Here is a 92,120-nt window from a genome sequence, read left to right as displayed (position 1 = left end):
TAGTTCAGTTGGTTAGAATACCTGCCTGTCACGCAGGGGGTCGCGGGTTCGAGCCCCGTCCGTTCCGCCACTTATTAAAAATTATGCCTGCTAATTTTAGCAGGCATAATGTTAAGCGTAATTTAGGGGCGTAGCTCAGTTGGTAGAGCACCGGTCTCCAAAACCGGGTGTCGCGAGTTCGAGTCTCTCCGCCCCTGCCAAATAAGACCCTTCACGTAATCGTGAAGGGTTTTTTTTGATCTGTACTTTATGCTCGATCCTGTCTCGTCTCCCTCTTTCCAATTTCTCCGTTATTTCTCCCCTCTGGATATCTAATTAATCTAACGTGTTGTTATTTAATAGATAAAATTCGCTGATGTACTGTTGATAGATCGTGCTGATTTAGCTGTAAATATGCACAAAATCACCGTAATACCAGGTTGTGAACTTGCTCATTCATCTTGTTCGATATTTGAACTAAAACTATCTACAGCCTGAGTGGAGGGAAATTATTTTTCAGAACGATCCTTCAGGTTGCATTCACTTGTTAGTGATACCTGCCAACATCACATCGGTAGCGCTACAGCAGAAATTCTTAGCGCTATGCTGTACCTGAAATCTGACTAAGTAGCTGTAAGACTACACAGAAGGAGTTTAAGTATGTACAGACGTTTACTGGTAGCTGTTGCTGTAAGCACTGCGTTATGTGGTGCCGTACAGGCAAAACCCTTAACGGTTGGGTTTTCCCAGATTGGTTCAGAATCAGGATGGCGCTCTGCGGAAACTAAAGTGTCAAAGCAGGAAGCCGAGAAGCGTGGGATAACGTTAAAAATAGCTGATGCTCAGCAGAAGCAGGAGAATCAGATTAAGGCTGTGCGGTCATTCATCGCTCAGGGCGTAGATGCCATATTTATTGCGCCAGTTGTCGCGACAGGTTGGGCGCCAGTCTTACAGGAAGCTAAAGAAGCAAAAATCCCAGTGTTCCTGCTTGATAGAACGATTGAGGTTAGCGATCCATCGTTGTACACCGCTGCTATCGCCTCTGATAGCGTCTATGAAGGAAAAGTGGCAGGGGAGTGGCTTGTGAAAGAAGCCGCTGGCAAACCTTGTAATGTTGTTGAGTTGCAGGGAACGGTTGGGGCTAGCGTTGCGATAAACCGTAAGAAAGGATTTGCTGACGGTATAGCTTCAGATCCACAGATAAAAATTATTCGTTCACAGTCGGGAGACTTTACTCGCAGTAAGGGTAAAGAAGTCATGGAAAGCTTTATTAAAGCTGAGCAGAACGGAAAAAATATCTGTGCGGTTTATGCACATAATGATGACATGGCAATAGGTGCTATTCAGGCAATTAAAGAAGCAGGTCTGAAACCTGGTTCACAAATAAAGGTTGTCTCCATTGATGGTGTCCCTGATATTTTCAAAGCTATGATGAATGGCGAAGCTAATGCCACCGTTGAATTAACACCCAATATGGCTGGGCCTGCTTTTGATGCTTTATTAGCGATGAAGAAGGATGGGAAACAGCCTGAAAAATTCATTCAAACCGAATCTCGTTTATTACTACCTGACACGGCAAAACAGGAATATGAAACCAAGAAAGACCTTGGTTATTGATATTTATATTGTGGATTTATTATTGACATAAATTTTGCTAAATACCTGGCAGAAATATGAATATGGGAAAGTGGGCTTGCGATGTTTTCTGCACCGTTTAATTACGGGACAGTGAATATTGTCAGCCTACTTACCATAATATTGCTCAGGTGTGATGTAGCCTTGTTAAGTTGTCGCATAGGTGATGCTGATGGAAACGACACGGTTGTTAGATATTCGGGGCATGAGCGTTGAGTTTCCGGGGGTAAAAGCATTAGATCAAGTGGACTTCACGCTTAATCGCGGCGAAATAGTGGCGCTATTAGGAGAGAATGGTGCAGGGAAGTCAACGTTAATTAAGGCGTTGACTGGCGTTTACCATCGCTCAACGGGTGAAATTATCCTCGATGGTATAGCGATTAATCCTGTAAATACGGCCCATGCTCAGTCATTGGGTATTGGTACTGTCTATCAGGAAGTTAATCTATTACCGAATCTGTCAGTGGCAGCAAATCTATTTATTGGCCGTGAGCCCACACGTTGGGGCATCGTGGATCAACATAAAATCCTGCGTCAGGCCGAAGCGCTCTTATTGAATTATGGACTGATGATCGATGTTAGCCACCCGCTTGGTAATTACTCCATCGCAGTTCAGCAAATTGTCGCTATCGCCAGAGCTATCGATCTTTCCGCTAAAGTTTTAATTCTTGATGAACCGACCGCAAGCCTTGATGCAAAAGAAGTTGATATGTTACTGGATATATTGCGGAAGTTGCGCGATCGCGGAATCGGTATGATATTTGTGACGCACTTTCTGGATCAGGTTTATCGCATTAGCGACAGAATTACCGTTTTGCGTAATGGAAGATTAGTGGGGACATTGCCTACCGCAGAATTACCACGTATTGAATTAGTCCAAATGATGTTGGGACACAGTTTTGATGAAACGTTATTGAAGCGTGGCGAACATAGTGACGTCTCAGGTGAGCCCATCGTGCAGTTTAAACACTATGGTCGGCGTGGCTCGATTAATGACTTCGAGCTTTCCGTGCGCCCGGGAGAAATTGTTGGCCTCGCTGGTCTACTGGGTTCCGGCCGGACAGAAACCGCGCAGCTGATATTTGGTATTAACGTGCCTGATGCCGGCGAAGCCAGAGTGGATGGCAAACAAGTCAGCATTCGCACGCCGCGTGCAGCAGGAAAGCTCGGCTTTGGCTATTGCCCTGAGGATCGCAAGACTGACGGCATTGTCGGTGCGGCAACAGTACGAGAGAACATCATTCTGGCACTTCAGGCGCAGCGCGGCTGGCTGAAGCCTATTTCCTTACGTGAACAAACCCGTATCGCTGAAAAGTTTATCAGCCTATTAGGGATTCGTACGCCCAGTCCAGAGCAGGAAATTCAGTATCTATCGGGTGGGAATCAGCAAAAAGTCCTGCTATCGCGCTGGCTGGCAACAGAACCACGCTTTTTGATTCTGGATGAGCCAACGCGAGGAATCGATGTCGGTGCGCATGCTGAAATCATTCGCCTGATCGAAAAGCTGTGTGAACAGGGTATGGCGTTACTCGTGATCTCTTCTGAATTGGAAGAACTGACTGGTTATGCGGACCGCATCATTGTGCTGCGTGACAGGCAGCACGTTGCACATCTTGAACATCATGAGATCTCGGTTGCCGCAGTGATGCAGGCAATCGCAGTACAAACGGGAGCGGCTGATGACAGACAATAACGTCAAACCTGCCAAAAAAGTCCGCCTAACGTTCACCAAAGGAGTGCCACAGCTTCTGGCGCTCGTTGCCATCTTACTGATTGATAGCATGGTCGCGCCCAACTTCTTCTCCCTCCATATTCAGGATGGGCGCTTGTTCGGTAGCCTTATCGACATCCTTAACCGCGGCGCGCCCGTTGCGCTGCTGGCATTAGGTATGACGTTAGTGATTGCAACCGGCGGAATCGATTTATCGGTTGGCGCGGTAATGGCGATTGCAGGCGCGACGGCCGCAACGCTGACTGCTGCTGGTCATCCGCTGCCTTCTGTATTGCTGATTGCGCTATTGGTTGGCGCACTGTGTGGGCTATGGAACGGCTTTCTGGTTGCGGTGTTACAGATTCAGCCGATTGTGGCGACGTTGATGCTGATGGTTGCCGGGCGAGGTATTGCTCAGCTGATTACCGAAGGTCAAATTATCACGTTTGATAATGCCGGGTTGGCTAAGCTGGGCAGCGGAACCCTGTTCTATCTCCCCATGCCAGTGATTATTGCCTGCGTGATGTTGTTGGCGCTGTGGTTTTTGACACGTAAAACGGCGCTTGGGCTATTTATCGAATCTGTCGGTATTAATTTGCGATCGGCTCGCAACGCTGGCGTGAGTACGAAGCTGGTGTTGGTCGCAGCTTATGTCATATGCGGCGTGTGTGCGGCCGTAGCGGGCGTTATCGTGACGGCAGATATCCGTGGGGCAGATGCGAACAACGCGGGCCTCTGGCTGGAATTAGACGCGATTTTGGCTGTGGTGATCGGTGGCGGCTCGCTACTTGGGGGCCGTTTTAATTTGCTGCTCTCTGTCGTCGGTGCCTTGATTATTCAGAGTATGAATACTGGCATCCTGCTGTCTGGCTATCGGCCGGAATTCAACCTGGTTCTGAAAGCACTCGTTGTTCTGCTGGTTTTGGTTATGCAATCTCCGCGTATTTCGTTACATCACCTGTTCAGGAGGAAAACATAATGTTGAAACGCCACTTCCCCCTGTTGATGACGATTCTGGTCTTTATTGCTGGCTATTTATTCTGTCTCAGCCAGTTTCCCGGCTTTGCTTCGACGCGAGTGTTCTTTGATTTACTGACGGATAACGCCTTTCTGGGGATCGTGGCAGTGGGGATGACGTTTGTCATCCTGTCTGGTGGGATCGATCTCTCTGTAGGGTCAGTCATTGCATTTACCGGTGTGTTACTGGCCAAATTGATCGGTACGTATGGCATTGATCCTTTCTTTGCGTTCGCAATAGCGCTGGTGATGGGCGCCATGTTTGGTGGGTTGATGGGATGGATTATCGACACGCTCAAATTGCCTGCCTTTATTATCACGCTGGCGGGGATGTTCTTTGTCCGAGGAATGAGCTTTATCGTCTCACAAGAGTCGATTCCAATCGATCATCCGGTCTATAGCCAACTGGCGGGTTTAGCATGGCGCATGCCGGATGGGGGACGGTTTACCTTTCTGGCGCTAGTTATGTTGATTGTGGTGCTGTTGGGGATTGTGATAGCGCATCGTACCCGTTTCGGTAACCGTGTTTATGCGATTGGTGGTAGCAGCTATTCAGCAGAACTGATGGGGGTACCCGTCAGGCGGACGACGATTCATATCTACATGCTTTCCAGTACGTTAGCGGTGTTGTCAGGTATTGTTTTCTCTCTCTACACCTCAGCGGGTTATGCCCTGGCGGCAAGCGGTGTGGAATTGGACGCCATCGCTGCCGTTGTCATCGGCGGCACACTACTGACCGGCGGTGTCGGGACCGTATTGGGCACCCTGTTTGGCGTACTGATTCAAGGGCTGATTCAAACGTATATCACGTTTGATGGCACCTTGAGCTCATGGTGGACAAAAATCGTCATTGGTTTCCTGCTGTTTGCTTTCATTGGGTTACAGAAGGCGTTAAGCACATTCTGGTTGGCCAGACGTGCTTAAGTTGGTTGTGAGCAAAATAGCTCATGGATTAATCACAATAGGTGTTTTCAGCAACTGACGAATCATTGTCTGCTGATCGCTGTTTTGTAACCAAACGGCATAAAACGGGCGCACGACGGGCTGGCTGTCGCCGACTATCCGCAGGTTAGAATAGGTTTGTAACCAATGGCTGGGTAAAAACGCGCAGCCGCCAGTTGTTTCAAGCAGTTGGCGGGTCAACTGGGCCGATGTTGTTGTCAAAACGGGAAGCTGATCGCTGGCTAATAGGCGATGTTCCTGCTGATGAAAGTCTGCGCCCCACTCCAATTTTATATAAGGCAGTTCCTGTCCAGGTGGGTGCGCTTCTGCTGCAAACAGCGAAAGGGAGAAGTTGCCCAGCAGCTGGCTTGCCAATTCTTCCATTTTTGGCTGTTCGGTCGTAATCAACAGATCCAACTGACGCTCATGGAGTTGTTTTACCAGCGAGTGACGTAAGGCAATGCGCGCTTCTAGCTGGAGCAACGGGCGCTGTTGATACAGCGATTGTAGCCAGGGCGTCAGATAGGCCTCCCAGAGTGACGCAGTTGCTCCAACCGAAAGCAGGCTGTGTTGCTGCGAGCGTGCGACCTCCTTTTTAGCAATCTGCCAGGTACCGATAAGGCTTTCCGCATAGGGCAGAAGCCGTTCACCGGCGGGGGTCAGGCGTATGTTGTTACGATGGCGTGTGAACAGGTTGGCACCAAGCTGCGTCTCTAACTGGCGAATCCGAAAACTCACCGCTGACTGTGTGAGATACAGGGATTCTGCGGCACGGCCAAAGTGTCTTGTCCTGCTGACTTCCAGAAAGGTTTTTAGTAATTCGGTATCCACGCCCATCTCCAAAAAAATTTTGTCGTAATGATTTAAATGTTTTGTTTTACACAATGTCAAGCCTATCTAATACTCCGCGCCATAAACAACACGACCATAGAAGAATTAGGAGCGTGTAAGATGGCAGAAAGCTTCTCTACCACTAATCGTTTTTTTGATAACAAGTTCTACCCGCGTGGTTTTTCCCGACATGGCGACTTTACGATTAAAGAAGCACAATTGTTGGAGCGCCACGGTTACGCGTTTAACGAGCTGGATTTGGGTAAACGTGAACCGGTGACTGAGGAAGAGACATCGTTTGTTGCAATGTGCCGCGGCGAACGTAAAGCGGAAACGGAACTGGAAAAAATCTGGTCCAAATATCTGGATCGTATCCGTCGTCCTAAACGCTTCCATACGTTGTCTGGTGGTAAGCCGCAGATGGATGCAGTGGAAGAATACACTGAAAGCGATGATTAATTAAGAATGGGGCTAACGCCCCATTTCCTTTTGTGGCGAACAAATATAACGCTCTCGCTATTCAAGGCTTTTGTGAAGCTGGATGAGCAATCGATCCATACAGCGATAGCTCAGCGCTTCGGCAAGGTGTTTTCTTTCAATATTATCCCGACCGCCGAGGTCAGCGATCGTGCGTGCGACTTTCAATATCCTGTGCCATGCACGTACGGATAAGCCAAGTTTGTTCATCACCTCCTCCAAATAGGTCGCATCAGCCATCTCCAATCCGCAGTGTTTTTCTATTTCACGTGAAGTGAGTAGTGCGTTGATTTTATTTGCCCGCTTCAGCTGTATCTGCCGTGCGATCAGCACGCGCTCGCGAATTGTCGCGCTGCTTTCGCCTTGATAATGTTGCTGAGATAAAACCCCTGGTGGTAGCAAAGGGACTTCGATTGAAAGGTCAAAGCGATCCAAAAAGGGACCGGAAAGTTTGCTGAGATAACGCAGTATTTGTTGTGCTGGCAATCGGTTATGAACGCCCTGATAGTGTCCTGAGGGGCTGGGATTCATTGCGGCGACGAGCTGCACCCGTGCTGGGTAGCACACTTTAGCCCGAGTGCGGGAAATGATAATTTCACCGGACTCCAGAGGCTCTCGTAGTGAGTCCAATACGCGTCGCTCAAACTCCGGTAATTCGTCCAAAAATAGTACACCGTTGTGGGCGAGCGAGATTTCTCCCGGTTTGGGCAGCGACCCTCCGCCCACGAGTGCCGCCATGGAGGAACTATGGTGAGGCGCTCTGAATGGTCTGGCTCGCCAGCGCGTCATGGTGGCATCAATGTTGATTAGGCTGTTGATGGCGGCGCTTTCCAGCGCTTCTTCATCGCTTAATGGTGGCATCAGATTGCCTAATCGACTCGCCAGCATGGTTTTCCCGGTTCCCGGTGGCCCCAGCAAGAGTAGGTTGTGACCGCCTGCCGCCGCGATTTCCAACGCGCGTTTAGCCTGCTCCTGACCAATGATATCCTTCAGATCGAGCATATCTTCCTCGATCGGTGGAACGGGCGTTATGTCAGAGCAACTGAGCAATTCCTCTTCTCCACTGAGAAAAGCACACACGTCCAACAAATGCCCGGCCATCAGTGCTTCACCCTGCGGTATTAGCGTCATCTCCCGTTTATTGTCATCTGGCAGGACAAGCTGACGGCCTGCTTTTATGGCTTCCAATGCGGCGGGAATCGCGCCATTGACGCCACGTAAGGTGCCAGACAGGCCGAGTTCGCCAAGAAACTCGTAGCGGCTTAGCTTTTCACCATCGATTTGTTCTGAGGCCGCCAGAATCGCCAGAGCAATCGGCAGATCGTAGCGTCCTCCTTCTTTTGGCAGGTCTGCGGGGGCGAGGTTGACCGTGATGCGCTTTGCTGGAAACGTAAATCCGCAATTAATGAGTGCGCTGCGCACGCGATCGCGTGCTTCCTTGACGGTGGTTTCTGGTAAACCCACCAGCGTTAGGGCCGGTAGCCCGTTGCTGATGTGAACTTCGATATAAACGTCAGGCGCTTGTACGCCAATCATTGCCCGAGTATAGGTAACTGCCAATGACATGCTATTTCCCCTTTGCTGATAGTTTGCATCATGTCTGGCAAGGGAGAAGAAGTAGAGACCGTCTTTGTCACTCTGCGCGGCGATATCATGAAATAATTCACTGTTTCAGTAATGCGTAAAATTTGTGCGCGATGCGCCGCAATTATCTAAGGTGAACCGATCGCTTAACGCTATCCGCCGATCGACAACGCTCGTTTTCATCCGCCACGTTTCTTGTACAACGCTCATTTTTACGCCAACGGGCGAAAATAATTTGATGCGCTTCTACCTTATGATTACGTTGTATTTTTTCTCGTATCATAGGTAATCCTTACGGGTGGCAATGAAAAAAAATGGTTGTCATGCTATGTCTTACTGTGATAACTCTGTAGGCATTCGTTCGACAGAAGATTAATGAACAACCTATTATGAAAGCCCTATCCCTAGTGATTAGCCTAGTCGTGATTAGCGTGGTGGTGATTATTATCCCACCGTGCGGGGCTGCACTTGGACGAAGAATGGCTTAGAAATCAAGGCCTAATTCAAGAAAACCCCCGCACCGAAAGGTCGGGGGTTTTTTGTTGGGCGTAATCTATAACGGAAAGGAACAGAAAATGAACATCAGCATAAAATTCTGTTATTCCCATAAGATGTCGGGGAAATAACTATGAATGGAGCACAGTGGGTGGTTCAAGCGTTGCGAGCGCAGGGAGTGGAAACCGTTTTTGGTTATCCAGGGGGCGCGATAATGCCAGTCTACGATGCACTTTATGACGGCGGCGTTAAACACCTGCTGTGTCGCCACGAGCAAGGCGCGGTGATGGCGGCGATTGGCTATGCCCGCTCCACGGGTAACGTGGGCGTCTGTATTGCGACGTCCGGTCCGGGGGCAACGAACCTGATCACCGGTTTGGCCGATGCGCTGCTGGATTCTGTGCCTGTGGTCGCGATCACCGGACAGGTTGGATCGGCACTGATTGGTACCGATGCTTTTCAGGAGATCGACGTGCTGGGGCTGTCGCTGGCCTGTACGAAACACAGTTTTCTGGTTGAGTCTCTCGAATCACTGCCGGAAGTGATGGCAGAAGCGTTCGCGATTGCCAACAGCGGCCGCCCAGGTCCTGTTCTGGTCGATATTCCTAAAGATATTCAGCTGGCGGTGGGGGATTTCACTCCGAACTTTGCGCCTGTTGCTAACGATGTTGATTTCCCCGATCAAGATATCGCGCAGGCATATGCCCTGTTGGCGAAAGCGCAAAAACCGGTGCTGTACGTTGGCGGTGGTGTTGGTATGGCGAATGCGGTTCCGGCACTGCGTGAATTCCTGAGCGTAACGGATATCCCGTCCGTTTCGACGCTGAAAGGGCTGGGTGCCGTGGATGCCAATCATCCCTATTACCTCGGTATGATTGGTATGCACGGCACGAAGGCGGCGAACCTGATTGTGCAGGAGTGCGATTTGTTAATCGCGGTCGGGGCGCGTTTTGATGACCGCGTGACGGGTAAACTGAACGCCTTCGCACCTCATGCCAGCGTGATTCACATGGATATCGACCCAGCAGAATTGAGCAAATTGCGTCATGCTAATGTTGCGCTGCAAGGCGATCTGAACGCGATATTACCGGCGCTGCAACAGCCGCTGAATGTCAGTGCGTGGCGCGAGCAGGCGGCCATGATGAAGGCGGAATACCCGTGGCGTTATGATCATCCCGGTCAGGCGATTTACGCGCCTGCGCTGCTGAAAACGATCTCTGAACGAATGGATGCAGACACTGTGGTTACGACCGATGTGGGCCAGCACCAGATGTGGGCTGCACAGCATATGACGTTCAGCCGCCCTGAGAATTTCATCACCTCCAGCGGCCTCGGTACGATGGGCTTCGGCGTACCCGCTGCGGTAGGTGCACAGGTTGCGCGTCCGGATGACATGGTTATCTGCATTTCCGGCGACGGTTCTTTCATGATGAACGTTCAGGAACTGGGCACCATCAAACGAAAACGGCTGCCGTTAAAGATCGTGCTGCTGGATAACCAACGGTTAGGTATGGTGCGTCAGTGGCAGCAGTTATTCTTTGATGAACGCTACAGTGAAACCGATCTCTCCGATAACCCTGATTTCCTGACGCTGGCAAGCGCGTTTGATATCCCCGGCCAGCGCATCACCCGCAAAGATCAAATTGATGTCGCGCTGGATGCCCTGTTTAACAGCGAAGGACCCTATTTATTGCACGTATCGATTGATGAATACGAAAACGTTTGGCCGCTGGTTCCGCCGGGTGCGGGTAACGAAACGATGCTTGATAAAACCAAGTAAGGCTCGATAAAACCAAACAATGGCCGACTTACACAGAATAAGTGCTGGAGACAACAGAATGACACACCATCAACTTTCGATTCAGGCGCGCTTTCGTCCCGAGGTTCTGGAGCGTGTATTGCGTGTTACCCGCCATCGCGGTTTCAAAGTTTGCGCGATGAATATGGTGCAAACCACCAATGCCGATCACATTAATATTGAACTGACCGTTGCCAGCCATCGCTCGGTGGATTTATTGTCAACGCAATTGAGCAAGCTGTTGGATATTGCCTGCGTTGATATTCAACCGATGACGACATCACAGCAGATCAGCGCCTAACGCAAAAGAATAAGGAAAAAAAGAATGACAAAAAAAGCGGATTACATTTGGTTCAATGGCGAGATGGTTCCATGGGCTGAAGCAAAAGTACACGTCATGTCGCATGCCCTGCATTATGGCACCTCCGTCTTTGAAGGCGTTCGTTGCTATAATTCACATAAGGGCCCGGTGGTTTTCCGTCACCGTGAGCACATGCAGCGCCTACGTGATTCGGCAAAAATTTACCGTATGCCCGTCGCACAAAGCGTAGATGAGCTGATGGAAGCCTGTCGTGAAACGCTGCGTAAAAATAACCTGACCAGCGCGTATATTCGTCCACTGGTGTTCATTGGTGATGTGGGTATGGGCGTTAACCCGCCAGATGGTTATCAAACCGACGTCATCATCGCGGCCTTCCCGTGGGGCGCGTATCTGGGTGAAGAGGCGTTGGAAGCCGGTATTGATGCGATGGTGTCGTCCTGGAATCGTGTGGCGGCGAATACCATTCCAACCGCCGCGAAAGCGGGTGGCAACTATCTATCCTCTCTGCTGGTGGGTAGCGAAGCACGTCGCCACGGCTATCAGGAAGGGATCGCGCTGGATGTCCACGGTTATGTTTCCGAAGGTGCGGGCGAAAACCTATTTGAAGTGAAAGACGGTATTATCTTCACGCCGCCGTTTACCTCTTCGGCGCTGCCGGGCATTACACGTGACGCTATCATCAAGCTGGCGAAAGATGCGGGATATGAAGTGCGTGAGCAGGTGCTGTCCCGCGAGTCATTGTATCTGGCCGATGAAGTCTTCATGTCCGGTACTGCGGCAGAGATTACCCCCGTGCGCAGCGTCGACGGCATTCAGGTCGGTGTTGGCAAACGCGGCCCAGTCACCAAAGCCTTACAGCAGGCGTTCTTTGGCCTCTTTACGGGTGAAACCGAAGATAAATGGGGCTGGTTGGATCCGATCAATCAGTAAGCAGTCAAGACAGACAGTCAGGCGGTGATACGTTCCGTCATCGCCAAATTCGTAATTTTTGGAGTAACAGAGCATGCCTAAGTACCGTTCAGCCACAACCACTCACGGCCGTAATATGGCTGGTGCCCGAGCCTTGTGGCGCGCCACCGGGATGACCGACGACGATTTTGGTAAACCGATTATCGCGGTGGTCAACTCCTTCACCCAATTCGTGCCAGGCCATGTGCACTTGCGCGATCTGGGTAAACTGGTTGCCGAGCAGATCGAAGCCTCCGGCGGCGTCGCGAAAGAATTTAACACCATTGCCGTTGATGACGGTATCGCGATGGGACACGGCGGCATGCTCTATTCTCTGCCTTCCCGTGAGCTGATCGCCGACTCCGTGGAATACATGGTCAATGCCCACTGTGCGGATGCCATGGTGTGTATTTCCAACTGCGACAAAATCACTCCGGGGATGTTAATGGCGTCGCTGCGCCTGAATATTCCGGTGATTTTTGTTTCTGGTGGCCCGATGGAAGCAGGGAAAACCAAGCTGTCTAACCAAATTATCAAGCTCGATCTCATCGATGCCATGATTCAGGGGGCAAACCCTAACGTCAGCGATGCCGACAGTGAGCAAATTGAACGTTCTGCCTGCCCGACCTGTGGTTCCTGTTCAGGGATGTTCACGGCGAACTCCATGAACTGCCTGACCGAAGCCTTGGGGCTCTCTCAGCCAGCCAATGGTTCCTTGCTTGCGACACATGCCGATCGTAAGGATCTGTTCCTGAACGCGGGTACGCGCATCGTAGGTCTGGCGAAGCGTTATTACGAGCAGGATGACGCAAGCGTATTGCCGCGCAACATCGCTAACAAAGCCGCGTTTGAAAACGCCATGATTCTGGATATCGCCATGGGCGGTTCCACCAATACCGTATTGCACCTGCTGGCCGCGGCGCAGGAAGGTGAAATTGATTTCACCATGTCAGATATTGACCGCCTTTCACGTAAGGTGCCACACCTGTGTAAAGTCGCGCCTAGTGGTCAGAAATACCATATGGAAGACGTACACCGTGCTGGTGGGGTTATCGGTATTTTGGGCGAGCTGGACAGAGCCGGCCTGCTGAACCGTGAAGTTAGCAACGTGTTGGGTAAAACGCTGCCGGAAACGCTGGAAGCCTACGACGTGATGCTGACGAAAGATGAAAGCGTGAAACGTATGTATTCTGCTGGCCCGGCGGGTATCCGTACGACCAAAGCGTTTTCTCAGGATTGCCGCTGGGATTCACTGGATACCGATCGTCAGGAAGGCTGCATCCGCTCGCGTGAATATGCTTACAGTCAGGATGGCGGATTAGCTGTGCTGTACGGCAACATTGCGTTAGATGGTTGCATCGTGAAAACCGCAGGCGTTGATAAAGATAGCCTGATTTTCCGCGGCCCGGCAAAAGTCTACGAAAGCCAGGATGACGCAGTAGAAGCGATCCTGGGCGGAAAAGTTGTCGCGGGTGATGTGGTCGTTATCCGTTACGAAGGACCGAAAGGTGGGCCGGGCATGCAGGAAATGCTGTATCCGACCACCTACCTGAAATCGATGGGCTTGGGTAAAAGCTGTGCACTGATCACGGATGGCCGTTTCTCTGGTGGTACGTCGGGGCTGTCTATCGGCCACGCGTCTCCTGAAGCCGCAAACGGTGGCACCATTGGTCTGGTGCAGGATGGCGACATGATTGACATTGATATCCCGAACCGCAGCATCGTGCTGGACGTTGCAGATAATGAACTGGCAAGCCGCCGCGAAGCGGAAGAGGCGAGAGGCGAGCAGGCCTGGACGCCACATAATCGTGAACGTCAGGTGTCTTTTGCGCTGCGTGCGTACGCTAGCCTGGCAACCAGCGCAGATAAGGGCGCTGTGCGGGATAAAAGCAAGCTGGGAGGCTAATGCTGATGGCTGTGTCACAACCTCTTCCTGCCGCGCCGGGAGGCGCGGAGTACCTGCGGGCAATCTTGCGCTCGCCAGTGTATGAAGTCACACAGGTCACTCCGCTGGAGAAGATGGAAAAGATCTCTTCGCGGCTGGGTAATGTCATTCTGGTAAAACGTGAAGACAGGCACGCGGTGCACAGCTTCAAGCTGCGTGGCGCGTACGCGATGATGGCTGGTCTGAGCGATGAGCAAAAATCCCACGGTGTGATAACGGCGTCAGCCGGTAACCATGCGCAAGGTGTTGCGCTCTCCTCCACCAAGCTGGGGATTAAATCGCTGATTGTGATGCCAGTGGCGACGGCTGATATCAAGGTGGATGCCGTGCGCGGTTTTGGCGGCGAAGTGCTGCTACACGGTGCCAACTTTGATGAGGCGAAGGCGAAGGCGATTGAGCTATCACAACAGCAACATATGACCTTTCTGCCGCCGTTCGATCACCCTGCGGTGATTGCCGGGCAGGGCACGCTGGCGATGGAATTACTACAGCAGGATGCGCATCTGGATCGCGTGTTTGTGCCAGTCGGCGGTGGTGGTTTGGCGGCGGGGGTTGCCGTACTGATCAAGCAGCTGATGCCGCAGATTCAGGTGATCGGCGTAGAAGCCGAAGATTCCGCCTGTCTGCGTGCGGCGCTGGATGCCGGGCAACCGGTCGATCTGCCGCGTGTCGGGTTGTTTGCCGAAGGCGTGGCGGTGAAGCGCATTGGCGATGAAACGTTCCGCCTGTGCCGGGAATATCTGGATGATGTGATTACCGTCGACAGCGATGCTATCTGTGCGGCTGTGAAAGATCTGTTCGAAGATGTCCGTGCGATTGCTGAACCGTCCGGCGCGCTGGCGTTGGCGGGGATGAAGAAATACATCCAACAGCATCAGATTCAGGGTGAGCGTCTGGCGCATATTCTGTCCGGCGCGAACGTCAACTTCCACGGGTTACGCTACGTTTCCGAACGCTGCGAGCTGGGTGAACAGCGCGAAGCCTTGCTGGCCGTGACGATCCCCGAGAAGCAGGGCAGCTTCCTGAAGTTTTGCCAACTGCTGGGTGGTCGTTCCGTTACCGAGTTCAACTACCGCTATGCGGATGCTAAAGACGCCTGCATTTTTGTCGGCGTGCGTCTGACGCGTGGTTATGCGGAGCGGCAGGAGATTATCGCCGAGCTGTCCGCGGACGGTTATGAAGTGGTGGACTTGTCCGATGATGAAATGGCGAAGCTGCACGTTCGTTATATGGTCGGCGGACGCCCTTCCAAACCGCTGCAGGAACGGCTGTACAGCTTTGAGTTCCCAGAATCACCGGGCGCATTACTGAAATTCCTGCATACGCTGGGGGCGCACTGGAATATTTCTCTGTTCCATTACCGCAGCCACGGCACGGATTTTGGTCGCGTGCTGGCCGCGTTCGAGCTGGAGGCGGGCGATCGGGAATTTGAGCAGCACCTACAGGCGCTGGGCTATGAATGCCATGACGAAACCAATAACCCCGCGTTCCGCTTCTTTTTAGCGGGTTAAGTTAGCGGTTAAATGTTGAGTGTTCCCCTAACGCCGCCGATGGTGTTTCGCCGTCGGCGGCGTTATCTTTATGTCATCTGACAGCAACAGGGATGGCATTTCTTTATGGCAACGCAGTTCACGGGTTTTTCTCAAGCGGGTTTAACGTTTCTTCAGCAGGTGCGTCAGTACAACGATAAAGCGTGGTTTGACGAGCACCGTGCGGTTTACGATGAGCAACTGGTTGCGCCGTTCCGCACGCTGGTGGATGAGCTCAGTCTGACCATGTTGCAGATTGACGACCATTTTGAAACGCGTCCTGCCATCGGCAAAACGCTCTCCCGTATTCACCGCGACACGCGCTTTTCTCACGATAAATCCCGCTATCGCAGTCAAATGTGGCTCACTTTCAAACGTACTCGCAAAGATTGGACGGACGCGCCGGTGTATTTCTTTGAAATCACGCCGGATACCTGGCGTTACGGGCTGGGTTATTACAGCGCGACGCGTAATACGATGGACCTATTCCGTCAGACGCTGCGCGGTAATCCGTCGCAGTTTCTTGAAGTCGCAAGCTGTCTGGGAAAGACCTTCACGCTGGAAGGCGAAAGCTACAAACGCCCGCTGATTAAAGGTCAGGAACCGGAGTTGGCTGATTGGTATAACCGTAAGTCGTTTGCCGCGATAGATACTCGACAGGATATGGACGCGTTGTTTTCCGGCGATCTGGTGACGGTTCTGTCACAAGGTTTTACCCAGCTTGAACCGCTCTATCATTACCTGATGAACGTCGAAACCATGAAGAAAGCCGCGCAGGAAACAGAGTCCGATACGCGGGCCTTTTCGGCGGATAAGTGGTTTGAACGCTAGAGCCAGAGCTAGCCAACACTACGGCGTTTTCTGCGGCTCCAGTGGCGTTTTATCGCGCTCTAACAAATAGTTAAACAGGTAACCTTCTTCCCGATTGCTGCCGAAGGTGGCGATTTGCAGATGATCATCGTCAATGCAGGTGAGCAGTATTTTCACCTGCTGGCCGAAGCTGCTTTCGCCTTTGCCAATCGCCTGGATATCGCTCATCTGACGAGCCGTAAAGGCGGAATCATCCAGCTTGTTTCCGTAGCGGAATGCAATGGATGCGCCGCCTTCAATCTTGCCGCGTTGGTTGGTCATCGTCAGGCTGACGGCATGATAGGGTGCTTTCTGGTCGTACATTTCCCGAAAATATTCCCCCAGATCGCGGTACTCCTCGGCGGAAAGCCCGGACATCACATACTCATAGCTGAATGAGCCGTGGAAACAAGCGGTGCTTTTCACGGGCGTAATCGGCGATGGGAGTGCGTGCTGTGCGATGTCATTCAGATAGCGCAGCCGGTTTAACTGCTGCTGGTAGCGTTGACGTAAACAGTCTTCGTCTTTGCACTGGTCGCGTGTGGTCAGCCAGCTGCGCTGAAACTGGTTGAGCGTTTTTTCCCACGGCGCGCTGTTGTCGTACACCGTCAGGAACGCGCGGGAGGTCTTCCATGCCTGTGCCAGTTCTTCATCGAGCTGCCCGAGCAATGGGCTGGCACAAATCAGCTTTTCCTGAACTGAAGCTGCTTTGTCGCAGGAGAAGCTGGCGGCTTGCGCATTGTGGCTGATGGAAGCAAACGTCACCCCTGCGGCGATGAGGGCAGTGAAGGCTATCTTCATGGGGTGTCCTGTAATATGTCCCAAAAGGCGGCAATCAGCGGTTCGCTAAGCCGTTTTTTCTGTACGCACACGCCGAGTTCAAGCGGCTCCATCACCTGTTCGACAAAGACGGAAACGCGGTTGCGTACCGGTTCCGGGCTGTTCTCCAGTACGACGTTTGGAATCAGCGCAATGCCGCAGCCTAGGGCGACCATCGATACCATCGCTTCATGCCCAGAGATGGTGGCGTAAATTTGCGGGTTGGTGATGTGGTTGCGCCGGAACCACAGATCGATGCGCTTACGCACCGGGCCGTGCTCCGGCAGGATGAACGGAATCTGCGACCAGTCTGGGTCTGCCTGCCGCACCAGCGACTGCACGGGGCAGGGAAGTGCTGGGATAATCAACGCCAGAGGCAGTTTATCGAGCGGCATGAAGTCAACGCTGGCTGGGAGCGCTTCCGGGCGTCCCGCTATCCCCAAATCCCCATCGTTCGACTGAATTTTCTCAACAGCATCGGCGGCATCGCCCGTCGTCAGTTTAATTTCTACCAGCGGGTGCAGCGCCCGAAAGCGATCCAGAATCGGCGGTAGGTGGCTGTAGGCGGCGGTGACGGAACAGAAGATCCGCAGCTCGCCGCTTAATGACGGCCCGTGCTGGTCTATCGTGTGGCGTAGCTGCTGGTATTGCAGCAGCGTTTGCTGGGCGAACTGCTTCAGGTGCTCTCCGGCATCGGTAAGCTGCACGGTACGGTTATCGCGCAGAAACAGCGTCTGTCCTAAATCCTCTTCCAGCCGCTGAATTTGCCGTGACAGCGTGGACGGGCTGATGTGCATCGCCTTGGCGGTACGGCCAAAGTGTCGACTTTCCGCGAGGTGCAGGAATAATTTGAGATCACGTAGATCCATGCGATACAGGCCCCGTTTTTTATCTTGCAGATAGTGCAATGTGACGTTGTTAATATATCAATTTAAGCAACGCAATTCCTGTCATATGATGGGGTCATAGTGAATTCCCATCTGGTGGGAATCCTTTCTCGAATAACAGACAAACAAAACCGTATACGGAGCACGACATGGCTAACTATTTCAACACATTAAACCTGCGTCAGCAGCTGGATCAATTGGGCAAGTGCCGCTTCATGGGGCGTGATGAATTTGCCGATGAGGCGAGCTACCTGAAAGGGAAAAAAGTGGTGATCGTCGGCTGTGGTGCTCAGGGTCTGAACCAGGGTCTGAACATGCGTGATTCCGGTCTGGATATCGCTTACGCCCTGCGTGCTGAAGCGATTGCCGAAAAACGCGCATCATGGCGTAAAGCGACCGAAAACGGCTTCACTGTTGGCACTTACGAAGATCTGATCCCACAGGCTGACCTGGTCGTTAACCTGACGCCGGACAAACAGCACTCCGCAGTAGTTCAGGCGGTACAACCGCTGATGAAACAGGGCGCTGCGCTGGGCTACTCTCACGGTTTCAACATCGTTGAAGTGGGCGAGCAAATCCGTAAAGACATCACCGTTGTGATGGTGGCACCGAAGTGCCCGGGTACGGAAGTTCGTGAAGAATACAAACGTGGTTTCGGCGTACCAACGCTGATCGCGGTTCACCCGGAAAACGATCCGAAAGGCGAAGGCATGGCCATCGCTAAAGCGTGGGCTGCGGCTACCGGTGGTCACCGCGCTGGCGTTCTGCAATCCTCTTTCGTTGCAGAAGTGAAATCTGACCTGATGGGCGAGCAGACCATTCTGTGCGGTATGTTGCAGGCGGGTTCTCTGCTGAGTTTCGACAAACTGGTTGCTGAAGGCACCGATCCAGCTTATGCAGAAAAACTGATTCAGTTCGGCTGGGAAACCATCACCGAAGCGCTGAAGCAGGGCGGGATCACGCTGATGATGGATCGCCTGTCTAACCCGGCGAAACTGCGTGCTTACGCACTGTCTGAGCAGCTGAAAGGCATCATGGCACCGTTGTTCCAGAAACACATGGATGACATCATCTCCGGCGAATTCTCCAGCGGCATGATGGCTGACTGGGCGAACGATGACGTGAAACTGCTGACCTGGCGTGAAGAGACCGGTAAAACGGCATTCGAAAACGCACCACAGTTCGACGGCAAAATCGCTGAGCAGGAATACTTTGATAACGGCGTGCTGATGGTTGCGATGGTGAAAGCGGGCGTTGAGCTGGCGTTTGAAACCATGGTGAGCTCCGGCATCATCGAAGAGTCGGCTTACTACGAATCACTGCATGAGCTGCCGCTGATCGCCAACACCATCGCGCGTAAGCGTCTGTATGAAATGAACGTGGTTATCTCTGATACCGCAGAATACGGTAACTACCTGTTTGCTAACGCTGCCGTGCCATTGCTGAAAGATGCGTTCATGGCATCCCTGCAGCCGGGCGACCTGGGCAAAGCGGTAGCGGGTACCGAAGTGGACAACGCTCAACTGCGTGATGTTAACGAAGCGATCCGTAACCACCCAATCGAAACCGTAGGCCACACGCTGCGCGGTTACATGAAAGACATGAAGCGTATCGCCGTTGCGGGTTAATTTCCGTCGGTGATCGAAATAGAAGAGGGCACAGCATTAGCTGTGCCCTCTTTTTTTATCAACGAATGCTTTTATCGCCGGGCTTTTGTAGCAATAGCAAACGTATGTGTTTTATCAAACGGACTTGTATTCGGCTTCCGCCTGATTGAAGCGGTCAGTAATCGCTTTTGATGGCGCTTTACCCAGCAGACTGACGATGAAAATGGTCAGGCTGTTGAAGATGAAGCCAGGGATGATTTCATACAGACCCAGCCAGGCGTAATGTTCCCAGATCAGCACTGTAGCCGCACCTACGATCATACCGAATAGGGCACCGTTGCGCGTCATGCGCGGCCACAGCAGAGAAATCAAAATCACCGGCCCGAATGCGGCACCGAACCCGGCCCAGGCATAGCTCACCAGACCCAGCACGCGGTTTTCAGGATTAAACGCCAGCGCGATGGAGATGATAGCCACTAACAGCACCATGGCGCGTCCCACCCAGACCAGCTCTTTCTGGCTGGCATTTTTGCGCAGGAAGGGTTTGTATAAATCTTCGGTGATGGCGCTGGAACACACCAGCAACTGGCAGCTTAGCGTACTCATCACGGCGGCCAGAATCGCAGACAGCAGCACCCCGGCAATCCACGGATTGAACAGCAGCATCGACAGCTCGATAAATACGCGTTCGCTGTTTTGCGTCACGTTACCTGCCTGATCTGGGTTGTTGTGGAAGTAAGCAATGCCGAAGAAGCCTACCGTCACGGCACCAGCCAGACAAAGAATCATCCAGGTCATACTGATGCGGCGTGCGCTGTGGATTGTGTGGTGTGAATCGGCGGCCATAAAACGCGCCAGAATGTGCGGCTGACCGAAATAGCCCAGACCCCAGCCCATCAGCGAGAGGATAGCGACAAAATTCAGCCCTCTGAACATATCCAGGTTGGCCGGGTTTTTCGCTTCAATCACCATCAGTGAGCTATCAATTCCTCCAAGAGACAGGATGACGATCACTGGCGTCAGAATCAGGGCGAAAATCATCAGGCTGGCCTGAACGGTGTCTGTCCAGCTCACGGCCAGAAAGCCGCCGATGAAGGTATAGGCAATGGTGGCTGCTGCTCCGGCCCACAACGCGGTGCCGTAACTCATACCGAAGGTACTTTCAAACAGGCGCGCTCCAGCGACCACGCCGGATGCACAATAGATAGTGAAGAAAATCAGGATCACTAACGCGGAAATCACACGCAGTAATTTGCTGTTATCTTCAAAGCGGTGGGTGAAATAGTCAGGAAGGGTGAGCGCGTTGTGGTTTACCTCAGTGTGTACGCGCAGGCGTCCGGCGACCCATTTCCAGTTCAGGTACGCGCCTAGCGTCAGGCCGATCGCGATCCAGCTTTTAGAAATCCCGGCGATGAAAATAGCGCCAGGTAATCCCATGAGCAGCCAGCCGCTCATATCGGAAGCGCCAGCCGACAGTGCGGTGACCACGCTGCCCATTCGACGTCCGCCCAGAATGTAATCGCCAAAGTTGTTGGTAGCGCGGTAGGCAAACAGGCCGATGAGGACCATCCCGAAAATATACAACAGAAACGTCACCAGCATAGGTGTGCTTATTGTCATTCAACTCTCCACATTATTTTTCGTGCCGCTGTCGCGGCGACGCTGTGTTTTATAGTAATCACTCAGGCCGGAACGAGGTCTGACGGTGATGATGGGCTGCAACCGATCCATTTGTTAACAAGGTTGCACAAAGTTGCAACATGGTTGATATTGACGTTATCCCGATGTGCATCTTCTCATTATAGGAGTGGACTCTATGGGCTCTACCACGATGGGTGTGAAACTCGATGAGGAAACGCGCGAACGTATCAAGGCGGCAGCACAGCGTATTGATCGTACACCGCACTGGCTGATCAAACAGGCTATTTTCCATTACCTTGAACGCCTCGAAAGCGGCCTCGACACTCCTGAAACACCGCAATGGGCGAATGTCAGCCACATTGAAGCGGAAGAGATTATGCCGCAATCTCAGGAAGAAGAAACCCACCTACCCTTTCTTGATTTCGCCGAGCACATTCTTCCGCAGTCCGTTATCCGCGCCGCCATCACTTCTGTTTACCGCCGCCCCGAAAGTGAACTAGTGCCTATCTTGCTCGAACAGGCAAGACTTACCGATGAAATGTCGCAGTTAACGCAGAAACTGGCTTATCAGCTGGCAGAGAAATTACGCGGCCAGAAAGCCGGAAGTGGGCGTGCGGGCATTGTGCAAGGGCTGCTACAGGAATTCTCACTTTCTTCTCAGGAAGGGGTGGCGCTGATGTGCTTAGCCGAAGCGCTGCTGCGTATTCCTGATAAATCCACGCGCGATGCGCTGATCCGCGACAAAATCAGTCGGGGAAATTGGCAGGCGCATCTTGGTCACAGTCCGTCACTTTTTGTGAATGCTGCAACCTGGGGGCTGCTGTTTACCGGAAAGCTGGTGGCGACGCACAACGAAGTGAACCTCTCTAATTCGCTGAACCGCATCATCGGGAAAAGCGGTGAGCCGCTTGTCCGCAAAGGGGTCGATATGGCTATGCGGCTGATGGGGGAGCAGTTTGTCACTGGGGAAACCATTGGTGAAGCGCTGGCGAATGCCCGCGAACGGGAGAATAAAGGCTTCCGTTACTCTTATGACATGTTAGGTGAAGCGGCACTGACGGAACACGATGCTGCCGCGTATCTGACGGCCTATCAGCAGGCGATTCATGCTATCGGCAAAGCCTCGAACGGGCGCGGGATTTATGAAGGGCCGGGTATTTCCATCAAGCTGTCGGCGCTGCATCCCCGCTATAGCCGATCGCAGTATGATCGTGTGATGGAGGAACTTTATCCGCGTTTGTTGATGCTGACGCTGCTGGCGCGTCAGTACGATATCGGGATCAATATTGACGCGGAGGAAGCCGATCGATTGGAGATCTCGCTCGATCTGCTGGAAAAACTCTGTATGGAGCCGCAGTTGGCAGGGTGGAATGGTATCGGGTTTGTCATTCAGGCTTATCAGAAACGCTGCCCGTATGTGATTGATGCGTTGATTGAGCTGGCGCAGCGCAGCCGTCGGCGGCTGATGATTCGTCTGGTGAAAGGAGCGTACTGGGACAGTGAAATCAAGCGCGCGCAGGTTGACGGGCTGGAAGGCTACCCGGTCTACACGCGTAAGGTCTATACCGATGTGTCGTATCTGGCATGCGCCCGCAAGCTGCTGGCCGTACCGAATCTGATTTACCCGCAGTTCGCCACGCACAACGCGCAGACGGTAAGCGCGATCTACCACATGGCGGGCAACAATTATTATCCCGGTCAGTATGAGTTTCAGTGCCTGCACGGCATGGGGGAACCGCTCTACGATCAGGTGGTGGGCGCGGTTGCTGACGGCAAGCTGAACCGTCCGTGCCGTATTTATGCCCCGGTCGGAACCCATGAAACGCTATTGGCTTATCTGGTGCGACGCCTGCTGGAAAACGGCGCGAATACCTCGTTTGTTAACCGCATTGCAGATACCTCAATGGCGCTGGAAACGCTGATTGCCGATCCGATTCGTGGCGTAGAGGCGCTGGCAAAAGTGGAGTGGATCATGGGCGCACCACATCCCAAGATTCCTCTGCCGCGTCAGCTATATGGGCAGGAACGGCAAAATTCGAGCGGACTGGATCTCTCGAACGAGCACCGACTGGCTTCGCTCTCCAGCGCGTTGCTGAATCATGCGTCACAGCCGTGGTATGCCGCGCCAATGATTGAGGGGGAAAGCGAGGCGAGTGAAGAAAGACCTGTCGTGAATCCCGCGGATGTGCACGATGTGGTGGGTTACGTTCTCGATGCCTCGGTGGCGGATGTTGAGCTGGCGGTAGATGCCGCGGTACATGCTGGCACCATCTGGTTTGCGACGCCACCTGCAGAGCGTGCCGCGATATTGAATCAGGCCGCCTCGCTGATGGAAGCGCAGTTGCAAAGCCTGCTGGGGCTGCTGGTGCGGGAAGCGGGTAAATCCTTCAGTAACGCGATTGCGGAAGTACGCGAAGCGGTGGACTTCTTACGTTATTACGCGGCTCAGATTCGAGACACGTTCACTAACGATACCCATCGTCCGCTGGGGCCGGTGGTTTGCATCAGCCCGTGGAATTTCCCGCTGGCGATCTTCACCGGTCAAATTTCTGCCGCACTGGCGGCAGGAAACAGCGTGCTGGCAAAACCGGCTGAACAGACGCCGCTGGTTGCGGCACAGGCGGTGCGTATTTTACATGAGGCGGGCATTCCTCTGGGCGTGCTGCAACTGCTGCCCGGACAGGGAGAAACGATTGGTGCCGCGTTGGTGAACGATGAACGGGTACGCGGCGTGGTGTTTACCGGGTCGACGGCCGTTGCCAAAACCCTGCAACGCAGCATCGCGGGTAGGCTCGATCCACAGGGGCGTTTGACGCCGCTGATTGCCGAAACGGGTGGCCTGAATGCGATGATTGTCGATTCGTCTGCGCTGACGGAGCAGGTGGTGAATGACGTTATCGCCTCTGCGTTCGACAGCGCCGGACAGCGTTGCTCGGCGCTGCGTCTACTGTGTCTGCAAGAGGATATTGCGGATCGCACCTTGGATATGCTGCGTGGCGCGATGGCGGAATGCCGAATGGGGAATCCTGAACGGTTATCGACCGACATCTGCCCGCTAATTGACGCGGAAGCGAAAGAGAACGTGGAACGGCATATTCAGACGATGCGGGCAAAAGGCCATACGGTATTTCAGGCCGCGTATTCGCAGGATGAGGAGACGTGGCGGCACGGGACGTTTGTGAAACCGACCCTGATCGAACTGGGCAAGATAGACGAGCTGAAAAAAGAAGTTTTTGGTCCAGTTTTACACGTAGTTCGCTATCAAAGCCAGCAGTTGGATGCAGTGATTGAGCAGATCAACGCGGCGGGATACGGTCTGACGCTGGGTGTGCATACCCGTATTGATGAGACTATTCAGCGTGTGACGGGCAAGGCGAAGGTGGGTAATCAATATGTGAACCGCAATATGGTTGGTGCCGTTGTTGGTGTTCAACCGTTTGGTGGGGAAGGTTTATCAGGAACCGGACCAAAGGCGGGCGGGCCGCTTTATCTGTACCGCTTGCTGACACATCGGCCGGACGACGCGCTTGCGGCAGAATTCGCACAGCAGAACCGCGAGCAGGCGCTGGATGTGTCTGCCCGATCGTCGCTGCTAGCGGGGCTACAGGCGCTGGAAGACTGGGCGATTGCTGGGGAACGTGACGGGCTCGCGACGTTATGCCAGCTCTATAGAGAATATAGCGTTAGCGGGACAACCCGACTGCTGCCCGGCCCGACAGGGGAAAGTAATTCCTATGCGCTGCTACCGCGTGAGCGGATTCTGTGTCTGGCGGATAATGAGGACGATCGCTTGATTCAGACGGCGGCGGTGCTGGCAATCGGCGGGGCGTTGCTATGGCCGGAAGGTGAGCAGGAGAAAACGCTTTATGGCCGTTTACCCGCAGGCGTGCAGTCGCATATTCAGTTCACGCTTGACTGGCAGCGGCAAGACGTGTCTTTTCATGGCGTCATTTATCATGGGGATGCCGATCGGTTACGGCAACTGAGTGAGGTGCTTGCAGAGCGCGATGGCCCAATTATCCAGCCGTTAGGCTATGCGCAGGGCGATACCCACGTTCAGTTGGAGCGTCTGCTGACCGAACGCTCTCTGAGTATCAATACCGCCGCCGCAGGCGGCAATGCTAGCCTGATGACGATAGGCTAGTTAGGCAGTTAATAGAAAAAACGCGCCAAACCAGAAGGTCGGCGCGTTTTTTATGTTCGGGGCGTCGGTGTGACGACTGAGTTGCGGTACAACTTAATTGCGATACAACACCTTGATCACATGGTAACCAAACTGGGTTTTCACCGGACCAAACGGTTTCAGTAATTCGCAGGAAAACACCGCCTTATCGAAAGCTGGCACCATGTCACCTTTACGAAACTCACCTAAATCGCCGCCGTTGCGTTTTGACGGGCAGGTCGAGTGCTTCTGTGCCAGTTTCTGGAAGTCTGCACCTTTTTCCAGTTGCGCAAGAATGTCATTAGCTTCCTGCTCAGTGTCTACCAGGATGTGTAGGGCTGCTGCGGTATTGGCCATGTTATTACCTTTTTTGCAAAAGAGATTCCGGCGCGCAATGTAACATTTGCAACGCAAGATGTGGACTGCGATATGCTTTCCTTAATAACAAATCCCTGGTCAAGATCGATACGGCTTTCTGCTACAATCGCCTTCCGTTTTATGAGTGAGCAAGATCGTTATGCGCTTAAACCCCAGCCAACAACACGCCGTCGAATTCGTCACCGGACCTTGTCTGGTACTGGCGGGCGCAGGCTCAGGCAAGACCCGTGTTATCACCAACAAAATCGCGCACCTTATTCGCCAGTGTGGCTATCAGGCTAAGCACATTGCCGCTGTGACGTTTACCAACAAAGCGGCGCGTGAGATGAAGGAGCGCGTGGCGCAGACGCTGGGGCGTAAAGAAACGCGTGGGCTGATGATTGCGACCTTCCATACGTTGGGGCTGGAGATCATCAAACGTGAATACGTCGCGTTGGGCATGAAATCTAATTTTTCCCTGTTTGACGATCAGGACCAGATGGCGCTGCTGAAAGAGCTGACGGAACAGTGGCTGGAGAACGATAAGGTTCTGCTGCAACAGCTGATCTCGACGATCTCAAACTGGAAAAACGATCTGATCGATCCTGCCGGTGCGGCAGCAACCGCTCGCTCCGAACGCGACAAGCTGTTTGTGCATTGCTACTCGCTCTATCACGACCATCTGCGTGCCTGTAACGTGCTGGACTTCGACGATCTGATTTTGCTGCCCACGCTGTTGCTGAAGCAGAACGCTGAGGTGCGTGAACGCTGGCAGAACCGCTTACGCTACCTGCTGGTGGATGAATATCAGGACACCAACACCAGCCAGTATGAGCTGGTTAAGCTGCTGGTCGGCACCCGTGCGCGTTTTACCGTCGTAGGGGATGACGATCAGTCTATTTACTCCTGGCGCGGTGCGCGGCCGCAGAATCTGGTGTTGCTACAGCAGGATTTCCCCGCGCTTGACGTGATTAAGCTGGAACAAAACTACCGCTCGTCCGGGCGCATTCTGAAAGCCGCCAATATTCTCATCGCCAATAACCCGCACGTTTTTGAAAAGCGGCTGTTCTCGGAACTGGGTTACGGTGATGAACTCAAAGTGATTACCGCCAACAATGAAGATCACGAAGCGGAGCGGGTCGTTGGTGAACTGATCGCCCATCACTTTATTAAAAAGACCCAGTACGGCGACTATGCCATTTTGTATCGTGGTAACCATCAATCGCGTCTGTTTGAAAAGATGCTGATGCAGAACCGTATTCCGTATCGCATCTCCGGCGGCACGTCGTTTTTCTCCCGACCTGAAATCAAAGATTTACTGGCTTACCTACGCGTACTGACCAACCCAGAAGATGACAGTGCATTCTTACGCATTGTGAACACGCCCAAGCGTGAGATTGGCCCGGCGACGATGAAGAAGCTAGGTGAGTGGGCAGGGCAGCGCAATAAAGGCCTGTTCAGCGCGAGTTTTGATCTCGGGCTAAGCCAGTCGCTGACCGGGCGTGGGCTGGAATCCCTGCAACGGTTTACCCAGTGGCTGGCGGAAATCGCCCGTCTGGCAGAGCGTGAACCGGTCGCCGCCGTGCGAGATCTGATTCATGGGTTGGACTACGAAAGCTGGCTGTATGAAACCTCGCCGAGCCCAAAAGCTGCAGAAATGCGGATGAAGAACGTCAATCAGCTATTCAGCTGGATGACGGAAATGCTGGAAGGGTCCGATCTGGATGAACCCATGACGCTTACGCAGGTCGTAACGCGCTTCACGCTGCGTGACATGATGGAACGTGGAGAGAGTGAAGAGGAACTGGATCAGGTTCAGCTAATGACGCTGCATGCGTCCAAAGGCTTGGAATTCCCGTATGTCTTTCTGGTTGGGATGGAAGAAGGTCTGTTGCCGCACCAGAGCAGCATTGATGAAGATAACGTCGACGAAGAGCGTCGTTTGGCATACGTGGGGATTACGCGTGCTCAGCGCGAACTGTTCTTCACATTGTGCAAAGAACGTCGCCAGTATGGCGAGTTGGTGCGCCCTGAACCGAGTCGTTTCCTGCTTGAACTGCCGCAGGATGATGTGGTGTGGGAAACAGAAAGAAAGGTGGTTAGCGCACAAGAGCGTATGCAGAAAGGTCAGACGAACGTTGCCAATATTCGAGCGATGCTAGCGAAAGCAAAAGGGGAGTAAAGCGCGCTCCCCTATATGTTCGTTAAGCTGGGGTTTCTTCCAGCATCAGCGGCCAGTGTACGTAGCTCTGCCAGCGACTTTCCTGTTCCAGCATTTCTGCCCGTAACGGATGCTGAACCAACCAACCGGCAGGCAGAATCAAACGCAACGCTTCGCCTTCTACGCGCAGTCGTACGGCTGGCAGCGTGTCATCGCGGCGGCGGCTGGCAAAAATAATTGCCAGACGAAGCAGACGGCACAGGCGCTGTGCCTGATTGACCGGCAGCGCATTTTGCTGACTGAGCGGCATTAAATCGACAGGGTTAATCTGGTTTTGCAGGAGTGTGGCTAACAGTTTCTTCTGGGCGGGCGTAAAGCCGGGGAGATCGCTATGGCGAATCAAGTAGGCTGCATGCTGGGGCGACTGGCGAAAATCGATGCTCAAACCAATTTCGTGTACCAGACAGGCGCTGCGCAGTAACTCGCGACATCGGCTATCTAACTGCCAGTCACGGGCAACCTGTTGCAGAAAGTTGTCCGCCAACGCACTGACGCGTTTAGCCTGTTCGGTATCCAGCAGATAACGGCGTTGCAGCGTTGCTAACGTACGGTGACGAATATCCTGATCGACGGGCAGATGCAGCATGCCATAGACCAGTCCTTCACGCAGTGCGCCTCCGGCCAGCGTCATCGTTTTGATGTCGAGTTCCTGGAAGATCGCCAGCAGAATGGCTAATCCGCTGGGGAAAACCAGCGCGCGTTCCAGCGTCAGGCCATCAATTTCCAATTCTTCCAGCTTATCGCATTGAATCGCATGCTCTTTAAGCTGTCTGAGCTTCGGCAGAGTAATGTATTCATCCATTCCCTGCGCGACCATGATTTCCTGCAGTGCCTGGACTGTGCCGGAAGCGCCGACGCAGATTTGCCAGCCCTGCTCGCGCAGAGAGGCCGCGACAGGACGCAACATTTCACGCGCCGCCTGTTCAGCGCGTTCAAAATTACCAGCTTCCAGATTGCGGTCACTGAAATAGCGATCCAGCCACGTTACGCATCCCATCGGGAGGCTGATCAACTGCGTTGTTTTTGCACCGATTCCCGTTGCCAGTTCGGTACTGCCACCGCCAATATCCACGACCAGACGCGCATCCGGGCCGCCTGTCGTATGTGCCACGCCTTGATAAATCAAGCGTGCTTCTTCTTCACCGCTGATAACCTGAATCGGCAAGCCCAGAATTTCCTGAGCCCGTTGCAGAAACTCGTCGGCATTCGTTGCCAGCCGCAGAGTTGCGGTAGCGACGACGCGTACCTGATCCTGCGGAATGTCCTGCAACCGTTCGGAGAACAGTTGTAGACACTGCCAGCCACGCTGCATCGCTTCCTGCGAGAGCCGATTCTGTTTATCCAGCCCTGCCGCAAGGCGGACTTTACGCTTTATTTTCGCCAGAGTCTGAATGCTGCCTGCGGTTTCCCGGGTGACCAGCATATGGAAGCTGTTCGAGCCGAGATCGATGGCAGCGTAAAGTGAAGAAGAGCTCAGCATCGACGGTTAGTCCGCTCGTTTACGGTTATTACGGGGCGCTCCGCTGCGGCGTGGCGCATTGTGTCGGCGCGGGCCATTATTGGAACGCGGTGGACGTGTTAAACGCTTCGGCGCAGGTAAATCACTCATCAGCGCGTCACTGTTGTATTTGCTGACCGGGATACCGTGACCGATATAGGTTTCGATAGCCGGGAGATTCAGCGCGTACTCTTCACAGGCCAGACTGATAGAGAATCCGCTTTGCCCCGCACGACCCGTACGGCCAATACGGTGAACGTAGTCTTCACAGTCATCCGGCAGATCGTAGTTAAAAACGTGGGTCACAGAAGGAATATGCAAGCCGCGTGCTGCAACGTCCGTTGCCACCAGAATATCCAGATTACCCTGGGTAAATTCTTCCAGAATACGCAGACGTTTTTTCTGTGCGACGTCGCCCGTCAGCAGCCCAACGCGATGGCCATCGGCAGCCAGATGGCCCCAGATGTCTTCACAGCGATGCTTGGTATTCGCGAAAATAATGCAGCGGTCCGGCCACTCTTCTTCCAGCAGTGTCTGGAGCAGGCGCATTTTTTCTTCGTTGGATGGATAAAACAGTTCTTCTTTAATGCGGTGGCCGGTTTTCTGTTCCGGTTCAACTTCCACGTACTCGGCGTTATTCATCTGTTCAAACGCGAGTTCACGCACCCGGTAGGAGAGCGTAGCGGAGAAGAGCATGTTCAGGCGCTGTGCCGCTGCAGGCATGCGGCGGAATAGCCAGCGAATGTCTTTGATGAAGCCAAGATCGTACATGCGATCGGCTTCGTCCAGCACGACGACCTGAATCGCTGCCAGATTGATGTGGTTCTGCTTGGTGTAATCGATCAGGCGACCAGTGGTGCCGATCAGAATATCAACGCCGCTTTCCAGCACTTTAAGCTGTTTGTCGTAGCCGTCGCCACCGTAGGCTAAACCTAATTTTAGCCCCGTTGCATGAGACAGCGCTTCTGCATCAGAGTGAATCTGGACAGCCAGTTCACGGGTTGGTGCCATAATTAAAGCACGTGGCTGATTCGTCTGACGCTCTGCGTTTGCAGGGTGTGAAAGCAGATAATGGAAAGTAGACGCGAGAAAAGCCAGCGTCTTGCCGGTACCGGTTTGCGCCTGACCCGCAACATCACGCCCTGACAGAGCCAATGGCAGAGCTAACGCCTGAATAGGCGTACAGTTATGAAACCCTTTACTTTCAAGAGCTTCAATAACCTGCGGGTGCAGGGCGAAGTCGGAAAACTTCTGTTCAGTTAAGTGTGTTTTGCTCATAGTGTGGTAGAATATCAGCTAACTATTGCTTTACGAAAGCGTATCCGGTGAAATAAAGTCAAGCCGTTGTTGGTTAATGCTACACCAACACGGTAGAAATAATCCTGCGGAGTAAAATATGAGCGATAAAATAATTCACCTGACTGATGACAGCTTCGGCACGAAAGTATTGCAAGCTGAGGGCGCTATCTTGGTTGATTTCTGGGCTGAGTGGTGTGGTCCTTGCAAAATGATCGCTCCTATTCTGGATGAAATTGCTGAAGAGTTTGAAGGTAAACTGACGGTTACCAAACTGAATATTGACGAAAATCCGGCTACTGCGCCGAAATATGGTATCCGTGGTATTCCTACTCTACTGCTGTTTAAAAACGGCGAAGTCGCTGCGACGAAAGTCGGCGCACTGTCGAAAGGGCAACTGAAAGAGTTCCTGACGGCGAATCTGTAATTAGCTTGATACCCTAAAAAGGGTGTCGCCGGCGGGCGCAATTGGGCAATATGTAATTCTCATATTGACTGCTTGCCGCTCGTCGGGAAGCGTGTTAGATTCTTCATCACTGCATATCGTACTTGCCTATGTTTAAGCCCTTAGGCTTAAGCCTGAAAGTTAGAGTCTAAAGCATTATTCTGTGTCGAAATCGAAAAAATCGTTGTTTTACAAGGTAATTGTTCTACAAGACGATTGTTTTACAACACGTTTGTAATCCGATTTGGGCAGTCTGCTAGTTTTACAATAATTGGTTTTATGTGTCTTCGATCTCCTGCCGTTGATTTATGCGGATATCGTTTATGCGGATGTTGTTTTGCGCGGATTTAATGCGCTTCAGGTGTGAAACCAGACAGGAATCCGGTGGTTGAAGGCTGTTATAGAGGCACGGATGATCCTGCCATACCATTCACGTTATAGTTCGAGATTTACCCCGAGTTAAAGAACCCACCACTATGAATCTTACCGAATTAAAGAATACGCCAGTTTCTGAGTTAATTACTCTTGGCGAAAATATGGGACTGGAAAACCAGGCCCGCATGCGCAAACAGGATATTATCTTCGCTATTCTGAAACAGCATGCCAAAAGCGGCGAGGATATTTTCGGCGATGGTGTGCTGGAGATATTGCAGGATGGCTTCGGCTTTCTCCGCTCCGCAGACAGCTCCTACCTCGCAGGCCCCGATGATATCTACGTTTCTCCCAGCCAAATCCGCCGTTTTAACCTCCGCACTGGTGACACCATTTCTGGCAAGATTCGTCCGCCGAAAGAAGGTGAACGATACTTTGCGCTGCTGAAAGTTAACGAAGTCAACTACGACAAACCTGAAAACGCCCGCAACAAGATCCTGTTCGAAAACTTAACGCCGCTGCACGCAAACTCTCGTCTGCGTATGGAACGGGGTAACGGTTCGACAGAAGATCTGACGGCGCGTGTGCTGGATCTGGCTTCGCCGATCGGCCGTGGTCAACGTGGTCTGATCGTTGCACCGCCAAAAGCGGGTAAAACCATGCTGCTGCAGAACATCGCACAGAGCATCGCTTACAACCATCCTGACTGCGTGCTGATGGTGCTGCTGATTGACGAACGTCCGGAAGAAGTGACCGAGATGCAGCGTCTGGTGAAAGGTGAAGTGGTAGCGTCAACGTTTGACGAACCGGCTTCCCGTCACGTTCAGGTTGCCGAAATGGTGATCGAAAAAGCGAAGCGTCTGGTTGAGCATAAGAAAGACGTTATCATCCTGCTGGACTCCATTACGCGTCTGGCACGTGCTTACAACACCGTAGTTCCGGCTTCGGGCAAAGTGTTGACCGGTGGTGTGGATGCCAACGCCCTGCATCGTCCGAAGCGTTTCTTCGGTGCGGCGCGTAACGTTGAGGAAGGCGGTAGCCTGACCATCATCGCTACTGCGTTGGTTGATACTGGTTCTAAGATGGATGAAGTGATTTACGAAGAATTTAAAGGTACAGGTAATATGGAACTGCACCTGGCGCGTAAAATCGCAGAAAAACGCGTGTTCCCGGCGATTGACTACAATCGTTCCGGTACGCGTAAAGAAGAACTGCTTACCACCTCTGAAGAATTGCAGAAGATGTGGATCCTACGTAAGATCATCCACCCAATGGGTGAGATCGACGCGATGGAATTCCTCATCAACAAGTTGGCGATGACGAAAACCAACGATGAATTCTTCGATATGATGAAACGTTCATAAATCCGGGCGTTCATCCATTACGGATAACTCGGGGAACGCCACGCTGGGTCGTGGCGTTTTTTTATCCCCTAATTGATCGGATGTGAAGGGGCTTTCTACCTGGAAGTCTCGGTTATCACTCAATTTGTACTGGCGATCAACGTGGGCGATAGGATATAAGGCGTAAACCGAGTCTATACTGAACAGCTACAGCGCAGCTGTTAACGGTGAACTTACTCACTATGAGTACCGAACTACTATTTATTTTCTTGTTTTCTCTGGGCTTTCTTTTTTTTGCTCGCAGCATTGCGGGTAAAATAGGGCTTGTCGATCGTCCCAACTACCGTAAACGCCATCGGGGTCTTATACCCCTGGTTGGTGGTATCTCCGTGTATGCAGGTATCTGCTTTACCTACTTCATTACCGATCAATATATTCCCAACTTCCGTCTTTACCTGCTGTGCGCGGGTGTGCTGGTGTTTATCGGCATGCTGGACGATCGTTTTGATATCAGTGTGAAAATTCGTGCCGTTGTGCAGGCGTTTGTTGCCGTGGTGATGATGTCTTTCGCTGGCTTGACGATACACAACCTGGGATTCATTTTCGGTCCGTGGCAGATGGGGCTGGGGCCGTTTGGCTATCTGGTCACGCTGTTTGCGGTTTGGGCGGCGATTAACGCGTTCAATATGGTGGACGGGATCGATGGGTTGCTCGGCGGGTTGTCCAGCGTCTCATTTGGGGCGATGGGCATTTTGCTGTACCTGAGCGGCCACACGAATCTGGCATTGTGGTGTTTCGCCATGATTGCGGCGACGCTGCCTTATATTCTGCTTAACCTCGGCATGTTTGGGCCACGCTACAAGGTTTTCATGGGCGATGCGGGTAGCACGATGATTGGCTTCACAGCCATCTGGCTCCTGATTCAAACAACGCAAGGCCCGCAGCATCCGATTAATCCGGTTACGGCACTGTGGATCATCGCTATCCCGCTGATCGATATGATCGCCATTATGTATCGGCGTTTGCGTAAAGGGATGAGCCCGTTCTCGCCTGACCGACAACATATCCATCATTTAATGATGCGTGCTGGCTTCTCTTCCCGTCAGGCGTTTGTGCTGATTACGCTTGCTGCCGCCTTGTTGGCCGCGGTCGGTGTGTTGGGAGAATATTTCTTTTTCATACCAGAATGGTTAATGTTGGCATTATTCTTGCTTGCATTTCTACTGTATGGCTACTGCCTGAAACGAGCATGGCGGGTCGCCCGTTTTATCAAACGAATCAAACGCCGTATGCGGCATTCTGATGAGCAAAAGCAGTCATCCTGACCAAATAATTTTGGGGAAGTAATGAAATCAGAGAACTTGTCTACCGGGAATGCGTTGATTGATAACGAATTGGATATCCGTGGGTTATTTCGCCTGCTGTGGCGTGGAAAGGTATGGCCGATAGCAATCGGCCTGCTTTTTGCCGTTGTGGCACTAGGCTATTCCTATCTTGTTAAACAGGAGTGGAGCGCGACAGCGATTACCGACAAGCCGACGGTCAATATGCTGGGTGGGTATTATTCGCAGCAGCAATTCCTGCGTAACCTCGACGCCCGTTCTTTTTCCGCGCCTCAGCCAGAACAACCGTCTATTTCGGCCGATGCTTATGACGAGTTCATCATGCAATTAGCGGCTTACGATACCCGCCGCGATTTCTGGTTGCAGACTGACTATTATAAGCAGCGTCTGGAAGGCGATGAAAAAGCCGATGCGGCTCTGCTAGATGAATTGGTTAACAACATTCAGTTTACGCCTCGCGACGACGGGAAAAAGACCAATGATTCCGTGAAGCTGGTGGCAGAAACCTCTAAAGATTCCAACACGTTGCTTCGTCAGTATGTGGCTTTTGCCAGCCAGCGTGCAGCAAGTCACTTGAATGAAGAGATTAAGGGTGCCTGGGCGGCCAGAACCATTTTCATGAAGTCGCAGATCAAGCGTCAGGAAGCGGTAGCAAAAGCGATTTACGATCGCGAAGTCCGCAGCGTTGAACTGGCGCTGAAAATCGCCCAGCAGCAAGGTATTAGCCGCAGCCAGACGGATACTCCGGCAGACGAAATCCCCGCATCGGAAATGTTTCTGCTTGGCAGGCCGATGCTTCAAGCCCGGCTGGAAACATTGCAGACCAGCGGCCCGCACTATGAACTGGATTACGATCAAAATCGCGCGATGTTGGCGACGCTGAACGTTGGCCCAACGCTTGAGGCCACTTTCCAGACGTATCGTTATTTACGTACCCCGGAAGAACCGGTGAAGCGTGACAGCCCACGCCGGGCATTCCTGATGGTGATGTGGGGTGCGATTGGTGCGCTCGTCGGCGCGGGTGTTGCCTTGGCTCGCCGTCCGCGCTAACCAGCTTGCTGATTCGCGTCTGATGCTCAGCGAGCGTCTGCGTCTAACCTGATTAAAGAGATTCAATGTGAAAGTATTGACTGTTTTCGGCACCCGGCCGGAAGCCATAAAAATGGCACCGCTGGTTCATGCCCTGGCTCAGGATGGAGCCTTTGAATCGAGAATTTGCGTAACAGCCCAGCACCGGGAGATGCTGGATCAGGTGCTGCGTTTGTTCGATATTACGCCGGATTACGATCTGGATATTATGCGGCCGGGACAGGGACTCAGTGAGATATCCTGCCGGATTTTATCAGGACTTGAACCCGTTATGGCGGAGTTCAAACCGGATTTGGTGTTGGTACACGGCGATACCACCACGACGTTGGCAACCAGTCTGGCTGCTTTTTATCAGCGTATCCCCGTCGGCCATGTAGAAGCGGGATTGCGTACTGGTAATCTGTACTCGCCCTGGCCGGAAGAGGCTAACCGCAAACTGACCGGGCATTTGGCGATGTACCATTTCGCCCCGACGGAAAATTCTCGCCAAAATTTACTGCGTGAACACCTGTCTGACCGACATATTTTTGTGACGGGTAATACGGTGATTGATGCGCTGTTCTGGGTGCGCGATCGTATTCTCGGGGACGCCGCGCTACGTCGCAGCCTCGACGAGAAATATGCTTTTTTAGACGATAACAAGAAGCTGATTCTGGTTACCGGACACCGCCGTGAGAGTTTTGGCGGCGGTTTTGAGCGCATTTGCAGCGCGCTGGCGGATATCGCCCGTCGACACCCTGAAGTACAAATTGTGTATCCGGTTCACCTGAACCCTAATGTCAGCGAGCCCGTGAATCGTATCCTGAGCGGCATTGATAATGTGATGCTGATTGCGCCGCAGGACTATCTGCCTTTCGTGTATTTGATGAATCGTTCTTACATGATTTTGACCGACTCTGGCGGTATTCAGGAGGAAGCGCCGTCGTTAGGCAAGCCTGTATTGGTGATGCGTGATACGACAGAGCGGCCGGAGGCGGTGGAAGCCGGTACGGTCAAACTGGTAGGAACAGAAGTAACCAGCCTTGTTGATGCGGTATCTATGCTGTTGACGGATGAAGAGGCGTATCAGGCAATGAGCCGTGCCCACAATCCTTATGGTGATGGGCAAGCCTGTCAACGCATCGTTGATGCTTTAAAAAATCGCCAGGAGCGATTTTAAACACCGTCCCGCGGCGGCCCGATTTACAGAATGCAAACGGTGATAATGGAATAGAAGAGTAAAGCGTTTGCGCCAGGGATGGCGCGAGCCGAGCGTACAGGGATGTATTCACAGCGTCTTTACGATCTATCCATTATCACCGCTCAATGCATCTCTCAGTATCCGAGAAATAATTATGGTGACACTATGAGCTTTACTACCATTTCCGTAATCGGTTTAGGCTACATCGGTTTACCCACTGCTGCGGCGTTTGCGTCGCGCCAGAAAAAAGTCACCGGTATCGATGTGAACAAACTGGCGGTCGAAACCATCAATCGCGGCGAAATCCATATCGTCGAGCCCGATCTGGATGCGTTGGTCAAAGTGGCAGTGGAAAATGGTTACCTCCAGGCGCTGACAAAGCCTGTGCCAGCCGATGCTTTCCTGATCGCCGTTCCTACTCCCTTCAAAGGCGATCACGAACCCGATCTGGCCTATGTTCAGGCGGCTGCAGCGTCTATCGCGCCTGTTCTGAAGAAAGGCGATCTGGTGATTCTGGAATCGACATCCCCCGTAGGTGCAACCGAGCAAATGGCCGAGTGGCTGGCTGATGCGCGAGCGGACTTGACGTTTCCGCAGCAGGTTGGAGAAACGGCGGATATCAATATAGCCTATTGTCCTGAACGCGTGCTGCCAGGGCAGGTCGTGGTCGAACTGATTAAAAACGATCGCGTCATTGGCGGCATGACCCCGGTGTGCTCTGCACGCGCCAGTGAATTATACAAAATCTTCCTCGAAGGTGAGTGTGTGGTTACTAACTCCCGCACCGCCGAAATGTGCAAGCTGACGGAAAACAGCTTCCGCGACGTCAATATTGCTTTCGCCAATGAGCTCTCGCTGATTTGTGCCGAACAAAACATTAACGTATGGGAACTTATCCGATTGGCAAACCGCCATCCTCGCGTCAATATCCTGCAACCCGGCCCTGGCGTCGGCGGGCACTGTATTGCGGTCGACCCCTGGTTTATCGTGGCACAGAACCCGCAGCAGGCCCGGTTGATTCATACCGCCAGACTGGTGAACGATGGCAAACCGCTCTGGGTGGTGGATCGCGTAAAAGCGGCCGTGGCGGATTATCTGGCGCAAACGGATAAACGCGCCAGCGAAGTCACGGTGGCCTGCTTTGGGCTGGCGTTCAAGCCCGATATTGACGATCTGCGTGAAAGTCCCGCAGTAGGAATTACGTCCATGATCGCACAGTGGAACACCGGCGTGACGTTAGCCGTCGAACCGAATGTCAAATACCTGCCGTCCGTGTTGGCCGGACAGGTAAAACTGGTCGATGCCAGCAGTGCATTAAAAGAAGCCGATGTGCTGGTAATGCTGGTTGACCATCGTCAGTTTAAAGCGATTAATCCAGAAGATGTTAAACAACAGTGGGTTATCGATACCAAGGGAGTATGGCGTTGAAACGTATTTTAATTACCGGTGGTGCAGGATTTATTGGTTCGGCGTTGGTCAGATACATTTTGACTGAAACGCAGGACAGCGTCGTCGTTGTCGATAAGCTGACCTATGCAGGGAACCTGTCTTCGCTGGCACCCGTCGCTGATAGCTCACGCTTCGCGTTCGAGCAGGTTGATATCTGCGATCGTGCTGAACTGGACCGTGTCTTTACGGCTTACCAGCCTGCGTTGGTGATGCATCTGGCGGCAGAAAGCCACGTCGACCGCTCTATCGATGGCCCAGCGGCATTTATCGAAACCAACATTGTCGGCACCTATACGATGCTGGAAGCGGCGCGCCACTACTGGCAGAATCTGGCTGATGCGGACAAGCGTGCGTTCCGTTTTCACCATATCTCTACCGATGAAGTGTTTGGTGACCTGCATGGGACGGAGGATCTGTTTACAGAAACCACGCCTTATGCGCCAAGCAGCCCTTATTCCGCATCGAAAGCCTCCAGCGACCATCTTGTTCGCGCCTGGCTGCGCACCTACGGGTTCCCGACTGTTATCACCAACTGCTCGAACAACTACGGTCCTTACCATTTCCCAGAGAAGCTGATTCCGCTGGTGATTCTGAATGCGGTCGCGGGCAAACCGTTACCGGTTTACGGTGACGGCGCGCAAATCCGTGACTGGCTGTTTGTCGAAGACCACGCTCGCGCACTGTACAAAGTGGTGACGGAAGGTGAAATCGGCGAAACGTACAACATCGGTGGTCACAACGAGCGCAAAAACATTGAAGTCGTGCAGACCATTTGTGCGCTGCTGGAAGAGCTGGCGCCGAATAAGCCCGCTGGCGTAGCGCATTACCGCGATCTCATCACCTATGTGAAAGACCGCCCAGGCCACGACATGCGTTACGCGATCGATGCCGGGAAAATTGAACGTGAGCTGGGCTGGCGTCCAGAAGAAACGTTTGAGACGGGCATGAGAAAAACCGTCAGTTGGTATCTGAATAACGAAAAATGGTGGCGCAGCGTGCAGGATGGTTCTTATACCGGTGAACGTTTAGGGCTGAACGACTAAGCTCGTGCCAGACGTTGAAAAACTAGAAGTTGAAAAACCGAAAGTTGGAAAACCAGATGGCGGAAAAGAAAGGAGCGACACGATGACCCATCCGATATCAATTGGAAAGGGAGAGATTCGCGCCACGGTCGAACCGCTGGGCTGGGAGAGCGAATTCTTCCAGATTGACAGCGGTAAGCTGAATTTTTCGCCTTCTGCGCCTGCGTTGACGCTCGATGCGCTGAACGCATTTACGCTGACGCAGGCTAAAATCGCAGCGGACAATCTGGTGCTGGCAGATGCGCTTGCCGATCTTGGGTTTCGATTGGTGGAAGGCGAGGTCGATCTCAGTCTGCCGCTGCAACGGACTACGGTTGTTACGCCGCTACCGCGCTGGCGTGAAGCCACACCCGACGATATCCCTGCACTGAGGGACGCGGCGTCACGTGTTTTTGCGCTGAGCCGTTTTCGTTCTCCGTGGTATCAACCGGAGGATAGCGGACGTTTCTATGCGCAGTGGATTGAGAATGCCGTGCGCGGTACGTTCGACCACTGCTGTTTGCTGGTGGAAGATGCCGCTGGCAACCCACAGGGATGGGTCACGCTACGCAGAGTGAATGACGCGGATGCCCGTATCGGGCTGCTGGGCGTGTGGCCGGGCGTTACGGTACGTGGCATCGGTTCACAGCTGATGGCGCTGGCGGAAGCGTGGTGCCGACAACAAGAGTTGATATGTCTTCGGGTCGCGACACAGGTTAGCAATGTGGCGGCGCTTCGTCTTTATCTTCGCCGTGGTGCCATGATTGAGAGCACGGCGTATTGGTTATACAGGTGATCACATGATTCCATTTAATGCGCCACCAGTTGTTGGTACAGAACTAGATTATATGCAGGCTGCCATGAGCAGCGGTAAATTGTGCGGTGATGGTGGGTTTACCCGTCGCTGTCAGCAGTGGCTGGAACATTATTCCGGCAGCAAAAAAGTCCTGCTCACGCCTTCCTGCACCGCGTCGCTGGAGATGGCCGCTATCCTGCTGGACGTTAAGCCCGGCGATGAAGTGATCATGCCGAGCTATACCTTCGTGTCTACCGCTAACGCCTTTGTGCTGCGTGGTGCGAAGATCGTGTTTGTCGATATCCGCCCAGATACCATGAACATTGATGAGACGAAGATCGAAGCGGCCATTACGGAAAAAACGCGCATTATCGTGCCGGTTCACTACGCAGGTGTAGCCTGCGAGATGGATGTGATTATGGCACTGGCGAAGAAATACGATTTATATGTCGTGGAAGATGCCGCGCAGGGCGTGATGTCGAGCTACAAAGGCCGCGTTCTGGGCTCTATCGGCCACATCGGCTGCTTCAGCTTTCACGAAACCAAGAACTACACCTCGGGCGGCGAGGGCGGAGCCACGTTGATTAATGACGCAAGGCTGGTGGAGCGTGCGGAAATCATTCGTGAAAAAGGCACCAACCGCAGTCAGTTCTTCCGTGGGCAGGTGGACAAATACACCTGGCGGGATATCGGTTCAAGCTACCTGATGGCGGATATTCAGGCTGCCTACCTCTGGGCACAGCTGGAAGCGGCGCGGCCGATCAACGAACGTCGCCTGAAACTGTGGCAGAACTACTACGCGGCATTCAAATCGCTGGCCGATGCCGGGCGTATCACCCTGCCGACCGTGCCTGCCAATGGGATTCACAACGCGCACATGTTTTATATCAAACTGCGCGATCAGGACGACCGCAGTGCGTTTATCAATTACATGAAAGAAGCCGAAATCATGACGGTCTTTCATTATATCCCGCTGCACAGTTGTCCGGCCGGTTTGAACTTCGGCTGTTTCTCCGGTGAAGACCGCTACACCACGCAGGAAAGCGAGCGGTTGGTGCGTTTACCGCTGTTCTACAACCTGTCAGACGTCAATCAGCGGACGGTGATCAATACCATTCTGAGCTTCTTCTCCTGATATGTCGTTGGCGAAAGCATCGATATGGACGGCAGGCTCCACGCTGATAAAAATCGGCGCGGGGCTGGTTGTCGTCAAACTGCTGGCGGTCGCTTTTGGCCCTAGCGGTGTGGGGATGGCAGGGAATTTCCGTCAGCTTATTACGGTTCTAGGCGTGTTAGCCGGTGCGGGGATCTTCAACGGCGTCACCAAATACGTGGCGGAATACCAGCAACAGCCGGAACGGCTCAGGCCGCTGCTCGGTACGTCAGTCACGCTGGTGCTGGGGTTCTCCACGCTGCTGGCGATTCTCTTTCTTTCCGCTGCAACGCCTATCGCCAATCTGCTGTTTGGGCATGATGACTATCGCGATGTGGTGCGTGCGCTGGCGTTTATCCAAATGGGTATCGCCTACGCCAACCTGTTTCTGGCGATTCTCAAGGGTTATCGGGATGCGATAGGCAACGCGCTGGCTGTGATCGGCGGCAGCCTGATCGGGCTGGCGGCCTTTGGGCTCTGCCTGCAACTGGGCGGCTATGTTGGCGCACTGGCAGGGCTGGCGCTGGTGCCCGCGCTGCTGGTGATTCCAGCAGGCATCATGCTATATCGGCGCACTCCGCTGTCGCTGACATCGCTGAAACCCGCGTGGGATCGCGCGATTGCCGGGCAGTTGGGCAAATTTACGCTGATGGCGTTGATGACCGCGGTGACGTTGCCCGTTGCGTACATCATGATGCGTAACCTGCTGGCGGCACATTACAGCTGGGACGAAGTGGGTATTTGGCAGGGCGTCAGTAGTATTTCCGATGCTTACCTGCAATTCATTACCGCCTCCTTTACCGTGTATCTGTTGCCAACACTCTCGCGTCTGACGGATAAAGCCGCATTGTCGCAGGAGATTGTCCGCTCGCTGAAGTTTGTGCTGCCCGTTGTTGCAGGCGTCAGCTTTTGTGTGTGGCTGCTGCGAGATTTTGCCATCTGGCTGCTGTTCTCCAGCGAGTTCACGGCAATGCGAGATCTCTTCGTTTGGCAATTGGTGGGCGATGTCATGAAAGTGGGCGCTTACGTCTTTGGCTATCTGGTCATTGCGAAAGCGGCGTTGCGCTTTTATCTGCTCACGGAAGTGAGCCAGTTTCTCCTGCTGACCGGGTTTTCCCACTGGCTGATTCCGCTTTATGGCGCACAAGGTGCGGCGCAGGCCTATATGGCAACCTACCTGGTCTATTTTTTGCTTTGTTGTTGCGTATTCATTATTTACCGTAGGCGAGCATGACGACACTGATTCATGTATTGGGATCTGACATCCCGCATCATAACCAGACCGTTTTACGTTTTTTTAACGACGTACTGGCGACGGAACTCCCCGAACAGCAGATTCGGCATTTTATCGTGGCTTCTCGCGACGGCATTTCATCGGCTGATTTCCCTGCGCTGCGTATCGAAACCTGCGTGGATAAGAAAACGCTGGCTGAGGCGGTCATCGCCAGAGCGAAAGCGAACCGCAAGATGCGCTTTTTCCTGCATGGGCAGTTTAACCCCACACTGTGGCTGGCGTTGCTGAGCGGAAAAATCAAATCCGAGCAGGTTTACTGGCACGTCTGGGGCGCGGATCTGTATGAAGAGGCGAGTAGCCTGAAGTATCGCCTGTTTTATCTGCTGCGGCGTATGGCGCAAAAGCGTGTCGGACACGTGTTTGCCACGCGTGGCGATCTGGCGTGGTATCAGCAGCGTTCACCTCGCGTGCCGACGTCATTGCTGTACTTCCCAACGCGAATGAATCCGGCGCTAACGGACATGCTGGTGGATAAACCGCTGGCAGGGCCGATGACGATTCTGGTCGGCAATTCTGGCGATCGCACGAATCGCCATCAGGAAGCGCTGCGGGCGATTCACAAGCAGTTCGGAAAAAATGTGCGGGTGATTGTGCCAATGGGCTACCCCGCGAATAACGACTCCTACATCGCGCAGGTGGAAAAGGACGGTTTGGCGCTGTTTGGCGTGAAAAATTTCCAACTGCTAAAAGACCAACTGGCATTTGATGATTATCTCAACATGCTGCGCACCTGCGATTTGGGCTATTTTATTTTCGATCGCCAGCAGGGAATAGGGACGTTATGTCTGCTGATTCAGTTTGGCGTGCCGTTCGTGATCAGCCGACAAAACCCGTTCTGGCAGGATCTGACGGAACAAGGGCTGCCTGTGCTGTTTTACGGTGACGAGTTGGATGAAGCGCTGGTACGTGAAGCGCAGCGCCAACTGGCATCAGTCGATAAGCACCAGATTGCGTTCTTTAATCCCAATTATCTGCAAGGCTGGCGCGATGCGTTGGCGTTGGCGGCGGGAGAACCAACATGACGCTGGGGCAATTTGGTGGGCTGTTTGTCGTCTACCTGATTTCAGTCATCTTTATCCTGAGCCTGACCTGGATGGAGTTTCGGCGGGTGCGTTTTAATTTTAACGTGCTGTTTTCCCTGCTCTATTTATTGACGTTCTATTTTGGTTTTCCGTTTACCTGCGTGCTGGTGTTCCGGTTTGGCGTTGAAGTGGTTCCCGTGCAGTTCCTGCTTCAGGCGATGCTGTCTGCGACGGCGTTCTATGCGATCTATTACGTCAGCTATAAGACGCGGTTACGCCAGAAAACCTCCGCGCCACGTGCGCCACTCCTGACGGTGAACCGGGTTGAAGCCAATCTGACCTGGCTGCTGCTGGCGTTGATTGCGGTCGCCACCGTCGGTATTTTCTTCCTCAACAATGGCTTCTTGTTGTTTAAGCTGCGTTCTTATAGCCAGATATTCTCCAGCGATGTATCCGGCGTGGCGTTGAAACGCTTTTTCTACTTCTTCATTCCGGCGATGCTGGTGGTGTATTTCCTGCGCCAGACGCAGCGTGCGTGGATAATGTTCCTCATCGGAACGGTCGCGTTTGGAATGCTGACGTATGTGATTGTTGGCGGAACGCGCGCGAATGTGATTATCGCCTTCGCGCTGTTTCTGTTTATTGGCATTGTGCGTGGCTGGATTACGCTTTGGATGCTGGTTGCAGCCGGTGCGTTCGGGATTGTCGGGATGTTCTGGCTGGCGCTGAAGCGCTATGGGCTGGACGTCAGCGGTGATTACGCCTTTTATACGTTCCTCTATTTAACCCGTGACACCTTCTCGCCTTGGGAAAATCTGGCGCTGCTGTGGCAGAACTACGACAAGATTGATTTTCAGGGGCTGGCACCGATTGCCCGTGATTTCTACGTCTTTATTCCCTCCTGGCTATGGCCGGACCGTCCGAATCTGGTGTTAAACAGTGCGAACTATTTCACCTGGGAAGTGTTGAATAACCGCTCTGGGCTGGCGATCTCCCCCACGCTGTTGGGTTCGCTGGTGGTGATGGGCGGGGTACTGTTTATCCCGCTCGGCGCAATTGCAGTAGGTTTGGTTATCAAGTGGTTCGACTGGGTGTACGAGTTAGGGAAGAACGACAGCAATCGCTATAAGGCCGCTATTTTACAGGCGTTCTGCTTCGGGGCGGTGTTCAATATTATTGTGCTGACGCGTGAAGGCGTCGATTCTTTTGTTTCACGTGTGGTGTTTTTCTGTCTGGTATTTGGTCTGTGTCTGCTGGTTGCCAAACTGCTCTATTGGCTGCTGGAAAGCGCCGGACTCATTCGGCAGCGTCTGATGCGTATGCGAGCCACGCCGATCGCGCCGACACCCAACACCGTGGATCCTGTGATAAAGGAGCAGGTATGACAGCGTTAAAAACCACAGAGACCATTCCTCTGTATACCATCCGTGGTTTGCCCATTCACGGCTTTCGCAATATGGCGCAGTTTGTTGATTACCTGTTTGCGGGCGAGCGGGTTGAAACGGGCACGCTCGTGGCGATTAACGCAGAGAAAGTGCTAACGGCGGAAAAAGACGTGGCGCTGCGTACGTTGCTCGATCGCGCAGAGTACAAGTATGCGGACGGCATTAGCATTGTGCGTTCCATTCGTCGCAAGTACCCGCAGGCTGACGTCACGCGGATTGCAGGCGCTGATCTGTGGGAAGCGCTAATGGAGCGGGCGGGCAAAGAAGGAACGCCGGTTTTTCTGGTGGGCGGTAAACCTGATGTGCTGGCACAAACGGAAGCGAAGCTGCGCGCGCAGTGGAACGTGAATATTGTCGGCAGTCAGGATGGCTATTTTGCGCCAGAGCAGCGCGATGCCCTGTTCGAACGTATCCGCGCCAGCGGTGCGCAAATTGTTACCGTTGCGATGGGGTCGCCACGACAGGAAATCCTGATGCGCGACTGTCGTCACCACTATCCTGATGCGCTGTATATGGGCGTGGGGGGAACGTATGACGTCTTTACCGGGCATGTGAAGCGCGCCCCGCTCGTGTGGCAAAACTTAGGGCTGGAATGGCTGTATCGTTTGCTGTCCCAGCCGAGCCGTATTTTTCGGCAGTTTAAGCTGTTGAAATATGTCGCCTATCACTACAGCGGTCGTCTGTAGTTTTATTGCATTGGCGCGTTAAACGCGCCAACCTTTCCCCGCAGTATATAAATCCGATTTCTTATTCCTATTCGATTTTAATCGTCTGTTTGCCAGCCAATCAGAAATACAGAATTCTATCTTTGGCGTATTCGTCATCCCTGATGTGTTATTCAAACTCACATTACGGTATTTTCATGCCGCTAATTTGGGGCAAGGGTACGTTCTTTCTCATCGGTAGTCGGCAGTATTTCTGAAATAAGAACAATAACCGGCAGCAGCCGGGATAAGCACAACATAAAGACAGAGGATATATGGCAGAAGATGTAAAGCAGGAAAAACTCCATCGAGGGTTGGAAGCCCGGCATATTGAGCTGATTGCGCTGGGTGGCACGATTGGCGTCGGGTTGTTTATGGGTGCGGCTAGCGCGCTGAAGTGGGCAGGGCCGTCAGTATTGCTGGCCTATATTGTCGCTGGGATCTTCGTTTTCTTCATCATGCGCTCAATGGGCGAAATGCTGTTTCTGGAGCCGGTTGCGGGGTCGTTTGCCGTCTACGCGCATAAATACATGAGTCCCTTTTTCGGTTATCTCACCGCGTGGGGGTACTGGTTTATGTGGATGGCGGTCGGGATTTCGGAAATTACCGCTATTGGCGTCTATGTTCAGTATTGGTTCCCCGATTTGCCGCAATGGTTACCGGCTATTGCCGCGGTTGCTCTGGTTGCGGGGGCAAACCTTGCGGCAGTCAGGCTGTATGGCGAAATCGAATTCTGGTTCGCGATGATAAAAATCACCACCATCGTCGTGATGATCGTCGTCGGTGTCGGCATTATCTTCTTCGGCTTTGGTAACCACGGTCAGGCGACCGGATTCAGTAACCTGACCGAACACGGCGGTTTCCTCGCGGGAGGCTGGAAAGGTCTGCTGTTCGCACTCTGTCTGGTCGTGGCGTCTTATCAGGGCGTGGAACTGGTCGGCATTACGGCGGGCGAGGCGAAAAATCCGCAGGTGACGCTGAGGCGCGCGATCAACAACATTCTGTGGCGCATCCTGATTTTCTATGTGGGCGCGATCTTCGTTATCGTCACGATTTTCCCCTGGAATGAAATCGGCACGTCCGGTAGTCCGTTTGTGATGACATTTGCGAAAATTGGTATCACTGCGGCGGCAGGTATCATCAACTTTGTGGTATTGACTGCTGCATTGTCTGGCTGCAACAGCGGCATGTATAGCTGTGGACGTATGCTGTACTCACTGGCCAACAACCGCCAGCTTCCTGCCTGGTTAGGTACAGTGACGGCCAGCGGCGTACCCGCGGCAGGCGTCATGATTTCTATTCTTTGCCTGATGGCTGGGTCGGTGTTGAATTACATCATCCCTAACCCAGAAAAAGTGTTTGTGTATGTCTATAGCGCCAGCGTGCTGCCGGGTATGGTGCCGTGGTTTGTGGTGTTGATTAGCCAACTGCGTTTTCGTGAACAGCATCGCGCAGCGCTGGCCGCACACCCGTTTAAATCGATATTGTTCCCGTGGGTAAACTACCTGACGATGGCATTTTTGCTGTGTGTGCTGGTGGGCATGTACATCAATATCGATACGCGGATGTCTTTACTGGTCGGTATCGCCTTTTTAGCCGTGGTCAGCCTGTGTTATTTCGCGCTGGGACTGGGCAAAAAAATGTCGCTGACAGGGAGTAAGTCGTAGTATTTGGGGGCGGGAAGGGCGGAACTGTGTGTTATTTAGCTTAGAATGAGCAAATCCTAATCAAACGCATCATTTCGATAAAAAAGCACTAGACAGCCAGTCGCTAAGCCCGTAATATCCCGCCCCGCAACGGCGCTAAGCGCCCGTAGCTCAGCTGGATAGAGCGCTGCCCTCCGGAGGCAGAGGTCTCAGGTTCGAATCCTGTCGGGCGCACCATTATATTTTTATGAAGTATGTTGTGTGCAAGAGCTGCGGTGGTACACTTTTTTTCGTAAAGAAAGTATCCCGTAAAAAGGAAGTACCGCGTAATAAGTAGTTGATGTAAAGTGTGGTGATGGTGGCTATAGCTCAGTTGGTAGAGCCCTGGATTGTGATTCCAGTTGTCGTGGGTTCGAGTCCCATTAGCCACCCCAGATTTTGCAGCTAGAGTAGTTGATTGACGGTTTGTGAGTTATGCGAAGGTGGCGGAATTGGTAGACGCGCTAGCTTCAGGTGTTAGTGTTCTTACGGACGTGAGGGTTCAAGTCCCTCTCTTCGCACCACACAAACGAGAACATCAGTGATGTTCAAAAAAGCAGTACATTCGGCGAGTAGCGCAGCTTGGTAGCGCAACTGGTTTGGGACCAGTGGGTCGGAGGTTCGAATCCTCTCTCGCCGACCAATTAAAAAGAAAAGCACATCGAAAGGTGTGCTTTTTTTTCGTTTGTACTTTGCCTTCTCTGGCGAAAGCCTTGTCGGATTCATCAACCCGACAAGACGTTGTTGTTCCCTGCGATATCGTGCGTTACAGCGCGTAATGCACAGGTGCCAGCGCGCTGCTATCGATACTTTCTCGCATTGATTTCAGTGCGGTACTAAAAGGACACAGCGTGCCTTTTTCTGTCTGCTGGCAGCCCTGAGAAGTCAATTCCTCTTTCAGTAACGGCTGCCGATCGTCAAGCGGCGTCAGTGAACGAATCTGATCCAGCGACTGCGTCTGGAAATAGATACGCAAGAAACGCTGCTGAGTGGTGGTATCGCGCCAGCGTTCGAATACCAGACTGCCTGCGGGCGGAATGTTATCGGCGGTATCGCCGGGTAGCTGCCAGTGAAACTGCAATAGCGTGCGCAGATAAGCGATGTTGGTGTCGTGAGCAACATACAGCAAGTAAGGAACGGCTGGTGGCTCACCTTGTGACGTGTCCTGCTCTTCTTGTGTTCCCTGTGCCAGAGCCTGTGCGATTTGCTGCATGAATAGCGAACCGCCGCGCTGTGCAATATAAGGAACATCATTGGTGAAGTCGTATTTAGCGGTCATCGGCGCCATTAATGGGATGAGATCCTGTGTGTTGCTGACGTGACCAAAAGCGACCTGTGCCTGCGGTAGATTCTCGCTGTATTCCAGTAGGAAAACCTCGCTCATATTCGCCAGCGTATTCAGACCGCTGATAGAAATTGAACCGTCTTTATCCTGTTTTATCGCCCACGGCTTATCGAATACCGGACACGGTTTATCCGCTTCGCATACGACCTGCTTCAACAGCTCGATATTGGGCTTAAGACGCTCATAGGCGATATTCAAATCACCTCCTATGGCTTCCTGCACCGCAGCCTTTGCCCGTTCGGGGTCAAGCGTGCCAATGCCCATCTTGTCCCCATGGAACAGCGGATCCTGCTTTTCATCCTCAACGGCATGTGTTGCAACGCCGCACTCCGGAAACATGCCGTCCATATAGGCTTGGGCGGTTGCGCGAGTGCGTTGTAGCGGGCTCGCGAGCACATAAATTTGTTGTTCCGTCGGACAACCTGATGCGAACAGATGCTGTTGACGATAATACTCACCCTCGTAGCGGCCTTTTAATACGGTGGCGGCATAGCCATGTCCAGTTAATTCACCTTCCCGCGTGACCCACTGAGGCCATTGCCGCGCCGTGCCGGACTCCAACGCCGTCGTGTTGGATTCTGTTGGAGGACGTACGCCATGACGGCTGACTTCAACGACCTTTTCCAACTGGTAGCGATCCTGCGCCTGAGCCTGAGTAGAGAATGCGGAAATAATGATCATGGTAATCAATAAGCTACGGGGAGTACGTAATATCGTGTGGGAAAGCATGATAATCCTTTGGCTGCGCTCATACGGATAAGGAGTTTCATTGTAGGAAGAGGAAAGTGACAAATGGGTTTTTCAGCAGAAGGGAGAGTGTTAGCGAACATTTCTACATGCATAGTTTGCAATCAAACTTTTTGATCTAAGATAGATCCCAAAGGTATAAAGCGCATAATTTCCGCATGTTATATTTTTAAAAATTAAAAAGACGACATAAATCCCGCCTGATAAATCCAACACTAACGAGTTAATTATGGCATCACATCTTATTGATTTTCTTCTTATAGGGAATAATTTTGGCACGCCTGAAATGCGCGGCGTCTGGTCCGAGCATAACCGCCTGACTAAACAGGTCGAAGTCGAAGTTGCCCTGGCGCTTGCCGAGGGTGAACTGGGTGTCATTCCGCTGGATGCGGCAAAAACCATTGCAGAAAACGCTGACGCAAGCGCGCTTAACGTTGAAGAGATTGCAAAAGATGCCGCGCGCATGAAGCACTCTTTGATGCCGACGATTGCCGCGATTCAGAAACAGTGTGGTGCCGCAGGTGAGTTTATTCACTATGGTGTGACCACGCAGGACATCGTTGATACAGCGACGGTGTTACAGCTGAAACAATCTTTTGATATTGTCGTTAGAGATACACAACTGCTGGCCGTTGAACTGAAACGTCTGGCAAAGAAACACCAGCATACGCTGATGGCCGGTCGTACCCACGGTATGCAGGCGTTGCCCACCACGTTTGGCTTCAAATTAGCCGTCTGGTTGGATGAATTTATCCGTCACCTCGAACGCCTGAGTGAAATCAAAGAACGTGTGTTGGTTGGCAACATCAACGGTGCCATCTGCACCTATGCCTCTTTTGGCGAGAAAGGGCCGGAAATCGAGCGTCTGACGCTGGATAAACTGGGGCTGAATACGCCGAATATCGGCTGGCAGTCTGCCCGCGATCGCTTCTCCGAATATGCATCCGTTACGGTTCTGATCAGCGGTACGCTGGGCAAAATCGGCAACGAGCTGTACAACCTGATGCGCACCGAGATTAACGAAATCGAAGAGCCGTTCTCCGAAGGGAAAATCGGTTCTACTACGATGCCGCATAAACGCAATCCAGCGGCGCTGGAAGGATTGGCGAGCCTGACGGCTCCACTGTTCAAGAGCGCTGCGCTGATTCATGAATCTATGAAAGTTGAGCATGAGCGTGATGCGATGAGCTGGCGTGCGGAGTGGATCGCGCTGCCGGAAATCAATATCTATCTGTCTGCTCAGCTTCAGAATGCGCTTGGCATCCTGCGTGGCATGTCCGTCAACGAGAAGCAGATGCTGGCGAACCTCGATCTGCAAAATGGCCTGCTGCTGTCTGAGAAAGTGATGTTCGAGATTGGCAAACGTCTCGGCAAGCAGACTGCTCACCATCTGGTTTACGAGTGCTCGATGCAGGCATTTGAGCAGAATCAGTCCTTTAAATCGGTACTGCTGGCCCATCCGGTGCTTTCTGAACAGGTGACCGCCGCCGATCTGGACGAGTGGCTGAATCCGGCTAACTATGTTGGCAGTGCGCCGCAGAAGGTTGATGACGTGATTCGCTATGCGGATAACTCCGGCCTGCTGCCAGCATAAGGTGACATCATGAGTATCGTATTTCGTCAGGCTACGCTTGCGGACGATGAAACCTATCTGGCACTGGCGCTGGCGGCATTTGAGCCGATTCGCCAGCTGGGTATCAACTTTTCTGCCGCCCATGCGGATATCGACATGGTGCGTACACATATTGCCTCACACGGCGTTTATGTGATGGAAAAAGACGGTGAGATGGTGTCGTCATTTACCATCCGCTATCCGTGGGGGCCGGAGCCAGGCCCGTTCGGTCTACCGCATCTGGGCTGGTTTGCGACGCACCCTGGCTATAAAAAACAGGGGCTGGGTAAGCAAATGATGAGCTGGCTGGAGGAAGAAATTCTGATTAACCAGCTCAAAGCGCCTGCTGTGTCGCTCGGTACCGCGCAAAATCACCCGTGGCTGATTGAGATGTACAGAAATTATGGTTTCAAGGAAGTCGGGCAGACGAATCTGGGAAAAGGACACCTGACAATCTGGATGGAAAAAATCCTTGATAACCAATTGTATGACCAGTGGAAAGATAAAAAATCAAAAAGAGAGGCAGTAAAATGATGAAAAAAGTAACGTTGTCTGTTCTGGCGCTGACGACCGCCTTTCTTGTTGCTGGCTGCGATTCTGGGAAGAGCGGCTCTGAGCAGGAAAAAGTATTGAAAGTGGGTTCAACAGGCCAAAGTTATCCAAGTGGCTTCAAGCAGGATAACAAGCTGGTCGGGTTTGACGTTGAAGTCACGGAAGCCATCGCGAAAGATCTGAACTACAAAGTCGAGTGGGTCACCGCTGATTTCAGCGGCCTGATGGGTCAACTGGAAGCGAGAAAGCTGGATACCGTGGCGAACGTGGTAGCGATTACTCCAGCGCGTCAGGAAAAATACAACTTCGCTCAACCGTACAGCTTCTACGGCAGCCAGATTGTGACGCACAAAGACAACGCGGACATTAATACACTGGCTGACCTGAAAGGGAAGACGGTTGCTGGGGTTCTGGGTTCCAACCACGTTAACAACCTGAAAAAAGCGTTTGCTGACGGCAGCGTGAATATTCGTACCTATGAAACACGCGATGGCGCGATGAACGATGCGCTGTCTAAACGTGTTGAAGGCTACGTGAATTCACGTCCGATTCTGTTGGCAGAAATCAATAAGCGTAACCTGCCGTTCAAACTGGTTGGCGAGCCGCTGGTAATTGAAGAAGTGAGCTTCCCGTTCCATAAGGACGAGAAAGGAGATGCATTGCGTAAACAGTTCGATGCGGAATTGACGAAAATGCGTGCAGATGGACGCCTGAAAGCGTTCTCCGAAAAATATTTTGGTGAAGACATCACGGTATCACCGGCTAAATAACCTCACGCCGTCATTCTGGCGAGCCGTTATGTAGCCAGATGATTTGTTATGTAGCCAGATGGTTCGTTATATAGCAAATAGTCATAACCCTGTTCCACCGGCGCAATATGGCCGGTGGATGCATTAATGGTATTACTCATGAATATCGATCTTGCCTACCTGTTAAAGGTCTTTCCCCAGGTATTAATGTATTTGCCAACCACGCTGTTCCTCGCCGTGGTTTCGATGTTTTTTGCTATGGTTCTCGGCCTTCTCCTGGCGTTAGTGCGTGAAAGCAAGATCGTCGTGGTAGTAAAAATCGTCGAACTGTATATCTCGCTGTTCCGCGGTATTCCGTCGCTGGTTCAGCTGTTTATCATCTACTTCGGTCTGCCGCAGCTATTCCCTGGCTTATCCAATCTGGATGCGATGACGGCCGCGATTATTGGCTTTAGCCTGAAAACCTCCGCCTATATGGCTGAGATTTTCCGTGCGGGCTTGTCCTCGGTGGATTTCGGCCAGACGGAAGCGGGCTTATCCATCGGCATGAGTAAAGCGCAGGTTTATCGCCGCATCGTGTTGCCTCAGGCCATGCTGAATGCGCTGCCCGCGACGGGGAACACCTTCATTTCCCTGATTAAAGATACCTCGGTGGCGTTTGCGCTGGGCGTCTCCGAACTGTTCGCGGAAGGCAAGATGATTGCCGCTGAATCTCTGCGTTTCTTTGAGACCTTCCTGGTTGTGGGTCTGATTTACTGGATGGTGATTGTTGTTTACGCCTGGCTGCAAAAACAGCTGGAGAAGAAACTGAATCACTCGCTACAGCGATAAGGGGCTGACATGATCAGTGTAAAGAATCTTTCTAAACGCTTTGGCGATCAGGTGGTGTTGGACAACATTAGTCTGGATATCGCGAAAGGTGAAGTCGTGGCGATTATCGGTCCATCTGGTTCGGGTAAATCCACGCTGCTGCGCTGTCTGAACCTGCTGGAAACGCCAGAGTCGGGCACGATCGAAATTGGCGAACAAACGCTGGATACGCGTCGTTACTCCACTAAAGAAGCCTATGCGCTACGCCGCCAGACGGCGATGGTATTCCAGAGTTACAACCTGTTTAAGAACAAGACGGCGCTCGAGAACGTGACGGAAGCGCTGATTGTCGTGAAAAAAATGCCGAAGCAGCAGGCGAATGAAATCGGCCTGGCTTTGCTGGAGCAGGTCGGCCTGCTGCCGCAGGCGGCACAGTATCCGGTGACGCTATCTGGCGGACAGCAGCAGCGCGTGAGTATTGCGCGTGCGCTGGCGGTGGATCCGAAGGCGATTTTGTTTGATGAACCGACCTCGGCGCTTGACCCAGAAAGGGTCCACGAAGTGCTTCAGGTAATTCAGAAGCTGGCGAAAAATGACACCACGATGGTGATCGTCACCCATGAAATGCAGTTTGCGAAAGAAGTGGCAGACCGGGTGATCTTCATGGCGGACGGTCATATCGTTGAGGAAGGCCCGGCGGAGCAGGTTATTAGCTTCTCGGACAACCCGCAAACCCAGCGTTTCCTGCGTCAGTTGACCAAGCTGCCTGAGCCGCTTGAGTACGATATTTAACGCATACGTAGACACACCTGCACGCCTGAACAAGGCAGCCCTGTCAGGCAGGGCACGATAATGTGGAGCAAGTATTCATGAGAACAGCACCTCAGCACGAGCCTCTGGCTCAGTTTATTCAGGCGTTTCGCCACGATTTACACCGCAATCCTGAACTGTCGAATCAGGAGTTCGAAACCACGAAGAAGATTCGTGCGGTATTGGAAAAAGAGGGGATTCGCATCCTCGACCTGCCGCTGAAAACCGGTCTGGTTGCAGAAGTCGGCGGCTTACAGGATGGTCCACTGGTCGTGGTGCGTTCTGATATCGATGCTCTGCCGATTGAAGAAGAGTCAGGCGTAGAATTTACGTCGCTCAACAAAGGCGTGATGCACGCCTGCGGTCATGATTTTCACTCTTCCGCTGCGCTTGGCGCGGCGATTCTGCTGAAGAAAATCGAGCCGGAGCTGAAAGGCACTGTGCGAATTTTGTTCCAGGCCGCTGAAGAGACCGGGCTGGGCGCACCGGAAGTCATCGCCGTTGGCGCGTTGGACAATGCGGTAGCAATTTTTGGCATTCACAACGATCCGACTCTGCCTGTTGGCGTCATCGGTGGGAAAGACGGCGCGTTGACGGCGGGCGTTGACCGCTTTGAGATCAAGATTGCGGCGAAAGGCTGTCACGCTGCGAAGCCGCATGAAGGTAACGATCCGATTATCATTCTGGGTCAGCTGATTTCTGCCGTACAAACCATCATCAGCCGCACGGTATCGTCCGACAATAACGCGGTGGTGTCGATTACGCAGGTACATAGTGGCAGCACCTGGAACGTTATCCCAGATACGGCCTACGTTGAAGGCACGGTCAGAACGTTTAATCAGGACGCGCGTGATTTGATTGAACAGCGTTTTCGTCAGATCGTGGCGGGTATCGCCAGCACCTTTGGCGCAGAAATTGAGTTCCTGTGGCACGCAGGGCCGCCGTCGGTGATCAACACGCCAGAGTGGGTTGAGTTTGCGCTGAATGTGGCGAGTGACGAAGGGTTTGAAGCGCGCCGCGTGGAAGCCAGCCCGATTGGTGAAGATTTTGCGTTCTATCAGCAGAAATTGCCGGGGACGTTCATGATGGTCGGCTCCGGCGGACCGTATGCGCTGCACCACCCGAAATTCCGCGTTGACGATCGCGCACTGTTCCCGACCGCGCACTATCTGTATCAGGTGGCGAAGCAGAGCTTAGAGCAGCTGTCCTCACGCTAATCTCCCCCCATTAAGTCAACGCTGTCCGCGTCGGGAAACCGACGCGGATATTTTTTTGCTTATCAATGGCTCAGGATCTGATCCAGAAACTGGCGCGTGCGGGGATGTGATGGCGTGTTGAAGAAGTCCTGCGGCGGGGCGGATTCAACGATGCTGCCATCGGCCATAAGAATGACTTTGTCCGCGACCGTTTTAGCAAAACCCATCTCATGGGTGACGACGATCATCGTCATGCCGGATTCCGCCAAATCGAGCATCACATCCAGCACCTCTTTAATCATCTCTGGATCCAGTGCAGAGGTGGGTTCGTCAAACAGCATGATTTCCGGCTGCATACACAGCGCCCGGGCAATGGCCACACGCTGCTGCTGGCCGCCGGAGAGCTGTAGCGGGAATTTATGCGCCTGATTGGCAATATGCACCTTTTCCAGATAGTGCATCGCTAAATCAATGGCTTCCTGCTTCTTACGCTGTTTGACCAACGTCGGGCCAATCGTCAGATTATCCAGCACGCTCAGGTGGGGAAACAGGTTGAACTGCTGGAACAGCATACCGATGCCTGAGCGCACGCGGTTGATGTTCTTGATGTTGTCATTGACCTCAATGCCATTCACGCGGATATGCCCGTCGTGGTGCTCTTCCAGTCGGTTAATGCAGCGGATAAGCGTAGATTTGCCGGAGCCGGAAGGGCCACAAATCACTACACGCTCGCCTTTCTCCACGTTCAGCGTCACGTTATTCAGCGCCTGAAACGCACCGTACCATTTGCTGACTGCGTCGATCTCAATAATAACGTCGTTGTTTGTCACTATGCTGTTTATAACTGTATTGCCTGTAACTAACGTGTCTGCGGCTAAGTTCATGATAACAAAGCTCCTGTCGGTGTTTTCATCAACGGCTATCGCTTAACCGCGATACGTTTCTGGGTTACGGCTGGCATCGATGCGTTTTTCCACCCACAGCGCGTAGCGTGAGAGCAAGAAGCCAAACAGCAGATAGATAGCCGAGATGAAAAGGTACGTTTCAATGTAATAGCGCCGCCATAGCGGGTCTTGCATCACTGAACTGGTGGCGGTGAGAATGTCGAACAGCCCGATAATGATGACGAACGAGGTGTTCTTCATGGCGGCGATAATATGGTTGGTCATGGCAGGTAGGCAGATACGCAGCGCCTGCGGCAGGACGATTTTGGTGGTCGTGTGCCAATAACCGAGATTGAGCGCCATCGCCGCTTCGTATTGCCCGCGTGGTACAGACTGTAAACCGCCGCGAATCACCTCAGCCTGATAACAGGCGAAAAACAGTGCGATACCAATGATGATGCGCAGCAGTTTGTTGATTTCCATCCCGGCGGGCAGGAACAGCGGGAATACGTTAACGGCGACGAACAGGATCGTGATAAGCGGTACGCCGCGCAAACCTTCGATAAAAATAACCGACAGGCCGCGTAGAAAAGGCAGCGGTGAGCGCCGCCCCAGCGCCAGCAGAACTGAAACCGGCATACCGATGACGACGGTTCCGCTAAACAGCAGAATCGTCAGCGGCAGTCCGCCCCATTCGCTGGAAGGCACGTAAGATAGGCCAAACACGCCGCCGGACATCAGGCTGGCGATGCCGACTACCGCGACGATCCACAGCGGTAAAAGGATGCGCGAGTGCCAGAAGCGCGGCATCAGCGACAGGCCAAGAGCCAGAAACCAGATTCCCATCGCCAGCACCAGACGCCAGTGTTCATCGTAAGGATAAAGGCCAAACAGAATAGGGCGATGTTTTTCCACGATCACCGCCCAGCAGGCGCCGGCGCCGGCGGCTGCACGGCAGATGTCCGGGTCAGCGGCGTACCACACGGCATCGAGAATACCCCAGTGCAGCAAATTATTGCCGACGTTCCACATCAGTACTGCCAGTAATAGCGTGAGCACCGTTTGTGGTACGCTGCTAAACAGGTGGCGACGCAGCCACAGCAGAGGCGTACGCAGCCGGCTGGGAACGGCGGAGAGTGACAGGGCCGGAAATAACATACGGTGCTCCTCAGCGCTCTTTGATGGCGACGATGCGGTTAAACAGGTTCATCAACAGCGATGTCACGATGCTGACCGTCAGGTAAACCACCATCATGATGGCTATCACTTCGAGCGCCTGACCGGTCTGATTCATCAGCGTATTGCTGATGTTCGCCAGTTCCGGATAACCGACCACGACCGCGATCGAGCTGTTTTTTGACAGGCTGACATATTGGCTGGTCAGCGGCGGAACGATGACGCGCATGGCCTGTGGGATAATGATGTGGCGCATCATGTGCCACGGCGAAAAAGACAGCGCACGTGCCGCTTCCAACTGGCCTTTAGGGATAGACTGAATCCCCGCCCGCACGATTTCTGCGATAAACGCGGAGGAATAGAGCGCAATGCCGAGCAGCAGCGCTGTAAATTCAGGGCTGACGGTAAAGCCGCCGCGAAAGTTAAAACCGCGCAAGATCGGGCGATCGAGCTCTGCTGGTGCACCGGAAAGCCACCAGACCAGCAGCGGTAGCCCGATAAGGGCTGCCAGCGTCAAACGGCCTGTTGGCAGAGAACGTCCTCGATTTTCCCGAACATAGCGCGCTACACGGGTCAGGATCAGGCTAATCAGTACGGCGGCGAGCAGGGCGATTCCCGTCCACAGCCAGCCGTGGTGTGCGGCGGGAATGGCAAAAGACAGCCCGCGATTGGTCAGGAATCCCAGATTACCCAGCTCGATAGCATCCCGCGGTGAGGGCAAGTTGCGGATCACCACTGACCAGAAAATCACCTGCAAGATCACCGGAATATTGCGCATTAGCTCGATGTATCCTCCGGCGAGCCGCGCCAGCAACCAGTTGCGAGATACACGGGCGATGCCGACGGAGAAACCCAGCAGCGTGGCGAGCACGATGCCGCACAGCGTGATGTACAGGGTATTCAGTAACCCTACGCTCAGCGCGCGCAGGTAACTGTCGCGTGGGGTAAAGGCGATGAGCTTTTCACCGATCTCAAACTGCGCGGTGTGGTCAAGAAAGCCAAATCCAGTTGCGATATTTTGTGAGCGCAGGTTTTCGACCACGTTGGCGTACAGCCAGTAGCTGAAAGCGATAATCAGGAGGCCGAGCAGGCACTGATAAATCCAGGCGCGCAGCGACTTGTTGTCAAACGCATTCAACAGGCGGCGTGCATAAGATGGCGTTCCCAGCCACGACGGTGCAGCGGCTGACGGCAGCGTTGGGTGTGGTGATTTCATTACCGGCGGTCTTTTCTTCTGATCATTACCGATTGCAGCGCGCTATCCGAGGGGATCTGTGCGTGAATGCGGTGGTATGGCGTCAGCCCGGATGTTTTCGGGGGTGACGCCGATGATTGGGTGAATTAACGAATGGGCAGACCGTAGAGCAAACCGCCTTTCGCCCAGAGATTATTCAGGTCGCGCTCCAGCGGAGCCGGGGTATCTGGCCCGAAGTGGCGGTTATAAATATCGCCGTAATTCCCGACCTGCTTAATCACGTTGTAAGCCCACTGGTTATTCAATCCCAGTTTCTGACCGTAATCGCCAGTGACCCCAAGCAGCGCCTGTATATCCGTGTCTGTTGACTTAAGCTTGCTGTCCACGTTCTGTTGGCCGATTGCCATCTCTTCCGCGTTAAACGTGGCGTAAACCACCCATTTCACAATGTCGTACCACTGGTCGTCCCCCTGACGAACCGCCATCGCCAGCGGCTCTTTTGAGTAAATCCCCGGCAGAATCACATGGTCGGACGGCTTTTCCGCATCAAAGGTGCGCACGCCGGGCAGGGCGACTTTATCGCGGGCAATGACGTCACAGCGTCCAGACAGGTAGGCCGCGACATACTCTTTATTGTTCTCGATAACCACCGGGGTGTAATGCAGGTTGCGTGAGGCAAAAATCTGCGCGACGTTACGTTCGGTGCTGCTACCCGGTGTGATGCAGACGGTCGCGCCGTCCAGATCTTCCACCTTTTTCACGTTGGCGCTGGTACGCACCATGAAGCCCGTACCGGTATAGAAGGTCGGCGGTGCGAAGTTCAGCCCTAGCGACGTATCGCGAGACAAATCAGCGGTGATATTGCGTGACAGCACGTCCACTTCACCAGACTGAATAGCGGGGAAGCGCTGTGCGGTAGAAAGGGCGGCAAAGCGTACTTTGCTCGCATCGCCAAAAACAGCGGCAGCTAACGCGCGGCAATAATCGACGTCCAGCCCGGTCCACTGTCCTTTGCTATCAATCGCGGAAAAGCCGTGGCGCGCCGGGTGCACGCCGCACACCAGTTCACCGCGTGCTTTGATCTTTTTGAGCGTTTCGCCATTTCCTGCATCAGCGGCATTAGCGTGTGCGACGGGCAGCAGCAGCCCCCCTAAAGTCAGCGCTGTAGCGGTCGTCAACGAGAGTAGTTTTCTCAGCATAAGTATCCTCAGAATGATCGGTGTTGTTTTAATTTGTTGTAATTAATGATTTTTATTGTGGTGCGTCCATTTGTATACAAATGTTCTCAATGTTGCATTCAAATGGCAAATAGCATATTTCTCTATCTAAAGCTGAATATTGGATATAGCCATTTTGGGGATAACATGAAGGGGAAAAGAGAACTGCGCCTCGCACGGTAAGCAAGGCACAGAAGGGAGAGATTAGCGGGCGAGCAGGCCTTGTACGCCTTGCCACATGAGCTGAGCGCTGAGAATCAACATGGTGAGGCGAAAAGTCGTGCGGAAAAGTTTTTCGGGCAGATTATCCAGCAGGCGTGTGCCCAGCCAGGTGCCTAATACGCCGCTGACAATCATCGCAGCCAGCATCGGTAGCCAATCGTGATAGGCAAACCCCATCATCCCAAATGCCAGTATCTTCAGGCCGTGTTGTAACACCATGCAGAGCGCATGCGTGGCGATAAGCGGCCGTTTGGTGACCCCTTGAGAACTGATAAGCCCGGCGACCATTGGACCCGTTGCGCCGACAATCATGGTGCCGAGGCTGGTGAGCGCACCGCCGAGAATGAAGAACAATCGATTAACCGGTTTTGGCGCGGTGCGTTTACGGAAAACCGACCACAGAATGAAACTGGCCAGCGCAATTTTTGCCACGCTGTCTGGGATCCAAACGACGACGGGCGCGCCCAGTGCGATGCCGATGACGCTGCCGATAAAAAACCACAGCGCCAATGGCCAGACGATATACAAACGCTGAATCAGGCTGCGGCTGAGGTTGGAGCCTAGTTGTACGATACCGTGTACCGGCAGCAGGCTGCTGACTGGCATCCCGATGCCCATGATCGCAAGCAGGGTGACGCCGCCGCCCAAGCCCAGCGCTGCTGTTAGCGCTGACGTCAAAAAACTGCAAAAAATCAGGATACCGGCAAAGAGCGGTGAGATGTCGGGTGGAACAAGATCTAGCATGGTGGAACCCATCGCGTGGTAGAGCAAATGATAATGCCTGATGCGATTAAGGCGTATCAAGCATCCTTCCTACTGTTAACGATAATCGTCGCGTAACAGGCGTTGGTATAACGCCAGCGCCTCGGTGCGTGGCAACGCCTGACTGGCGCAGTCGATAAATTTCTCCGCAATCAGATTATCCGGCAGCGGGTTCTCTGCGCTGGAGCCTCGCGCTCCTGCCACGCGACGATGATAGGTGTGGCCGTCACGAGTGATTAGCGTAACGTGCGCCGTGTGTGTGGTGGGTTCGTCATGACAGATGAGCTCAACGCGTGCCATCAGCGACTGCGTAGTTGGGTCGTGTAGTGCTGCATCGTCAATAAAATCGTCCAGCGTCAGCTTCCCTTGCACCCAAGCGCGGGCAATACAGTAGTGCAGGCTGAATTTCCCCGCCAGCGGCGTATCCGGTGTCGGGATGTTGATGTGCGGGAAGCGAATAGGGTGGATGGCAATCTGAATGCGTTCCAGCGATTCTGGGGATAGCCCGGTTTCCTCACGTAGCGCCAGCAGCCCGTCCAACGGTGCAAGAATGGCGTAGCAGCAGGGAAAATATTTAAAATTATTCCCTTTTACGGGGTCCAGAATATGAGATGGTGTGGACCAGGGCTCGGTTAGCGGCGTGGTGTCGACGTTTTCGGCAGCGCGGTTGTAGACGTTGAAATACCCGTGGTGATGTTCAAATGCGGTATCCCCTGCACTGTATCCCTGACGCGCCAATAGTACCGCCATGACGGCGCTACGGTTGGCGTGGCCGACTGCCAGCGATTTCGTCTGACTGCCGAAGTTGGATTTGATGCCGGAGGCGAGTGACGCCGTGATTGCAAAGGCGGTCGCCGTTTCTTCTTCACTAAGCTTCAGCAGCACCGCGCAGGCTGCCACGCCCGCGAAAATGCCGACGGACGTTGTGGGGTGCCAGCCGTTGCGATATTGAAAAGGGCTGACGGCTTTGCCCATGCGTACCGCGGTTTCATAACCGCACAAATAAGCGTGCAGGATGGCTTCTCCATTGGCTTCCTGCTCATCAGCCAGTGCCAGCAGCGCGGGAAGCACGGCAACGGAAATATGCCCATGCAGCCAGGAGTTGGAGTCGTCGAAATCGAGCAAATGCGCGGATGTGCCGTTTAATAACGCCGCATCCAGCGCGTTAAGTTTGAGATCGGTACCGAAAATACGGCTCTTTCCCACGGAGGCGGAGGGCACTATCACCGCCCTGAGTTTTTGCGCCCCGTCCTGAATCCCCCCCGAGAGCGTGACACCCAGCGTATCAATTACGGCAGTGCGAGCGTGTGCCAATACGTCGGCAGGGAACGTCTGGCGAGAGAATTCCAGCAGATTATGGGCAAGCTGGCGGGCAATGGTCATGGAAGCGTCCTGTCGTTATCGTGAAATTTTTATATCGAATCGTTTATGTCGAGCGGCAACGTGTTAGCCCGCTAATAGTTCGGTGAGTGCATCGAGTGAACCCGGCTGCTCAAAGTGAAAAGCTGCCTGATAGAGTCGATCGCTACGGGCTGCTCCTAACACGGGAATAGTCAGGGCGTCGAACTTGGCACGCAGCTCGGCGTCGGTCAGTGGGTTTTGCGGATGGCCGCGATAAACATCGGTTTCGGCATGGAGTATTTCGCCGTCTTCCAGTTCGATATCGATAAACGCGGAACTGGCCGATTGTCCCTCGACTGCATCGATTTGTAGGCGTGACAGCAACTGGCGTGCAGCAGGGTCGTCAACGGTTTGCTGCGTGAAATCGGTATCGTTGAGGCGATAGCCGCTCAATGCCAGCGCAATGCAGTGCGGAATACTGAATTTGCTCTCCAGCGGGGTTTGCGGGTTGGCGATCCCCGCGTTCACCATCCCCATCGGATGGACTTTGGCATGAATGCGGGCGATAGCGCGGCCTTTGAGCTGTGGATAGAGCTTAAGCGCCGTTTCGATTGATGCATGCGTTCCCCGACAGCTGGCATACAGCTTGTAGCCATTACCCAGCAGTTCCCAACTGTCGCCAAAATCGAGCGGCGGGATGACGGCGCTGCCGTCCTGCACAAAGGTTTTTACCCAGCCATCGGTTTCATAAAAGTGATGGGCGGCAATAAAACCTTCCTCAGCCAGTTCTGCCGCCGTGATGCCATCCATTGCCGCTTTGCCAGCATGAAACGGTTTGCCATGCGTACCGGATGATTTCTGCAATCCTCCCATCATGGTTGCGGCCGCCCCCAACGCATTGGCAATGGCGTTGGGTTCCAGACGCAGAATGGAAGCGGCAACGGCTGCTGCCCCTGCACGCCCGACAATCGACGTTGGGTGAAAGCCTCGACGTTGCAGGCTGCGACCTACGCCAGGCACCCAGCCGCCCCCCAGTCTGGCCATGACTTCAAATCCTGTAATGAACGCGATAAGCGTCGTGCGTTCGTCCGCACCGTAATGCTGTGCCATTGCCAACGCGGTTGACCAGCAAGGGCCGCTAGGGTGCCCCGCACCAGCCGGGTGCGTATCGTCATAGTCTGCTGCATGAGAAAGCGTGCCGTTGATCAGTGCCGCCAGCGCCGGTGTGGTTTTCGCACCGAGAATGATTTGCGCCTTCCCCTGAGCCTGCCAGCGTTGCGCCACGCGCTGAACCGCGCTGGCCGAGTCGTCTCCTACTGCGCCAATGGAGACGCCCAGATAGTCAATGAGCGCCCGTTTGGCTTCGTGCCAGACGGCATCGGGGATCGTCATTGTGGGCGCGGTGTGAATAAACTGGCTGAGCGCGTTGCCGCGAGGAAACGTCGGGATGGCAGACATCGTAGGAGCTCCTTAAGCAAAAACGCGAGGAGATTGCCAGTACACCGAACGGTGCTAAGATTCGCGTTTTGTATTGTTGAATGCATTTGTATACAGTGTTTGACGAAAAGCATATGCAATCGCCCATTCAGTGACAAAGACGCTTTTTCGCTAAGCTAAGTACAAAATATGCGATGCGATATCTTGCTAAAGGCAGGGCGTCGGGCAAACTTGAATTTTTCTCAATGCATGACGATCCGTAACGTGAAGGTGCGAACCGCTATAAAAGGCGAGGCGTTTGTCCATCTGCACGCGGCCTTATTCCGACCGTCACACGATATATCAAGGGACTATGAACTTAACACTTAACGACAAAGCGCAGGCACTGTCGCCGTTCGAGATATTGATTAATGCGATAGAGAAAGGCGAGCTGCTGCCTGGTGAACGTTTGCAGGAAACACGGTTAGCGAAGCAGTTTGGATTGAGCCGAACGCCGATTCGTGAGGCGCTGCACCGTCTGGAAGCGTTGGGGCTGGTGGAGCCGGGTCCACAGCGTGGACTGATGATCGCGCAGATCAGCTATGAGCGACTACGTCAGCTTTTTGCCGTGCGTGAAGGGTTAGAACGGCTGGCGATGGAGCTTGCTGTCGCCTCTGCGTCGGCAGAAGAACTAGAACTGCTGCAGGAGATGGTCGACGTGGAGAAGACCCTCACCGACAGCCGACAACTGCACGACCATAATAGGCTTTTTCATCGCCAGATTTACCGGGCGACTCATAATCCGTATCTGAATGAGATGCTGGAAAACCTGCGTATTCATCTGTCGCTACTGCGCGGAACCACCTATGAATCGACGGAACGTACCGAAGAGGCGCGGCGTGAACATCAGGCCATTGTGGAAGCGCTAGTGCGGCGTGATAAGGATGCGGCACAAGATGCAGCCTGCCAGCATATTCGTAACGGCTATCGTGCCCGACTAAGCATGTTAAATCAGCAGCTTTGATAGGGCTGTCGGAAAAACACGACACTCTAGGGATTCTGTTGTCGCAAAAAAGAGACATTTAATTCATTGATTATTAATGGTTAATATTTTACGCGATAAATTCGTCTCTGAATGGCGACAGGTTTTGTGAGCGCGATCTCGTTTTCGTCGTCCATCGTGTCTTGGCCTTCCTTCCGGCGGATAAATAAAAATAGTATTGATTATTATATGTTTATCTCTATTCCATGAGGTTGTGATAATAAAATTATGCATGTTGGCATAATTTATGCTTAAATAAGCGGGTAGATGCTCATTCCACCTTCTATGCTTGCTTCGGCTTCATAATCCTGGGAATGACGCAGAGCCAATTTGAGGTGCCTATCGTCCAACTCCAGATGAAGATGCAAATCTCCATCGGGCCTTCCGGACATAACGTTGAGTGAGGCACCATTCTGTTGTCTGACAGACCTGATATTTTCAACGCTTACCGTTTATCGGTAAGCGTTTTTTTTCGTCTGAGGAAAATGTTCGGTAACTGCCTTCTATCCGGCTATTCAGTACGGGTCACACAAAAGAATAAGGCTCCAAAAGGAGCCTTATGAAAGGAGTAGCGTAGCGATTAGTCGGTAGGCTGCTGTAGCGTGAGCAACAGCCCTTCGCGTCGCATTTGGGCCGCTTCATCCGGCAGACGCAACCGATCGAGTGCGTCAGCACGCCAGGCATAATCATAAGCGTCTGGGCGTAATTCCAGCGCGGTGCGGAAAGCATCGCTGGCCTGCTGCCATTCGCCGTGTTTCATCAGCAACTGGCCTAACGTACTGCTCAACAGCGGTGTTGCCCCCTGCTGCTTGATGTACTGGTGCAGCACTTTTTCCAGCTGTTCTGGATTACCAGCTTTGAGGCGTGGCATGAGCAGGATCAAGCGTTCGTCATACTGGCGTTTGAGACCGTCGAGAATGATCTTCTGAGCGGTATCATGATCGTCACACTCGATCAGATGCTCAGCCATCGCGACCTGAAGTGGGATCTCATGGCGTACTTTGCGACTCTGATTATTCCACCATGACTTCAGTCCTTCGCTGCCGCCATCCGCCATTGCCTGATTCATCAGACCGATATAGGCCTGCTGCTGTAGATCCAGCAAACGTTCTTCAGGGTACAGATTGATCTTGCGCATCGCAGGCAGAATATCCAGCAGTGCGCTATAGGCTTGAGTACGCAGGAAAGCCTGCTCCGCTAAACGCAGCACCTCAGGGTGGCGGGGTGCGACCTCCAGCAGTTTGTCCACGCCGTGACGTGCTGCATGATCTTCATTACGCGCTAGCTGAATACGCACGCGCGTAATATCCACCGGAAGCTGATCGGTATCTGCAACCTCGGCGGCACGCTCCAGATATTGCTTGGTGCGGAATTCGTCGCCGCGTTGCTGAGCGGCTTCGGCTGCCAGCAGGTAGTTAACCACGGGCTGCTCGGCATGATCGGCATTGCGCGTCAGCAGCTTCTCTACCTGTAAATAATCTCCCTCGGCCAGCTTGAGCAGCGCGGCTTTGGTCTGTTTTCTGGCGCGGGTGCGTTTGCGGCCGAGGAACCAGCCGCGCGTGCGGGACCCGGTACGAAAGATCCGGCGGAGCACCCATTCCACCGCCAAAAAGGCGAGAAAGAACAGTATCAGCATGATGACCAGACCGGTCACGCTGGTTTGAATGTCGTAGTTATCCGTTTGGATCAGGACGTAGCCTTGGTGACCCGCGACGATCGGGCCGATCACGATGCCGGCGATCAGGATCAGGAACAGCAATAAGACTTTTAGCATGCTCATTCCCCTTGCTGTGTGGCTGGCGCGGGTGCCTGAGCCAGTAGGTTACGAACGCGCGTTTGCATCAGTTTTTCCAACAGCGCCTGACTTTGTAGCTCCGTTGGGACATCCAGTGAAACCGACTGCTGGCTTAAAGCATCAAGCTGATCTAAAAAGGCCTGCGTCGTGGGGTCGGTGGTATCGAAGTAGGCGCGAACCCAGGTTGCTGCCGTTTCCAGCGACTGTTTGTACACTTCATTCTGGTGGCGAGGAATCGCCTGTGCGGCAACCAGCAGACGTGAGCGGATATTCTCGCGCAGATACACATCCTGATTCGGTGCCAGCAGCGGTTCGGCGGCGCTGTCGCGGCGGCGAATGGTGATAAAATCAGCCAGGAAATTGTGCCAGCTCTTGCTCAGATTTTGTCGCCACTCGCTCAAGGAAGCGGACAGCTCTGTGCTGTTGGCGTCCATCGGCGCTTCATCGGTGTTGTTGTCGGCGAGCTGTAAGTTATCCAACTGATCGGTGAGCTGATTTACCTTCAGGATAATGCCGTCAAAATCGACCTGACTGACGCCTGCCAGCGCACCGATGTCGCTGGTCAGCGCGCGACGGATTTCTATCAGGCTGGGATCGTTCATTTCTGCCAGACTAGCGTCCGCGCTTTTCAGCAACGCGCCTGCGGTGGTGACGTCTTTGTCGCTCCACAGCTTGCGTCCTGCCAGTTTCACCAGAAAATCTGCCTGAGCGATCAGCCAGGTATTAGTGTCATGACTGGACAGTGCTGCCAGCTTATCGCGCAGCTCGTCTGACTGACGCGTTAGCGCCTCAAGACGCTGTGCGGCAGTCTCCTGCGCTTTGCTTTGCTGCTGTTGAGCGTCCAGCCACTGCTGCTGCTCTTGCTTATGCTGCTGCTGCAATGTGTTGAACTGCGCTTCCAGACGTTGAAGCGCGGCAGTTTCTTTCTGCGCCTGCTGGTGGCCGTGGTAATACAAGCCCGCGCCTATGGCCAGCGCAATCACAATTGCGATCGCCCCGAGCACGGCACCGCTACGTTTGGGCTGCGGTGCGGGATCCTGCTGCGGATGCGCGGGTTCAACCCGTTCAGCAACCTCGTCGGATGGAGCTGTGGGGGTATTGTGTTCCGTCATAATGGTACATCCCATGATCAGGTTTATTGTAGTGCGCGCACGAGCGCATCGTTATCGGCGTTATCAGCCACTCGGATATCACGCCAGCCAAGCTGACGAGCCTGTTCTGCCAGCCGTTCGCTGACGACGATCAGCTGGCAGCCGAGTAACCAGGAAGCCCGATAGTAATCAGGTACTAAAGTATAGATCCGTTGTAGCATTTCTCCGCTGGTGATCACCAGTTTGTCGATGCCTATTTGTTGCCAATGGCGGCTTTGCTCTAGCCCGTCATAGTGAACGTCTCTGCGCTGATAACATTCACAGTAGGTCACCTGTGCGCCGCGTTCGGTTAGCGTTTCTCCCAGCAGTTCCCTGCCGCCGTTGCCGCGCAGCAATAGTGCGCGTTTACCGGAAACATCTTGCAGGTCAGGAAGTTGCAGGAGCGTTTCGCTGGTTTCGCGCTCAGGCGGATAGGTTACCGGGTGTGCGCTGATTTTATGCAGCGCCAGCGCGGTGGTACGGCCGATGGCGTAATAAGCGAGATGGGCAGGCCAGCTGATGCCTGTGCGTGCCAGCATCGGATCGGCGTAATGAATGGCGTGTTGTGAGAGCGCAAACACCAAATCGTCGGCGCGCAGTGCCTGTAATAGTGAAGGCAGGCTGGCGAGTTCTCGTCCGGGTGAAAACTCGATCAGCGGGCTGTGCCAGGCGTTATAGCCGAGCTTTCTTAAACGGGTCACCAGTTGTTCGCCAGTTGGTGACGGACGGGTAACCAGAATTGTCATGATGAGCTTGACCCTTGATAAACGGCTTGAAGGATGGCGCTGGCCCCTTTTGCTAACAGCTCTTCAGCCAGTGCAATCCCGAGTTGTTCGGCATCGGAGACGCTTCCTTTACGTTCACCGACGATCATTTGGCTGCCGTCCGGTGCACCAACCAGCGCACGTAGCCACAGCGTATCGCCTTCCAGTTCGGCGTAGCTGCCAATCGGAACCTGACAGCCACCTTCAAGGCGTACATTCATGGCGCGTTCAGCCCGTACGCGGGCTGCGGTAGCGGGGTGATTGAGTGGGGCAAGGAGTTGGCGGACATGTTCGTCATCCAAACGGCATTCAATGCCAATGGCACCTTGTCCGACGGCAGGCAGAGACTCTTCCGGGCGTAACGCACAGCGGATGCGCTCTTCAAGGCCAAGACGTTTCAGGCCCGCGACCGCCAGAATAATCGCGTCATACTCACCGTTATCCAGTTTTGACAGGCGGGTGCCGACATTGCCGCGCAAATCTCGAATCACCAGATCGGGACGTCGGGCGCGCAGCTGGCACTGGCGGCGCAGGCTGGAGGTGCCGACACAGCTGCCTTGCGGTAATTGATCGAGGCTGTCGTAATGATTGGAAACAAAAGCGTCGCGCGGGTCGTCGCGCTCGCAAATGGTGGTCAGGCCAAGGCCCTCTGGGAATTCGACAGGGACATCTTTCATGGAGTGGACAGCGATATCGGCACGCCCTTCAAGCAGCGCCAATTCCAGTTCTTTAACAAACAATCCTTTACCGCCGACCTTTGCCAATGGCGTATCGAGGATGATGTCGCCGCGGGTTACCATCGGCACCAGCTCCACGTGTAAATCCGGGTAGAGGTGGTTCAGACACTGCTGAACATATCGTGCTTGCCACAGGGCGAGCGGGCTTTGTCGGGTGGCAATTCTAATAATATTGGCTAACATGCTTGATACCGTTTTTATCATTTTCCGCCATCGTATCATTGATGGTGCGTTGGTGTCAGGTTGTGGGCATTAGCGGTGCGCCTTTTAAAACGGTCTGAAATTCGGGTGCCGCATACATAGATATACTCTAAATAATCCAAGTTTCAGGCAGGCGGCAAGCGAGGGAATCCCGATGAGCTTACTTAAGTAAGTGATTCGGGTGAGTGAACGCAGCCAACGCACATGCAACTTGAAGTATGACGAGTAAGAAGCCGTGCTGATGCAGTCGGGTAGGTAAATTCGTAATAAAGCAAGATAGATAAGTCTAACTTTCTTTACTTTCTTTACGCCCAATCAGCAAGGTGTTAAATTGATCACGTTTCCAGCAATAATTCGCTAAACATTCTTCTAATTTCATCATGCGGATTTGGAACACGGGGTTTTTCTAGGCACTGGGATAAATCAGGCGAAACGTCTTGTACTTCTACATCGAGACTTTGAAGCAAAGACTGGATGCGATCAACCAACTGCGTGTTGACCGTGCTCTGGGAGCAATGAAACCCGCTTTTCAGCAGGTTTACAGTCTTCTGCCCATTTTATTACATCATCATCACCCGTTGATGCCCGGCTACCTTGAAGGCAAGGTGCCTCACGGTATCTGCACTCACACGCCTGATGAAAAGCAGCAACAGTACCTTGATGGCATCGCGTTGCGCTGGGGTCAGTTTGACTGTTCTCATCCGCAGGGTGAACTGCCGATCACGGGCATCTATTCAATGGGAAGCACCTCATCTATCGGGCAGAGCTGTAGCTCCGATCTCGATATCTGGGTGTGCCACCAATCCTGGCTGGATAGCGAAGAACGCCAACTCCTACAGAAGAAATGTACGCTGCTTGAGCAGTGGGCCGCGGCGCAGGGCGCTGAGGTCAGCTTCTTCCTGATGGATGAAAGCCGTTTCCGCCACAATGAAAGCGGTAGCCTGAGCGGTGAAGACTGCGGCACTATGCAGCACATTCTATTACTCGATGAATTCTACCGTACCGCCGTGCGTATGGCGGGTAAACGTATTCTGTGGAATATGGTGCCGGTCGAGGAAGAATCTCACTACGACGAATATGTGCTGTCGCTGTACTCGCAGGGCGCGTTGGCTCCTAACGAGTGGATGGATTTAGGCGGCTTGAGCACGCTGTCGGCGGAAGAGTATTTCGGCGCGAGTCTTTGGCAGCTCTATAAAAGTATCGATTCCCCCTATAAAGCCGTACTGAAAACGCTGCTGTTGGAAGCCTATTCCTGGGAATACCCGGACACCAGCCTGCTGTCGACCGAAATTAAAAAACGTCTGCATGACGGCGAGATCGTCTCTTTCGGTCTTGATCCTTACTGCATGATGTTGGATCGCGTGACGCACTATCTGACGGCGATCAACGATCCCACGCGCCTCGATCTGGCGCGTCGATGTTTCTACTTAAAAGTCTGTGAAAAGCTCTCCAGAGAAAAAGCCTGTGTCGGCTGGCGTCGCCAGATTCTGAGCCAGCTGGTGCAAGAATGGGGATGGAGCGACGAGCATCTGGCTATGCTGGATAACCGCGCTAACTGGAAAATCGAACAGGTACGCGAAGCACATAATGAGCTGTTGGATGCGATGATGCAGACCTATCGCAACCTGATTCGCTTCGCCCGCCGCAATAATCTGAGCGTCAGCGCCAGCCCACAGGATATCGGTGTGTTGACCCGTAAACTGTACGCTGCGTTTGAAGCGCTGCCGGGTAAAGTTACCCTGCTGAACCCACAAATTTCGCCCGATTTGTCGGAGCCGAATTTAACCTTTATCTATGTTCCTGCGGGTCGTGCGAACCGTTCTGGCTGGTACCTGTACAATCAGGCACCGTCGATGGATGCAATCGTCAGCCATCAGCCGCTGGAATATAACCGCTATCTGAACAAGCTGGTGGCGTGGGCATATTTTAATGGCCTGCTGACGCCAAGCACGCGCTTGTACATTAAAGGCAACGAGCTGTGCGACATCACGCGCCTGCAAGCGCTGGTGGACGACGTAGCCAGCCACTTCCCGCTGCGTCTGCCTGCTCCTACGCCGAAGGCGCTGTACAGCCCGTGTGAAATTCGTCATCTGGCGATTATCGTCAATCTGGAACACGATCCGACGGCGGCCTTCCGCAATCAGGTGGTGCATTTCGATTTCCGTCATCTGGATGTCTTTAGCTTCGGCCAGCAGCAGCAGTGTCTGGTCGGCAGTATAGACCTGCTGTATCGCAACTCATGGAACGAAGTGCGTACGCTGCATTTCAGCGGTGAACAGGCGGTGTTGGAAGCGCTGAAGACCATTCTGGGCAAAATGCATCAGGATGCGGCGCTGCCGGAATCGCTAGAAGTCTTCTGCTACAGCCAGCACCTGCGCGGGCTGATTCGTACCCGCGTGCAGCAACTGGTGTCCGAATGCATTGAGCTGCGCCTGACCAGTACGCGTCAGCAAGAGCCAGGACGCTTCAAAGCGGTGAAGGTGGCGGGTCAAACCTGGGGCTTGTTCTTCGAACGGCTGAGTGTATCGGTGCAGAAGCTGGAAAATGCGGTCGAGTTTTATGGCGCGATTTCCAACAACAAACTGCAAGGCCAGCCGGTTCAGGTTGAAACCAACCATGTACATTTACCGCCGGTAGTCGATGGCGTCGCCAGCGAAGGGATCATCCAGTTCTTCTTTGAAGATCTGACAGAAAATCAGGGCTTTAATATCTATATTCTGGATGAATCGAATCGCGTTGAGGTGTATCACCACTGTGAAGGGAGTAAAGAAGAGCTGGTGCGCGATGTCAGCCGCTTCTATTCGTCCTCGCACGATCGCTTTACCTACGGCTCCAGCTTTATCAATTTCAACCTGCCGCAGTTCTACCAAATCGTACAGCTGGACGGCCGCACGCAGGTGATCCCGTTCCGCAGCAGCGCACTTTCTCATCTGTGCATTACGCCCGTAGTGGATGATGAAGTGATGACAATGAAACAGCGGCTACAGATTTTATAACGTCCTGACACTCGGCTTTCAGCGTATTCAGAAAGGGATGTATTGATGGATTCGTTGCAACGCCGAAACCTGATACTGCTGGCGCTCGGACAAGGGCTGACCGGCAGTATTATTTCCCTGATGACGCTGTGTTCCACGCTGGTCGGCGTATTAATGACGCCCGTTCCGCTGTTGACCACGCTACCGATTACCGCGACGGTATGCGGCGCGGCGCTGATGATCTATACCGTTTCGTCGCTGATGACAAAATATGGCAGGCGTAATGCGTTCATCATCGGCACGCTGCTGGGGCTGGTAGGCGCGCTGTTGGCAGCGCTGGCGATTCTGCTACACAGCTTCTCCCTCTTTGTGTTTTCGACGTTTGTTCTGGGGATGTCCTGCGCCTTCAATCAGTATTATCGCTTCGCCGCGGCTGAGATATTTACCGACAATCAGCAGAAAAATCGTGCTATTTCGTGGGTGATCAGCGGCGGTATCCTCGGCGGTTTTCTCGGCCCGTTTGCAGCCAGCCAGTCTTCTCAGCTCTGGGTGTCGTACCCGTTTCTCGGCAGCTTTATCGCAGCGGGCTGCATCTGTGTTATCACGTCTCTGCTGTTGCTTGGCCTGAAACTGCCTCCGATGTCCGTTGCCACGGCTAGCACTCAGCGTAGTGAACCGCTGGCGGCGATTCTGAAAAGCCGGGCATTTGTATTGGGAACGGCAAGCTGTTCCGTCGGGTTTGTGGTAATGACGCTATTAATGAATTCTGTGCCGCTGGCGATGCACCAGCACCACTTTTCCGTCAGCCACAGCGCGACGGTGTTGCAATGGCATTTTGTAGCTATGTATGCGCCTGCGCTGCTGTTAGTGCTGCTGGCGAAGCGACTGACGCCGATTCAGGTCGTGGTGATTGGCATGGTGTGTAACGTTGTCGGGGTGGTGGTCGCGCTGAGCGGTTTGACGTTCTGGCACTTCCTCTTTGCGCTGATGCTGTTCGGTGTCGGGTGGGCGTTTATGTTCAACGGCGGGACATTCATGCTGAACGCGTTTACCCATTCAGTGCATAAATCCCGTTTGCAGGGGATTAACTCGCTGGTGATTTACGTGCCTAACGCGCTGGCTTCGTTGTCTGCCGGTAGCCTGATGGCGCTAACCAGCGGCTGGCCGCTGGTCAATATGGTGGGTATCGGCATGCTGTTGTTGCTGGTTCTGGGGTTGATCATTCTGGGACGGCGCTGATGTGTGGCGCGCCGTGAGGCTGTTGAAAAGACGGTTACCCGAAGTGAACGGTTTCCCCGGCCTGATCCGAGCAGGCTGCTGACAGCAGCGCGATAAAATCTTCACCGCTGCGATCGCATACCCAGCGTTCCGCTTGACGGTTGAAGTGGTAACCGCCCGTTTTGGTCGCCAGCCAGATTTGGTGCAGCGGTTCCTGCCGATTGATCACGATTTTGCTGCCGTTCTCAAAACTCAGCGTCATCACGCCGCCGTTAGTTTCGTAATCAATGTCGGCATCACCCTCAAACCGATCCAGCGTTTCTTCCAACTGAAGCATGAGTTCGTCGGCTAATTGGTGGAACTCGCTATCGTTCATTTTCGATTCCTATTGATTTTCATGATCCACCTGCGATTATAGAGAGCATACGAGTATTAATGACAGGTCTTAACGTGATGAAGAACGTATTTCGCCAGTTTTTTCTGGTGTTAGCCGCAGTGAGTTTATTCGGCTGTGGTCTGAAAGGGCCGCTTTATATGCCTGCTGATGGCAAATCCGGTGCGTCAACGACTCAGCAAAATGAGAATCAGCCGCCGCAAAAGAAAACGTCAATGCGTCCTTAATGCGTGACGACAGTAATAAATAACAGGTCACGCGCCCGGTTAAGCAAGCGGGGGAGTCAGGATAATGCAGTTCGCTAAGATGCACGGGTTAGGCAACGATTTCATGGTTGTTGATGCCGTTACGCAAAACGTTTATTTTTCACCCGAATTGATTCGCCGTTTGGCGGATCGACACTGTGGTGTAGGGTTCGACCAATTGCTGGTCGTCGAGCCGCCCTACGATCCTGAACTGGATTTTCATTACCGCATTTTTAACGCGGATGGCAGCGAAGTGGCGCAATGCGGCAATGGCGCGCGCTGCTTTGCTCGCTTTGTTCGACTGAAAGGGCTGACCAACAAGCGTGATATTGCCGTCAGTACGCAGACAAGCCGAATGGTGCTGTCGGTGACCGATGACGAACTGGTGCGCGTCAATATGGGCGAACCCAATTTCGAGCCGCAACAGGTGCCTTTCCGCGCGGTCAAAGCGGAGAAAACCTACATCATGCGTGCCGACGAGCACACGGTGCTGTGTGGTGTGGTGTCGATGGGCAACCCGCACTGTGTGATTCAGGTTGAGGATGTGGACACGGCGAAGGTGGAAACGCTGGGGCCGCTGCTGGAAAGCCACGAGCGTTTTCCCGAACGTGCCAACATCGGTTTTATGCAAGTGGTTGATAGCCACACGGTCCGTCTGCGGGTGTACGAACGCGGTGCGGGAGAAACGCAGGCGTGCGGTAGCGGCGCGTGTGCTGCTGTGGCGGTAGGGATCCAGCAGGGATTATTGTCCGCGAACGTTCGCGTATCTCTGCCGGGCGGGGAGTTGGATATCCAGTGGGATGGGCCGGGACATCCGTTATTCATGACCGGGCCTGCAACGCATGTCTACGATGGATTTATTCATTTATGAAGAATGTCGAGGAACAGGCAGAGCGCGAGATCGCACTCAGTGACGAGATGGTTTTGCAGTTCCTGCAACAGAATCCCGATTTTTTTATCCGCAATGCGCGTCCCGTCGAGCAGATGCGCATTCCTCACCCCGTCAGGGGAACCGTGTCGCTGGTGGAATGGCAGCTAGCACGTCAGCGTAACCACATTACTCAGCTTGAGGAAGAAATCACGCTGTTGATGGAACAGGCGGGGGCGAACGAAGTGCTGTTCAATCGCCTGCTTGGGTTACAAACTGAGTTGGCGTCGGCGGACAGCCTGACCGACATGTTGGATCGCTTGCAGCGCTGGGCGCGTCAGCTTGGTCTGGCGGGCGCAACGGTGCGTCTGTTCAGCGATAAATGGCGCCTTGGCGCGCCTTCTGGTTTTACCCACCTTGGGCTCAACCGCTCCACCTTTGAGCCGCTGCGCATTCAGCGCTTCGGACAACATAACCACTATCTTGGCAGTCTGAACGGGCCGGAGCTGTTGCTTCTGCTGCCGCAGGCCAGACAGGTTGGGTCGGTCGCGCTATCGCTGATGGGAAATCATCACGATTTGGGCGTGCTGATTTTCAGCAGTCGCGACAGCCACCATTATCAGGATGGCATGGGAACCGTGCTGCTTCAGCAAATGGCCATGATGCTGCCAGCGATGCTGGCGCGCTGGGTTGAGCGGGTATGAACCAGCAGCCTGCGTCATCGGAGGCTCCTTCCTCTTCGCCGTTACAAGCCGATGTCGATGCGTTCCTGCGTTATCTGAAAGTAGAACGTCAGCTAAGCCCGCTGACGCAGACCAGCTATTTACGTCAACTGTCCGCGGTTATCACGATACTCTCCGCGGCGGGTGTGGCTGACTGGCGCAAGCTGGACGCCTCTGGCGTGCGTTCCGTGGTGTCCCGCAGTAAGCGCGATGGGCTACATTCCAGCAGTCTGGCGCTACGTTTATCGGCATTGCGCAGCTTTCTCGACTGGATGGTGTCGCGCGGCGTGCTGGCGGCGAACCCCGCTAAAGGGATATCCACGCCGCGAGCTGGGCGTCCACTACCCAAGAATATGGATGTGGATGAGACGAATCGCCTGCTGGAGATCGATTTGGACGATCCCCTTGCGGTGCGTGACCGTACGATGCTGGAAGTAATGTACGGCGCGGGGCTGCGTTTGGCGGAACTGGTCGGTATGGATTATCAGCATATTGATTTGGCCAGCGGTGAAATCTGGGTCATGGGGAAAGGCAGTAAAGAGCGCAAATTGCCGATAGGAAAAACGGCGGTAACCTGGCTGGAACGCTGGCTGGCACTGCGCGAGCTGTTTGGCCCGCAGGATGATGCCGTGTTTATCTCCAATCAGGGGCGACGCATTTCGATGCGCAACGTGCAGAAGCGTTTTGCCGAATGGGGGATTAAGCAGGGCGTGAATAGCCATGTCCATCCGCATAAGCTGCGCCACTCCTTTGCGACGCACATGCTGGAATCCAGCGGTGATTTACGAGCGGTACAAGAGCTGCTTGGCCACGCTAACCTGACCACGACGCAGATTTACACCCATCTTGATTTTCAACATTTAGCCTCCGTGTACGATGCCGCGCATCCACGCGCCAAACGAGGGAAACCCTGATGCATTTTTACCGATCTCTTGGCCCGATCCGTGCGATCACGTTCGATCTGGATGACACGCTGTACGATAACGCGGACGTCATTCGGCGCACGGGGCAAGAGTCAATCCACTTTCTACAACAGTACCATCCTGCACTTCGTGATTTTCAGGCGGATGACTTTCAGAACTTACGCCAGACCTTGCTTGAGCGCGAACCGGACATCTATCACGACGTGACCGAATGGCGTCGCCGTGCGGCTGAACTGGCGATGTTAGAGCGTGGCCTGAGTGCGGCAGAGGCGAAGGATGGCGCAAAAGCGGCAATGGAAAACTTTGCCCACTGGCGCAGCCAGATTACGATTACCGAAGAAACGCACCAGACGTTGGCGGCGTTAGCGGAGAAAGTGCCGCTGGCTGCCATCACCAACGGTAACGCTGAGCCGCACCGCTTTGGTCTCGATCGCTATTTTTCGTTTATCCTGCGCGCTGGCCCGCATGGTCGCGCTAAACCGTTTGATGACATGTACCATCTGGCGGCGCAAAAGCTCAATTTACCTGTGCATGAGATTCTGCACGTCGGTGACGATCTCACGACCGATGTGGCGGGGTCGATCCGCTGCGGTATGCAGGCCTGCTGGATTAACCTGCGTGAAGGCAGCCTGACGCAGATTGGCGACGCCCGACTACTGCCGCATATCGAAATTTCGCGGTTGGCATCGCTGTCGGCATTGCTATAATCACGGCATTAATCTGTATAAATCACCAGTGGAAACGTCCTTGTCGATGTGGCGTTTCCCTCACCGGATAACCCGTACCTATGGACGTTTCTGATCTGCTCGATGGCCTCAACGACAAACAGCGTGACGCGGTAGCCGCGCCGCGCAGCAATTTATTGGTGCTGGCGGGGGCAGGCAGCGGCAAAACTCGGGTACTGGTTCATCGTATTGCCTGGCTCTTGTCCGTCGAAAACTGTTCACCGTACTCCATTATGGCGGTGACGTTTACCAACAAAGCGGCGGCGGAGATGCGCCACCGTATCGATCACCTGATCGGCACCAGCCAGGGCGGCATGTGGATTGGCACTTTCCACGGGCTGGCGCACCGCCTGCTGCGTGCGCACCATATGGATGCCAATCTGCCGCAGGATTTCCAGATTCTGGACAGCGAAGATCAACTGCGTCTGCTGAAACGTCTGATTCGGGCGCTTAATCTGGATGAGAAACAGTGGCCGCCGCGTCAGGCGATGTGGTTCATCAACGGGAAGAAAGATGAAGGCCTACGTCCGCAGCACATTGAAAGCTACGGTAATCCTATCGAACAAACGTGGCAGCGCGTGTATCAGGCCTATCAGGAAGCGTGCGATCGCGCCGGGCTGGTAGATTTTGCCGAACTGCTGCTGCGCGCGCATGAACTGTGGCTGAACAAGCCGCATGTGCTGAATCACTATCGTGAACGGTTTACCAATATTCTGGTGGACGAATTTCAGGACACCAACCGCATTCAGTACGCCTGGATCCGTATGCTGGCGGGCGACAGCGCTAAGGTGATGATCGTCGGGGATGACGATCAGTCGATTTACGGCTGGCGCGGGGCGCAGGTCGAAAATATTCAGCTGTTCCTGAAAGATTTCGCTGGTGCAGAAACGATCCGTCTGGAGCAGAACTATCGCTCGACCAGCAACATCCTGAAAGCGGCGAATGCGCTGATTGCCCACAACGGCGGGCGACTCGGCAAGAACCTGTGGACCGATGGCGCAGAAGGCGAACCTATCTCGCTGTATTGCGCGTTCAACGAACTGGATGAGGCGCGTTACGTCGTTAACCGGATTAAAGCCTGGCAGGAAAATGGCGGGGCGCTGAGTGATAACGCCATTCTGTATCGGAGCAACGCCCAGTCGCGCGTATTGGAAGAGGCGCTGTTGCAGCAGAGTATGCCGTACCGCATCTACGGCGGCATGCGCTTCTTCGAACGGCAGGAAATTAAAGACGCGCTGTCTTATCTGCGCCTGATCGCTAACCGTAACGACGATGCGGCGTTCGAGCGTGTGGTGAATACGCCGACGCGTGGCATCGGCGATCGCACGCTGGACGTGGTGCGCCAGACGGCGCGCGACCGTCAGCTGACGCTGTGGCAATCCACGCGGGCGCTGTTGCAGGAGAAAGTGCTGGCTGGGCGGGCGGCGGCATCGCTGCAACGCTTTATCGAACTGATCGACGCGCTGGCCTACGAAACGTCTGAGCTGCCGTTGCATATTCAAACCGACCGGGCGATTAAGGATTCCGGCCTGTGGAGCATGTACGAACAGGAAAAAGGCGAGAAAGGGCAGGCGCGGGTAGAAAACCTGGAAGAACTGGTGACGGCGACGCGCCAGTTCAGCTATCAGGAAGAAGATCAGGATTTGATGCCGCTTCAGGCTTTCCTGTCGCATGCCGCGCTGGAAGCGGGCGAAGGTCAGGCGGATGCTAATCAGGATGCGGTTCAGCTTATGACGCTGCACTCGGCGAAAGGGCTGGAGTTCCCGCAGGTCTTTATCGTCGGCATGGAAGAAGGGATGTTCCCTAGCCAGATGTCGCTGGATGAAGGCGGACGTCTGGAGGAAGAGCGTCGTCTGGCTTATGTCGGCGTCACGCGCGCGATGGAAAAGCTGACGATAACCTACGCGGAATCCCGCCGTTTATACGGCAAAGAAGCCTATCACCGACCTTCCCGATTCGTCGGCGAACTGCCGGAAGAGTGTGTTGAAGAAGTGCGCTTACGCGCCAGCGTCTCCCGTCCGGTTAATCATCAGCGCCTCGGCACGCCGATAACGCAAAACGACAGCGGCTACAAATTAGGGCAACGTGTTCGCCACGCCAAGTTCGGTGAAGGCACGATCGTGAATCTGGAAGGCAGCGGCGATCACGCCCGCCTTCAAGTCGCATTTCAGGGTCAAGGCATTAAATGGCTGGTTGCCGCCTATGCCAAGCTGGAAACGGTGTGATCGTCACGATGCGGCTTGAAGTATGACGGGGTTATATAACTTATAAAAACCCTGTCTTAGTCTTTATCGTCATTTTCGACAATGCTAGGTGGCCTGCCGCGTATCCATGGATGTGTGGTATCACAATAAAAAAGGAGCATGCCCATGACGCTAGACCAGATTATTGCCGAGCTACAGAAGAAGAAATGGGTCGATCTCACGCATACGGTGACGGAATCGATTCCTATTTTTAGCGCGTTTGACGGCGTGTTGCAGCGCAAGACCTTATTCAACGTCGAAGATCACGGGTTTTATGCGCAGGCGGTGACGTTTGCGACGCAGACGGGAACGCATATTGATGCGCCGGGGCATTTTGTCGCGGGTAAGCGTTATCTGGATCGTATTGATAATAAAGAGCTGTTGCTGCCGCTGGTAGTGCTCCACAAGCAAGACGCCGTCGCACACGATCCCGATTACCGCCTGTCGGTTGACGACATTCTGGCGTTTGAGCGCGAGCATGGGGAAATTCCGTCAGGTAGCTTTGTCGCGTTTGCCAGCGGCTGGAGCACGCGCTGGCCCGATATTGACGCCTTTGCCAATAAAGATGAAGAAGGCAACAGTCATACGCCGGGGTGGTCGCTTGAGGCACTAACGTTCCTGTTTGAAGAGCGCGGCATTAGCGCTGTCGGGCATGAAACGCTGGATACGGATTCCGCCGCGGATTTCCGTCGCAACAACGGGCTTATTGGCGAGTTCTTCGTACTGAACCAAAATGCCTGGCAGGTTGAGGTCCTGAATAACCTGCATCAGCTGCCGTCTACCGGCGCTTATATTCACGTCAGCTACCCTAATTTCGCTGGTGCGCCTGGCTTCCCCGTCCGTGCCATCGCCTATTTACCCGACAACGCCTAATCATAAACGCAGTTCTTTTTTACTCTGAGGACTGCGTTTTTTACCACTTTCCGCGCCGAATTTATTGGATAAACCTTATCCATTTGACCAATCTTTTACAGCGTGTTTCAGCCGCGGTTTTAAAGTTGAAGTCTTTTTCATCTCGGCGTAACATGCGCGCATCATTATTCTCGGAGGACTAACGCCTTGGACACACCCAGTCGATACTGGCTCACTAACCTGTTCATTAGGTACAACTTCTAAGGCTATCTTCCTCTGCTGATAGCCTTCGTGGTTGTCAGCGACGCTGTTTTTGTCGCTACGAGTCAGATCCGTCGAACGGACTGAAACCTGCTGGTGACACCTCACCTTTGTTTCTGTGCTTCAATCGCGTTGTCCATCTCTGCTACTGAAAGGGGAGCTATGGCCCATGCTGAGCGCATTTAAACTGGATAATTGCCGTTTATCTCGTCTGGAACTGGATGACTCCGATGATCTCACCACGTCAGTTTGGGTCGATTTGATCGAGCCGGAAGACGATGAGCGTGAAAAAGTACAAAACGAACTGGGACAAAGCCTGGCAACCCGTCCGGAACTGGAAGACATTGAAGCATCAGCACGTTTCTTTGAAGATGAAGACGGCCTGCACATTCACTCCTTTTTCTTTTTTGAAGACGCTGACGATCACGCCGGTAACTCTACCGTGGCGTTTACCATTCGCGATGGTCGCCTGTACACCTTGCGTGAGCGTGAGCTGCCTGCGTTCCGCCTGTATCGCATGCGCGCCCGTAACCAAACGCTGGTGGACGGCAATGCTTACGAACTGCTGCTCGACCTCTTTGAGACTAAAATTGAGCAACTGGCGGACGAAATCGAGAACATCTACAGCGATCTGGAATCGCTGAGCCGCATCATTATGGAAGGGCGGCAGGGCGAAGAGTATGACGACGCGCTGTCCACGCTGGCGGAACTGGAAGACGTGGGCTGGAAAGTGCGCCTGTGTCTGATGGATACCCAACGTGCACTGAACTTCCTGGTGCGTAAAGCCCGCTTGCCATCCGGCCAGTTGGAGCAGGCGCGCGAAATTTTACGCGATATCGAGTCTCTGCTGCCGCACAACGAATCCCTATTCCAGAAAGTTAACTTCCTGATGCAGGCGGCGATGGGCTTCATCAATATTGAACAGAGCCGGATTATCAAGATCTTCTCGGTGGTCTCCGTGGTGTTCCTGCCACCGACGCTGGTGGCATCCAGCTACGGGATGAACTTTGAATTTATGCCGGAACTGAAGTGGTCGTTTGGCTATCCGGGCGCGATTGTACTGATGATTCTCGCTGGACTGGCGCCGTACCTCTATTTCAAACGTAAGAACTGGCTCTAAATCTGCCGTATGCGCCTGATGGGGTTTAACTGTCAGGCGCGTCAATATTCCTTCCCTTTTATCGTTCTCCGACTCGCTATTCCTGTTTATTCTTCCGCGCCTGTTCATTCTCCGGCCATCTTGTTTAGAATGGCGAATAGCCTTTCTATTTACTTTCTATGATTAAAAACAGGTCGTGTGCATGAAAGGGATGTCTCCTTGGATGCAATGGGGAATATTGCTGTCGGTTTCGTTATCCCTTGGGTTTGGGCTACAGATTTATCACGTTCCCGCCGCGTTGTTGCTAGGGCCGATGATGGTCGGCGTCGTCATGGGGTTAAACGGTGCGACGATTCGCATCCCGCCCGTCTGCTTTGCGGGCAGCAATGCCGTTCTGGGCTGTCTGGTCGCACAAAGCCTGTCATTTTCTATCCTGACACCGTTGATGAGTGAATGGCCGCTGGTGCTATTCATTCTGCTGGCGACGCTGGCTGCCAGCGGGTTATCTGGTTGGCTGCTGGTCAAATTCAGCGAGCTGCCCGGAACGACCGGAACCTGGGGCGCATCGCCGGGCGGTGCGTCGGCGATGGTCGCGATGTCTGGGGAATTTGGCGCGGACGTGCGGCTGGTCGCCTTCATGCAATATTTACGCGTGCTGATGGTCACCGCGTCGGCGGCGTTCGTAGCGCGCTTGAGTTTGGGTGACGAAGCGGCAGAAAACAGCGCGATGCTGGTCTGGTTTCCTCAGCTGGACTGGCGTTTTCTGGCGACGCTTTGCGTGGCGTTTGGCAGCGCCTGGCTGGGAAGACGCCTGCGTATTCCATCCGGGGCGCTGTTGGGGCCGATGATTATCGGTTCGATGCTGCATGCCAGCGGCACCTTGCATCTGCAAACGCCGGAATGGCTGCTGGCGTTGGCCTATGCCTTCATCGGCTGGAGCGTAGGGCTTTGCTTTACCCGCCCCATCTTTTTGCTGGCGATCCGCACGCTGCCGCATATGATGACGTCGATAGTCGGATTGATGCTGCTGTGTGGCGGAATGGCGTGGATGGTGACGAAAATGATGCCGGTGGATATGCTGACCGCCTTTCTGGCGACCAGCCCCGGCGGGCTGGATTCGATTGCGATTATTGCCGCAGGCAGTCGGGTCGATATGGCGTTTGTCATTGCCATGCAGACGCTGCGGCTGTTTTCGACGCTGCTGTTCAGCCCGATCTTATCGCGCTTTATTTCCCGTCGTGTTGAGGCGGGGAAACTGTAGCTGGCGTGCGCCGTAGCTTACGCTGCGTATACAGGGCATCCAGAATAAACAGCGCCAGTGCACCCCAGATAAAGCCAAACGTCACCAGCTTGTCGCTGCTGAACGTTTCACCGTAGAACACCACCGCCAGTATGAACATGATGGTAGGGCCGAGATACTGGAAGAAGCCGAGCGTCGACAGGCGCAGGCGCATCGCCGCCGCGGTGAAAAACAGCAGCGGCACCGTGGTGACGATACCCGCCGAGAGCAGCAGTAGGTTCAGCGACCAGGGATTGGCTGTCAGATGGCTGCTTGGCGTGTCGGCAATAAAAAACAGATAAATGACCGCGACCGGCAGCAGCCACAGTGTTTCGATCAGCATGCCGGTTTGCCCGTCGATACCAATCTTCTTACGCAGCAGGCCGTATAACGCGAAGCTGAAGGCCAGCCCGAGCGCGATAACCGGCAGCGATCCGAACGTCCACAGCTGAACCAGTACGCCCGTCACGGCGAGCAGCACGGCCAGCCATTGCAGACGGCGAAAGCGTTCGCCCAGGAAGATCATGCCTAACATGACGTTGACCAGCGGGTTGATGAAATACCCCAGACTGGCTTCCAGCATGTGATGGTTGTTGACCGCCCAGATGTACAACAGCCAGTTTCCGCCGATAAGCACCGCCGTTAATGCCAACAGAAACAGATGCTTGACGTTACGGCAGGCAAGGCTCACCTGACGCCATTTCCGGCCGAGGGTCAGCAGGATCAGCATAAAGAAGAATGACCAGATAATACGGTGCGTCAGTATTTCATTGGGCGGAACGTGCTCAAGCAGCTTGAAGTAAACGGGAGCAATTCCCCAAATAAAATACGCGCCGAGGGCGAAAAAGATCCCCTCACGGGTTTGTTGCGCGTTCATGGGTGACTCGATAAGGACGGCGGGAAAACGCTAAGTCTACCCAAAACTGTGAGCGCTTTCACGTAAAGTGTTAATGACAATTTTTTCTAACGTAAAGGTTACCCGACAATATAGGTTGCGGTGGCGCTGGCGAGATGCGAACCCTTTTCGTTATGCAATTCGGCGCGTGCGACGGCGATTTTATTGCCACCGCGTAGCAGCGTGCTGGTAATGGTGAAGTGTTCGCCATAGCCCGGACGCAGATAATCGACCCGCATATCAATCGTTCCCATGCGGGCGAGCCGGTGATGAAACTCCTGATCGCTTATCGTCTCATGGCGCAGCAGCGTGTTGCCGACGCAAACTAATCCGGCGGCCACGTCCAGCCCGGCAGCTATCACGCCGCCATGCAGGATTTTTTGTGCTGCATTGCCGATGAGCTTCTCTTGCCGGGTGAACGTCAGGACGGCTTTGTCGGCTTCAAACTGCTGTAGTTCAAGGCCGAGTTCGATGTTGAATGGCATCTTGTAAATGAAAATCTCACCAACAAGCTGGCGCACGGTATCTCTGGTTAATGTGGTTCCCTGAAATGGGGGGATTCCCTGAAATGATGGTACATCAGCCATAGTGGTTTCCTGCTTGGGTGAGAGATACTCGTTAAATGTAGTTTATTTGATGCAATAAGGTTATCTGAGTGTTTGTTTTGTGCGTTGATTTTGTTTCTTTCCAGAAAAGGCAGAGAAACGGGAGAACGATAATTCAAACGTCGCTGAACTGTGTAGAATGGCGGGCTTGAGTGGGGAAGGCTGATCACTATTTAGATAAATGAGTTTATTTAGATAAAAGATTTTATTTGGATAAAAGAATGCTGGAGAAAAACATGTCGGAGAAAATGAATGCATAAAATCGGATTCGTACTGGCAGCATTACTGACAGCACAGGTTCATGCCGAAGACACAACAAACGCGCCTGCGCCAAATCAACCTGCGGTACGTGGCAGCATTATTGCCAGCTTGTTAGAAGAGCACGACACCCCGTTTGTTCTCTATCCTTACGAGAGCAACTACATACTGTATACCTATACCAGCAACATCAATAAAACGGCGATACAGAGCTATAACTGGGGCGATGAAGCACGTAAAGATGAAGTGCATTACCAGTTGAGTCTGGGATTCCCGATCTGGCGTGGCATTCTGGGTGATAACTCGCTGTTGGGGGCTTCCTATACGCAGCGCTCGTGGTGGCAGTTGTCTAATAAAAGTGAGTCTTCTCCGTTCCGTGAAACTGATTATGAGCCGCAGGTTTTTTTGGGCTGGGCAACGAACTACACCTTCGCTGGCTGGACGCTGCGGGATGTGGAAATGGGCTTTAATCACCAGTCTAACGGCCGTTCCGAACCGACGTCGCGCAGTTGGAACCGCGCTTATGCCCGCCTGATGGCGCAGAACGGCAACTGGCAGGTTGATGTGAAGCCGTGGGTGCGTTTCTCCGACAGTAAGGATGATAATCCAGATATCATCAAATACATGGGCCATTACCGCTTACGCGTCGGCTATGTGTGGGGCGACAGCGTGTTTAGCGCAGAAGGTCGCTATAACTGGAACAGCGGCTACGGCGGCGGTGAACTGGGCTGGAGCTATCCGCTGACGCGTCATGTCCGTTTCTACACCAAGGTGTTTAGCGGCTACGGCGAATCCCTGATTGACTACAACCACCGTCAGACCCGCTTTGGCGTTGGCGTCACGCTGAACGATATGTTCTAACGACCATGTTTCAGCTACTGGGGTTTTAGCGATGACCGCTTTAGCCCTTGTCGTTTTACCAAACTAACGATTGCAGTTTTACCCAACGGCGCTGAAAATAGCGCCTGTTTGATTTCATTAATTGGGGAAGGCGTGTCTACGGCGGAAGTATTGAATAAGGAAGCGCTGGCGGTTCAGGTTCTGCGGGACACGTTCGGCTACCAGCAATTCCGACCGGGTCAGCAGGAAATTATCAGCGCGACGCTCAGTGGGCAGGACTGTCTGGTTATCATGCCGACAGGCGGCGGCAAATCGCTGTGCTATCAAATCCCTGCGCTGGTGATGGACGGACTGACGCTGGTGGTGTCCCCGTTGATTTCACTGATGAAAGATCAGGTCGATCAGCTTCAGGCCTACGGCGTTTCGGCAGCCTGTCTTAATTCGACGCAGACGCGCGAGCAGCAGCTTGAGGTGATGGCGGGTTGTCGTACCGGTCAGATCAAGCTGCTTTATATTGCGCCTGAACGCCTGACGACGGATAGCTTCCTCGATCATCTCGCCCACTGGCAGATAGCCCTGATCGCGGTGGATGAAGCGCACTGTATTTCCCAATGGGGGCACGATTTCCGCCCTGAATACCGGGCGCTGGGGCAGATTAAACAGCGTTTTCCTCATCTTCCTTTTATTGCGCTGACCGCTACGGCTGACGAGACCACGCGGAACGATATCGTTCGCCTGTTGGATCTCCAGTCGCCGCTGATTCAGATCAGCAGTTTTGACCGCCCGAATATTCGCTACACGCTGGTAGAGAAGTTCAAGCCGCTCGACCAGCTCTGGATGTTCGTGCAGGGGCAGCGTGGAAAAAGCGGCATCATCTACTGCAACAGCCGCTCCCGCGTGGAAGATATTTGCGCACGGTTGCAGGCTCGTGGGCTGAGTGCTGGGGCCTATCACGCTGGCTTGGATAACGAGCGGCGTGCACAGGTGCAGGAAGCGTTCCTGCGTGACGATCTCCAGGTGGTGGTCGCGACTGTGGCGTTTGGTATGGGCATCAACAAGCCTAACGTGCGGTTCGTGGTGCACTTTGATATTCCGCGCAACATCGAATCCTACTATCAGGAAACGGGGCGTGCCGGGCGTGACGGCCTCGCTGCTGAAGCCGCGCTGTTCTACGATCCGGCGGATATGGCGTGGCTGCGCCGCTGTCTGGAAGAGAAACCGGCTGGGCCGCAGTTGGATATCGAGCGCCATAAGCTCAATGCGATGGGCGCGTTTGCCGAAGCGCAGACCTGCCGTCGTCTGGTGCTGCTGAATTATTTTGGTGAAGGACGTCAACAGTCGTGCGGCAACTGCGATATTTGTCTCGATCCGCCGAAGCGCTATGACGGGCTGGTCGAAGCGCAAAAGGCGCTCTCCTGCGTATACCGCGTTGGGCAGCGTTTTGGTTTAGGGTATATCGTTGAGGTGCTGCGCGGGGCGAATAACCAGCGTATCCGTGACTTCGGCCATGACAAACTGCCGGTTTACGGTATTGGTAAAGAGAAATCGCAGGAGCATTGGGTCAGCGTGCTGCGCCAGCTGATTCATCTGGGCTTGCTGAACCAGAACATCACGATGCATTCTGCTGTACAGCTTACCGAATCAGCGCGTCCGGTACTGCGGGGAGAAATGCCGCTACAGTTGGCCGTGCCGCGTGTGATTAACCTGAAACCACGCGCCAATCAAAAATCTTACGGTGGAAATTACGACCGCAAACTGTTTGCCAAATTGCGCAAACTGCGTAAATCCATCGCGGATGAAGACAATATTCCGCCTTACGTCGTGTTCAGCGATGCCACGCTGCTGGAGATGGCCGAACTGATGCCGATCACCGCGGGTGAACTGCTGAATATCAACGGGGTTGGACACCGTAAACTCGAACGTTTCGGTGCGCCTTTCATGAACATGATTCGCGATCATGTCGATAATAATGATGACGAGTGATGCTCGTCTTGTCTGACTGCATTTAAAAAACAGGAAAACCAACATGCTGATGCTATTTATGACAGTGGCACTGGTGCATTTCATTGCGCTAATGAGCCCGGGGCCGGATTTCTTTTTCGTTTCACAAACGGCGGCCAGCCGTTCCCGCCGTGAAGCGATGATGGGCGTGTTAGGTATTTCTCTGGGCGTTATGGTTTGGGCGGCTATCGCGTTGCTCGGGCTGCATCTGCTGTTGCAAAAAATGGCCTGGCTGCATACGGCAGTGACCGTCGGCGGTGGGCTGTACCTATGCTGGATGGGCTGGCAGATGCTGTGCTCCGCGCGAAATAAAGCACAGTTGGAAACCACGCAGGAAACGGCGGTGGTACTGCCTCAGCGCGGTAAAACCTTCATGCGTGGATTATTGACGAATCTGGCTAACCCGAAGGCGCTGATCTATTTCGGCAGCGTGTTCTCGCTGTTTGTTGGCGACAGCGTCGGCAGCGGCGCGCGTTGGGGTTTGTTCGCGCTGATCTCGATTGAAACGCTGATCTGGTTCAGCCTGGTCGCGATGGTTTTTGCCCTACCGGCAATGCGTCGTGGCTATCAGCGTCTGGCGAAATGGGTGGATGGTGTAGCGGGCGTGCTGTTTACCGGTTTCGGCCTGCACCTGATTTTCTCTCGCTAACCTTTCCTTCTGAATGATAGATAGGCGTGCGCCGCTAGCCGATATGGCGCACTGCCTTAATCAGGCCTTTCTCGCCGTGGCGAGTAACGCGCCGACCAGCACGAACAGCGAACCAAATATCCGATTGAGCGTCTTCATCTGCCGTGGGCCTTTCAGCCACCCGGCGATACGCGTGGCTAGCGTGGCGTAGCCAATCATCACGATGATATCGACCACAACGGTGGTGACGCCCAACACCAGATACTGTGCGGCCTGCGGCTGGTGGGGAATAATGAACTGTGGGAATAGCGCCGCCAGAAATACGATGCTTTTGGGGTTGGTCAGATTCACCAGCACCGCACGTTTAAAGAGCCTACGACGCGGCATGGCGCTGGCGATCGCCTGAAGGTCAAGTGCGCCTGCGGCGCGCCACTGCTGAATCCCCAGCCAAATCAGATACGCCGCGCCCAGCCATTTCAGTACATCGAAAGCCAGTACAGATTGGTTAAGCAACGCGCCTAGCCCAATGCCGACCAACACGATATGAATCGCCAGCCCGACCTGTAAACCACAGATTGAAGCTGCCGCGCCACGATAGCCGTGGCTAATTCCGGTGCTCATGGTGTTGATGGCACCGGAGCCGGGCGACAGGCTGAGAATAAGCGTTGTGAGTAAGTAAGTTAACCACCAGTCCAATGTCATGAAGCATGCCCCTGAATCACGTTCTGTATTACGAGAGTCTGTCTGTTTTTTATGTCACAATACGCTTGTGCTCCACTGCTTGTCATGTTCTTCCGCTAGCTTTGTTTTCCCGCGTCACCGGAGAGGTGTGATGATTCAACGCCACAATACGTTGTTTACGTCGGAACGGTTAACGCCTGAAGGGTTAACCTCGAACCTGTTAACGCGAGAAGCGCAGTTTGCCGCTTTTGCTACCGGAGAATTACTGGATTTCTGGCGTCAGCGCGAAGAGGGTGAATTCTCTGGCGTAGACGATGTGCCGATCCGGTTCGTTCGCTTTACCGCGCCGCAGCACGACAAGATTGTCGTTGTCTTTTCAGGCCGTATCGAAAGCTATGTCAAATATAGCGAAGTGGCTTACGACCTCTTTCATAGCGGCTATGATGTGCTCATCATGGATCACCGTGGGCAAGGGCGGTCGGGGCGAGTATTGCAAGACGGCCACCGCGGACACGTGCTGCGCTTCAGTGATTATGTTGATGATGCCGAAACGCTGTGTCAGCAGCATATTGGCCCGAAGCACTATACCCGCCGGTTTGCCTTAGCGCATTCAATGGGGGGCGCGATTCTGGCGCAGCTTCTGATTCGTCAACCTGAGACGTTTGATGCCGTAGCGCTGTGCGCGCCGATGTTTGGTATTCGTTTGCCGCTTCCCCATTGCGTGGCTGGCTGGATTGTCGATTGGGCGGAGCGTCGCCCGGCGATTCGTGATTACTACGCCATCGGCACCGGACAGTGGCGTCCTTTGCCTTATCGGATGAATGTGTTGACGCACAGCCGTGAGCGCTACCAGCGCAGCATTCGGTTTTATGCGGATTCGCCGGATTTGCGCATCGGCGGCCCGACTTACCATTGGGTGCGTGAGGCGATACAGGCGGGGAAACAGCTACTGGCACAGGCCAGCGCCATCACCACGCCGCTTCTGCTGCTACAGGCGGGAGAGGAGCGCGTGGTGGATAACCGTAGCCAGAATGCATTTTGCCAGACACTGGCACAGAACGGTAACGCCAATTCAAACGGCGTTTTGCAGGTTATCCCCGGTGCGCGGCACGAAATTCTCTTTGAAACGGATAACCTCCGCGCTCAGGCATTTGCGCTGATTTTGGCGCACTTTGCGCGTTATCATTAATTTTAGACTGTTGGCAGGTCGTTCAACGGACGCTGTCAGCAACCTCGTTAATTTTTTGCGGCGCGTGCCGCCACAACACACCAGAAGTGAGATCTCATCGTTATGTACCATGTCGTTGCTTCCGATTTAGATGGCACACTGCTGTCACCTGACCACTCGCTGTCCCCCTATGCGAAAGAAACCCTCAGGCTGCTGACGGAAAAAGGGATTCACTTTGTGTTTGCTACCGGACGGCATCACATGGATGTCGCGCAGATCCGCGATAACCTCGGTATCAACGCGTTTATGATTACCTCGAATGGTGCACGCGTGCACAACTCGCAGGGCGAGCTGATTTTCAGCCACAACCTGGATCAGGATATAGCCCGCGACCTTTACAGCGTCGTACACAATAACCCCGATATGCTGACGCACGTTTACCGCGATGATGAGTGGTTTATGAACCGTCCGCGCGCGGAAGAAGAGCGTTTCTTCAAAGAGTCGATCTTTAAATACAAGCTGTTCGAACCTGCACTGCTCGAAACCGATGGCGTCAGCAAGGTGTTCTTTACCTGTGATTCCCATGAGCAGCTGTTACCGCTGGAAGAAGCGCTTAACGCGCGCTGGGGCGACCGCGTTAACGTGAGTTTTTCGACGCTTACCTGTCTGGAAGTCATGGCAGGCGGCGTGTCTAAAGGTCATGCGCTGGAGCAGGTGGCGAAGATTATCGGCTTCTCGCTCAAAGAGTGCGTGGCGTTTGGTGATGGCATGAACGACTACGAAATGCTGTCGATGGCGGGTAAAGGCTGTGTGATGCAGAACGCGCATCAGCGTCTGAAAGATATGCTGCCGGATCGCGAAGTGATTGGGTCTAACGCAGACAGCGCGGTGCCGAATTACCTGCGTGAACTGTTTCTGAAGTAATCGATATGATTGAGTCAGTGCATCATCGGGCACACCGTGCCCGATGGCAACGCTGAGTCTCAGCGCGGTTTTTTCAGGAAATCGACCGCTTTGTCGGGAAAGTCGGTGAATAAACCGTCAACATCCGCCTGATAGTAGAGGATATCGTAGAGCCGCTCGATATCGTTGGCGTACGCCGGTAGCCTGTCGGCCCTTGCCGTGAACGGATGAACCTGAAGTTTATGCTGGTGGGCTTCCTTTACCATGTCGGTAAAGGTGATGTTGCCAGGCGTCGATCCTTTCTGGACGAGCATGTGATAGTCCGGGCCGATACCGTCGGCATAGGTCGCAATCTGCTGCATAGCGCCGGGCTTTTGCATCCAGTCATAGTTGTAATTCACCCACGTCCCATCGGCCTGCTTCTCGTAGGTTTCGTGCCAGTTGGTATTGGCAATCAGCTGAATCAGGTTCAGATCCATCTTCATCTGCGGCTGCAATTCGGTTTTGATGCGCTTTAGCTCCGCGACGTCAAACGATTGCAGGAAGACCTTATCGCTCTTCTTCGTATAGCCATACTGCTTCAGCACGGTCAGCGTTTCGCGCGCGATGTCTTTCCCTTCCTGATGGTGAAACCACGGTGCTTTGATTTCGGGGTAGAGTCCGATGTTCTTGCCGGTTGAGTGGTTTAGACCTTGAATAAACTCAATTTCTTCCTGAAAGGTATGAATACGGAAGTCGGATTTCCACATCGGAAAACGGTTCGGGTAACTCTGTACCTGCTTGCCGTCTTTGATGTCGAACCCTTCGGTAAATTTCAGTGACTTGATTTCTTTCAAAGTGAAATCGATGGCGTAAAAGCGTCCATCTTTGCGGGCGCGCTGCGGAAAGCGTTCGGCTACGTCGGTCACGCGATCCAGATAGTGATCGTGCAGGACAATGAGCGCGTTATCTTTGGTGAGTACCAGATCCTGCTCCAGATAATCGGCACCCTGAGCGTAGGCCATCGCCTTTGCAGGAAGCGTATGCTCGGGCAGATAGCCGCTGGCACCGCGGTGGGCAATAACGATTTTTTCGGTTGAGGAAGCGAAAGTACTAAAGGAAACGGAGAGCGCGAGGGCGGAGAGTAGGGATGTTACGGTAACGTTCATGCGATCAAACCTCTTTCTGTTGAGAGAAAGGCGGCGTCATCAGGACGCCGCCAGAGGGATGCTTACAAGAGCGGGTTAGGCGCGATGGGCTAACTCTGCTTTATGCTTTTTCTCATTCAGCATAACAACAACCAGAAGAATTACAGCCAGAATACTGCCGCCGATCATCACCATGAAGCCGCCGTCCCAACCGAAGAAGTCAACGGTGTAGCCGACGATGGCGCTAGCGGCAACGGAACCGCCCAGGTAGCCGAACAGACCGGTGAAGCCCGCTGCGGTACCCGCTGCTTTTTTCGGTGCCAGTTCCAGTGCATGCAGACCAATCAGCATGACCGGGCCGTAAATCAGGAAGCCGATGACGATCATACAGGCCATGTCCACACCCGGGTTACCGGCTGGGTTCATCCAGTAAACGATGGTTGCTATTGTCACCAGCGTCATGAAGAACACGCCCGTTGCACCACGGTTGCCTTTGAAGACCTTATCGGACATCCAGCCGCACAGCAGCGTGCCCGGAATACCTGCGTATTCGTAGAAGAAATAGGCCCAGGAAGA

General features: G+C 53.6%; 79 protein-coding genes and 5 tRNA genes (1 of these 84 running past the window's edge). 58 read left to right on the top strand and 26 right to left on the bottom strand.

Annotated features, from left to right (window positions below):
- Window positions 1-124 precede the first annotated feature (124 nt).
- The 5 genes from NXT09_RS16350 to yjfF all read left to right on the top strand — a co-directional run bounded on the left by NXT09_RS16350 (window position 125) and on the right by yjfF (window position 5,266).
- Window positions 125-200 (top strand) — tRNA-Trp (locus tag NXT09_RS16350).
- A gap of 439 nt (window positions 201-639) precedes the next feature.
- Complete coding sequence (gene ytfQ / locus NXT09_RS16345) at window positions 640-1,596, top strand: galactofuranose ABC transporter, galactofuranose-binding protein YtfQ (RefSeq protein ID WP_010283932.1); 957 nt, start codon at window positions 640-642, stop codon at window positions 1,594-1,596.
- 190 nt (window positions 1,597-1,786) lie between these two features.
- Window positions 1,787-3,307, top strand: a complete 1,521-nt coding sequence (gene ytfR / locus NXT09_RS16340) for a galactofuranose ABC transporter, ATP-binding protein YtfR (RefSeq protein WP_205552280.1) — start codon at window positions 1,787-1,789, stop codon at window positions 3,305-3,307.
- The gene (gene ytfT / locus NXT09_RS16335; protein WP_268580451.1) at window positions 3,294-4,304 is read left to right on the top strand and encodes a galactofuranose ABC transporter, ATP-binding protein YtfT; all 1,011 of its coding nucleotides are present in this window, start codon (window positions 3,294-3,296) and stop codon (window positions 4,302-4,304) included. Before ytfR ends, ytfT begins: the two co-directional genes overlap by 14 nt.
- Window positions 4,304-5,266, top strand: coding sequence for a galactofuranose ABC transporter, permease protein YjfF (yjfF, locus tag NXT09_RS16330; protein ID WP_095700899.1), 963 nt, complete (start codon window positions 4,304-4,306; stop codon window positions 5,264-5,266). The genes ytfT and yjfF overlap by 1 nt, the downstream gene beginning before the upstream one ends.
- Before the next feature lie 21 nt (window positions 5,267-5,287).
- On the opposite strand, the gene hdfR is transcribed toward yjfF, so the two are convergent.
- Window positions 5,288-6,115, bottom strand: coding sequence for an HTH-type transcriptional regulator HdfR (hdfR, locus tag NXT09_RS16325; RefSeq protein ID WP_010294681.1), 828 nt, complete (start codon window positions 6,113-6,115; stop codon window positions 5,288-5,290).
- Window positions 6,116-6,235: 120 nt separating this feature from the next.
- Here hdfR and NXT09_RS16320 point away from each other — a divergent pair, with 120 nt between their 5' ends.
- Window positions 6,236-6,574 (top strand): MaoP family protein, encoded by a 339-nt coding sequence (locus NXT09_RS16320; RefSeq protein ID WP_010283921.1) that lies wholly within the window; start codon window positions 6,236-6,238, stop codon window positions 6,572-6,574.
- A gap of 57 nt (window positions 6,575-6,631) precedes the next feature.
- On the opposite strand, the gene NXT09_RS16315 is transcribed toward NXT09_RS16320, so the two are convergent.
- Complete coding sequence (locus NXT09_RS16315; RefSeq protein ID WP_268580448.1) at window positions 6,632-8,158, bottom strand: YifB family Mg chelatase-like AAA ATPase; 1,527 nt, start codon at window positions 8,156-8,158, stop codon at window positions 6,632-6,634.
- A 407-nt stretch (window positions 8,159-8,565) separates the two neighbouring features.
- On the opposite strand from NXT09_RS16315, the gene ilvL reads away from it, so the two are divergent.
- From ilvL to NXT09_RS16280, 7 genes are all read left to right on the top strand, one after another.
- Window positions 8,566-8,664 (top strand): ilv operon leader peptide, encoded by a 99-nt coding sequence (gene ilvL / locus NXT09_RS16310; protein WP_071531109.1) that lies wholly within the window; start codon window positions 8,566-8,568, stop codon window positions 8,662-8,664.
- A 140-nt stretch (window positions 8,665-8,804) separates the two neighbouring features.
- Window positions 8,805-10,451 (top strand): acetolactate synthase 2 catalytic subunit, encoded by a 1,647-nt coding sequence (gene ilvG, locus NXT09_RS16305; RefSeq protein ID WP_268580441.1) that lies wholly within the window; start codon window positions 8,805-8,807, stop codon window positions 10,449-10,451.
- Window positions 10,452-10,509: 58 nt separating this feature from the next.
- Window positions 10,510-10,770 carry an acetolactate synthase 2 small subunit gene (ilvM, locus tag NXT09_RS16300; protein ID WP_010294673.1) on the top strand — a complete coding sequence of 87 codons (261 nt, stop codon included), beginning with the start codon at window positions 10,510-10,512 and terminating at the stop codon, window positions 10,768-10,770.
- A gap of 24 nt (window positions 10,771-10,794) precedes the next feature.
- Window positions 10,795-11,721 (top strand): branched-chain amino acid transaminase, encoded by a 927-nt coding sequence (locus NXT09_RS16295; RefSeq protein ID WP_095700894.1) that lies wholly within the window; start codon window positions 10,795-10,797, stop codon window positions 11,719-11,721.
- A gap of 73 nt (window positions 11,722-11,794) precedes the next feature.
- Window positions 11,795-13,645, top strand: a complete 1,851-nt coding sequence (gene ilvD, locus NXT09_RS16290; protein ID WP_268580436.1) for a dihydroxy-acid dehydratase — start codon at window positions 11,795-11,797, stop codon at window positions 13,643-13,645.
- A 5-nt stretch (window positions 13,646-13,650) separates the two neighbouring features.
- Entirely contained in the window at window positions 13,651-15,195 is a 1,545-nt protein-coding gene (gene ilvA, locus NXT09_RS16285) for a threonine ammonia-lyase, biosynthetic (RefSeq protein ID WP_268580434.1), read from the top strand.
- A gap of 105 nt (window positions 15,196-15,300) precedes the next feature.
- On the top strand, window positions 15,301-16,044 hold the full coding sequence (locus tag NXT09_RS16280; RefSeq protein ID WP_039514214.1) for a DUF2461 domain-containing protein: 744 nt from the start codon (window positions 15,301-15,303) through the stop codon (window positions 16,042-16,044).
- Between the two features lie 18 nt (window positions 16,045-16,062).
- Here the strand turns inward: NXT09_RS16280 and NXT09_RS16275 are convergent, their stop codons facing one another.
- On the bottom strand, window positions 16,063-16,863 hold the full coding sequence (locus NXT09_RS16275; protein ID WP_268580430.1) for a lysozyme inhibitor LprI family protein: 801 nt from the start codon (window positions 16,861-16,863) through the stop codon (window positions 16,063-16,065).
- Entirely contained in the window at window positions 16,860-17,750 is an 891-nt protein-coding gene (gene ilvY, locus NXT09_RS16270) for an HTH-type transcriptional activator IlvY (RefSeq protein ID WP_240584015.1), read from the bottom strand. The genes NXT09_RS16275 and ilvY overlap by 4 nt, the downstream gene beginning before the upstream one ends.
- Before the next feature lie 167 nt (window positions 17,751-17,917).
- Between ilvY and ilvC the strand changes: the two genes are divergently transcribed.
- Window positions 17,918-19,396: a ketol-acid reductoisomerase gene (gene ilvC / locus NXT09_RS16265; protein ID WP_010283900.1), complete on the top strand. Its 1,479-nt coding sequence runs from the start codon at window positions 17,918-17,920 to the stop codon at window positions 19,394-19,396.
- Window positions 19,397-19,510: 114 nt separating this feature from the next.
- Here the strand turns inward: ilvC and putP are convergent, their stop codons facing one another.
- Complete coding sequence (gene putP / locus NXT09_RS16260) at window positions 19,511-20,995, bottom strand: sodium/proline symporter PutP (protein ID WP_240584014.1); 1,485 nt, start codon at window positions 20,993-20,995, stop codon at window positions 19,511-19,513.
- Between the two features lie 196 nt (window positions 20,996-21,191).
- Between putP and putA the strand changes: the two genes are divergently transcribed.
- Window positions 21,192-25,160, top strand: a complete 3,969-nt coding sequence (gene putA, locus NXT09_RS16255; RefSeq protein ID WP_268580426.1) for a trifunctional transcriptional regulator/proline dehydrogenase/L-glutamate gamma-semialdehyde dehydrogenase — start codon at window positions 21,192-21,194, stop codon at window positions 25,158-25,160.
- A 93-nt stretch (window positions 25,161-25,253) separates the two neighbouring features.
- Here the strand turns inward: putA and ppiC are convergent, their stop codons facing one another.
- Entirely contained in the window at window positions 25,254-25,535 is a 282-nt protein-coding gene (ppiC, locus tag NXT09_RS16250) for a peptidylprolyl isomerase PpiC (RefSeq protein ID WP_010294655.1), read from the bottom strand.
- Between the two features lie 160 nt (window positions 25,536-25,695).
- Here ppiC and rep point away from each other — a divergent pair, with 160 nt between their 5' ends.
- Window positions 25,696-27,717 (top strand): DNA helicase Rep, encoded by a 2,022-nt coding sequence (gene rep / locus NXT09_RS16245; protein WP_182814222.1) that lies wholly within the window; start codon window positions 25,696-25,698, stop codon window positions 27,715-27,717.
- A gap of 22 nt (window positions 27,718-27,739) precedes the next feature.
- Here the strand turns inward: rep and ppx are convergent, their stop codons facing one another.
- Both ppx and rhlB read right to left on the bottom strand, forming a co-directional pair.
- Window positions 27,740-29,236 (bottom strand): exopolyphosphatase, encoded by a 1,497-nt coding sequence (gene ppx / locus NXT09_RS16240; RefSeq protein WP_268580418.1) that lies wholly within the window; start codon window positions 29,234-29,236, stop codon window positions 27,740-27,742.
- A gap of 6 nt (window positions 29,237-29,242) precedes the next feature.
- Window positions 29,243-30,532: an ATP-dependent RNA helicase RhlB gene (gene rhlB / locus NXT09_RS16235; RefSeq protein WP_268580416.1), complete on the bottom strand. Its 1,290-nt coding sequence runs from the start codon at window positions 30,530-30,532 to the stop codon at window positions 29,243-29,245.
- A 118-nt stretch (window positions 30,533-30,650) separates the two neighbouring features.
- On the opposite strand from rhlB, the gene trxA reads away from it, so the two are divergent.
- The 18 genes from trxA (at window position 30,651) to NXT09_RS16145 (ending at window position 47,574) form a co-directional block, all read left to right on the top strand.
- Window positions 30,651-30,977, top strand: a complete 327-nt coding sequence (trxA, locus tag NXT09_RS16230; protein ID WP_010283883.1) for a thioredoxin TrxA — start codon at window positions 30,651-30,653, stop codon at window positions 30,975-30,977.
- Window positions 30,978-31,471: 494 nt separating this feature from the next.
- Window positions 31,472-32,731 carry a transcription termination factor Rho gene (gene rho, locus NXT09_RS16225; protein ID WP_010283881.1) on the top strand — a complete coding sequence of 420 codons (1,260 nt, stop codon included), beginning with the start codon at window positions 31,472-31,474 and terminating at the stop codon, window positions 32,729-32,731.
- A 206-nt stretch (window positions 32,732-32,937) separates the two neighbouring features.
- Entirely contained in the window at window positions 32,938-34,035 is a 1,098-nt protein-coding gene (wecA, locus tag NXT09_RS16220; protein ID WP_240584010.1) for a UDP-N-acetylglucosamine--undecaprenyl-phosphate N-acetylglucosaminephosphotransferase, read from the top strand.
- A 21-nt stretch (window positions 34,036-34,056) separates the two neighbouring features.
- Entirely contained in the window at window positions 34,057-35,103 is a 1,047-nt protein-coding gene (gene wzzE, locus NXT09_RS16215) for an ECA polysaccharide chain length modulation protein (RefSeq protein WP_268580408.1), read from the top strand.
- Window positions 35,104-35,170: 67 nt separating this feature from the next.
- Window positions 35,171-36,301: a non-hydrolyzing UDP-N-acetylglucosamine 2-epimerase gene (gene wecB / locus NXT09_RS16210; protein WP_205552247.1), complete on the top strand. Its 1,131-nt coding sequence runs from the start codon at window positions 35,171-35,173 to the stop codon at window positions 36,299-36,301.
- Window positions 36,302-36,487: 186 nt separating this feature from the next.
- Window positions 36,488-37,750, top strand: a complete 1,263-nt coding sequence (gene wecC, locus NXT09_RS16205; protein ID WP_268580405.1) for a UDP-N-acetyl-D-mannosamine dehydrogenase — start codon at window positions 36,488-36,490, stop codon at window positions 37,748-37,750.
- Window positions 37,741-38,814: a dTDP-glucose 4,6-dehydratase gene (rffG, locus tag NXT09_RS16200; protein ID WP_240584008.1), complete on the top strand. Its 1,074-nt coding sequence runs from the start codon at window positions 37,741-37,743 to the stop codon at window positions 38,812-38,814. The genes wecC and rffG overlap by 10 nt, the downstream gene beginning before the upstream one ends.
- Window positions 38,815-38,896: 82 nt before the next feature.
- On the top strand, window positions 38,897-39,628 hold the full coding sequence (gene wecD / locus NXT09_RS16195; protein WP_268580403.1) for a dTDP-4-amino-4,6-dideoxy-D-galactose acyltransferase: 732 nt from the start codon (window positions 38,897-38,899) through the stop codon (window positions 39,626-39,628).
- A gap of 4 nt (window positions 39,629-39,632) precedes the next feature.
- Window positions 39,633-40,763: a dTDP-4-amino-4,6-dideoxygalactose transaminase gene (rffA, locus tag NXT09_RS16190; RefSeq protein WP_268580401.1), complete on the top strand. Its 1,131-nt coding sequence runs from the start codon at window positions 39,633-39,635 to the stop codon at window positions 40,761-40,763.
- Between the two features lies 1 nt (window position 40,764).
- On the top strand, window positions 40,765-42,015 hold the full coding sequence (wzxE, locus tag NXT09_RS16185) for a lipid III flippase WzxE (RefSeq protein WP_268580399.1): 1,251 nt from the start codon (window positions 40,765-40,767) through the stop codon (window positions 42,013-42,015).
- Window positions 42,012-43,097, top strand: coding sequence for a TDP-N-acetylfucosamine:lipid II N-acetylfucosaminyltransferase (locus tag NXT09_RS16180; protein ID WP_268580397.1), 1,086 nt, complete (start codon window positions 42,012-42,014; stop codon window positions 43,095-43,097). Before wzxE ends, NXT09_RS16180 begins: the two co-directional genes overlap by 4 nt.
- Window positions 43,094-44,482, top strand: coding sequence for an ECA oligosaccharide polymerase (wzyE, locus tag NXT09_RS16175; RefSeq protein WP_180774901.1), 1,389 nt, complete (start codon window positions 43,094-43,096; stop codon window positions 44,480-44,482). The genes NXT09_RS16180 and wzyE overlap by 4 nt, the downstream gene beginning before the upstream one ends.
- Window positions 44,479-45,228, top strand: a complete 750-nt coding sequence (gene wecG, locus NXT09_RS16170) for a lipopolysaccharide N-acetylmannosaminouronosyltransferase (protein ID WP_205552239.1) — start codon at window positions 44,479-44,481, stop codon at window positions 45,226-45,228. Before wzyE ends, wecG begins: the two co-directional genes overlap by 4 nt.
- Before the next feature lie 293 nt (window positions 45,229-45,521).
- Window positions 45,522-46,913 carry a bifunctional threonine/serine APC transporter ThrP gene (thrP, locus tag NXT09_RS16165; RefSeq protein WP_268580394.1) on the top strand — a complete coding sequence of 464 codons (1,392 nt, stop codon included), beginning with the start codon at window positions 45,522-45,524 and terminating at the stop codon, window positions 46,911-46,913.
- Window positions 46,914-47,052: 139 nt separating this feature from the next.
- Window positions 47,053-47,129, top strand: a tRNA-Arg gene (locus NXT09_RS16160).
- A gap of 121 nt (window positions 47,130-47,250) precedes the next feature.
- Window positions 47,251-47,326, top strand: a tRNA-His gene (locus tag NXT09_RS16155).
- A 42-nt stretch (window positions 47,327-47,368) separates the two neighbouring features.
- Window positions 47,369-47,455 (top strand) — tRNA-Leu (locus NXT09_RS16150).
- A gap of 42 nt (window positions 47,456-47,497) precedes the next feature.
- Window positions 47,498-47,574 (top strand) — tRNA-Pro (locus NXT09_RS16145).
- Window positions 47,575-47,697: 123 nt separating this feature from the next.
- On the opposite strand, the gene NXT09_RS16140 is transcribed toward NXT09_RS16145, so the two are convergent.
- Complete coding sequence (locus NXT09_RS16140) at window positions 47,698-49,005, bottom strand: histidine-type phosphatase (RefSeq protein ID WP_268580392.1); 1,308 nt, start codon at window positions 49,003-49,005, stop codon at window positions 47,698-47,700.
- A gap of 247 nt (window positions 49,006-49,252) precedes the next feature.
- Here NXT09_RS16140 and purB point away from each other — a divergent pair, with 247 nt between their 5' ends.
- The 6 genes from purB (at window position 49,253) to NXT09_RS16110 (ending at window position 54,773) form a co-directional block, all read left to right on the top strand.
- Window positions 49,253-50,617 (top strand): adenylosuccinate lyase, encoded by a 1,365-nt coding sequence (gene purB / locus NXT09_RS16135; RefSeq protein WP_268580390.1) that lies wholly within the window; start codon window positions 49,253-49,255, stop codon window positions 50,615-50,617.
- Window positions 50,618-50,626: 9 nt separating this feature from the next.
- Entirely contained in the window at window positions 50,627-51,169 is a 543-nt protein-coding gene (locus tag NXT09_RS16130) for a GNAT family N-acetyltransferase (protein WP_095700871.1), read from the top strand.
- The gene (locus tag NXT09_RS16125; RefSeq protein ID WP_039486699.1) at window positions 51,166-51,957 is read left to right on the top strand and encodes an amino acid ABC transporter substrate-binding protein; all 792 of its coding nucleotides are present in this window, start codon (window positions 51,166-51,168) and stop codon (window positions 51,955-51,957) included. Before NXT09_RS16130 ends, NXT09_RS16125 begins: the two co-directional genes overlap by 4 nt.
- A 138-nt stretch (window positions 51,958-52,095) precedes the next feature.
- Window positions 52,096-52,767, top strand: a complete 672-nt coding sequence (locus NXT09_RS16120; RefSeq protein ID WP_205552236.1) for an amino acid ABC transporter permease — start codon at window positions 52,096-52,098, stop codon at window positions 52,765-52,767.
- A 9-nt stretch (window positions 52,768-52,776) separates the two neighbouring features.
- On the top strand, window positions 52,777-53,538 hold the full coding sequence (locus NXT09_RS16115) for an amino acid ABC transporter ATP-binding protein (RefSeq protein ID WP_240583999.1): 762 nt from the start codon (window positions 52,777-52,779) through the stop codon (window positions 53,536-53,538).
- A gap of 77 nt (window positions 53,539-53,615) precedes the next feature.
- Window positions 53,616-54,773 (top strand): M20 peptidase aminoacylase family protein, encoded by a 1,158-nt coding sequence (locus NXT09_RS16110; protein ID WP_014916936.1) that lies wholly within the window; start codon window positions 53,616-53,618, stop codon window positions 54,771-54,773.
- Window positions 54,774-54,835: 62 nt separating this feature from the next.
- Here the strand turns inward: NXT09_RS16110 and NXT09_RS16105 are convergent, their stop codons facing one another.
- The 7 genes from NXT09_RS16105 to NXT09_RS16075 form a co-directional block, all read right to left on the bottom strand.
- Window positions 54,836-55,636 (bottom strand): amino acid ABC transporter ATP-binding protein, encoded by an 801-nt coding sequence (locus tag NXT09_RS16105; protein WP_240346493.1) that lies wholly within the window; start codon window positions 55,634-55,636, stop codon window positions 54,836-54,838.
- A gap of 42 nt (window positions 55,637-55,678) precedes the next feature.
- The gene (locus NXT09_RS16100; protein WP_268580384.1) at window positions 55,679-56,794 is read right to left on the bottom strand and encodes an amino acid ABC transporter permease; all 1,116 of its coding nucleotides are present in this window, start codon (window positions 56,792-56,794) and stop codon (window positions 55,679-55,681) included.
- 10 nt (window positions 56,795-56,804) lie between these two features.
- Window positions 56,805-58,028, bottom strand: a complete 1,224-nt coding sequence (locus tag NXT09_RS16095; protein ID WP_268580381.1) for an amino acid ABC transporter permease — start codon at window positions 58,026-58,028, stop codon at window positions 56,805-56,807.
- A gap of 125 nt (window positions 58,029-58,153) precedes the next feature.
- A complete protein-coding gene (locus tag NXT09_RS16090; protein ID WP_268580379.1) occupies window positions 58,154-59,206 on the bottom strand; it encodes an amino acid ABC transporter substrate-binding protein in 1,053 nt (350 codons plus the stop codon).
- Window positions 59,207-59,428: 222 nt separating this feature from the next.
- Window positions 59,429-60,190 (bottom strand): sulfite exporter TauE/SafE family protein, encoded by a 762-nt coding sequence (locus NXT09_RS16085; protein WP_268580377.1) that lies wholly within the window; start codon window positions 60,188-60,190, stop codon window positions 59,429-59,431.
- A 75-nt stretch (window positions 60,191-60,265) separates the two neighbouring features.
- Window positions 60,266-61,591 carry an MmgE/PrpD family protein gene (locus NXT09_RS16080; RefSeq protein ID WP_268580375.1) on the bottom strand — a complete coding sequence of 442 codons (1,326 nt, stop codon included), beginning with the start codon at window positions 61,589-61,591 and terminating at the stop codon, window positions 60,266-60,268.
- A gap of 63 nt (window positions 61,592-61,654) precedes the next feature.
- Window positions 61,655-63,007: an MmgE/PrpD family protein gene (locus tag NXT09_RS16075; RefSeq protein ID WP_268580373.1), complete on the bottom strand. Its 1,353-nt coding sequence runs from the start codon at window positions 63,005-63,007 to the stop codon at window positions 61,655-61,657.
- Window positions 63,008-63,338: 331 nt separating this feature from the next.
- Between NXT09_RS16075 and NXT09_RS16070 the strand changes: the two genes are divergently transcribed.
- The gene (locus NXT09_RS16070) at window positions 63,339-63,989 is read left to right on the top strand and encodes a GntR family transcriptional regulator (protein ID WP_268580371.1); all 651 of its coding nucleotides are present in this window, start codon (window positions 63,339-63,341) and stop codon (window positions 63,987-63,989) included.
- A gap of 598 nt (window positions 63,990-64,587) precedes the next feature.
- Here the strand turns inward: NXT09_RS16070 and hemY are convergent.
- From hemY to hemC, 4 genes are read right to left on the bottom strand one after another with little or no spacing between them, the layout of a single operon-like run.
- Window positions 64,588-65,781 (bottom strand): protoheme IX biogenesis protein HemY, encoded by a 1,194-nt coding sequence (gene hemY / locus NXT09_RS16065; protein ID WP_268580369.1) that lies wholly within the window; start codon window positions 65,779-65,781, stop codon window positions 64,588-64,590.
- A gap of 2 nt (window positions 65,782-65,783) precedes the next feature.
- Window positions 65,784-66,914: a uroporphyrinogen-III C-methyltransferase gene (gene hemX / locus NXT09_RS16060; protein WP_205552217.1), complete on the bottom strand. Its 1,131-nt coding sequence runs from the start codon at window positions 66,912-66,914 to the stop codon at window positions 65,784-65,786.
- Window positions 66,915-66,937: 23 nt separating this feature from the next.
- Window positions 66,938-67,678: a uroporphyrinogen-III synthase gene (hemD, locus tag NXT09_RS16055; protein ID WP_240583990.1), complete on the bottom strand. Its 741-nt coding sequence runs from the start codon at window positions 67,676-67,678 to the stop codon at window positions 66,938-66,940.
- Window positions 67,675-68,616 carry a hydroxymethylbilane synthase gene (hemC, locus tag NXT09_RS16050; protein WP_268580364.1) on the bottom strand — a complete coding sequence of 314 codons (942 nt, stop codon included), beginning with the start codon at window positions 68,614-68,616 and terminating at the stop codon, window positions 67,675-67,677. The genes hemD and hemC overlap by 4 nt, the downstream gene beginning before the upstream one ends.
- A gap of 455 nt (window positions 68,617-69,071) precedes the next feature.
- Here hemC and NXT09_RS16045 point away from each other — a divergent pair, with 455 nt between their 5' ends.
- Window positions 69,072-71,630, top strand: coding sequence for a class I adenylate cyclase (locus NXT09_RS16045; protein ID WP_040034417.1), 2,559 nt, complete (start codon window positions 69,072-69,074; stop codon window positions 71,628-71,630).
- 45 nt (window positions 71,631-71,675) lie between these two features.
- The gene (locus NXT09_RS16040; protein ID WP_268580360.1) at window positions 71,676-72,848 is read left to right on the top strand and encodes an MFS transporter; all 1,173 of its coding nucleotides are present in this window, start codon (window positions 71,676-71,678) and stop codon (window positions 72,846-72,848) included.
- A gap of 34 nt (window positions 72,849-72,882) precedes the next feature.
- Here the strand turns inward: NXT09_RS16040 and cyaY are convergent, their stop codons facing one another.
- A complete protein-coding gene (cyaY, locus tag NXT09_RS16035) occupies window positions 72,883-73,203 on the bottom strand; it encodes an iron donor protein CyaY (RefSeq protein WP_010284924.1) in 321 nt (106 codons plus the stop codon).
- A gap of 59 nt (window positions 73,204-73,262) precedes the next feature.
- On the opposite strand from cyaY, the gene lptM reads away from it, so the two are divergent.
- From lptM to NXT09_RS15990, 10 genes are all read left to right on the top strand, one after another.
- Window positions 73,263-73,448 carry an LPS translocon maturation chaperone LptM gene (lptM, locus tag NXT09_RS16030; protein WP_205552208.1) on the top strand — a complete coding sequence of 62 codons (186 nt, stop codon included), beginning with the start codon at window positions 73,263-73,265 and terminating at the stop codon, window positions 73,446-73,448.
- Between the two features lie 64 nt (window positions 73,449-73,512).
- Window positions 73,513-74,337: a diaminopimelate epimerase gene (gene dapF, locus NXT09_RS16025; RefSeq protein WP_268580357.1), complete on the top strand. Its 825-nt coding sequence runs from the start codon at window positions 73,513-73,515 to the stop codon at window positions 74,335-74,337.
- Window positions 74,334-75,038, top strand: a complete 705-nt coding sequence (locus NXT09_RS16020) for a DUF484 domain-containing protein (RefSeq protein WP_039546718.1) — start codon at window positions 74,334-74,336, stop codon at window positions 75,036-75,038. The genes dapF and NXT09_RS16020 overlap by 4 nt, the downstream gene beginning before the upstream one ends.
- Window positions 75,035-75,970 carry a tyrosine recombinase XerC gene (gene xerC / locus NXT09_RS16015; RefSeq protein WP_268580353.1) on the top strand — a complete coding sequence of 312 codons (936 nt, stop codon included), beginning with the start codon at window positions 75,035-75,037 and terminating at the stop codon, window positions 75,968-75,970. The genes NXT09_RS16020 and xerC overlap by 4 nt, the downstream gene beginning before the upstream one ends.
- Window positions 75,970-76,686 (top strand): 5-amino-6-(5-phospho-D-ribitylamino)uracil phosphatase YigB, encoded by a 717-nt coding sequence (yigB, locus tag NXT09_RS16010; RefSeq protein ID WP_039504631.1) that lies wholly within the window; start codon window positions 75,970-75,972, stop codon window positions 76,684-76,686. Before xerC ends, yigB begins: the two co-directional genes overlap by 1 nt.
- Window positions 76,687-76,766: 80 nt before the next feature.
- A complete protein-coding gene (gene uvrD, locus NXT09_RS16005; RefSeq protein ID WP_268580351.1) occupies window positions 76,767-78,929 on the top strand; it encodes a DNA helicase II in 2,163 nt (720 codons plus the stop codon).
- 144 nt (window positions 78,930-79,073) lie between these two features.
- Window positions 79,074-79,820: a cyclase family protein gene (locus NXT09_RS16000; RefSeq protein ID WP_268580349.1), complete on the top strand. Its 747-nt coding sequence runs from the start codon at window positions 79,074-79,076 to the stop codon at window positions 79,818-79,820.
- A 186-nt stretch (window positions 79,821-80,006) separates the two neighbouring features.
- Complete coding sequence (ysgD, locus tag NXT09_RS22610) at window positions 80,007-80,063, top strand: YsgD/CorL family protein (protein ID WP_349814568.1); 57 nt, start codon at window positions 80,007-80,009, stop codon at window positions 80,061-80,063.
- Between the two features lie 166 nt (window positions 80,064-80,229).
- Window positions 80,230-81,180, top strand: coding sequence for a magnesium/cobalt transporter CorA (gene corA, locus NXT09_RS15995; RefSeq protein WP_039466184.1), 951 nt, complete (start codon window positions 80,230-80,232; stop codon window positions 81,178-81,180).
- A 181-nt stretch (window positions 81,181-81,361) separates the two neighbouring features.
- Complete coding sequence (locus tag NXT09_RS15990) at window positions 81,362-82,420, top strand: AbrB family transcriptional regulator (RefSeq protein WP_268580345.1); 1,059 nt, start codon at window positions 81,362-81,364, stop codon at window positions 82,418-82,420.
- On the opposite strand, the gene rarD is transcribed toward NXT09_RS15990, so the two are convergent.
- Both rarD and NXT09_RS15980 read right to left on the bottom strand, forming a co-directional pair.
- Window positions 82,386-83,315 carry an EamA family transporter RarD gene (gene rarD / locus NXT09_RS15985; protein ID WP_268580343.1) on the bottom strand — a complete coding sequence of 310 codons (930 nt, stop codon included), beginning with the start codon at window positions 83,313-83,315 and terminating at the stop codon, window positions 82,386-82,388. The two genes, NXT09_RS15990 and rarD, sit on opposite strands and share 35 nt — an antisense overlap.
- 98 nt (window positions 83,316-83,413) lie before the next feature.
- Window positions 83,414-83,920 carry a thioesterase family protein gene (locus NXT09_RS15980; protein WP_205552195.1) on the bottom strand — a complete coding sequence of 169 codons (507 nt, stop codon included), beginning with the start codon at window positions 83,918-83,920 and terminating at the stop codon, window positions 83,414-83,416.
- A 270-nt stretch (window positions 83,921-84,190) separates the two neighbouring features.
- On the opposite strand from NXT09_RS15980, the gene pldA reads away from it, so the two are divergent.
- The 3 genes from pldA (at window position 84,191) to rhtC (ending at window position 87,686) form a co-directional block, all read left to right on the top strand.
- Window positions 84,191-85,057 carry a phospholipase A gene (pldA, locus tag NXT09_RS15975; RefSeq protein ID WP_268580340.1) on the top strand — a complete coding sequence of 289 codons (867 nt, stop codon included), beginning with the start codon at window positions 84,191-84,193 and terminating at the stop codon, window positions 85,055-85,057.
- Between the two features lie 132 nt (window positions 85,058-85,189).
- On the top strand, window positions 85,190-87,019 hold the full coding sequence (gene recQ, locus NXT09_RS15970) for an ATP-dependent DNA helicase RecQ (RefSeq protein WP_268580470.1): 1,830 nt from the start codon (window positions 85,190-85,192) through the stop codon (window positions 87,017-87,019).
- A gap of 43 nt (window positions 87,020-87,062) precedes the next feature.
- The gene (gene rhtC / locus NXT09_RS15965; RefSeq protein WP_039486730.1) at window positions 87,063-87,686 is read left to right on the top strand and encodes a threonine export protein RhtC; all 624 of its coding nucleotides are present in this window, start codon (window positions 87,063-87,065) and stop codon (window positions 87,684-87,686) included.
- A gap of 60 nt (window positions 87,687-87,746) precedes the next feature.
- Here the strand turns inward: rhtC and rhtB are convergent, their stop codons facing one another.
- Complete coding sequence (rhtB, locus tag NXT09_RS15960) at window positions 87,747-88,367, bottom strand: homoserine/homoserine lactone efflux protein (RefSeq protein WP_039474171.1); 621 nt, start codon at window positions 88,365-88,367, stop codon at window positions 87,747-87,749.
- A 130-nt stretch (window positions 88,368-88,497) separates the two neighbouring features.
- On the opposite strand from rhtB, the gene pldB reads away from it, so the two are divergent.
- Complete coding sequence (pldB, locus tag NXT09_RS15955) at window positions 88,498-89,535, top strand: lysophospholipase L2 (RefSeq protein ID WP_268580335.1); 1,038 nt, start codon at window positions 88,498-88,500, stop codon at window positions 89,533-89,535.
- Between the two features lie 102 nt (window positions 89,536-89,637).
- On the top strand, window positions 89,638-90,438 hold the full coding sequence (gene yigL / locus NXT09_RS15950; protein WP_039486735.1) for a sugar/pyridoxal phosphate phosphatase YigL: 801 nt from the start codon (window positions 89,638-89,640) through the stop codon (window positions 90,436-90,438).
- Window positions 90,439-90,497: 59 nt separating this feature from the next.
- Here yigL and glpQ read toward each other — a convergent pair whose 3' ends face one another.
- Both glpQ and glpT read right to left on the bottom strand, forming a co-directional pair.
- Window positions 90,498-91,565, bottom strand: a complete 1,068-nt coding sequence (gene glpQ / locus NXT09_RS15945) for a glycerophosphodiester phosphodiesterase (RefSeq protein WP_268580329.1) — start codon at window positions 91,563-91,565, stop codon at window positions 90,498-90,500.
- Window positions 91,566-91,640: 75 nt separating this feature from the next.
- Window positions 91,641-92,120, bottom strand: the end of a protein-coding gene (glpT, locus tag NXT09_RS15940; protein WP_240583976.1) for a glycerol-3-phosphate transporter. 870 nt of this gene lie beyond the right edge of the window; the window shows 480 of its 1,350 coding nt (coding positions 871-1,350); its start codon lies beyond the right edge, outside the window; it ends in the stop codon at window positions 91,641-91,643.

Source organism: Pectobacterium jejuense (assembly GCF_026800125.1).
In the GTDB taxonomy this organism is placed as follows: Bacteria; Pseudomonadota; Gammaproteobacteria; order Enterobacterales; family Enterobacteriaceae; genus Pectobacterium; species Pectobacterium jejuense.
Note: the sequence above shows the minus strand (reverse complement) of the source record. Positions and strands in the feature narration are given on the sequence as shown.

What these genes read in the sequence shown, in the direction of transcription:
- NXT09_RS16125 (WP_039486699.1), top strand. Translation starts at nt 51,166, where the DNA reads ATGATGAAAAAAGTAACGTTGTCTGTTCTGGCGCTGACGACCGCCTTT.
- ilvL (WP_071531109.1), top strand. Translation starts at nt 8,566, where the DNA reads ATGAAAGCCCTATCCCTAGTGATTAGCCTAGTCGTGATTAGCGTGGTG.
- rhlB (WP_268580416.1), bottom strand. Translation starts at nt 30,532, where the DNA reads ATGAGCAAAACACACTTAACTGAACAGAAGTTTTCCGACTTCGCCCTG.
- wecG (WP_205552239.1), top strand. Translation starts at nt 44,479, where the DNA reads ATGACAGCGTTAAAAACCACAGAGACCATTCCTCTGTATACCATCCGT.
- NXT09_RS16080 (WP_268580375.1), bottom strand. Translation starts at nt 61,591, where the DNA reads ATGACCATTGCCCGCCAGCTTGCCCATAATCTGCTGGAATTCTCTCGC.
- NXT09_RS16085 (WP_268580377.1), bottom strand. Translation starts at nt 60,190, where the DNA reads ATGCTAGATCTTGTTCCACCCGACATCTCACCGCTCTTTGCCGGTATC.
- hemC (WP_268580364.1), bottom strand. Translation starts at nt 68,616, where the DNA reads ATGTTAGCCAATATTATTAGAATTGCCACCCGACAAAGCCCGCTCGCC.
- ppx (WP_268580418.1), bottom strand. Translation starts at nt 29,236, where the DNA reads ATGCTGAGCTCTTCTTCACTTTACGCTGCCATCGATCTCGGCTCGAAC.
- ilvC (WP_010283900.1), top strand. Translation starts at nt 17,918, where the DNA reads ATGGCTAACTATTTCAACACATTAAACCTGCGTCAGCAGCTGGATCAA.
- putA (WP_268580426.1), top strand. Translation starts at nt 21,192, where the DNA reads ATGGGCTCTACCACGATGGGTGTGAAACTCGATGAGGAAACGCGCGAA.
- NXT09_RS15990 (WP_268580345.1), top strand. Translation starts at nt 81,362, where the DNA reads ATGAAAGGGATGTCTCCTTGGATGCAATGGGGAATATTGCTGTCGGTT.
- NXT09_RS16295 (WP_095700894.1), top strand. Translation starts at nt 10,795, where the DNA reads ATGACAAAAAAAGCGGATTACATTTGGTTCAATGGCGAGATGGTTCCA.
- glpQ (WP_268580329.1), bottom strand. Translation starts at nt 91,565, where the DNA reads ATGAACGTTACCGTAACATCCCTACTCTCCGCCCTCGCGCTCTCCGTT.
- NXT09_RS16100 (WP_268580384.1), bottom strand. Translation starts at nt 56,794, where the DNA reads ATGTTATTTCCGGCCCTGTCACTCTCCGCCGTTCCCAGCCGGCTGCGT.
- ppiC (WP_010294655.1), bottom strand. Translation starts at nt 25,535, where the DNA reads ATGGCCAATACCGCAGCAGCCCTACACATCCTGGTAGACACTGAGCAG.
- NXT09_RS16070 (WP_268580371.1), top strand. Translation starts at nt 63,339, where the DNA reads ATGAACTTAACACTTAACGACAAAGCGCAGGCACTGTCGCCGTTCGAG.
- rffA (WP_268580401.1), top strand. Translation starts at nt 39,633, where the DNA reads ATGATTCCATTTAATGCGCCACCAGTTGTTGGTACAGAACTAGATTAT.
- NXT09_RS15980 (WP_205552195.1), bottom strand. Translation starts at nt 83,920, where the DNA reads ATGGCTGATGTACCATCATTTCAGGGAATCCCCCCATTTCAGGGAACC.
- ilvM (WP_010294673.1), top strand. Translation starts at nt 10,510, where the DNA reads ATGACACACCATCAACTTTCGATTCAGGCGCGCTTTCGTCCCGAGGTT.
- hemY (WP_268580369.1), bottom strand. Translation starts at nt 65,781, where the DNA reads ATGCTAAAAGTCTTATTGCTGTTCCTGATCCTGATCGCCGGCATCGTG.
- ytfQ (WP_010283932.1), top strand. Translation starts at nt 640, where the DNA reads ATGTACAGACGTTTACTGGTAGCTGTTGCTGTAAGCACTGCGTTATGT.
- lptM (WP_205552208.1), top strand. Translation starts at nt 73,263, where the DNA reads ATGACAGGTCTTAACGTGATGAAGAACGTATTTCGCCAGTTTTTTCTG.
- NXT09_RS16320 (WP_010283921.1), top strand. Translation starts at nt 6,236, where the DNA reads ATGGCAGAAAGCTTCTCTACCACTAATCGTTTTTTTGATAACAAGTTC.
- NXT09_RS16315 (WP_268580448.1), bottom strand. Translation starts at nt 8,158, where the DNA reads ATGTCATTGGCAGTTACCTATACTCGGGCAATGATTGGCGTACAAGCG.
- NXT09_RS16075 (WP_268580373.1), bottom strand. Translation starts at nt 63,007, where the DNA reads ATGTCTGCCATCCCGACGTTTCCTCGCGGCAACGCGCTCAGCCAGTTT.
- NXT09_RS16090 (WP_268580379.1), bottom strand. Translation starts at nt 59,206, where the DNA reads ATGCTGAGAAAACTACTCTCGTTGACGACCGCTACAGCGCTGACTTTA.
- NXT09_RS16130 (WP_095700871.1), top strand. Translation starts at nt 50,627, where the DNA reads ATGAGTATCGTATTTCGTCAGGCTACGCTTGCGGACGATGAAACCTAT.
- xerC (WP_268580353.1), top strand. Translation starts at nt 75,035, where the DNA reads ATGAACCAGCAGCCTGCGTCATCGGAGGCTCCTTCCTCTTCGCCGTTA.
- rhtC (WP_039486730.1), top strand. Translation starts at nt 87,063, where the DNA reads ATGCTGATGCTATTTATGACAGTGGCACTGGTGCATTTCATTGCGCTA.
- NXT09_RS16105 (WP_240346493.1), bottom strand. Translation starts at nt 55,636, where the DNA reads ATGAACTTAGCCGCAGACACGTTAGTTACAGGCAATACAGTTATAAAC.
- wecD (WP_268580403.1), top strand. Translation starts at nt 38,897, where the DNA reads ATGACCCATCCGATATCAATTGGAAAGGGAGAGATTCGCGCCACGGTC.
- wzxE (WP_268580399.1), top strand. Translation starts at nt 40,765, where the DNA reads ATGTCGTTGGCGAAAGCATCGATATGGACGGCAGGCTCCACGCTGATA.
- ytfT (WP_268580451.1), top strand. Translation starts at nt 3,294, where the DNA reads ATGACAGACAATAACGTCAAACCTGCCAAAAAAGTCCGCCTAACGTTC.
- yigL (WP_039486735.1), top strand. Translation starts at nt 89,638, where the DNA reads ATGTACCATGTCGTTGCTTCCGATTTAGATGGCACACTGCTGTCACCT.
- rffG (WP_240584008.1), top strand. Translation starts at nt 37,741, where the DNA reads ATGGCGTTGAAACGTATTTTAATTACCGGTGGTGCAGGATTTATTGGT.
- wecC (WP_268580405.1), top strand. Translation starts at nt 36,488, where the DNA reads ATGAGCTTTACTACCATTTCCGTAATCGGTTTAGGCTACATCGGTTTA.
- rarD (WP_268580343.1), bottom strand. Translation starts at nt 83,315, where the DNA reads ATGAACGCGCAACAAACCCGTGAGGGGATCTTTTTCGCCCTCGGCGCG.
- cyaY (WP_010284924.1), bottom strand. Translation starts at nt 73,203, where the DNA reads ATGAACGATAGCGAGTTCCACCAATTAGCCGACGAACTCATGCTTCAG.
- ytfR (WP_205552280.1), top strand. Translation starts at nt 1,787, where the DNA reads ATGGAAACGACACGGTTGTTAGATATTCGGGGCATGAGCGTTGAGTTT.
- yigB (WP_039504631.1), top strand. Translation starts at nt 75,970, where the DNA reads ATGCATTTTTACCGATCTCTTGGCCCGATCCGTGCGATCACGTTCGAT.
- ilvY (WP_240584015.1), bottom strand. Translation starts at nt 17,750, where the DNA reads ATGGATCTACGTGATCTCAAATTATTCCTGCACCTCGCGGAAAGTCGA.
- rhtB (WP_039474171.1), bottom strand. Translation starts at nt 88,367, where the DNA reads ATGACATTGGACTGGTGGTTAACTTACTTACTCACAACGCTTATTCTC.
- hemD (WP_240583990.1), bottom strand. Translation starts at nt 67,678, where the DNA reads ATGACAATTCTGGTTACCCGTCCGTCACCAACTGGCGAACAACTGGTG.
- NXT09_RS16040 (WP_268580360.1), top strand. Translation starts at nt 71,676, where the DNA reads ATGGATTCGTTGCAACGCCGAAACCTGATACTGCTGGCGCTCGGACAA.
- NXT09_RS16120 (WP_205552236.1), top strand. Translation starts at nt 52,096, where the DNA reads ATGAATATCGATCTTGCCTACCTGTTAAAGGTCTTTCCCCAGGTATTA.
- ilvA (WP_268580434.1), top strand. Translation starts at nt 13,651, where the DNA reads ATGGCTGTGTCACAACCTCTTCCTGCCGCGCCGGGAGGCGCGGAGTAC.
- pldA (WP_268580340.1), top strand. Translation starts at nt 84,191, where the DNA reads ATGCATAAAATCGGATTCGTACTGGCAGCATTACTGACAGCACAGGTT.
- trxA (WP_010283883.1), top strand. Translation starts at nt 30,651, where the DNA reads ATGAGCGATAAAATAATTCACCTGACTGATGACAGCTTCGGCACGAAA.
- thrP (WP_268580394.1), top strand. Translation starts at nt 45,522, where the DNA reads ATGGCAGAAGATGTAAAGCAGGAAAAACTCCATCGAGGGTTGGAAGCC.
- uvrD (WP_268580351.1), top strand. Translation starts at nt 76,767, where the DNA reads ATGGACGTTTCTGATCTGCTCGATGGCCTCAACGACAAACAGCGTGAC.
- NXT09_RS16280 (WP_039514214.1), top strand. Translation starts at nt 15,301, where the DNA reads ATGGCAACGCAGTTCACGGGTTTTTCTCAAGCGGGTTTAACGTTTCTT.
- corA (WP_039466184.1), top strand. Translation starts at nt 80,230, where the DNA reads ATGCTGAGCGCATTTAAACTGGATAATTGCCGTTTATCTCGTCTGGAA.
- hemX (WP_205552217.1), bottom strand. Translation starts at nt 66,914, where the DNA reads ATGACGGAACACAATACCCCCACAGCTCCATCCGACGAGGTTGCTGAA.
- dapF (WP_268580357.1), top strand. Translation starts at nt 73,513, where the DNA reads ATGCAGTTCGCTAAGATGCACGGGTTAGGCAACGATTTCATGGTTGTT.
- purB (WP_268580390.1), top strand. Translation starts at nt 49,253, where the DNA reads ATGGCATCACATCTTATTGATTTTCTTCTTATAGGGAATAATTTTGGC.
- NXT09_RS16140 (WP_268580392.1), bottom strand. Translation starts at nt 49,005, where the DNA reads ATGCTTTCCCACACGATATTACGTACTCCCCGTAGCTTATTGATTACC.
- yjfF (WP_095700899.1), top strand. Translation starts at nt 4,304, where the DNA reads ATGTTGAAACGCCACTTCCCCCTGTTGATGACGATTCTGGTCTTTATT.
- wzzE (WP_268580408.1), top strand. Translation starts at nt 34,057, where the DNA reads ATGAAATCAGAGAACTTGTCTACCGGGAATGCGTTGATTGATAACGAA.
- NXT09_RS16095 (WP_268580381.1), bottom strand. Translation starts at nt 58,028, where the DNA reads ATGAAATCACCACACCCAACGCTGCCGTCAGCCGCTGCACCGTCGTGG.
- NXT09_RS16020 (WP_039546718.1), top strand. Translation starts at nt 74,334, where the DNA reads ATGAAGAATGTCGAGGAACAGGCAGAGCGCGAGATCGCACTCAGTGAC.
- NXT09_RS16115 (WP_240583999.1), top strand. Translation starts at nt 52,777, where the DNA reads ATGATCAGTGTAAAGAATCTTTCTAAACGCTTTGGCGATCAGGTGGTG.
- ilvG (WP_268580441.1), top strand. Translation starts at nt 8,805, where the DNA reads ATGAATGGAGCACAGTGGGTGGTTCAAGCGTTGCGAGCGCAGGGAGTG.
- wzyE (WP_180774901.1), top strand. Translation starts at nt 43,094, where the DNA reads ATGACGCTGGGGCAATTTGGTGGGCTGTTTGTCGTCTACCTGATTTCA.
- putP (WP_240584014.1), bottom strand. Translation starts at nt 20,995, where the DNA reads ATGACAATAAGCACACCTATGCTGGTGACGTTTCTGTTGTATATTTTC.
- NXT09_RS16000 (WP_268580349.1), top strand. Translation starts at nt 79,074, where the DNA reads ATGACGCTAGACCAGATTATTGCCGAGCTACAGAAGAAGAAATGGGTC.
- NXT09_RS16110 (WP_014916936.1), top strand. Translation starts at nt 53,616, where the DNA reads ATGAGAACAGCACCTCAGCACGAGCCTCTGGCTCAGTTTATTCAGGCG.
- pldB (WP_268580335.1), top strand. Translation starts at nt 88,498, where the DNA reads ATGATTCAACGCCACAATACGTTGTTTACGTCGGAACGGTTAACGCCT.
- NXT09_RS16275 (WP_268580430.1), bottom strand. Translation starts at nt 16,863, where the DNA reads ATGAAGATAGCCTTCACTGCCCTCATCGCCGCAGGGGTGACGTTTGCT.
- NXT09_RS16180 (WP_268580397.1), top strand. Translation starts at nt 42,012, where the DNA reads ATGACGACACTGATTCATGTATTGGGATCTGACATCCCGCATCATAAC.
- ilvD (WP_268580436.1), top strand. Translation starts at nt 11,795, where the DNA reads ATGCCTAAGTACCGTTCAGCCACAACCACTCACGGCCGTAATATGGCT.
- rho (WP_010283881.1), top strand. Translation starts at nt 31,472, where the DNA reads ATGAATCTTACCGAATTAAAGAATACGCCAGTTTCTGAGTTAATTACT.
- rep (WP_182814222.1), top strand. Translation starts at nt 25,696, where the DNA reads ATGCGCTTAAACCCCAGCCAACAACACGCCGTCGAATTCGTCACCGGA.